The organism is Acidovorax cavernicola (genome assembly GCF_003581445.1).
This window is the reverse complement of sequence record NZ_QXMN01000015.1, coordinates 1-114,427: the sequence shown is the minus strand read 5'-3', so window position 1 is coordinate 114,427 and position 114,427 is coordinate 1. Positions and strand designations below refer to the sequence as shown.

Annotated in this window: 101 protein-coding genes, 1 tRNA gene, 1 pseudogene and 1 riboswitch (1 of these 104 cut by a window edge); of the genes and pseudogenes, 52 read left to right on the top strand and 51 right to left on the bottom strand. The window is 66.6% G+C overall.

Features of this window, described 5'->3' with window-relative positions; genetic code table 11:
- Window positions 1-975, top strand: the 3' portion of a protein-coding gene (locus D3H34_RS14345; RefSeq protein ID WP_119554182.1) for a porin. 186 nt of this gene lie to the left of the window's left edge; the window shows 975 of its 1,161 coding nt (coding positions 187-1,161); its start codon lies beyond the left edge, outside the window; its stop codon occupies window positions 973-975.
- A gap of 8 nt (window positions 976-983) precedes the next feature.
- On the opposite strand, the gene D3H34_RS14340 is transcribed toward D3H34_RS14345, so the two are convergent.
- Complete coding sequence (locus D3H34_RS14340; protein WP_119554181.1) at window positions 984-1,394, bottom strand: OsmC family protein; 411 nt, start codon at window positions 1,392-1,394, stop codon at window positions 984-986.
- A gap of 192 nt (window positions 1,395-1,586) precedes the next feature.
- Here D3H34_RS14340 and D3H34_RS14335 point away from each other — a divergent pair, with 192 nt between their 5' ends.
- Window positions 1,587-1,799: a hypothetical protein gene (locus D3H34_RS14335; RefSeq protein WP_147400428.1), complete on the top strand. Its 213-nt coding sequence runs from the start codon at window positions 1,587-1,589 to the stop codon at window positions 1,797-1,799.
- A 42-nt stretch (window positions 1,800-1,841) separates the two neighbouring features.
- Here the strand turns inward: D3H34_RS14335 and D3H34_RS14330 are convergent, their stop codons facing one another.
- The 11 genes from D3H34_RS14330 to D3H34_RS14280 all read right to left on the bottom strand — a co-directional run bounded on the left by D3H34_RS14330 (window position 1,842) and on the right by D3H34_RS14280 (window position 13,362).
- Entirely contained in the window at window positions 1,842-2,633 is a 792-nt protein-coding gene (locus D3H34_RS14330; protein ID WP_119554179.1) for a class II aldolase/adducin family protein, read from the bottom strand.
- A 25-nt stretch (window positions 2,634-2,658) separates the two neighbouring features.
- Entirely contained in the window at window positions 2,659-3,588 is a 930-nt protein-coding gene (locus tag D3H34_RS14325) for an NAD(P)-dependent oxidoreductase (RefSeq protein WP_119554178.1), read from the bottom strand.
- A 4-nt stretch (window positions 3,589-3,592) separates the two neighbouring features.
- Window positions 3,593-4,576, bottom strand: coding sequence for a Bug family tripartite tricarboxylate transporter substrate binding protein (locus D3H34_RS14320; RefSeq protein ID WP_119554177.1), 984 nt, complete (start codon window positions 4,574-4,576; stop codon window positions 3,593-3,595).
- A 67-nt stretch (window positions 4,577-4,643) separates the two neighbouring features.
- On the bottom strand, window positions 4,644-5,816 hold the full coding sequence (locus D3H34_RS14315; RefSeq protein WP_119554176.1) for an aromatic ring-hydroxylating dioxygenase subunit alpha: 1,173 nt from the start codon (window positions 5,814-5,816) through the stop codon (window positions 4,644-4,646).
- 42 nt (window positions 5,817-5,858) lie between these two features.
- Window positions 5,859-6,836, bottom strand: a complete 978-nt coding sequence (locus D3H34_RS14310) for a PDR/VanB family oxidoreductase (RefSeq protein WP_119554175.1) — start codon at window positions 6,834-6,836, stop codon at window positions 5,859-5,861.
- The gene (locus tag D3H34_RS14305) at window positions 6,833-7,459 is read right to left on the bottom strand and encodes a MarR family winged helix-turn-helix transcriptional regulator (RefSeq protein WP_167481201.1); all 627 of its coding nucleotides are present in this window, start codon (window positions 7,457-7,459) and stop codon (window positions 6,833-6,835) included. Before D3H34_RS14305 ends, D3H34_RS14310 begins: the two co-directional genes overlap by 4 nt.
- Before the next feature lie 481 nt (window positions 7,460-7,940).
- Window positions 7,941-9,395: an NAD-dependent succinate-semialdehyde dehydrogenase gene (locus tag D3H34_RS14300; RefSeq protein WP_119554173.1), complete on the bottom strand. Its 1,455-nt coding sequence runs from the start codon at window positions 9,393-9,395 to the stop codon at window positions 7,941-7,943.
- 94 nt (window positions 9,396-9,489) lie between these two features.
- The gene (hpaD, locus tag D3H34_RS14295) at window positions 9,490-10,413 is read right to left on the bottom strand and encodes a 3,4-dihydroxyphenylacetate 2,3-dioxygenase (RefSeq protein WP_119554172.1); all 924 of its coding nucleotides are present in this window, start codon (window positions 10,411-10,413) and stop codon (window positions 9,490-9,492) included.
- 2 nt (window positions 10,414-10,415) lie between these two features.
- Window positions 10,416-11,879 (bottom strand): 5-carboxymethyl-2-hydroxymuconate semialdehyde dehydrogenase, encoded by a 1,464-nt coding sequence (gene hpaE, locus D3H34_RS14290; protein ID WP_119554171.1) that lies wholly within the window; start codon window positions 11,877-11,879, stop codon window positions 10,416-10,418.
- A gap of 50 nt (window positions 11,880-11,929) precedes the next feature.
- The gene (locus D3H34_RS14285) at window positions 11,930-12,676 is read right to left on the bottom strand and encodes a fumarylacetoacetate hydrolase family protein (protein WP_119554170.1); all 747 of its coding nucleotides are present in this window, start codon (window positions 12,674-12,676) and stop codon (window positions 11,930-11,932) included.
- Entirely contained in the window at window positions 12,673-13,362 is a 690-nt protein-coding gene (locus tag D3H34_RS14280; RefSeq protein WP_119554169.1) for a fumarylacetoacetate hydrolase family protein, read from the bottom strand. The genes D3H34_RS14285 and D3H34_RS14280 overlap by 4 nt, the downstream gene beginning before the upstream one ends.
- An 87-nt stretch (window positions 13,363-13,449) precedes the next feature.
- On the opposite strand from D3H34_RS14280, the gene hpaR reads away from it, so the two are divergent.
- The 6 genes from hpaR (at window position 13,450) to D3H34_RS33940 (ending at window position 18,028) form a co-directional block, all read left to right on the top strand.
- A complete protein-coding gene (hpaR, locus tag D3H34_RS14275) occupies window positions 13,450-13,935 on the top strand; it encodes a homoprotocatechuate degradation operon regulator HpaR (protein WP_119554168.1) in 486 nt (161 codons plus the stop codon).
- A gap of 171 nt (window positions 13,936-14,106) precedes the next feature.
- Complete coding sequence (gene fusA / locus D3H34_RS14270) at window positions 14,107-16,167, top strand: elongation factor G (protein ID WP_119554167.1); 2,061 nt, start codon at window positions 14,107-14,109, stop codon at window positions 16,165-16,167.
- A gap of 129 nt (window positions 16,168-16,296) precedes the next feature.
- Window positions 16,297-16,920: a pentapeptide repeat-containing protein gene (locus D3H34_RS14265; RefSeq protein WP_119554166.1), complete on the top strand. Its 624-nt coding sequence runs from the start codon at window positions 16,297-16,299 to the stop codon at window positions 16,918-16,920.
- The gene (locus tag D3H34_RS14260) at window positions 16,890-17,123 is read left to right on the top strand and encodes a response regulator transcription factor (protein ID WP_434057689.1); all 234 of its coding nucleotides are present in this window, start codon (window positions 16,890-16,892) and stop codon (window positions 17,121-17,123) included. The genes D3H34_RS14265 and D3H34_RS14260 overlap by 31 nt, the downstream gene beginning before the upstream one ends.
- 12 nt (window positions 17,124-17,135) lie before the next feature.
- Window positions 17,136-17,516: a hypothetical protein gene (locus D3H34_RS14255; protein ID WP_119554164.1), complete on the top strand. Its 381-nt coding sequence runs from the start codon at window positions 17,136-17,138 to the stop codon at window positions 17,514-17,516.
- Window positions 17,517-17,713: 197 nt separating this feature from the next.
- Window positions 17,714-18,028: a hypothetical protein gene (locus tag D3H34_RS33940; protein WP_147400427.1), complete on the top strand. Its 315-nt coding sequence runs from the start codon at window positions 17,714-17,716 to the stop codon at window positions 18,026-18,028.
- 74 nt (window positions 18,029-18,102) lie between these two features.
- Here D3H34_RS33940 and D3H34_RS14250 read toward each other — a convergent pair whose 3' ends face one another.
- From D3H34_RS14250 to urtA, 8 genes are all read right to left on the bottom strand, one after another.
- A complete protein-coding gene (locus D3H34_RS14250; protein ID WP_434057688.1) occupies window positions 18,103-20,511 on the bottom strand; it encodes a DNA polymerase II in 2,409 nt (802 codons plus the stop codon).
- A gap of 250 nt (window positions 20,512-20,761) precedes the next feature.
- The gene (locus D3H34_RS14245) at window positions 20,762-21,106 is read right to left on the bottom strand and encodes a zinc ribbon domain-containing protein (protein ID WP_119554163.1); all 345 of its coding nucleotides are present in this window, start codon (window positions 21,104-21,106) and stop codon (window positions 20,762-20,764) included.
- A gap of 18 nt (window positions 21,107-21,124) precedes the next feature.
- Window positions 21,125-22,357, bottom strand: a complete 1,233-nt coding sequence (fmdA, locus tag D3H34_RS14240; protein ID WP_119554162.1) for a formamidase — start codon at window positions 22,355-22,357, stop codon at window positions 21,125-21,127.
- A 30-nt stretch (window positions 22,358-22,387) separates the two neighbouring features.
- A complete protein-coding gene (urtE, locus tag D3H34_RS14235; RefSeq protein WP_119554161.1) occupies window positions 22,388-23,089 on the bottom strand; it encodes an urea ABC transporter ATP-binding subunit UrtE in 702 nt (233 codons plus the stop codon).
- Between the two features lies 1 nt (window position 23,090).
- Complete coding sequence (urtD, locus tag D3H34_RS14230; RefSeq protein WP_119554160.1) at window positions 23,091-23,834, bottom strand: urea ABC transporter ATP-binding protein UrtD; 744 nt, start codon at window positions 23,832-23,834, stop codon at window positions 23,091-23,093.
- A gap of 20 nt (window positions 23,835-23,854) precedes the next feature.
- Window positions 23,855-25,057 carry an urea ABC transporter permease subunit UrtC gene (urtC, locus tag D3H34_RS14225; RefSeq protein ID WP_119554159.1) on the bottom strand — a complete coding sequence of 401 codons (1,203 nt, stop codon included), beginning with the start codon at window positions 25,055-25,057 and terminating at the stop codon, window positions 23,855-23,857.
- 28 nt (window positions 25,058-25,085) lie between these two features.
- Entirely contained in the window at window positions 25,086-26,000 is a 915-nt protein-coding gene (urtB, locus tag D3H34_RS14220; protein ID WP_119554158.1) for an urea ABC transporter permease subunit UrtB, read from the bottom strand.
- Window positions 26,001-26,078: 78 nt separating this feature from the next.
- Window positions 26,079-27,344, bottom strand: a complete 1,266-nt coding sequence (urtA, locus tag D3H34_RS14215) for an urea ABC transporter substrate-binding protein (protein WP_119554157.1) — start codon at window positions 27,342-27,344, stop codon at window positions 26,079-26,081.
- 252 nt (window positions 27,345-27,596) lie between these two features.
- Here urtA and D3H34_RS14210 point away from each other — a divergent pair, with 252 nt between their 5' ends.
- The 3 genes from D3H34_RS14210 (at window position 27,597) to D3H34_RS33935 (ending at window position 32,720) form a co-directional block, all read left to right on the top strand.
- Window positions 27,597-30,992, top strand: a complete 3,396-nt coding sequence (locus tag D3H34_RS14210) for a hybrid sensor histidine kinase/response regulator (RefSeq protein WP_119554156.1) — start codon at window positions 27,597-27,599, stop codon at window positions 30,990-30,992.
- Complete coding sequence (locus D3H34_RS14205) at window positions 30,964-31,863, top strand: response regulator transcription factor (RefSeq protein WP_119554155.1); 900 nt, start codon at window positions 30,964-30,966, stop codon at window positions 31,861-31,863. Before D3H34_RS14210 ends, D3H34_RS14205 begins: the two co-directional genes overlap by 29 nt.
- A gap of 647 nt (window positions 31,864-32,510) precedes the next feature.
- Window positions 32,511-32,720, top strand: coding sequence for a hypothetical protein (locus D3H34_RS33935; protein WP_147400426.1), 210 nt, complete (start codon window positions 32,511-32,513; stop codon window positions 32,718-32,720).
- A 271-nt stretch (window positions 32,721-32,991) separates the two neighbouring features.
- Here D3H34_RS33935 and D3H34_RS33930 read toward each other — a convergent pair whose 3' ends face one another.
- The 5 genes and pseudogenes from D3H34_RS33930 to D3H34_RS14185 all read right to left on the bottom strand — a co-directional run bounded on the left by D3H34_RS33930 (window position 32,992) and on the right by D3H34_RS14185 (window position 44,696).
- Entirely contained in the window at window positions 32,992-33,222 is a 231-nt protein-coding gene (locus D3H34_RS33930; protein WP_147400425.1) for a hypothetical protein, read from the bottom strand.
- A gap of 257 nt (window positions 33,223-33,479) precedes the next feature.
- Window positions 33,480-40,820 carry an autotransporter outer membrane beta-barrel domain-containing protein gene (locus tag D3H34_RS14200; RefSeq protein ID WP_119554154.1) on the bottom strand — a complete coding sequence of 2,447 codons (7,341 nt, stop codon included), beginning with the start codon at window positions 40,818-40,820 and terminating at the stop codon, window positions 33,480-33,482.
- Between the two features lie 358 nt (window positions 40,821-41,178).
- Window positions 41,179-42,948: a sensor histidine kinase gene (locus D3H34_RS14195; RefSeq protein ID WP_167481200.1), complete on the bottom strand. Its 1,770-nt coding sequence runs from the start codon at window positions 42,946-42,948 to the stop codon at window positions 41,179-41,181.
- A gap of 116 nt (window positions 42,949-43,064) precedes the next feature.
- The gene (locus D3H34_RS14190; RefSeq protein WP_147400424.1) at window positions 43,065-43,742 is read right to left on the bottom strand and encodes a response regulator transcription factor; all 678 of its coding nucleotides are present in this window, start codon (window positions 43,740-43,742) and stop codon (window positions 43,065-43,067) included.
- A 297-nt stretch (window positions 43,743-44,039) separates the two neighbouring features.
- Window positions 44,040-44,696: pseudogene (locus tag D3H34_RS14185) on the bottom strand (dihydrofolate reductase family protein).
- A 213-nt stretch (window positions 44,697-44,909) separates the two neighbouring features.
- Here D3H34_RS14185 and D3H34_RS14180 point away from each other — a divergent pair.
- Window positions 44,910-45,302, top strand: coding sequence for a DUF7668 domain-containing protein (locus D3H34_RS14180; protein WP_147400423.1), 393 nt, complete (start codon window positions 44,910-44,912; stop codon window positions 45,300-45,302).
- Window positions 45,303-45,556: 254 nt separating this feature from the next.
- Here D3H34_RS14180 and tuf read toward each other — a convergent pair whose 3' ends face one another.
- Entirely contained in the window at window positions 45,557-46,753 is a 1,197-nt protein-coding gene (tuf, locus tag D3H34_RS14175) for an elongation factor Tu (protein WP_119554150.1), read from the bottom strand.
- A 641-nt stretch (window positions 46,754-47,394) separates the two neighbouring features.
- Here tuf and D3H34_RS14170 point away from each other — a divergent pair.
- The 4 genes from D3H34_RS14170 to D3H34_RS14160 all read left to right on the top strand — a co-directional run bounded on the left by D3H34_RS14170 (window position 47,395) and on the right by D3H34_RS14160 (window position 49,243).
- A complete protein-coding gene (locus tag D3H34_RS14170) occupies window positions 47,395-47,850 on the top strand; it encodes a P-loop NTPase family protein (protein ID WP_167481199.1) in 456 nt (151 codons plus the stop codon).
- Between the two features lie 45 nt (window positions 47,851-47,895).
- A complete protein-coding gene (locus D3H34_RS34270) occupies window positions 47,896-48,054 on the top strand; it encodes a hypothetical protein (RefSeq protein ID WP_167481198.1) in 159 nt (52 codons plus the stop codon).
- Between the two features lie 447 nt (window positions 48,055-48,501).
- Window positions 48,502-48,738, top strand: coding sequence for a hypothetical protein (locus D3H34_RS14165; RefSeq protein ID WP_119554148.1), 237 nt, complete (start codon window positions 48,502-48,504; stop codon window positions 48,736-48,738).
- A gap of 118 nt (window positions 48,739-48,856) precedes the next feature.
- Window positions 48,857-49,243, top strand: coding sequence for a HEAT repeat domain-containing protein (locus D3H34_RS14160; protein WP_119554147.1), 387 nt, complete (start codon window positions 48,857-48,859; stop codon window positions 49,241-49,243).
- 95 nt (window positions 49,244-49,338) lie between these two features.
- Here the strand turns inward: D3H34_RS14160 and D3H34_RS14155 are convergent, their stop codons facing one another.
- Complete coding sequence (locus D3H34_RS14155) at window positions 49,339-50,742, bottom strand: lactonase family protein (RefSeq protein WP_167481197.1); 1,404 nt, start codon at window positions 50,740-50,742, stop codon at window positions 49,339-49,341.
- Window positions 50,743-51,274: 532 nt separating this feature from the next.
- Between D3H34_RS14155 and D3H34_RS14150 the strand changes: the two genes are divergently transcribed.
- On the top strand, window positions 51,275-52,168 hold the full coding sequence (locus D3H34_RS14150) for an arginase family protein (RefSeq protein ID WP_119554145.1): 894 nt from the start codon (window positions 51,275-51,277) through the stop codon (window positions 52,166-52,168).
- Between the two features lie 674 nt (window positions 52,169-52,842).
- On the opposite strand, the gene D3H34_RS14145 is transcribed toward D3H34_RS14150, so the two are convergent.
- Entirely contained in the window at window positions 52,843-55,122 is a 2,280-nt protein-coding gene (locus D3H34_RS14145; protein WP_119554144.1) for an acyl-CoA dehydrogenase family protein, read from the bottom strand.
- 109 nt (window positions 55,123-55,231) lie between these two features.
- The gene (locus tag D3H34_RS14140) at window positions 55,232-57,928 is read right to left on the bottom strand and encodes a winged helix-turn-helix domain-containing protein (protein WP_119554143.1); all 2,697 of its coding nucleotides are present in this window, start codon (window positions 57,926-57,928) and stop codon (window positions 55,232-55,234) included.
- Between the two features lie 143 nt (window positions 57,929-58,071).
- Here D3H34_RS14140 and D3H34_RS14135 point away from each other — a divergent pair, with 143 nt between their 5' ends.
- The 11 genes from D3H34_RS14135 to D3H34_RS14085 all read left to right on the top strand — a co-directional run bounded on the left by D3H34_RS14135 (window position 58,072) and on the right by D3H34_RS14085 (window position 69,852).
- Window positions 58,072-58,857 (top strand): enoyl-CoA hydratase/isomerase family protein, encoded by a 786-nt coding sequence (locus D3H34_RS14135; protein ID WP_119554142.1) that lies wholly within the window; start codon window positions 58,072-58,074, stop codon window positions 58,855-58,857.
- A 56-nt stretch (window positions 58,858-58,913) separates the two neighbouring features.
- Window positions 58,914-60,155, top strand: a complete 1,242-nt coding sequence (locus D3H34_RS14130; RefSeq protein ID WP_167481196.1) for a lipase family protein — start codon at window positions 58,914-58,916, stop codon at window positions 60,153-60,155.
- Between the two features lie 46 nt (window positions 60,156-60,201).
- Window positions 60,202-61,371, top strand: coding sequence for a thiolase family protein (locus D3H34_RS14125; protein ID WP_286185719.1), 1,170 nt, complete (start codon window positions 60,202-60,204; stop codon window positions 61,369-61,371).
- Window positions 61,368-62,570: a thiolase C-terminal domain-containing protein gene (locus D3H34_RS14120; protein WP_119554139.1), complete on the top strand. Its 1,203-nt coding sequence runs from the start codon at window positions 61,368-61,370 to the stop codon at window positions 62,568-62,570. Before D3H34_RS14125 ends, D3H34_RS14120 begins: the two co-directional genes overlap by 4 nt.
- Entirely contained in the window at window positions 62,567-63,091 is a 525-nt protein-coding gene (locus D3H34_RS14115) for a Zn-ribbon domain-containing OB-fold protein (RefSeq protein ID WP_119554138.1), read from the top strand. Before D3H34_RS14120 ends, D3H34_RS14115 begins: the two co-directional genes overlap by 4 nt.
- Window positions 63,092-63,093: 2 nt before the next feature.
- Window positions 63,094-63,561 (top strand): Zn-ribbon domain-containing OB-fold protein, encoded by a 468-nt coding sequence (locus D3H34_RS14110; RefSeq protein ID WP_119554137.1) that lies wholly within the window; start codon window positions 63,094-63,096, stop codon window positions 63,559-63,561.
- Between the two features lie 52 nt (window positions 63,562-63,613).
- Complete coding sequence (locus tag D3H34_RS14105; protein WP_119554136.1) at window positions 63,614-65,287, top strand: AMP-binding protein; 1,674 nt, start codon at window positions 63,614-63,616, stop codon at window positions 65,285-65,287.
- A gap of 146 nt (window positions 65,288-65,433) precedes the next feature.
- Entirely contained in the window at window positions 65,434-66,990 is a 1,557-nt protein-coding gene (locus D3H34_RS14100) for a class I adenylate-forming enzyme family protein (protein WP_119554135.1), read from the top strand.
- Between the two features lie 21 nt (window positions 66,991-67,011).
- On the top strand, window positions 67,012-68,208 hold the full coding sequence (locus tag D3H34_RS14095; RefSeq protein ID WP_119554134.1) for a thiolase C-terminal domain-containing protein: 1,197 nt from the start codon (window positions 67,012-67,014) through the stop codon (window positions 68,206-68,208).
- Window positions 68,209-68,231: 23 nt separating this feature from the next.
- Window positions 68,232-69,011, top strand: a complete 780-nt coding sequence (locus D3H34_RS14090) for an enoyl-CoA hydratase/isomerase family protein (protein WP_119554133.1) — start codon at window positions 68,232-68,234, stop codon at window positions 69,009-69,011.
- Between the two features lie 25 nt (window positions 69,012-69,036).
- Window positions 69,037-69,852, top strand: coding sequence for an SDR family oxidoreductase (locus D3H34_RS14085; RefSeq protein WP_119554132.1), 816 nt, complete (start codon window positions 69,037-69,039; stop codon window positions 69,850-69,852).
- 132 nt (window positions 69,853-69,984) lie between these two features.
- Here D3H34_RS14085 and D3H34_RS14080 read toward each other — a convergent pair.
- The 11 genes from D3H34_RS14080 to D3H34_RS14030 all read right to left on the bottom strand — a co-directional run bounded on the left by D3H34_RS14080 (window position 69,985) and on the right by D3H34_RS14030 (window position 79,382).
- Window positions 69,985-70,061, bottom strand: a tRNA-Pro gene (locus tag D3H34_RS14080).
- A gap of 20 nt (window positions 70,062-70,081) precedes the next feature.
- The gene (locus D3H34_RS14075) at window positions 70,082-70,546 is read right to left on the bottom strand and encodes a MerR family transcriptional regulator (RefSeq protein ID WP_119554131.1); all 465 of its coding nucleotides are present in this window, start codon (window positions 70,544-70,546) and stop codon (window positions 70,082-70,084) included.
- A gap of 64 nt (window positions 70,547-70,610) precedes the next feature.
- Window positions 70,611-70,985, bottom strand: a complete 375-nt coding sequence (locus D3H34_RS14070; RefSeq protein WP_119554193.1) for an integration host factor subunit alpha — start codon at window positions 70,983-70,985, stop codon at window positions 70,611-70,613.
- A gap of 2 nt (window positions 70,986-70,987) precedes the next feature.
- Window positions 70,988-73,429: a phenylalanine--tRNA ligase subunit beta gene (pheT, locus tag D3H34_RS14065; protein WP_119554130.1), complete on the bottom strand. Its 2,442-nt coding sequence runs from the start codon at window positions 73,427-73,429 to the stop codon at window positions 70,988-70,990.
- Window positions 73,430-73,474: 45 nt separating this feature from the next.
- Window positions 73,475-74,551, bottom strand: a complete 1,077-nt coding sequence (pheS, locus tag D3H34_RS14060; protein WP_119554129.1) for a phenylalanine--tRNA ligase subunit alpha — start codon at window positions 74,549-74,551, stop codon at window positions 73,475-73,477.
- 112 nt (window positions 74,552-74,663) lie between these two features.
- The gene (gene rplT / locus D3H34_RS14055; protein ID WP_012747009.1) at window positions 74,664-75,023 is read right to left on the bottom strand and encodes a 50S ribosomal protein L20; all 360 of its coding nucleotides are present in this window, start codon (window positions 75,021-75,023) and stop codon (window positions 74,664-74,666) included.
- A 24-nt stretch (window positions 75,024-75,047) separates the two neighbouring features.
- Complete coding sequence (gene rpmI / locus D3H34_RS14050) at window positions 75,048-75,251, bottom strand: 50S ribosomal protein L35 (RefSeq protein WP_007832497.1); 204 nt, start codon at window positions 75,249-75,251, stop codon at window positions 75,048-75,050.
- 157 nt (window positions 75,252-75,408) lie between these two features.
- Window positions 75,409-76,029: a translation initiation factor IF-3 gene (gene infC, locus D3H34_RS14045; RefSeq protein WP_119554128.1), complete on the bottom strand. Its 621-nt coding sequence runs from the start codon at window positions 76,027-76,029 to the stop codon at window positions 75,409-75,411.
- A 101-nt stretch (window positions 76,030-76,130) separates the two neighbouring features.
- Window positions 76,131-78,038, bottom strand: a complete 1,908-nt coding sequence (gene thrS, locus D3H34_RS14040; protein WP_119554127.1) for a threonine--tRNA ligase — start codon at window positions 78,036-78,038, stop codon at window positions 76,131-76,133.
- 217 nt (window positions 78,039-78,255) lie between these two features.
- Window positions 78,256-79,050, bottom strand: coding sequence for a thioesterase family protein (locus D3H34_RS14035; RefSeq protein ID WP_167481195.1), 795 nt, complete (start codon window positions 79,048-79,050; stop codon window positions 78,256-78,258).
- A 17-nt stretch (window positions 79,051-79,067) separates the two neighbouring features.
- Window positions 79,068-79,382: a putative quinol monooxygenase gene (locus D3H34_RS14030; RefSeq protein WP_119554125.1), complete on the bottom strand. Its 315-nt coding sequence runs from the start codon at window positions 79,380-79,382 to the stop codon at window positions 79,068-79,070.
- Window positions 79,383-79,500: 118 nt separating this feature from the next.
- On the opposite strand from D3H34_RS14030, the gene D3H34_RS14025 reads away from it, so the two are divergent.
- Complete coding sequence (locus D3H34_RS14025) at window positions 79,501-80,466, top strand: GlxA family transcriptional regulator (protein WP_119554124.1); 966 nt, start codon at window positions 79,501-79,503, stop codon at window positions 80,464-80,466.
- A gap of 99 nt (window positions 80,467-80,565) precedes the next feature.
- Here the strand turns inward: D3H34_RS14025 and aceA are convergent, their stop codons facing one another.
- Entirely contained in the window at window positions 80,566-81,897 is a 1,332-nt protein-coding gene (gene aceA / locus D3H34_RS14020) for an isocitrate lyase (protein ID WP_119554123.1), read from the bottom strand.
- Between the two features lie 205 nt (window positions 81,898-82,102).
- The gene (locus tag D3H34_RS14015; protein ID WP_119554192.1) at window positions 82,103-82,525 is read right to left on the bottom strand and encodes a gamma-glutamylcyclotransferase family protein; all 423 of its coding nucleotides are present in this window, start codon (window positions 82,523-82,525) and stop codon (window positions 82,103-82,105) included.
- Between the two features lie 35 nt (window positions 82,526-82,560).
- Here D3H34_RS14015 and D3H34_RS14010 point away from each other — a divergent pair, with 35 nt between their 5' ends.
- The gene (locus D3H34_RS14010; protein ID WP_119554122.1) at window positions 82,561-83,490 is read left to right on the top strand and encodes a DMT family transporter; all 930 of its coding nucleotides are present in this window, start codon (window positions 82,561-82,563) and stop codon (window positions 83,488-83,490) included.
- A gap of 155 nt (window positions 83,491-83,645) precedes the next feature.
- Window positions 83,646-84,089 (top strand): SWIB/MDM2 domain-containing protein, encoded by a 444-nt coding sequence (locus tag D3H34_RS14005; RefSeq protein WP_062473465.1) that lies wholly within the window; start codon window positions 83,646-83,648, stop codon window positions 84,087-84,089.
- A gap of 40 nt (window positions 84,090-84,129) precedes the next feature.
- Here D3H34_RS14005 and D3H34_RS14000 read toward each other — a convergent pair whose 3' ends face one another.
- Window positions 84,130-84,909, bottom strand: coding sequence for an AraC family transcriptional regulator (locus tag D3H34_RS14000; protein ID WP_119554121.1), 780 nt, complete (start codon window positions 84,907-84,909; stop codon window positions 84,130-84,132).
- 103 nt (window positions 84,910-85,012) lie between these two features.
- Here D3H34_RS14000 and D3H34_RS13995 point away from each other — a divergent pair, with 103 nt between their 5' ends.
- Window positions 85,013-85,306, top strand: coding sequence for a hypothetical protein (locus D3H34_RS13995; protein ID WP_119554120.1), 294 nt, complete (start codon window positions 85,013-85,015; stop codon window positions 85,304-85,306).
- Here D3H34_RS13995 and D3H34_RS13990 read toward each other — a convergent pair.
- The gene (locus D3H34_RS13990) at window positions 85,272-86,996 is read right to left on the bottom strand and encodes a thiamine pyrophosphate-binding protein (protein WP_119554119.1); all 1,725 of its coding nucleotides are present in this window, start codon (window positions 86,994-86,996) and stop codon (window positions 85,272-85,274) included. The two genes, D3H34_RS13995 and D3H34_RS13990, sit on opposite strands and share 35 nt — an antisense overlap.
- Window positions 86,997-87,091: 95 nt before the next feature.
- Here D3H34_RS13990 and D3H34_RS13985 point away from each other — a divergent pair, with 95 nt between their 5' ends.
- The 14 genes from D3H34_RS13985 (at window position 87,092) to arsC (ending at window position 102,208) form a co-directional block, all read left to right on the top strand.
- Entirely contained in the window at window positions 87,092-87,748 is a 657-nt protein-coding gene (locus tag D3H34_RS13985; protein ID WP_119554118.1) for a TetR/AcrR family transcriptional regulator, read from the top strand.
- 211 nt (window positions 87,749-87,959) lie between these two features.
- The gene (locus tag D3H34_RS13980) at window positions 87,960-88,943 is read left to right on the top strand and encodes a tripartite tricarboxylate transporter substrate binding protein (protein ID WP_119554117.1); all 984 of its coding nucleotides are present in this window, start codon (window positions 87,960-87,962) and stop codon (window positions 88,941-88,943) included.
- A gap of 34 nt (window positions 88,944-88,977) precedes the next feature.
- Window positions 88,978-89,751, top strand: coding sequence for an ABC transporter permease (locus D3H34_RS13975; protein WP_119554116.1), 774 nt, complete (start codon window positions 88,978-88,980; stop codon window positions 89,749-89,751).
- Between the two features lie 192 nt (window positions 89,752-89,943).
- Window positions 89,944-90,957, top strand: a complete 1,014-nt coding sequence (locus D3H34_RS13970) for an ABC transporter substrate-binding protein (RefSeq protein WP_119554115.1) — start codon at window positions 89,944-89,946, stop codon at window positions 90,955-90,957.
- A 43-nt stretch (window positions 90,958-91,000) separates the two neighbouring features.
- Window positions 91,001-91,780, top strand: coding sequence for an ABC transporter ATP-binding protein (locus tag D3H34_RS13965; protein WP_119554114.1), 780 nt, complete (start codon window positions 91,001-91,003; stop codon window positions 91,778-91,780).
- Window positions 91,781-91,793: 13 nt separating this feature from the next.
- Window positions 91,794-93,224, top strand: a complete 1,431-nt coding sequence (locus D3H34_RS13960; RefSeq protein ID WP_119554113.1) for an enolase C-terminal domain-like protein — start codon at window positions 91,794-91,796, stop codon at window positions 93,222-93,224.
- 32 nt (window positions 93,225-93,256) lie between these two features.
- The gene (locus tag D3H34_RS13955) at window positions 93,257-94,432 is read left to right on the top strand and encodes a Gfo/Idh/MocA family protein (RefSeq protein WP_119554112.1); all 1,176 of its coding nucleotides are present in this window, start codon (window positions 93,257-93,259) and stop codon (window positions 94,430-94,432) included.
- Between the two features lie 13 nt (window positions 94,433-94,445).
- Complete coding sequence (locus D3H34_RS13950; protein ID WP_119554111.1) at window positions 94,446-95,633, top strand: dihydrodipicolinate synthase family protein; 1,188 nt, start codon at window positions 94,446-94,448, stop codon at window positions 95,631-95,633.
- Between the two features lie 8 nt (window positions 95,634-95,641).
- Entirely contained in the window at window positions 95,642-96,520 is an 879-nt protein-coding gene (locus tag D3H34_RS13945) for a sugar phosphate isomerase/epimerase family protein (RefSeq protein WP_119554191.1), read from the top strand.
- A gap of 52 nt (window positions 96,521-96,572) precedes the next feature.
- Window positions 96,573-97,667: a DNA glycosylase AlkZ-like family protein gene (locus D3H34_RS13940; RefSeq protein ID WP_119554110.1), complete on the top strand. Its 1,095-nt coding sequence runs from the start codon at window positions 96,573-96,575 to the stop codon at window positions 97,665-97,667.
- Window positions 97,668-97,990: 323 nt separating this feature from the next.
- A complete protein-coding gene (locus D3H34_RS13935; RefSeq protein ID WP_119554109.1) occupies window positions 97,991-100,180 on the top strand; it encodes a TonB-dependent siderophore receptor in 2,190 nt (729 codons plus the stop codon).
- Window positions 100,181-100,278: 98 nt separating this feature from the next.
- Window positions 100,279-100,437, top strand: a riboswitch (FMN riboswitch).
- Window positions 100,438-100,546: 109 nt separating this feature from the next.
- Entirely contained in the window at window positions 100,547-101,059 is a 513-nt protein-coding gene (locus D3H34_RS13930; RefSeq protein ID WP_119554108.1) for a 6,7-dimethyl-8-ribityllumazine synthase, read from the top strand.
- Window positions 101,060-101,102: 43 nt separating this feature from the next.
- Complete coding sequence (locus tag D3H34_RS13925) at window positions 101,103-101,801, top strand: glutathione S-transferase family protein (RefSeq protein ID WP_119554107.1); 699 nt, start codon at window positions 101,103-101,105, stop codon at window positions 101,799-101,801.
- 26 nt (window positions 101,802-101,827) lie between these two features.
- Window positions 101,828-102,208: an arsenate reductase (glutaredoxin) gene (gene arsC, locus D3H34_RS13920; RefSeq protein ID WP_119554106.1), complete on the top strand. Its 381-nt coding sequence runs from the start codon at window positions 101,828-101,830 to the stop codon at window positions 102,206-102,208.
- Here arsC and queG read toward each other — a convergent pair.
- Window positions 102,205-103,257, bottom strand: coding sequence for a tRNA epoxyqueuosine(34) reductase QueG (gene queG / locus D3H34_RS13915; protein ID WP_119554190.1), 1,053 nt, complete (start codon window positions 103,255-103,257; stop codon window positions 102,205-102,207). The two genes, arsC and queG, sit on opposite strands and share 4 nt — an antisense overlap.
- Window positions 103,258-103,272: 15 nt before the next feature.
- On the opposite strand from queG, the gene tsaE reads away from it, so the two are divergent.
- Window positions 103,273-103,767 (top strand): tRNA (adenosine(37)-N6)-threonylcarbamoyltransferase complex ATPase subunit type 1 TsaE, encoded by a 495-nt coding sequence (gene tsaE / locus D3H34_RS13910; protein ID WP_119554105.1) that lies wholly within the window; start codon window positions 103,273-103,275, stop codon window positions 103,765-103,767.
- Window positions 103,764-105,278, top strand: a complete 1,515-nt coding sequence (locus D3H34_RS13905) for an N-acetylmuramoyl-L-alanine amidase (protein ID WP_119554104.1) — start codon at window positions 103,764-103,766, stop codon at window positions 105,276-105,278. Before tsaE ends, D3H34_RS13905 begins: the two co-directional genes overlap by 4 nt.
- A 1-nt stretch (window position 105,279) precedes the next feature.
- Here D3H34_RS13905 and D3H34_RS13900 read toward each other — a convergent pair whose 3' ends face one another.
- Both D3H34_RS13900 and D3H34_RS13895 read right to left on the bottom strand, forming a co-directional pair.
- Window positions 105,280-105,780: a DUF2938 domain-containing protein gene (locus D3H34_RS13900; RefSeq protein ID WP_119554103.1), complete on the bottom strand. Its 501-nt coding sequence runs from the start codon at window positions 105,778-105,780 to the stop codon at window positions 105,280-105,282.
- Window positions 105,773-106,642, bottom strand: coding sequence for a class I SAM-dependent methyltransferase (locus tag D3H34_RS13895; protein WP_119554102.1), 870 nt, complete (start codon window positions 106,640-106,642; stop codon window positions 105,773-105,775). Before D3H34_RS13895 ends, D3H34_RS13900 begins: the two co-directional genes overlap by 8 nt.
- A gap of 84 nt (window positions 106,643-106,726) precedes the next feature.
- Here D3H34_RS13895 and D3H34_RS13890 point away from each other — a divergent pair, with 84 nt between their 5' ends.
- Complete coding sequence (locus tag D3H34_RS13890; protein ID WP_119554101.1) at window positions 106,727-107,161, top strand: helix-turn-helix domain-containing protein; 435 nt, start codon at window positions 106,727-106,729, stop codon at window positions 107,159-107,161.
- 157 nt (window positions 107,162-107,318) lie between these two features.
- Window positions 107,319-107,609, top strand: a complete 291-nt coding sequence (locus tag D3H34_RS13885) for a YMGG-like glycine zipper-containing protein (protein WP_286185703.1) — start codon at window positions 107,319-107,321, stop codon at window positions 107,607-107,609.
- A 64-nt stretch (window positions 107,610-107,673) separates the two neighbouring features.
- Here D3H34_RS13885 and D3H34_RS13880 read toward each other — a convergent pair whose 3' ends face one another.
- Entirely contained in the window at window positions 107,674-108,342 is a 669-nt protein-coding gene (locus D3H34_RS13880) for a DedA family protein (protein WP_119554100.1), read from the bottom strand.
- 49 nt (window positions 108,343-108,391) lie between these two features.
- Between D3H34_RS13880 and D3H34_RS13875 the strand changes: the two genes are divergently transcribed.
- Window positions 108,392-108,901 carry a GNAT family N-acetyltransferase gene (locus tag D3H34_RS13875; protein WP_119554099.1) on the top strand — a complete coding sequence of 170 codons (510 nt, stop codon included), beginning with the start codon at window positions 108,392-108,394 and terminating at the stop codon, window positions 108,899-108,901.
- A complete protein-coding gene (locus D3H34_RS13870) occupies window positions 108,898-109,836 on the top strand; it encodes a LysR family transcriptional regulator (RefSeq protein WP_119554098.1) in 939 nt (312 codons plus the stop codon). Before D3H34_RS13875 ends, D3H34_RS13870 begins: the two co-directional genes overlap by 4 nt.
- A 4-nt stretch (window positions 109,837-109,840) precedes the next feature.
- On the opposite strand, the gene D3H34_RS13865 is transcribed toward D3H34_RS13870, so the two are convergent.
- The 3 genes from D3H34_RS13865 to D3H34_RS13855 form a co-directional block, all read right to left on the bottom strand.
- On the bottom strand, window positions 109,841-111,193 hold the full coding sequence (locus D3H34_RS13865; RefSeq protein WP_119554097.1) for an MFS transporter: 1,353 nt from the start codon (window positions 111,191-111,193) through the stop codon (window positions 109,841-109,843).
- Between the two features lie 46 nt (window positions 111,194-111,239).
- On the bottom strand, window positions 111,240-112,061 hold the full coding sequence (locus D3H34_RS13860) for a fumarylacetoacetate hydrolase family protein (RefSeq protein ID WP_119554096.1): 822 nt from the start codon (window positions 112,059-112,061) through the stop codon (window positions 111,240-111,242).
- A 305-nt stretch (window positions 112,062-112,366) separates the two neighbouring features.
- Complete coding sequence (locus tag D3H34_RS13855) at window positions 112,367-114,157, bottom strand: IlvD/Edd family dehydratase (protein ID WP_119554095.1); 1,791 nt, start codon at window positions 114,155-114,157, stop codon at window positions 112,367-112,369.
- Window positions 114,158-114,427 lie beyond the last annotated feature (270 nt).

Genomic DNA, 114,427 nt, shown 5'->3' with positions numbered 1-114,427 from the left:
AACAGCCGCAGCGCCAGCAGCCGGCTGGGCTTCAGCGGCCAGGAGGACCTGGGCGGCGGCATGGCGGCAGCGTTCTGGCTCGAAGCGCCCGTGACCAACGACGACGGCGCCACCAGCATCGCCACGTTCTCGCGCCGCTCGACCCTGAGCCTGCTGGGCCCCTTCGGCGAGCTGCGGGTGGGCCGCGACTACGTGCCGGTGTTCGTCAACGACGTGCTGGTAGACCCCTTCAGCTTCAACGGCGCCGGTGCCGCTCTCACCTTCATCGCCAACACCGGGTCGCGGCTGGACCGCGCCTCGCGCGCCAGCAACTCGATCGGCTACTTCCTGCCGCCGAACCTCGGTGGCTTCTACGGCCAGGCGATGTATGCGCTGCACGAAGGCACCAAGCAGACGCAGTGGACCACGCCGCCGGCGCCCAACAGCACACGCACCGGGCGCCACATCGGCGCGCGCATCGGCTACGCGCAAGGGCCGCTGGACATCGGCATCGCCATCGGACGCAGCACGACCGGCGACGACTACGCAGCCGGCACCACCGACGAGGTGCAGCTCGCGAGCCTGGGGCTGAGCTACGACTTCAACTTCGCCAAGTTCTATGCCGGTGTGAACCGCAGCAAGGCCAGCCGCGACTATGCGAAGACGCCGGTCTCGCCGCTGCCCGATGCCACGCTGAACAGCGCCGTGGTCGGCGTGACGGTGCCGGTGGGTGTCGGCGTGATCCGGGCGACCTACTCAAGGGCCGTCTATGACGATCACCTGCCCGACAACCGACCCGACCCGCAGGCGAGCAAGTTCGCGCTCGGCTACATGCATCACCTGTCCAAGCGCACCGCGCTGTATGCCACGGTGGCCAGGCTTCGCAACAAGAATGGCGCCGCCCTGACCATCGGCGGGCCGGCCTTCATGCGCAGCGCGTCGCTCGTGCCGACAACGTCGACGGGGTACGACATCGGCATCCGGCACGCGTTCTGATCTGCAGCTCAGGCAGCCGCCGCCCCGCGCTCGCTCGTGATCTCCGCGCCTTCGCGCATGGTCTTGGTGACCGGCGTGTTGACCACCACCTCGAGCAGGCGGCTCCATTGCGCATCGGTCAGCGGGCCGCTGGCGTGCAGCACGCGGTGGATGTGCGCCTTGCCGTCCGCGTCCTTGGAAAAGCTCAGCTCGGCCTTGAATTCGCCGAGTTCCCAACCCTTGCGCTGCGCGTACATCCGCAGCGTGATCGCGGTGCAGGCGCTGAGCGCCGCCAGGTAGTAGTCGTAGGGCGCCGGCCCCGCGCCCTGCCCGCCCAGCGACGCCGGCTCGTCGGCCGTGAGCTGAAACTTGCCGACCTGGATGCGGTGAGTGAAGTCGACGTCGGTGGAGACGATCGTTGCGGAAACTCCGTGGCCCATGAGGTGCTCCTTGTTGACAAGCGAGCATTCTGGCGCGGGCGGAACGCCCCGATGACATCTGCGCCAACGGGGTTGATCCAGGCGCCCATAATGTCCGCCGGGCGGCCATGCCAGGGGTCGCCAGCCACCCGGGGCCTGTGCTTGCACTCCCGGGCGCGCCGCCTTCCTGCCTGACATCCACGGGACGACACCATGAGCGCATTGCACATGTTTCTACCGGTATCCGAACCTGCACGCAGCGAAGCGCTGGCGCAGTTCATCAAGACCCATCACCTGCCCCGCCATCTCGTCAGAGGCACCTCGCGAAACATGCCGAGCGAGTGCGGGCCGCCCGCCCCGCTCCGCACGATGCAGGAGTTGCCACAGGCCTCGGTGCCGCAGCCTGAGGCCCTGTCGGCGAAGTGAACGCCGGCGCGGGTCATCGCTGACCCTTCGTCGGCTGGACGATCAGGGATTTCCGCGCAGCTCCTCGGCGCCGAGGTCGAGCTGCCGCAGCAGCGCATCGAAGAACATCTGTCCGCGGCGCGCCGTGCCCACATGCATGGGCTTGGATTGCTCGGGAATGCGCGCCAGCACCGTGTCGGGCACCTGTTGATTGGCGCCTTGCATGGCATCGGTGCGCGCCTGGATATCGCAGGCGCGCTGCAGGATCCAGTAGCTCATGAGCGCGTCCGGCACATGCGCGCCCACCGCCAGCAGGCCGTGGTTGCGCAGGATCAGGTAGCGCTTCTCCCCGAGGCTTTCGACGATGCGCTCCTGCTCGTCGAGGTCGGTGGTGATGCCTTCGAAGGCGTGGTAGGCCACCTTCCCTTGCAGCGAGGCCGCATAGAAGTTGTCGTGGCGCAGGCCCTCCGCCTTGCACGCGACCGCCATGCCGGTGTCGGTATGCGTGTGCACCACGCAGTGCGCATCGCTGCGGGCCGTGTGCACCGCACTGTGGATGATGAAGCCGGCCCGGTTCACCGGGTACGGCGACGGCGCGCGCTTCTCGCCGGCTGCGTCGATCTTGAGCAGGTTGTGCGCCGTGATCTCGCCGTACAGCAGGCCGTAGGGATTGATCAAATAGGTCGGCACGTCCCCGTCGTCTTCGAGACGCAGGGAGATGTGGTTGAAGATGACTTCCGACCAGCCGAAGCGGTCGAAGATGCGATAGCAGGCCGCAAGTTCAAGCCGGGCGCGCCACTCGTGGGGCGACATGCCCTCGGGCACCTGGGCGCTGAGTTGATCGATGAGTGTCATGAGGGTCGGGTGGGAAGAAAAGGAATCAGTAGCCAAGCGCGCGCTCGACCAGGTTCGGGTGCGGCTCGCCATGGCGCAGACGGCGCATGGCCTCCACGACGGTCCGGGCCACCGCTTCGGAGGACGGCTGCGACGCGACGTGCGGCATGACCTGCAGGCCACGCGTGCGCCACTGAGGTGCGTCGGACGGCAGAGGCTCCTGGCGATGCACATCGAGCACGGCGGCCGCCAGGCGCCCTGCTTCCAGCGCCTGCGCCAGGGCCGCGTCGTCGATGACCTCGCCACGGCCGACATTGATGAGCATGGACTTCGCGGGCAACTGCGCCAGCAACTCGGCATCGATGAGGTTCCCGGTCTGCGCGGTGGTGGGCAAGGTGCACACGAGCACATCGGTCTGCGCCAACGCCGCCGCGAGAGCCGAGCGACCCGGCAGCACCTCGACGCCCTCGACCGGGCGCCCGCTGCGGCTCCACCCTCGCACCTGGAAGCCGACCGAGCCCAACATGCGTGCGATGGTGGCGCCGGTGTGCCCCAACCCGAGCACGGTGGCGAAGGCACTGCCGTACGGCGCCGGCGCATGCCGCAGCCACTGTGCGTTGCGCTGCTGTTCGACATAGGACGCGAACTGGCGCACATGGCCGATCGCATGGCCGCACACGTACTGCCCGATCTGCGCCGCCTGGAGCGGATCGGTCACGCGCACCACGGGCAACTCCGGCGGCAGGTCGGGCGCCGCCAGCAGCTTCTCCACACCCGAGGACGCCGCACACAGCAGCCGCAGTTTGGGAAAGCGCGACAACACACCCGGCATCAGCCGGTACGCCACGACACACTCGATGCGTTCGGGATCGGCCTCTTCGAGATCGGTGGCGATCTCCAGGTCGGGATCGAGCGCGTTGATGCGCTGCACGATCGGCTCCGGCGGCTGCGGATGGCTCAGCAGAAGAACACCCATGGTGTCAGTCCAGGGTCGCGCCGCTGGCCGCGATGAGTTTCTGCCACACGGGACGCTCGCGGTCGAACAGCGCGGCAAACGCCGCCGGCGTGCTGCCCACCGGGATCAGGCCCAGCGTCGCGAAACGCTCGCGCACCGAGGGAAGCGTCAGCATCTGGCTGATCCCCTGCTGGAGGCGTGCGACGATGGCAGGCGGCGTTCCCTTGGGCGCATAGGCCACCCCATACAGGCCCAGCTTGAACGCGTCGACGCCCTGCTCCGCAAAGGTCGGCACGCCGGGAAGGCCCGGCGAGCGCGCGGCACCGGTGACGGCGATCACCACCGCGTCGCCCTTTTCCTGGAAGGTACGCGCACCGTTGGGGCTGGCCCAGGTCATGTCCAGGTCGCCGCGCGACATGTCGACCAGCGCCGCCAGCTCCCCCTTGTAGGGGACATGAACCAGCTTGATGCCGAAGGCGTTCTCGAGAATGACGCCGAAGACATGGGCCGACGAGCCGTTGCCCCAGGAGCCGAACGTCATGCCGTCGCCCTTGGTCTTGGCGTACGCAACAAGCTCCTTGAAGTTCTTGACGCCCAGTTTCTTGGGGACGACCAGTGCAATGCTGGAGTCGTAGACGACGCTGATCTTCTGCAGGTCGGCCGTCTCGAAAGGCAGGTTCTTGTAGAGATACGGGTTCATGAACTCAATCGAGCTGGTACCGAACAGGATCGTCTGCCCGTCTGGGCTCGCATTGCTGAGGACCGCGGTTCCCAGGGTGCTGTTGGCCCCTGGGCGGTTCTCGACGAAGAACGACTGCTTGAACTGCTGGGTCAGCTGGTCGGCGATCAACCGTCCCGCCACATCGACGATGCCGCCAGGGGACTGGGGAACGATGATCTTGACCGGGCCTTTCGGATAGGCGTTGGCGGGCTGCGCGAATGCACGCAGGGGGTGGGCCATGCCCATGGCCAGGCCGGCCAGGGCAAGGGAACGACGGTGGGGATTCATCGGGGGTTGTCTCCAGAAAAAGAATCGGGGCGGTACGGAAACCAGGGCAATCAAGGCGATCAGGGAATCAGGCGTGATCCAGGAAATTTCCGGATTCGGACGAGATCCATTCCTGGCCCTCGACAAAGGCAACACCCACCGGGTCTTGGCCGCTCTTGACGGCCTGCACCTGCTTGACGAGAAAGCGCCGCAGCATCGCGATGCCGCGATCGGTGGTGGCCAGGTTCTCTTCGTTATGGGCGGTGATATCGCCCTGGCTCACCTGGGCTTCGTAGTCGCCGGGGAACATCTGGTGCTCCTGCGGCGTGAGGTCTGTCCAGGCCTTGCCGTTCATGCGCGAACGGATCTGCCCCAGCGCCCCCACTTCGCGCACACGCCCCGCGCTATAGATGCGAAAGTGCGTGTCATCGATGGGCAGCACCCAGCCGATCAGGCTGCAAGGGCCGTACTCCTCGACGCGGGGGCTGGGCACCACGCGCAAGGTGGGCAACATGGCCTCCGTCACGCGGCGGTGCACGCTGCCGTCCGGCAGGCGACGCAGCTGCATGCTGCGGATGCCCAGGTCGTAGTAGTCAAAACTCACGTCCGGCATCAATCCCATCTGGGCCACGAACTGCGTGCCACTGAACGAGCCGTGCAGGATCGGCACGTGGTACGGATCGACCACGTTCTCGTAGTGCTGCAGCCAGTTGCACGGAATGATCGCGGGGCCACCGCCGCCGATGCTGCTGTCGTCCGCCTCGAGGAACTCACCCTCGCCGAGGTTCTCCAGCAGTTCCAGGCGCGGCAGCAACGGCTTGCGGTCCAGCGGGCCCAGGTAGGCAAAGATCAGGCCGTAGCGCTCCTCGACCGGATACCAGGGCTGGCGCACGCGCGCGCAGTGGTTGTTGTTCGGCTCGCAGGGCTGGTCGACGCACTGGCCGTCCACGGCGAACATCCAGCCGTGGTAGCAGCAGCGGATGCCCTCGTCTTCCGTGCGGCCGTAGTACAGCGACGCACCGCGGTGCGCGCAGCGTTCATGCAGCAGGCCCGGGCGGCCCTGCCGGTCGCGGAACAGGATCAGGTTTTCGCCCAGCACACGCACGCGGCGTGGCGTTTCGCCGGCGTCGCTGGCCAGCCCCACGGGATGCCAGTAGCGGCGCAGCAGTTCACCCATGGGGGTGCCGCGCCCCACTTCGGTGATGTCGGCCAGATGGCTGGGCTTGGGGAGGTCGTAGGCCGTGCGGATCGGGATGGTCATGACGTGGGGAGTAGTTGAAGGAAGAAGCAGAACGCGGGGATCTCAGAGATCCAGCACGATGCGGTCGCCGCTCGCACGCGAGCAGCAGACCATGAGGGTCTTGCCCTCCGCGCGCTCACGGGGACTGAGCACCACATCGCGGTGATCGGGCGTGCCGGCGACCACGCGGGTTTCGCAACTGCCGCACACACCGCTGCGGCAGGAATGGGGCACGTCCACGCCGGCATCCAGCAGGACATCGAGGATCGAGCACACCGGCGAGACGACAAATTCCCCACCTGTGCGCGCCAGCGCCACGACGAAGCTGCCGCTGGGCAGTTCGGCGCTGACAGCGGGTGCGGCGAAGTGCTCCACATGGCAGCACTCGGGCGGCAGGTGCGCGGTGGCGCCGGCGAAACCGCGGAGCATGGCTGCGGGACCGCAACAATAGAAGTGCGTGCCGGGCGCCGCTTGGTGCACCAGGCCTTCGATATCCAGCGGCGCGCCTGCCTCATCGTCCACATGCAGTTGCACGCGCTCGCCGTAGCGCTGCAGCAGCGCCGCAAAACCGGCACGGTCGCGGCTGCGCACGCAGTAGTGCAGCTCCCAGGCGCGCTGGGTGCGCTGCAACGCATCGGCCATCGCCAGCAAAGGCGTGATGCCGATGCCGCCGCCGATCAGGCATGCCGGCCCCGACCCGGTGTCGAGTGCGAAATGATTGCGCGGGGCACCCACGCGCACGCCCTGTGCAGGACGCAGGCTGTCATGCACCCAGCGCGATCCGCCGCGCGTGCCGGGATCGCGCTGCACGCCGATCCAGAGGCTGCGCGTCGCATCGCTGGGCAACACGGAGTACTGGCGAACGCCGACGCCGGGTACCTGCAGGTCGACATGGGCGCCCGGCGCAGCCACCGGCCAGTCGACACCGTCGGTGCGGACCAGCTCCAGCGACAGGATGTCTTTCGCCTCGACGCGCATGCTGCGCACCATCGCGTCGAACACGGCCTCGGCGCCCGTGGCCTGCGCTGCGCTCAGGCTCATGCGCGCCCCCGACCTTGGCCCGCCGCGCCGTCGATCAGGTCGCCCAACATGCTGTGCAGGCGACGCGCGTAGTCCAGATCCAAGGCCACTCCCGGCGACGTTGGCCCGGATGACGGCTCGTGCAGCGGCTGCTCCTGCCGCTCCATGCCCAGCATCTCGCGCGTGCCGACGATCAGTTTTTCGACGGACGCCAGCAGCTGCGCCCGCTCCCGCTCGCTCAGCACCGAAAGCCAGCGCTCGTTGCGCTGCTGCGCTTCGGCGTAGATCGCGCGATGCAGGACCTGCCCTTCGGAGGTCAGCCGCACCGAAATGGCCCGCTGGTCCTGGTTGTCGCCCAGCTTTTCCACCAGGCCTCGCTCCACGAGGCGGCCGATGATCTTGCTCGCGTGGCTCTTCTCGATGTCCGACTCCTGGCAGATTTCCTTGAGCGACAACGCACCGAAGGTGCCGACAAGCCCGACCACGCGGGCCTCCAGCATGCGCAGCCCGAACAGCTGCAGAAAACGCAGTTCGGCATGGCGGGCGGACATGCCCGCCAGCAGGTGGATGCGGAACGAAGGCAGGGCACGGAACGTGCCCGGCTGGGGCAGCTTGTCCTCGTGGGTGGGGATCAGTCCGTTCATTTTGGTTGTCATGTTAAGTAGGTGAATTCTATTCTTCATGGTTGTCACAGACAACCAATCTGGCAATCAAATTTCGATGTATCGGTAGGTGATTTCCCTCTGAATTCGATTTCATCGTCGATCCATCTTTCCAATAGTTTCCATGGAAACATCAACAAGAAGCAGGAGCCGCCCAGGCAAAGGCATGCCATGGCACGAAGCCCGTGGCCTTGGTGAAAGAGAGAGAGAAGGGGGAATTGCGCGCGGGGCTGCTGCCCCGCGGGAACCGGCGGCGCGGCGCGCAGGCGCCGCCGGAGGGATCAGAAGGTGTGAATGAATCCGGCGTGGCCGAGCAGCCCGCCCAGGCGCGGCCCCTCAAGGCGCAAAGCGCAGCCATGGCTCGGGCCATGGCGAGCATTTGCAACGCCGAGGGGGCGTGTCTGGGCGGGATGAGCGGGCATGGCGGGTTCGTTCACACCTTCTCAGGCCTGGATCGCCTGGATCAAGCGATGCAGAGGTACTTGGTGTCCAGGTACTCGTCTATGCCGACGGCGCCGCCTTCGCGGCCCATGCCCGACTGCTTCACGCCGCCGAAGGGCGCCACCGCGGTGCTGATCAGGCCGCTGTTGATGCCGACCATGCCGTACTCCAGCGCCGCCGACACGCGACGGATGCGCTGGTGATCGCGGCTATAGAAATAGGCCGCCAGGCCGAACTCCGTGTCGTTGGCCATGCGCACCGCTTCTTCGTCGCTGCCGAACCTGAACAGCGGCGCCACCGGGCCGAAGACCTCCTCGCGCGCGATGCGCATCGCCGGCGTCACGCCGGTGAGGATGGTGGGTTCGTAAAAGGTGCCACCCAAGGCATGGCGACGACCGCCCATGTGCACCGTCGCACCCAGCGCCACGGCGTCGGCCACCAGTTCTTCCACCTTGGCCAACGAAGGCTCGTCGATCAGCGGCCCCTGGGCCACGCCCTCCTCCACGCCATTGCCGACGCGCATGGCCTGCACGGCGACCCGCAGCTTGGCCGCGAAGGCGTCGTACACCTTCTCGTGCACCAGCAGGCGGTTCGCGCAGACGCAGGTCTGGCCGGTGTTGCGGTACTTGGAGACCATGGCACCCTCGACGGCCGCGTCCAGGTCGGCATCCTCGAACACGATGAAGGGCGCGTTGCCGCCCAGCTCCAGCGACATGCGCTTGAGCGTCGGCGCGCACTGCGCCGCGAGCACGCGGCCGATCTCGGTCGAGCCGGTGAAGGTCAGCTTGCGCACGTCCGGGCTGGCGGTCAGCGCGCCGCCGATGGCGCGTGCGTTGCCGGTGAGCACGCTGAACACGCCCGCCGGCACGCCCGCGCGCACCGCCAGCTCCACCATGGCCAGCGCGCTCAATGGCGTCTGCGATGCGGGCTTGACCACGATGGTGCAGCCGGACGCCAGCGCAGGCGCGACCTTGCGCGTGATCATCGCGGCGGGGAAGTTCCACGGCGTGATCGCCGCGCACACACCCACGGGCTCGCGCACGACCACGATCTGCTTGTCTGCCCAGGGCGAAGGCACGGTGCTGCCATAGATGCGCCGCGCTTCTTCCGCGAACCATTCGATGTAGGAGGCCGCATAGGCGATCTCGCCACGCGCTTCGGCCAGGGGCTTGCCCTGCTCCGCAGTCATGAGCTGCGCCAGGTCTTCCTGGTGCTGTTGCATGAGCGCGAACCAGCGGCGCAGCACGGCGGCGCGCGCCTCGGCGGTCTGCGCGCGCCAGGATTTCAGCGCGCGGGACGCACCCGCGATGGCGCGGCGCGTCTCCTCGGCGCCCATGTCGGGCACGGTGGCGATGAGCGCACCGGTGGCCGGGTTGCACACCTCGAGGGTGGCGCCACTGTCGGCGACCACCCATTGGCCATCGACGTAGGCATGCGAACGCAGCAGGGAAGGATCGGCAAGAACGAGTTGAGTCATGGTTTCTGAAAACTCCACGGAAGACTTCGAAGGGACGCGACAAGGCACCGCCCCGCGCAAAGCCCGGGGCGGCGAACAACGATGAAGACCGGCCTTACAACCGGGAGACGGCCTGGAAGCCTTCGGCGCTGGAGGCCTGCGCCTTGGGAATGGCGTGCCCGTCCTGCGGCGTGACGGGCAGCACGGCGTTGATCTGCCCGGTGCCCGAGGAGCCGAAGTACGGCGTGATGACCTCGGCCTTGCCGTCGTAGGCCGACCAGCCCAGGGCGCCCATCAGCATGGCGGTGTCGTGCATGAAGCCTTCACCATGGCCCTTGGTGGAGTACTCGGGCAGCATGGTGCAGAAGTCCGCCCATTCGCCGTTCTCCCACATGCGCACGACGTCGTGGTCCATGCGCTGCAGCAGCGGGCTCCAGGTGCGGTCGGCGTACTGCGGTGCCAGGCCGTTCTGCGCGAAGCGGTGCGACAGCGAACCGCTGGCCAGGAAGGCGACGTTGCCGTCGTAGTGGTCTTCCACCGCGCGGCGCATGGCCCAGCCGAGACGGGCGCTGTCGTTCAGGTAATGGCTGGTGCACAGCGCCGACACGCAGATGGCCTTGAAGTGCAGGTCGTCGTTCATGTAGCGCATCGGCACCAGCGTGCCGTACTCCGGCCCCAGCGTGGTTGCGTCGTGGGCCAGCGTTTCCACGGCCCATTCGTTGCAGGCCTGCGCCAGCAGCCGACCCAGGCGCGGGTTGCCCGGGATCTCATACGGCATGTTGCTGATGAAATGCGGCAGCTCGTTGCTGGTGTACACGCCCTTGAAGTGCGGTGCGCAATTCAGGTGATAGCTGGCGTTGACCAGCCAGTGGGTGTCGAACACAACGAAGGTGTCGACATCCAGTTCACGGCAGCGCCGGCCGATTTCCTTCAGGCCGTCGATCGCCGCCTGCCGGCTGCCCTTGCGCGGGCCGTCGAGTTCGCTGAGGTACAGCGAGGGCACATGCGTGATCTTGGCCGCGAGTGCGAGCTTGCCCATGGTCAGACGCCCCAGTGCGGAATGTGGTGCGAGCCCATCGACACCGCGACGTTCTTCGGCTCGCAGAACACTTCGTAGCTCCAGGTGCCGCCTTCGCGGCCGGTGCCCGAGGCCTTGGTGCCGCCGAAAGGCTGGCGCAGGTCGCGCACGTTCTGGCTGTTGACGAAGCACATGCCGGCCTCGACAGCGGCGGCCACGCGGTGGGCCTTGCCGATGTTCTCGGTCCAGACGTAGCTGGAGAGGCCGTAGGCGATGTCGTTGGCCAGCTCGATGGCGTGCGCCTCGTCCTTGAACGGGATCAGGCAGGCGACAGGGCCGAAGATCTCGTCCTGCGCGATCTTCATGCGGTTGTCGACGTCGGCGAACACGGTGGGCATCACGTAGTTGCCCTTCTTCACGCGGTCGGGCAGGTTCGCGGGCGCATCGAGGCCGCCGCACAGGATCGTGGCGCCCTCCTTCGGGCCCAGCTCGATGTAGCTGCGCACCTTGGCCAGGTGGGCCTGCGAGATCATCGGGCCGACGATGGTCTTCTCGTCGAGCGGATCGCCCACGGTGATGCGCTTGGCGCGCTCGGCGAACTTCGCGGCGAAGTCGGCGTAGATCGACTGCTGCACCAGGATGCGCGAACCAGCCGTGCAACGCTCGCCGTTGTTGCTGAAGATCATGAACACGGCGGCATCGAGCGCGCGGTCGAGGTCGGCGTCGTCGAAGATCACGAAGGGGCTCTTGCCGCCCAGCTCCATGCTGAACTTCTTCAGGCCCGCGCTCTTCACGATGCGGTTGCCCGTGGCGGTGGAGCCGGTGAACGAGATGGCACGCACATCAGGGTGCGCCACCAGCGGCTCGCCGGCTTCCTTGCCGTAGCCGTGCACGAGGTTCAGCACGCCGGCCGGAATGCCCGCTTCGAGCGCCAGCTCGCCCAGGCGCGCGGCGGTCATCGGCGACAGCTCGCTCATCTTCAGCACCGCGGTGTTGCCGAAGGCCAGGCACGGCGCGACCTTCCAGGTGGCGGTCATGAAGGGCACATTCCACGGGCTGATGAGCGCGCACACGCCCACCGGATGGAACAGCGTGTAGTTCAGGTGCGTGGGCGTGGGGTAGGTGTGGCCGTCGACGCGCGTGCACATCTCGGCGAAGTAGTAGAAGTTGTCGGCCGCGCGCGGCACGAGCTGCTTGCCCGTTTGCGCGATGACCTGGCCGCAGTCGTTGGTCTCGGTCTGCGCGATCTCGGGTACGTTCTTGGCGATCAGGTCGCCGAGCTTGCGGATCAGCTTGGCGCGTTCGGTCGCGGGCAGGCCGGCCCACTTGGGAAAAGCCTCCTTGGCCGCCGCGACCGCGGCGTTGACCTCGGCCTCGCCGCCCGAAGCGACCTCGGCCAGCACCTCCTGGGTGGCGGGGTTGACGGTCTCAAAGTAGTCTCGGCCGGCAACCTGCTTGCCGTTGATGAGGTGATCGATTTTCTTCATGGCTTGGCTTTCGGTTCAGGATAAAAACAGGCGCGCCCGCGAAGGCGCCATCAGGGGGTGTCCGTGATCGTGTTGACGAGACGGCCCACGCCTTCGATCTCGGTGACGACCTCGTCGCCCACCTTGCAATCGGCCACGCCGTGCGGCGTGCCCGTGAGGATCAGGTCGCCCGCATTCAGCGTCATGAAGCTGGACAGGTGGACGATCAGCGCCGGGATGTCGAACACCATGTCGCGGGTGTTGCCGTCCTGGGTCAGCGTGCCGTTGACCCAGCTGCGCAGGCGCAGGTTCATCGGGTCGGGCACGTCGGCCGCGTCGACCAGCCACGGTCCGACCGGCGTGCAGGCATCGCGGTTCTTGACGCGCAGGTTCGGGCGGTAGTAGTTCTCCAGGTAGTCGCGGATCGCGTAGTCGTTCGCGACGCAATAGCCGGCCACCATGTCGTAGGCGTTCTCGCGGGCCACGTTGCGGCAGCTTCGGCCGATCACCACGCCGAGTTCGCACTCGTAGTGCATGTAGGTGACGTCCGCCGGCCGGTGGCTGGTCCGGCGATGGCCGGTGAGCGCGCGCGGTCCCTTCAGGAACACCAGCGGTTCCTCGGGCGCCTTGCCGAAAGCCAGCTCCTTGGCGTGGTCGGCATAGTTCAGGCCCAGGGCGAACACGGTGCGGAATGCCATCGGAGGCAGCCAGTGCACGGCGTCCTCCTGCAGCAGCCGGCCGTCGGGGAGTGCCACTGCACCGCCCTGCTCGCGCACGTCCAGCACCTGGCCGCCCCAAAGAATCCGTCCGCGCTTCATGCCTGATCTCCCTGCACGCTCTCTGCCACCAATTGGAAGGACAGGCTGCCCAGCCCTTCCACCTCCACACGCACCACGTCGCCCGCGCGCGCCAGCGGCGAACGATCGGCGCCGCCCAGCAGCATCACGTCGCCGGCGTCCAGCGTCATGAAGGCAGTCACGTCGGCCAGCAACTGTGCGAGGGGACGCACCAGCGATGAGAAGTCGCGCCGGTCCACCTCGACCTCGTTCACGAAGGTCCGGACCTGCAGCTGCTCGATCGACAGGCTATCGGCCAGCGGCAGCACCTCGCTCATCGGCAGGAAGCCGTCGCGGCAACGCTGGCGAATCGCCGGGCGGTACACGCTCTCGTGCGGCAGCGAGAGGTCGCACGCGATCCGGCAGCCGGCCACAAAGGTCAGCGCATCGTCGACGCCCACCCGCGTGGCCGCGCGGCCCAGTACCAGCCCCAGTGTGGGGTTGACCTGCACCACGCCCGGATCGGCCGGCACCCGCACCTGCGCGCCCGGCGCGACATGCGTGTTGACCGGCTTGATGTACAGCACGGGCGCCTTCGGCGGCGCCTTGTACGGCGCCCCATGGAAGGCAGCCTCCATGCGCTGGTGCGTCGCACGGTCGTTCAGCAGCACGCCATACACCGTCGGGGGTTGCGGCTCGATGGCCGCCGTGGAACGTATTTCGCTCATGTCGATCATTTAGTTAACATGACAACTATAAAGCAGTACGGCGGGATGTCAACCCGGCACGCCCCTGCCCTTCGTAGAATTCGCGCCATGCCTGCCGCCACGAACACCGACCAGCACCTTCGCAACTTTTCCCGCTCGCTGCCCATGGCATTGCTGCGCGCGCGGGAATCGGTCATGGGGCGCTTCCGGCCGATGCTGCGGGCACACGGACTCACGGAGCAGAAGTGGCGACTCCTGCGGGCCATGGCGGCCTCCGACGGCAAGCTGCGCCCCATCGAGCTGTCGCAGATGACGTGCATCAGCATGCCCAGCCTGTCGCGGCTGCTGAAGTCGCTGCAGGCGCTGGACCTCATCAAGGACAGCCCGCACGCCCGCGACCAGCGCAGCACCGAATTCGCCCTCACGGCCAGCGGCCGCGCCCTGGTGCGCAAGGTCGCGCCCCACTCCGAAAAGATCTACGCGGAGATCGAGCGGCTGGTCGGCGCCGAGGAAACCGAGCACATCTACCAGCTGTGCGAGCGCATCAGCCAGCGGCTCGGCGCCGGCGACATGGACGAAGCCGGCGAAGACTGACACCCGGGCCGTCGATGTCGCGCCTTCGCGCGTGACCAGGTGCTGGAGGCCGACACCTCCATCGACTTGCATCGGCGCGGTCAATCCCGTACGCTGACCCGACGTCCGCGTGCCACCCGAGCCCTTGCAGGCCGCCGGGCCGGCCTTCCGGACGCGCAAAGGAGTCCAGTCATGCCAAGCCGATCGAACGGCGCTGCCGCCGACATGGAAGCTGTGCGAACCCTGGCGCTCGTCGGCGCCGCGGCCGCCGGAAAAACCTCCCTCGCCGAGGCCTTGCTGTACAAGGCGGGCGCCATCGGCGCATCCGGCAGCATCGAGCGCGGCAGCACCGTCAGCGACCACGACCCGCTGGAGCGCCGCCTGCAGCACTCGCTCAACGCCTCGGTGATGCACCTCACGCATGCCGCCACGCGCATCCACCTCATCGACACGCCCGGCGGGCCCGACTTCCTCGGCCAGAGCCTGCCGGCCCTGGAAGCGGTCGAAACGGTGGCGGTGGTCATCAACGCCGCCACCGGCATCGAGCCGATGGCGGTGCGCATGATGGACTACGCGGCCTCGCGCCACCTGGCCCGCATGATCGTCGTCAACAAGATCGACTCACAGGGCATCTCGCTGGCGGGCCTGCTGGCCGACATCCAGGCGACCTTCGGTCGCGAATGCCTGCCGCTGAACCTGCCCGACGGCGTCAACCGGCAGGTGATCGACTGCTTCTTCAACCGCTTCGGGCGCTCCGACTTCGGCCCCGTCGAAGCGGCGCACCGCGCGCTGGTCGAGCAGGTGGTCGAGGTCGATGCGGCCTTCGTCGACCGCTACCTCGAGGAAGGCGATGTGGACCCGTCCGAGCTGCACGCGCCGCTCGAGCAGGCGCTGCGCGAAGGCCATCTGATTCCGGTGTGCTTCGTCTCGTCGCGCAGCGGCGCCGGCGTGGCCGAGCTGCTGGACATCATCGTCAAGCTCCTGCCCGACCCGACCGAGGCCAACCCGCCGGACTTCCTCGTCGGCGAGGGCACCGAGGCCCAGCCCATGCAGGCCACACCCGACCCGTCGCTGCATGTGCTGGCGCACGTGTTCAAGGTCACGATCGACCCCTATGTCGGCAAGATGGGCATCTTCCGCGTGCACCAGGGCACGGTCACGCGCGACAGCCAGCTCTACATCGGCGATGGTCGCAAGCCCTTCAAGGTGGGACACCTGTTCATGCTCCAGGGCAAGGACCACATCGAGGTGTCGCACGCGGTCCCAGGCGACATCGTGGCGGTGGCCAAGGTCGACGACATCCATTTCGACGCCGTGCTGCACGACGCGGCCGAAGACAGTCACGTCCATCTCGCGCCGCTGGCGTTCCCGGTGCCCGTGTACGGCCTGGCCGTGGAGCCCAAGCGCCGTGGCGACGAGCAGCGCGCCTGGGAAATCCTCGGCAAGCTCGCGGCCGAAGATCCGTGCCTGCGCATCGAGCACGTGGCCGCAACCAACGAGACGGTGCTCTACGGCCTGGGCGAGCTCCACCTGCGCATCGTGCTCGACCGCCTGCGCGAGGTGTACCGCTTCGAGGTCCAGACGCGCGCGCCGCACATCGCCTACCGCGAGACGGTGACCGCACCGGCCGCGGGCCACCACCGCCACAAGAAGCAGAGCGGCGGCGCCGGCCAGTTCGGCGAAGTCTTCCTGCGCATAGAACCGCTGGCGCGCGGCACCGGCTTCCAGTTCGTCGACGAAGTCCGGGGCGGCACGATCCCGGGCCAGTTCATCCCCGCCGTCGAGAAAGGCGTGCGCGAGGTGCTGGCATGCGGCGCGATCGCCGGCTACCCGGTGGTCGACGTGCGCGTGGTGGTGCACGACGGCAAGCACCACAGCGTGGACAGCAAGGACATCGCCTTCGCGACCGCCGGCCGCAAGGCCTTCATGGCCGCGATCCAGGAGGCCCAGCCGGTCGTGCTCGAACCCATCGTGCAGATCGAGATCGCCGTGCCCGAGCATTCGGTCGGCGACGTCGTGAGCGACATGTCGTCGCGACGCGGCCTGATCACCGGCACCTCGGGCACGGGTGCAGGCACCGTGACCATCGGCGGCCAGGTGCCCGAGGCCGAGCTGGCCAACTACCAGTCGCGGCTCAATGCAATGACCAGCGGCCAGGGCCGCTACACCATCGCCTTGTCACACTACGACGCCGTACCGCCGACCGTGCAGCGCACGCTGATGGGCCAGTACAAGGTGCGTGACGAGGACTAGGAGCGGCCTGAAGGCCGGGGCTGCCACGGCGTGCCTTCAAGGCGCAGTAGCATGCGCCCCGGCGAAAGCCTGCCACCCCGTGGCCGCTGGCTGCGCGCCGCCCTCCCCCCCACTCGTGAAAGCACCTCCATGGCAGAACGCGCACACGGCGCAGTCGCACCGCCGACCCACAGCACCATTGCCGGCGCCAGCTGGTACGGCCAGGACATCGTGCAGCAGGTGCACACCGCCGTGCTGTTCCGGGACCTCGACATGAGCGAGGTCCACAACACCGGCTCGGTCTTCACCGACTGCACCTTCCGCCACGCCCGCTTCAGCACGTCGACCCATGTCGACGCCGCCTTCGTCAACTGCACCTTCGTGGCCTGCAAGTTCTTCGAGGCCAGCTTCAGCGACTGCAAGTTCACCGGCAGCATGTTCGACGGCTGCATGTTCGACCTCATGAAGGTGACCGGCGGCGATTGGTCGTTCGCGGGATTGCCGGGGGCCGATCTGCGCCGGGCGTCATTCGCCGGCACGCGATTGCGCGAGGCCGACCTGACCGGGGCCCGTTGCCAGGGCGGCTCGTTGCGCGACCTCGACCTGTCCGGTGCCTGGCTGCACAGTGCGGACCTCACGAAGTGCGATCTGCGCGGCAGCGACCTCAGCGCCCTTGAGCCCACCAACGTTCAGCTCCAAGGTGCGGTCATCACCGCCTTGCAAGCCCTGGTCATCGCCGAGGCATTGGGGCTGGACGTGCGCGCCGAGGACTAGCGACGCACGCGGGAATCAAGCCACGCGAGATCGAGATCCTGCAGTTGCTGGAACAATCGATGCCGAACAAGCGCATCGCCCTGACCCTGAACACCACGCTCGAAACCGTGAAGTGGAACCTGAAGAACATCTTCGCCAAGCTCGGCGTACCCAGCCGCTACGACGCGATGATGGTCGCACGCAAACGCGGACTGATCGACTGAAGCGCCGACCCTATGGACTACCTCGCGGAACTTCGAATTCAAGGCTTCCATCAGGCCGATGACACGCCGGACTCCGAAGGTCGCGTGGAATTCAACGCCGACCTCTTCCGAGGGACACCGGATGAGGTGACGGTTCAGGTGTACGCCGTCGATCAGCAGGCGATTGAACGCGAGGTCATGCCCGTACTGGAGGCCGTCCTGCCCCGGATCGACGAGATGGTCGATGCGCTCGGCGAGATCGATGCCGACCTGGCGCAGGTCATCTTGTTTCGAGGTCGACTCGGCCTGCATTTCTGGTCGAGTGGCGTCAACAACGAGTTCACGGCGGTCTACACGCGCGGCGACGGCCGCTGGGGCTGGCAGGGATTCGGCGATATCTTCGCGGACGACTGAGCGAGTGCGCTTGGCGAGTCGGAATCAAGTGCTTCATCAGGCCGGGCACGGCAAAGGCTGAAAAGCCATGGGTTTGTCAGAGCACCCGCTCGTTTGTCAGGCGCAAAGAAAAACGGCCTAGGCGATTAACGCCCAGGCCGTTGATTTCATTTCTTGTTTTTGGTGTGAAACCGATCTAAAGATGACCGGAAAGACGCATGGATCCTAATTTTGGTCAATTCGAAAAAATCGATGGTAACTGTGGCGGTCGCGATGATCGCCTTCGATTGCTAAGACGGGATCGAAAGAGCCACCAATACCGGCATTACTATACGGGTGAAATAAAACGCTTGGCACCGCACCCGCACCCGTCTGACGCTACGCCGTTCAACACCACCGTGGAAGTCAATCGACTATCGAATGAAGGTCTCGAAGTGCGCCCGAGTCTCTTGGATCGCCGCAACCACTTCAGTGGCAGCTGTGGCTTTTTGGAAAACCTTCTTCCGAGCGACAGCGGCAACATCTCACACTGAAGATTCTCGGAGAACTGCAGTGAGCCCAGGGCACGTCCCGGGCTCACGCCAGGTCAGGGCTTCGAGCAGGGCGGCTAGAAGAGATTGCGCTGCATCGTCGTCAGCGCTGCGAAGCTCTCACCCAACGGATACAGGATTGCGTCGGCAATCGGCTGGAGCTGCTTGCCAAGGTAGTGTTCGTAGTCGATGAGCGACTGCCGCGCCTCCAGTGGCTCCGGGCCGTTCTGGGTCATGACGTACTGGATCCAGCCGCCGTGTTGGTACTGCCTCGGACGGCTCAGCCTGAGGTTGTGGTCGTCGGCGAGCCGTGCGGCGCGCACTTGCGGCGGGACGTTGACCTGATAGGCATCGAGACGGTGGCGCAGGCGCTTGCGGTACACGAGCAGATCATCCTTCGCGCCGGCCAGCGTGTCCTGCGCGTAAGTGGCCACGAATTCCCGGTACGGCTCGCCGCGGAAGATGCGTGACAGCAGGCCTTCCTGGAACTGACGCGCCAGTGGCGTCCAGTCGCTGCGAGCCATCTCCAACCCTCGGTAGACCATTTCTTCCTTGCCGTCGGCGTTGACGCTCAGGCCGGCGTAGCGCTTCTTGCTGCCGACGTCCGAGCCGCGGATGGTTGGCATGAAGAACCGCGCATAGTGCGTGTCGAACTCGATTTCAAGGAAGCTCTCCAGCCCTTGCTCGTCGCGCAGCTTGTTCGACCACCAGGCATTGATGTCACGGACCAGCTCCGCAGCGACGGCGTGGGCCTCGGCGTTGGTGTGGGTACGCTTGAGCCAGATGAAGATGGAGTCCGTATCGCCGTAGATGGCTTCGTACCCCCGCTGCTCCACAAGGTCTCGCGTGACCTTCATCATCTCGTGTCCCCGCAGCGTGACGGCAGAAACGAGCTTGGGATTGAAGAAACGGCATTCGGACGCTCCCAACACCCCGGCGAAGGAGTTCATGAGCAGCTTCAAAGCCTGGGACAGCGGCTCGTTCCTGGCCCGCTTGGCCTCATCGCGGGCACGCGACAAGGTGGTCACAATGCCCGGCAGGCAGTGCACTTCGCGCGAGAACCGCGTCCCTTGCGGACCATGCACGACGGCCTCGGGGTCGATCGCGTCCGAGCCTTTGACCAAGCCTACGGGATCGACCAGAAAAGTCCGGATGATGGAGGGGTACAGGCTCTTGTAGTCCAGGACCACGACGGAGTCGTAGAACCCGGGCTTGGAGTCCATCACGTAGCCACCGGGATAGGCCTTGGCCGCGATGTCACCCACGTTCGGCGCCACATAGCCGAGCCGGTGCATGCGCGGCAGATAGTGGTGGTTGAATGCGGCGATGGAGCCGCCGAAGTGGTCAGCCTGCAGGCCGGTGGTCTGCGCGCGTTCCAGAACGAAGTCCAGCAGCCTGGTCTTCTCGAAGATGCGCAGTACCAGTTCGCAGTCGCGGATGTTGTAGGTAGCCAGGGCCGGCTTGTCCTCCTGGTAGCGCCGCTCGATTTCGGCCATCTTGTCGTACGCGTCGCCGATATCCTTGCCCTCGCCCAGCAACGCCTGGGAGACAGCCTCCAGACTGAACGACGGAAAGCTCCACATCGCGGCCCGAAGCGCCTCGATGCCATCGATGACCACCCGACCTGGCATCGGCGCGAACAGGTACCCCTGCTTCCCCGGGTGGGTCCGCCATGCGATAGCTTGCCTCTCACGGCCTAGCAGCAACGGCACCCCACAAGCATCTGCCGCTTTCTGCAACACACGCAGGTCGAACTGCACCACGCTCCATCCGACGATGACATCCGGGTCATGCTCAGCGAACCAGCCGTTCAGCCGCTCGAGCATCGTGGCGCGGTCCTGGCAATAGACGAGCGTGAAGTCAAGCTGCTCTACAGAGAGGGCAGGCTCCGCGCCGAGCATGAAGACTACGCGGCCTCCCCCGCCGTCCAACGCGATGGAGTACAGGTCCTCGGTAGCGCTCGTCTCGATGTCCAGCGAAACCACCTTTATCGCAGGGCGGTAGTCGGGGGCCGACTTGAGCCGGCCATCGAAGATGGTGAGGCCATCCTGGCGGCCGCCCTCAACCAATACGCCCGCCGTGATGAATCGCTCCATGAGGTAGCGGTCGTGCGGACGGATGTCGACTTCGTACAGCGGGATCTGCTGCGCCTGCAACACCCGTGCAAGCTTGCTGAGCTGGCGGAACCGCGTTGTGTAAATACCAAACACTGGCTCTCCGCCGAAGGTCTTGAGCGCAAGCTCGCGGACTTCCAGTCCAGGCAGGAACGCAAGCTGCGCCTCGACTGCAGCCCGATGGCGGACTTGGGCAAATGCGACCGTTGTCTGCGCCGTCAGCACAACCTTCCGCGGTCCAACGTCCGTTGCCAACCAGTACTCGATCTGAGTTCCGGTCGGAGCGTCGCGCCAGTGACGCGTGAGGACGAAGCCTCCTAGTTCGTTGGACGCCACGAAAGCCAAGAATTTGAGTGCGCCAAGGACGCGGATTGAAGCCACCTATTCTCGCTGATGGCCCTTCATCTCGGTGAGGGCGGCGAGGCTAATGTGCATCCGTCCATGATTCCAACGAGCCGTATCGGCCCGGCAGGTCGCATGCCACCGGCTCCAGACAGCCAAAAGCGGCCTCTTGCCAATAATCTTGATTGGTCGATGGACACTCAAGAAGCCGACGATAGCCCCTCAACACCCCGTCGGTGACTGAATCAACGATCGCCCTTCTTGGGGGTGAACATTGATTTCAATGGCTGATCATCCAAGGCCGCCGCGATGGGGCCGATTTCGCGCCGTTCGGCGCGGTCTGCGTGGCACTTCGCCGCGACGATCCCGAGCAGCAGCCGCAGCCCGAGGGATGCCGCAGCCGCGCGTAGTCGCGCGAGCTCGAAGGTTCGTGCCGCGCGCGTTCGTTGGTGGCCATCGCATGGCGCGTGTCGGCGGCCATCAGCGCCAGGCGCGGCGCCGCGGTGAACACGCGCGGCGAGGCCGCGCCGCAATCGGGGCATGCGGCCGGCTCGTCGCGCTGGCCCGAAGGCCGCAGCGATTCGAAGCCGCCGCACTGCCCGCAGGCGTAGTCGTAGGTCGGCATGGGCGGGGCCTTCTTTCTTCAGCGCAGGTCGTGCGACAGCGGCATGTCGATGCTGCCGTCGAACATCTTCACCGGGCCCGCGGCGTTCGGGTTGATGTCGAAGTCGAAGATGCCCGTGGGCAGCCACAGCGTGGCGCACGAATTGGGCACGTCGACCACGCCGCTGATGTGGCCCTGTACGGGCGCGGTGCCCAGGATCGAATACGCCTGCGCGCCCGAGTAGCCGAACTTCTTCAGGTACTCGATGGCGTTCAGGCAGGCCTGGCGGTAGGCCACGTTCACGTCCAGGTAATGCTGCTTGCCGCTCTCGTCGACCGAGATCCCCTCGAAGATCAGGTAGTCGTTGTACTGCGGCGTGATCGGGCTAGGCTTGAAGATCGGGTTCTTGATGCCGTACTTGGCCATGCCGCCCTTGATGAGCGAGACCTTCATGTGCACCCAGCCTGCCATCTCGATGGCGCCGCAGAAGGTGATCTCGCCGTCGCCCTGGCTGAAGTGCAGGTCGCCCACGCTCAGGCCCGCGCCGTCGACGTACACCGGGAAGAACACCTTCGAGCCGCGCGACAGGTCCTTGATGTCGCAGTTGCCGCCGTGTTCGCGCGGCGGCACGGTGCGCGCGCCCTCGGCGGCGGCCTTCGCCCTCGCCTCGCCGGTCATCTTGCCCATGTGGGCGGTGCCGGCGAACGGCGGATTGGCCAGGCCAGGCACGCGGTCCGGGTCGGTGGCGATGAGCTTGCCTTCGCGCTCGTTCCACAGGTCGAGCATGGGCTTGTCGGGCAGGCAGCCGATGAGGCCGGGGTGGATCAGGCCCGCGAAGTTCACGCCCGGGATGTGGCGCGAACTCGTGAACATGCCCTTGAAGTCCCAGATCGATTTCTGCGCTTCGGGGAAATGGTCGGTCAGGAAGCCGCCCCCGTTCTTCTTCGAGAAGAAGCCGTTGAAGCCCCAGAGGCTGTCCTGCTTGGCGCCGATGTCCAGCAGGTCGACCACCAGCAGGTCGCCAGGCTCCGCACCCTTCACGCCCACCGGGCCCGAGAGGTAGTGCACCGTGCTCAGGTCGATGTCGCGCACGTCGTCGGCGCTGTCGTTGTTCTTGATGAAGCCGCCGGTCCAGTCGAAGGTCTCGAGGATGAAGTCGTCGCCCGGGTTGACCCAGCAGGCCATCGGGATGTCCGGATGCCAGCGGTTGTGGATGTTCTCGTTCTCGGTGGGCGGCTTGGTCAGGTCGACCTTGATCAGCGTGTCCGTCATGCAGTGGCTCCTGGTTGGTGGTGGTGTTGGTTAAACGGAGAGATAGGCCTTGATGCGGTCGACGTCGGTCGTGTCGCGCGCGGTCTCGTGCACGAGCCGTCCGCCTTCGATCACGAAGAGCCGGTCGGCCACGTCCATCGCGAAGCTCAGCACCTGCTCGGACACGACGATGGTGATGCCGCGCAGCTTGCGGATCTCGTTGAGCGCGCGGGCGATGTCCTTGATGATCGAAGGCTGGATGCCCTCGGTGGGCTCGTCCAGCAGCAGCACTTTGGGGTCGGTGACGAGGGCGCGCGCAATGGCGAGCTGCTGTTGCTGGCCGCCAGAAAGGTTGCCGCCTTTGCGGTTCTTCATGTCCCACAGCACGGGGAACAGCGCGTAGATCTCGTCGGGAATGCGCCGCGTCTTCGCGTTCTCCAGGCCGGTCTGGATGTTCTCCTCGACCGTCAGCGTCGGGAAGATCATCCGCCCCTGCGGCACGTAGGCGATGCCCTTGGCCACGCGGCGAAAGCTCTCGTCGCGCGACACGTCCTGCCCAGCTACTTCGATGCGCCCGCTCTTGAGCGGTAGCACGCCCATGAGACTCTTGAACAACGTGGTCTTGCCCATGCCGTTGCGCCCCATGATGGCGACGGTCTCGTTGGCATGGCCCACGAACGAGAGGCCGTGCAGCGCCTCGCTCTGGCCGTACGCCACGTGCAGGTCTTCGACCTTCAGGTTGATGTTGCTCATGTCAGTGGCCCAGGTAGACGTCGATGACCTTCGGATCGGCCTGCACCTTCTCCATCGGTCCTTCGGCCAGGATCTTTCCCTGGTGCATCACGGTGACCTTGTGTGCGATCTGCTTCACGAAGGCCATGTCGTGCTCGATGACGATCACGGCACGGTTCTGGCAGATGCGCTTGAGCAGCTCGGCCGTGAGTTCGCGTTCGCGCGCGCTCATGCCGGCGATGGGCTCGTCGAGCATCAGCAGCTCGGGCTCCTGCATCAGCAGCATGCCGATCTCCAGCCACTGCTTCTGGCCGTGACTCAGCAGACCAGCCTCGGTGCCGAGCTTGTTGGCCAGGCCGATCTCGTCCGCCACCGCCTGCACCCTGCCCTTCACCTCGTCGTCGCACTGGAAGGCCAGCGCACCGAAAACCGAGCGGCCTTTCGGGAACGACACCTCCAGGTTCTGGAACACGCTGAGGTTCTCGTAGATGGACGGCGTCTGGAACTTGCGTCCGATGCCCAGCCGCACGCGCTTGTGCTCGGCCATCTTCGTGAGTTCGGTGTTCTTGAACTTGATGCTGCCGGCGCTGGCGCGCGTCTTGCCGCAGATCAGGTCGAGCAGCGTGGTCTTGCCCGCGCCGTTCGGGCCGATGATCACGCGCAGCTCGTTCCTGTCGATGTACAGCGTCAGGTCGTCGATGGCCTTGAAGCCGTCGAAGGAGACGGTGAGGTCTTCCACGGCGAGCGCGAAGTCGGTGTTGCTCATGAAGGCTCCGTGTGTTTCGATCAGGCGCGCTGGCGGCCGATGCCTTCGGGCAGCGTGGGCTCGGCCTGTGGTGCAGCAGCAGCGGTGGGTGAAGGGGCGGACACGGCGGCGGGCGGCGGCTTCGCCGCGGCGTCGCGCAGGGCCTGCCGGCGCGAAGCCCACCACGGCTTGATCGTGTCTTCCCACAGGCCCGCCAGCCCCATCGGGAAGGCCATGGTCACGCCGATGAAGAGCGCGGCCATCAGGAACAGCCACAGGTCGGGAAAGCTTTCGGAGAACAGCGTCTTGCCCGCGTTCACCAGCAATGCGCCGTACACCGCGCCCACCAGGCTCATGCGGCCACCGACCGCGCAGAAGATCACCATCTCGATCGAGGGCACGATGCCCACGAAGCTCGGCGACATGAAGCCCACCTGCAGCGCGAACATCGCGCCGCCGATGCCCGAGAGCCCCGCAGCCAGGCAGAAGGTGAAGACCTTGAAGTTCGACACGTCGTAGCCCGAGAAGCGCACGCGATCTTCCTTGTCGCGCATGGCCAGCAGCAGCGTGCCCAGCTTGCTGGTCTGTATCCAGCGGCACAGCAGGATGCTCAGCACCAGCAGGCCCACGCACACGTAGTACAGGATGTACTTGGCGCTGTCGGTGCGCGTGTCCCAGCCCAGCAGGGTCTTCAGGTCGGTCATGCCGTTCACGCCACCGGTGTAACCCTGCTGGCCGATGATGAGCACCGTGCAGATCAGCGCCACCGCCTGCGTGATGATCGCGAAGTACACCCCACCCACGCGGCGCTTGAACATCGCGAAGCTGATCAGCCAGGCCAGCGCCATCGGTGCGAGCACCACCAGAGCGAGGCTCAGCGGCAGGCTCTTGAACGGCAGCCACAGCGCAGGCAGCTCGGTGATCTGGTTCCAGTCCATGAAGTCCGGAATGCCGGGCGTGGTCTGGATCTTGGTGGAGACCGGGTCGGAGGCTTCGAGCTTGAGGAACATCGCCATCGCGTAGCCGCCGATGCCGAAGAACACGCCCTGCCCCAGGCTCAGCACGCCGCCGTAGCCCCACACCATGACGAGGCCCACGGCCACGAAGGCGTAGGTGAGGTACTTGCCCACGAGGTTGAGACGGAAGATGTCCAGCGACAGCGGCAGGACCACCGCGAGCAGCAGCACCAGCAGCAGCAGGCTGCCCAGCTGGTAGCGCTGGATCGAGGCCTTGATGAAATTCATCGGAACGTTCTCCAGGAGGGATTCGGATTCAGCGGCGGACCTTGACGGCGAAAAGGCCTTGGGGGCGCAGCATCAGGATGAAGACGATCAGCGACAGCGTCAGCACCTTGGCCATCGAGCCGGTCATGAAGAACTCCGAAATCGACTGCGTCTGCGCAATACCGAAGGCCGAGACCACGGTGCCCAGCAGGCTGGCCGCGCCGCCGAAGGTGACGACCAGGAAGGCGTCGACGATGTAGAGCGACCCCGAGGTCGGTCCGGTCGACCCGATGGTGGTGAAGGCCGCGCCGGCGACACCGGCGATGCCGCAGCCGATGGCAAAGGTCAGGCGATCGGTCTTCTTCGTGTCGATGCCGGTGGCGTTGGCCATGGTGCGATTGGCCACGGTGGCGCGCACCCGCAGGCCCCAGCGGCTCTTGTGCAACGCGATCAGCACGCCGCCCGTGACCAGCGCGGTGAGCGCCAGGACGAACAGGCCGTTGATGGGAATGTCCAGCCCCTCGTGCGGTGTCCACGAACCCATGAGCCAGTCGGGCAACGTGGGGCTCACTTCCTTCGGGCCGATGAAGGTACGGAAGATCTGCTGCAGGCCCAGGCTCACGCCCCAGGTGGCCAGCAGCGTGTCGAGAGGCCGCTTGTACAGGTGGCGGATCAGCGCCCACTCCACGATCCAGCCGGCGATGAAGGCGAACACGAAGGCCAGCCCGATCGCAACCGGAAAGTAGTACGGCATGAGCGAGGGCGCCATGCGCTCGGTGACCTGCGCGGCCAGGAAGATCGAGTAGGCGCCGATGGTCATGAATTCGCCATGCGCCATGTTGATCACGCCCATCTGCCCGAAGATGATCGCGAGCCCGAGGCCCATGAGCAGCAGCACCGCGAAGAGGCTCAGCCCCGCGAAGCCCTGCATCAGGCCGATGTTCATCATGTCCGACAGCGTCATGGCTAGGAGTCCGGAGTGTTGGGAGTTGCCCCCTCTCCCGCTTGCGGGAGAGGGTTGGGGTGAGGGCCTGCGGCCTGCTTACTGGTAGCCCTTCGGGAACGGATCCGGCTTGATCAATTCAGCCGACTCCGCCACCACCTTGAAGCTGCCGTCGGGCTGCCCTTGCCCGATGCGTGCCTTGCTCCACAGATGGTGGTTGGCATCCAGCTTCACGTAGCCCTCGGGTGCCGTCTTCAGCTCGATGCCGGGCGAGCTCGCGACCACCTTGTCGATGTCGAAGCTGCCGGCCTTCTCCACCGCCGCCTTCCACAGCCACGGGCCGAGGTAGCCCGCCTGCGTCACGTCGCCGATCACGGCGTCCTTGCCATACTTGGCCTTGAAGGCTTCCACGAACTTCTTGTTGTTCGCGTTGTCCAGCGTCTGGAAGTACTTCATCGACGAATAGAAGCCCGCGAAGTTCTCGCCGCCCACGCCGGTCATTTCGTCTTCCGTCACGGCCAGCGTCAGCAGGAACTGCTTGTCGCCCGTGATGCCCGCGGCCTTGAGCTGCTTGTAGAAGGCCACGTTCGATCCGCCCACCACCGCCGCGAAGATGCAGTCGGGCTTGGCCACCTTGATCTTGTTGATCAGCGAGTTGAAGTTGGTGTGGCCCAGCGGGTAGTACTCCTCGCCCTTGACCGAACCCTTCTGGAAGTTCTCGATGTGCTTGCGCGCGATCTTCATCGAGGTTCGCGGCCAGATGTAGTCGGAGCCCACCAGGAAGAAGGTCTTGGCCTTCTTCTCCTTCGCGCCCCAGTCGAGACCCCAGATGATCTGCTGCGTGGCCTCCTGGCCGGTATAGATCACGTTCTTGCTCTGCTCCAGGCCTTCGTAGAAGGTCGGGTAGTACAGCAGGCCGTTCTCCTTCTCGAACACCGGCAGCACGGCCTTGCGCGAGGCGCTGGTCCAGCAGCCGAACACGGCGGCGACCTTGTCGTTGACCAGCAGCTTCTTCGACTTCTCGGCGAAGGTGGGCCAGTCGGAGGCGCCGTCTTCCTTGATGACCTTGATCTTGCGGCCCAGGATGCCGCCCATGGCGTTGATCTGGTCGATGGCGAGCTGCTCGGCCTGGATGGAGCCGGTCTCCGAGATGGCCATGGTGCCGGTGGACGAATGCAGCTGGCCCACCGTGACTTCGGTGTCGGTCACCGCGAGCTTGGTGGTGTTGACCTTGGCCGTGGGGAACTGGCCCTGGCCGAAGCTCAGGCCGCTCAGGCCCATCACGGGCAGCGCGGCGGCGCCCTGCAGCAGACGGCGGCGGCGCAATGCCAGGGCATCGAGGGAGGGATCGGAATCACGCGACATCAGGAACTCCAGGCAGGTTGAAAAAAGGTGAGGCCGCGCACCATCGCAGTGCATCGGACGGTGCCGCGAGCACCATGGCTGGTACTTTAGAAATCACTTGCGTACACGCGAATACGTCATTCAACGTAGCGATACGCCCCCGCCCCACCCGCAGACTCGCGAGACCGACAAGGCAGAAGACAGCACGACGGCAGAGGGAGCGCTTCTTGCTGTACCCGCCGCATGCCCCTGCCGCCGCCGCGAGAACCCGCCATGACATCCGTCTCCGGACAGAAGATCTTTCGCATCCGCCGCGACTACAACGCCTGGGTCGCGAACGAAACGCTGGAGGACTACGCACTGCGCTACACACCGCGCAGCTTTCGCAAGTGGTCGGAGTTCCGCGTGGCCAACGCGGCCTTCGGCGCGACCTCGTTCCTGGCGCTGGAGGCCATCGGCGGGGCCATCGCGCTGAGCTACGGCTTCTCGAACGCGCTGTGGGCCATCCTGATCGTCGGACTCATCACCTTCCTCACGGGCCTGCCGATCTCGTACTACGCGGCGCGCCACGGCGTGGACATGGACCTGCTCACGCGCGGCGCCGGCTTCGGCTACCTGGGCTCCACGCTCACCTCGCTGATCTACGCGAGCTTCACCTTCATCTTCTTCGCGCTGGAAGCGGCCATCCTCGCGCTGGCGCTGCAGATGTACCTGGACTGGCCGCTGTGGCTGCTGTACCTGGTGTCGTCGATCGTGATCATTCCGCTGGTGGCGCGCGGCATCACGCTCATCTCGGGGCTGCAGCTGTGGACGCAGCCGATCTGGATCGTGCTGTTCGTCTGTCCCTTCATCGCGGTGATGGTGAAGAAACCCGAGCTGTATGCCGACTTCACCAGCCTCGTGGGCCGCACCTCGGACAGCAGCGGCTTCGATCCGCTGATGTTCGGCGCCGCCGCCACCGTCGCCTTCTCGCTCGTGGTGCAGATCGGCGAGCAGGTCGACTACCTGCGCTTTTTGCCCGAGAAGACCGCCGCCAACCGTGGTCGCTGGTGGACCGCCGTGCTGGTGGCAGGGCCGGGCTGGATCGTGCCCGGCATGCTCAAGATGATGGGCGGCGCGTTCCTGGCCTTCCTGGCGCTGCAGCACGAGATTCCGGCCAACCACGCCATCGAGCCCACGCAGATGTACCTCACGGGCTTCTCGTACGTGTTGCGCGACCCGGCCTGGGTGCTGGGCATCACGGTGCTGTTCGTCGTCGTGTCGCAGATGAAGATCAACCTGACCAACGCCTATGCGGGCTCGCTGGCCTGGTCGAACTTCTTCGCGCGGCTCACGCACAGCCACCCGGGGCGCGTGGTGTGGCTGGTGTTCAACGTGGTCATCGCGATCCTGCTGATGGCCCTGGGCGTGTTCGCTGCGCTGGAGCACGTGCTGGGCTTCTACAGCAACATCGCCATCGCGTGGGTCGGCGCGCTGGTGGCCGACCTGGTCATCAACAAGCCGCTGGGCTGGAGCCCGAAGACCATCGAATTCAAGCGTGCGCACCTGTACGACATCAACCCCGTGGGTCTGGTCGCGATGCTGGTGGCGGCGGCACTGGCGATGCTGGCCTACTCGGGCGCGCTCGGCCAGTGGACGCGAGCCTTCTCGCCCTTCATCGCGCTGGCCACGGCCATGGCCGTGTCGCCGCTGCTGGCGTGGAAGACACGTGGACGCTACTACCTCGCACGCAGCGACATCGACCGCTGGACGCCGGGCCAGAGCGTGAAGTGCTCGGTGTGCGACAACCACTTCGAATCGGAGGACATGGCGCACTGCCCGGCCTACAGCGCACCGATCTGCTCGCTGTGCTGCACGCTCGAATCACGCTGCCACGACCGCTGCAAGACCGACTCGCGCGCGGCCGATCAGATGAGCGGCTGGCTGCAGGCGCTGCTGCCGCCGGCGCTGTCGGCGCGGCTGAACTTCCGCGTCGCGCACTACCTGCTGGTCGCCACCTCGCTGATCGCGCTGCTGGCCACGGTGGTGGGCGTGGTCTATGCGCAGGAGGCCATCGCGGGCACCATCGATTCGGCGATGGCGACGGCCTTCCTCAAGGTGTTCGCCCTGCTCTCGGTGGTCGCCGCCGTGGCCGCGTGGTGGGTGGTGCTGGGCAGCGAGAGCCGGCAGATGGCGCAAGAAGAATCGAACCGCCACAACAACCTGCTCGCGCTGGAGATCGAGGCGCACCGGCGCACCGACGCCGCGCTGCAGACCGCCAAGGAAGCCGCCGAGGCCGCCAACCAGGCCAAGACCCGCTATGTGGCCGGCATGACGCACGAGCTGCGCACGCCGCTCAACAGCATCCTGGGCTACTCGCAGATCCTGCTCAAAGGCGGCGACGCGGCCCTGCCGCCGCGCGAGGCGGTGCAGACCATCCACCGCAGCGGCGAGCACATGCTGGGCCTCATCGACGGCCTGCTCGACCTTGCGCGCATCGAGGCCGGGCGGCTGCAGCTGGAGCCCTCGCCGCTGGCGCTGCCGGCCTTTCTCGACCAGGTGGTGCAGATGGTGCGGCCGCAGGCCGAGGCCAAGGGCCTGGCCTTCGTCTACACGCATGCGGGCCGGCTGCCGCCGTGGGTGCATGCCGACGTGAAATGGCTGCGCCAGATCCTCATCAACCTGCTGACCAACGCCGTGCGCTTCACCGACACCGGCACCGTCACGCTGCATGTAGATGCGCGGCGCGAGGTGCTGCGCTTCGACGTGGTCGACACCGGCATCGGCGTGGCGCAGCAAGACCGCCAGCGCATCTTTCTGCCCTTCGAGCGCGGTGCTGCGGGCCGCCGCCGCGGCGAGCCGGGCACGGGGCTGGGCCTGACGATCACCGGGCTGCTCACCTCGCTCATGGGTGGCGAGCTCAAGCTGGCGTCGACCTCGTCGGCGGGCAGCACCTTCAGCGTGCGCGTGTACCTGCGTGAAGTCGCCGACCCCGGCCCGCAGGCGGGCTCGCGCGAGCCAGTGGCAGGCTACCTGGGAGAGCGCCGCACACTGCTGGTGGTAGACGACCAGCCGGTGCAGCGCCAGATGCTGGCCGGCATGCTCGCGCCGCTGGGCTTCACGGTGCGCGAGGCGGCCAGCGGCACCGAGTGCCTGGACAGCCTGCGCGAAGAGCTGCCCTCGGCCATCCTGCTCGACCTGACGATGGACGACATGGACGGCTGGCAGACCGCGCGCTCGGTGCGCGCCTCGGGCTTCGCCGAGTTGCCGATCATCATCGTCTCGGCCAACATGTTCGAGAACCAGGCCGACCGGCTGCGCGCCGCGGGCTGCCAAGCCTTCGTGGGCAAGCCGGTGATCGAGTCGGAACTCATTGCCACGCTGGAGCGGCACCTGGGCCTCGAATGGCTGGCGACCGGCGACGCCCTGCCGCCGCCCGCCGACCCCGACACGACATCGCAGCGTCCGCCCCTGCTCGCACTCGACGAAGACGACCGCGCCGACCTGATGCGCCTGGTGCAGATGGGCCACGTGCGCGGCCTGCACACCGCGCTCGACCGTCTGGCCGCGGCCTCACCCGCCGCGGCGGCCACCTGCACCTGGCTGCGCGGCATGGTCGCGCGCTTCGAACTCGACAACCTCCGCAACGCACTGGCAGAAGATGCAGACACTCCCCTCGCCCGGTCATGAATCCGAACGCCCCGTCGTGCTGGTGGTGGACGACGCCCCCAGCAGCCTGGGCATGCTGTGCGACACGCTCGAGGCCAGCGGCTACACCGTGCTGGTGGCGGCCGACGGCGAGGCCGCGCTGCAGCGGCTCGAGCTGGTGGTGCCCGACGCGATCCTGCTCGACGGCCTGATGCCCGGCCTCTCGGGCTTCGAGACCTGCCGGCGCATCAAGGCCAACGCGGCGCTTGCGCACATTCCGGTGCTGTTCATGACGGGGCTGTCGGAAACCGCGCACGTGGTCGAGGGCTTCGAGTGCGGCGGCGTCGACTACGTGGTGAAGCCGATCCGTGCGCAGGAAGTGCTGGCGCGGCTGCACACCCACACGCGCAACGCCCGCATCACCCGCATGGCGCGCGACGCGGTCGACGTGGCGGGCATGGGCGTGGTGTTCGTCGACACGCGCGGTCGCATCGCATGGCGCTCGCCGCAGGCCGCGCTGTGGCTGCATGCGCTCGAAGACCCGGTGGCGCCGGGCCGCCTGCCCGCATCGGTGGAGCCCGCGCTCGCGCCGGGCGCATCGATCGCCATCGGCACCGCCACGGGCATGCGCCTGTCGGTGCGCAACCTGGGCGCGGCGGCGCTCGGCGAGACCATGCTGCTGTTCGCCATCCAGCGCGAAGGCCCGGCCACGCGCCTGGCCGAAGCGGCCCTCACGCCGCGCGAGACCGAGGTGCTCTCGTGGCTCGCCAAGGGCAAGACCAACCGCGACATCGGCGAGATCCTGGGTACCAGCCCGCGCACGGTGAACAAGCACCTGGAACACATCTTCGAGAAGCTGGGGGTGGAAACGCGCGCGGCGGCTGCGGCGCTGGCGAGCGGGCAACTCCATTGACTGGGCCCCATAGCAAGCACACGTGCATGCGACATGCTGTACGAATGGAAAGAATTCCCCGAAGCAAAGGATCTGGCGATGCCCGCATTTCGCGGCTGACCATGACAGAGCTGCGAGTGCGTTGGGAGCACATTTTCCTCGATGACAGGTCGAAGTTGCGAGCGCCAGCCTTTGCTCTGACGCTCGCATCATCGTTGATTTGGGTCATTGGAGACTTGGTGACGAGGACGGATCAGAGTCGCTCCTAGGGACGGTGAGCGCCAGCGAATCAAGCCACTCCAGTTCTCTCGGATCGTAAGGAAAGGAGAAATGCGTGCCATCGAATCGCACTCTCACCACCCATCCGCGCAAACTGACCACGGTGCCCAGGCGCCCCCGGAACTCGACCCTTGCTCCCTTTTTGGCCGGCACGGCAAAGCTTCCGCCTCCCGCGGACGCAAGGGAGTTTCTGCGGTGGCATGAGGTCGCACATGCCCAACAAGGAGCTGCTCTACCCAAACCCAACACGTCGATCTTTCAATATCCAGCCGCTGACCCCAAGGTCCGTATCCATTTGAGTTCCATACACCGGGTGAATGGGGAGACGCACACGGCAACGCTGGTGCTGGAGTCGTTCAAAAGCGCTCATCACCTCAAGACTCTTTGCCTTGGCTCTGCGGCAAAAGGCCATCTTCTCGCAAGCAAATGACAGCGAAGAGTCCTCGATGCAAGAACGCCTTCGATTGCACTACGTCGCCATGACACGACCGTCGCACCTCCTGTGTCTGGCGATGCGCAGCGATGCTGTCGACACCAAGAGCCGCGATGCGCTCAGCGCGCGCGGGTGGCATCTGATCGATCGTGTAGACAGCAGCTGAGCTGCGTTGCAGCTACGCGAACGCACAGCGACCAGTTTCCGGTGACGCTGTCATCAACGGATAGCGCCTCGAGCAGCAGCTCCCAATCTGAAGCAGCCGTCGGAGACTTCATTCGCAGCCGCCCACTGCGACGTCATCGCATCGAGAACTTCTGCATCGCGTTGGCGCATGGCGCTTTCGACAGTGCTGACGCTGTCCCTCATGGATAAGGCCAAACCTTATTTCATTGATCTCTACATTCTTGATGTTGACCCACAGCGCTGGGCATCCCTCACAGATCGCAGTGTCCTCGCAAAACGACGCCATCAAAAAACTGATCGGCGTGTTCTCGCTCTTCGATCCAATGTGAGCCAGGGCCGTAGACCGCGTTCTGAACCTCGCAGATGATTTGGGCATTTTTCTGGGCGCAAGGCGTTGCGGGAACCCACATCCCGCAATCGAAGTGCTCATCGTCTTCGTGGTGGACGACGTCTTCTCGCCATAGAAGGCGAAGTTGTTTCATGAGAAGAGAGAACTCCTTTTTGGCACCACACTGTTGGTGACGTGCGTGGCAACGCGTCAATGGCGATTGCTCCCAGCGTCTTTCTGAGGGCCCGATACCGCAGCACAATCAACCGAGCCGTGAGGTCGAAAATGGCGCGACCTGTCATTCCCGCATGGCCCTCAGTTCGCCCGACGGCGATCATTCAATCCCGCGATTGGGCACAGCGCCTTGCCTTGCGTAGAGCAAGGCTGCACTCATCCTGAACTGTTCCAGACCTACCAGCGCAGCTTCACGCCCGCGCTTGCATTGGGCCCGCCCTTGGTTTTGACATTGCCGCCCGAGCCCCACAAGTGGCCCAGTTCACCGTACACCCCCACCATCGGGCTGATCTGCCAAGTGGCGCCCACTGCGGCTTCGGTACTGCTGCCGCCCGTGGGTGTGACGATGTCCGCAAAGGCCGCGGGCCCGATGAAGCGGGTGCGGTCCGTGCCGCTGCCCCTGTGCCAGACATTCAGCCGCGCATAGGCTTGCAACGTGCCGGTGCTGACCGCGAACTCGCCCTTCACACGCAAGCCCGCGCGCACGGCCCAACTGCCGGGCGTGTCCTGCTGCACCCGCGAGCCCGTGATCGTGCTGTTGTCGAAACTCAGGCGCTGGTGCACCAGTTGCAACTGCGGCTCCACCGACCAGCCTGCGCCCAACGCAAAGGCCTTCCCCACTTCGATCGACGCCAGCAGGCTGTTGCCCTTGCTGCCGCCGCCGAACGATGGCTCCAGGGTGTCCACCGTGGTGCGGTGGCGGCCGCCCTGCAGCACGCCGTCCACGTACAGGCCGTTGTCTGTCCGGTAGGTGAGGTAGCCGCCCAGGTACTCGCTTCTCAGGTCGTTGCGCCCGCTCGCATAGCCCTGGATGCCGCGCGCGAAGCCATTGACCTTCATGTCGCCGTCGAGTTGGCCCACATACAGGCCCGCGCGCCAGTTCGGATCTGCCCACAGGTCGGTGCCGGCCTGGAAGCCGGTGAGACGACCCTTGCTGGAAGGGCTGACCGTGCCGCGCTGCTGGATCTCGCGATCCAGCGTCAGGACGCGGCCCCAGGCCTGGCGCCGGCCCTGCTCTGCATCGGCACCGCGCACGCTGCCCGCGCCGTCGTCGCCCATGCGCTGGTGCATGCTGCCCAGCATGGCCAGATTGGCCTGGCGCAGTTGCTCGGGCAGGGCCGCGTACAGCGGCACTTCGGGGCGGTAGGTGGGCACGGTCGGTACAGTCGAAGGAGGGACCGGGTCGGATGCCGGAAGACTGTTGCTGAGGTAGGCCCCGCTTGACGTGGTGTTCAACTGGTACTCGTAGGCACCAGCGGCCACCGGGGCCGCCAGCGCGAAGGCCTGGCCCTCGATGTGCGCCCCGCCTTCGGTGCCCACCACCTCGATGCCGTTGCCCGTGGTCCGTGCGCCCAGGCCGCCGAGGTTGGTGATCTGCACCCGGGTCGTGCCGCTGGCCACCGCACTGGCGCCACTGAGAAGCACCTTGTCGCTCGGGCTGCCATTGCCGCCCAGCACCGTGCCCAGGGCCAGCGTGCCGCCTTGTCCGATCCAAGGTCCGGTGACGGTCAGCACCGTGCCAGGCGTGCTGCCGTGCAGGTTCACGGTGCCGGCGTTGGTGATGCTTGCCACGCGCTGGCTGAAGCCCGCGAGGTCCAGCGTGGCGCCGGCCGCGACGGTATGCGCCGAGGCTGCGCTGAGCGTGTTGAGCGCCCCCGCGCGCAAAGTGCCCCGGGCCACCTCGGTGGCGCCTGTGTAGATGTTGGCGCCGCTGAGCGTCAGCGTGCCCGTGCCCTCCTTGGTCAGGAAGCCACCGCCGCTGATGGCGCCCGAGATCGTCTGGCTGAAACTGCCGGTGTCGATGACGGGGTCGTTGTTGCCGGTCATGCGGATCGCGTTGGCGAGGGTCAGGCCATCGGCGCTGAAGCCCAGCGTGGTGCCGTCGTCCATGGCAAGTTCACCCGTGCCCAACGCACTGCTGTGGCCCAGATTCAGGCGGCCTTGCTTGAGCGCCGTGCCACCGCTGTAGTCGCTGGCGCCCGCCAAGGTCAAGGCCCCAGCGCCGGTCTTGGTGAGCCCTCCGCTGCCGTGGATATTGCCTGCAAAGCTGCTGCTGCCACTCTGGTCGACCGTGAGTCGGCGCGCGCCCAGTGCCACGACGCTGCCTGCCACGCCACTGAGTGCGCCAATCTGGCGATCACCATCGGCAGCGCTGAGGTCGAACGTCGCGCCGCTGCCCGCCAAGCGCAGCCCCCCCGCATCGGCGAGTTTGCCCGCGCCGCTCAGCGCCAGCGTGCCCGCCTGCACCGTGGTGCCGCCGGTGTAGGTGTGGACGCCCGTGAAGGTGGTGCGGCCAGCGCCCAATTGCTGCACCGCGCCGCTGCCGCTGATCGCACCAGCAAAGGTGCTGGCGTTGCTGCGGTTGAAGGCGAGGATGCCGCTGTTCGCCACATCACCCGTCAGCGATCCACTGGTGCCGCCATTTCCCACCTGCAGCGTGCCGCGTTCGATCGTGGTGCCGCCCGTGTAGCTGTTGTCCCCGCTCAGCGTGAGCGTGCCGGGGCCGTACTTGACGAGCTTGCCGTTGGCGGCGGGACCGCCGACCGTGGCAAACCACGTGGCATAGCCACCGTTCGAGATCTGGCCGCCGAACTCGCCTGACCCGACACGCAAGGTGCCCGACCCAAGGCCGACCGTGCCCATGCCATGCAGCGAGCCGATGGTTTCGGTGAGGGCGTCCAGACCCAACGTGGGGTGCACCATCAGGCCCTCGAACAGCACAGGCGTTACTCCTCCGAATTCACCAGGCGCCGCGAGCACCCCGGGACTGTTGACTGTGACCCGCGCGGAGTCGGCGATCTGTTCGGAATATGACTCGGACACCGAGGCCGTGCCCTCGATCACGAAATCGCCTGGCACGGCGACGTGCCCGGGCTGGCGCGCCAAGATCAACCGCACGTTGGAGCGTGCCGTGGTCGCGCCTGTGTAGCTGTTGTCGCTGGCGCCAAAGAGATAGAACAAGCCGGGGGTTGAGGTTGAGAGATCACTGTCGAAGGTCAGGCCGCCCGCGCCGGAAATGGGGCCGGTGAACATGCCCGTCGCCGAAGTGGACCCGGCCGCGGCCGTGGCGGTGACCCGGGTCTCTGCGCCCAGCTCCACGGGCCCTGACAGCGTGGTGCTGCCGGTCACTCCGAAATTCCCGTTCACCCGCACGTGGTTGCCCACATCGGTGCGCGCAAGGATGCCGCCGTTGATGGTGAGCGTGCCCGTGCCCAGACCGTTGCCTGTGGCCTCCAGCGCGCCGCTGTTGAGCGTGGTGCCGCCGGTATAGGTGCTGGCACCCGTCAGCGCCAGCACGCCAGCGCCACCCAAGACCAGCTGGTTGCCTGTCGCCCCATCCACGATGGGCGCGCTGATGCGGGCGCTGACCCCGGCGTCCGTGTGCAGCGTGGCTGCAGTGCCCGAGGCCGGACTGATAGCCATGGAGCCACTGCCCCCCGGTGCCTGGAGGTGGTAGCCGTTGGCACTGAACTGCAGGGTGTCAAAGAGCAGTGGCCCCTGAACAGCGACGCTGCCGCCGGTGCCCCCGAACACGCCGACCGAACCGCCCCAGCCCACCGCGCTGTTGCCGTCCGGGCCGCCCTGCGCCGTGGCGTTGGCCCAGTTGGTGCCCAGGCCGCTCCAGGTGCCCGGGCCGCCGCTCACCGTGCCGTTGGCGCTGTGATTCGGGCCGTTCCAGAACTGGATGGTCTGGCCCACGCCCCGCACTGCAAGGTTCACCTGGCCGGTGGTGCCGGTGTCCAGGCTGTAGGCGGCGATGTTGAAGCCGGATTGCAAAGAGCTCACCTGCTGCTGCGCAAAGCTGCCCGACAGGCTGCCTGCGTAGTTGATGAGCCGATACCAGCCTGCTGCGGCCACGCCTGCCTGCAAGGCGCCGCCCAGCGCAAGGTTGCCACCGACGTTGAGCAAGTCGTTACTGGCACCGCCGGCCACCCCGGGTTGGCCCAGCTCGAACACGGTCGTCGCACTGGGGTTGAGCCTGAGGCTGCCACCGATGGTGAGCGTGCCCGGACTGTTGCCCGGCGACAGCGTGGCGCGTGCGCCCGAAGTATCGGCATTGCCCACCGTCACGTTGCCGCCGATGTGCCCGGTGCCCGGCGTGCTGCCCGCACCCGCGAGCGTGCCGCCGTTGTTGACCTGCACATCGCCCGCCACCGAACCGTTGATGCGCAGCGTGCCACTGTCGATCGTGGTGCCCCCCGTGTAGGTGTTCGCTCCCGTGAGCGTGGTCGAGCCGCTGCCTTGCCTGACCACGGCGCCCAGCCCGGTGATGGCGCCTGCGAAAGTCGTGTCGCCCGCATCGCCGAAGCTCAGTGTGTTGCCGCCCAGTGCGACTTCGGTGCCTGCGACGCCCAGCAAGGCACCGATGGTGCGGTTGCCGCTGGCATTGGCGATGTCGAAGCGTGTCCCGGCATGGGCCAGTCTCACGTCGGTGGTGGCCGCGAGCCGGCCAGCGCCGTCCAGTGACAGCGTGCCGCCATTGATCGTGGTGTCGCCCACGTAGGTGCTCGTGCCGCGCAGCGCCAGCAGCCCGGCCCCTTCTTTCACCAGGCCTGAGCTGTCGCCGGCCCGGGACGAGAACGCCGAACTCACGGCAACCGTGTGGCCGTCGGTGTCGATGTATGCCCCTCGGCTGCCCAAGGCGACATCGTCAAAGCCCGAGAGGAAGTCGCTCGAATTGGCCGACGCACGCAGGATGCCGCCGTCCAGATCCAACGTGGCGCTGCCCGCACCTCGAGCCAGGCGGTCCGCGACGAGCACGCCTCGGCCATGGGCTTCGTCGCCACGCAGATGCACGGTACCCGCACTGCCGGCGAGATGGCCGACCAGCACTTCCGAGCCCGCCTCGGCCGTGCCACCCGCATCGACGATGAGCGTGCCCGTGCCGGAAGATCCGACCCGCATGTCGGCTGCACTGATCAGCCGGGCCCCTGGCCCCTGTACCTGCACCTGTCCGATAGCCCCCGCGTGCACCCCTATCACGACACGGGCGGTGGCTGCGACCTTGCCGTCGGGCTCGACGTCCAGCCGGCCAGTACCCGCCTGCCCCACATACAGGTTCCCCATGTCGAGTTTGGCGTCGGCCACGCGGACCGCGCCGCTCCCCCCTGCGTCCCCACCGATCGACATCAGGCTGTTGTTGGCCGTCAGCGTGCCGCCGTCGAGCACGGTGAGCGTGCCCTTGCCCGCCGTGGCGACCGTAAAGTCACGGGCGCTGGTCCAGGATGAACCAGCGCCCGTGACCGTGGCCATCCCCTGGCTGCCGGTGCGAAGTCCCAGCCGCGTCCAGTCACTGGAAAGCGCAGCGCCGCTCTCCACCCGCAGCGTGCCTTGGCCCTTTTCGCCGACATGGAAGTCCCCGGTGCTGGTCCACCTGGTGTTCTGTCCCGTCAGCGTTGCGCTGCCGACGCCCGTGGCGTCTTGCCCGATGTAGCTGCTTGCGCTGCTGAGCGTGCCGCCCGCTTCCACGTTCAACGTTCCCTGGCCGGCCTGCCCCACCATCAGACTGCCGGTGTGGGTCCATGTGGAAGGCGTTCCCGCCGCCGCACCGCTTCCCACGCCCGTCACGGTCGCGGTGCCGACGCCGCCGCTCGAACGGCCCACGACGCCCGAGCCGCTCGTGACCCGGCCGCCCGCTTCGATGCGCAGATCTCCCACACTGCGGTCGCCGATCGTCAGGGACGACCCGCTGTCGGTGGCCCAGGTGGAGACTTGTCCATTGGCGGCGGCCCCACTGACGATGACCCGGCCTTCACTGCCGGCGTAGACGCCCGCCGTGCCGTTGCTGCTGCGCACACTGCCACCGCCTTCGATGCGCAGCGTGCCCTTGCCGGCGTTGCCGACATAGAAATCGTAGAGCCTCAGTTCCGAGGCGTTGCCGTCGGCATCGGTGCCATGCACGCGCACATTGCCAACGCTGTTGGCCTGCTCCGCGACGCTCACGTTGGCGACCCGGACGCGCCCCCGCTGTTCGACATTGAGCGTGCCCTTGCCCGCGTTGCCCACGTAGATGTTGGAGCCGCCATTGCTCCACTCCGAGCTCTGCCCCCGCACGGTGACCGTACCCACACCTTCGGCCTTGTGACCGATATAGCCCCATTCGGTGCGCAGCAACGCGCCGTCGATGACCTCGACCGTGCCCGTGCCCGAAACACCGATGTAGGGCATGCCCTGGATGTCCCAGGTGGAGCCCGGTCCGCGGACCGTGACCGTGCCGCTGCTGTTCGCAGCCTGGCCGACCTGCGCGCCGTCGCTGGAAACCGTCGCACCCGCGGAGATGTCGAGCGCGCCCGCGCCCGCATCACCCACGTAGAGCACGCCGGTGTTGGTCCAGGTGGATCCCCCGCCCGCCACGTTGACCGTGCCGCTGCTTCCGGCTCTGCCGCCGATGCGCCCGACCGCGTTGGAAACGCCCGCGCCCCCGGTGATGTCGAGTGTTCCCTCGCCTTCCCCGCCGACCCCGAGGTCGCCTCCATGCGTCCACGCCGAGCCGGCGCCTGTCGCCGTCACGGTGCCGACGCCCTGGGTCCCATTCCCGAGAAGGGCACTGCCGCCACTGAACACCTTCGCGCCGTTCTCGATCCGGAACTCGCCCTTGCCGGAGGAGCCAACGCGCATCCCACCGTTCGCGGTCAATGTCGAGCCCTTGTCCGTGACGATCACTGAGCCCGCGCTTCCCGTGAGCCTGCCGATATGGACATCAGAGGCGGACACGGCCGCCCCATCCTCAATCCGCAGTGCCCCCGTGCCCCTGTAGCCCACATGCACCGTACCGACGGAGTTCCAGGTGCTCCCTCCGCCGGTGACGGTCGCTGAGCCGGTGCCACCGCTTACCTCGCCCAAAGACGCACTTTCGCTGGACACATGGCCGCCACTGCGGATGCTGAGCGTGCCGCTACCCCGGTTCCCCACGGCAATGTTCCTTGTGACAGTCCAGGTGGAGCCATCGCCCGCGACGGTGAACGTGCCCTTGCCGCTGCTGTCCAGGCCGATCTCCCCATTCAGGCTGGACACGCTGGCACCACTGTTGATGTCCACTGTTCCCGTGCCTGCGCGCCCGACGACCAGGTCCACATCCGTGCCCCACTGCGCACCAGCGCCGCCGACCTCGACCACGCCGGTAGAACCCGCGTCGTAACCCACCTGTGCGTTATTGCTCGACACTTGCGCGCCTGCGCGAATGAACAGACGCCCCGTCTGCGCACTGCCCAGGCCGACAAACAGCGCGCTATTGCCCAGGTTCCATGGCGATGCTGGCTGGACCAGGACCGGGGTCGTGGGCGCCGTCCAATCTGGGCCGGTCCACACCGCGCCCTGTGCTTCGATGGGTTGCGCGCTGGCAGTCGCACCGGCCATCGCCATGAGTACCGCAGCCAGGGACATCGCGCACACGGACTCGGCGCGAGTGCCTGTCGCGTCGCGTTGCGAGCGGCTCTTGCCGCGCGCACGCGCGCATTCGCTCACCACCCGCCACAGGCCTGTGGCCTGGTCGAACACCACACGGTAGATCTTGTTCATTGTTGCCTTCGTCCGGCTTGTGTTGCGGATGCCGCCCCTGCCGGTCGGCCACGCGCGTTTGTTAATTCATCGCCCACGACCGGTCTGCCACCGAATCACTGGCTGCTATAGACGGCCGCGCGGAAAGTCCGGGCCGGTGACGGGCTGTCCCGACCGACCGCGGCGCGAAGACTCTCTTGCGGTCTTCTTGCTCCCTCTCTCTCGCACGAGTACGCGGCCACGAGGCTAAGAAAACTGTGTCTGCTTGTGAACTACGGAACTCCGTTGGTACTGCCACGCTGTGTGGTGTCACATCGCACGCCGCGACACCTACGGCGGGGTGACGCGATGTCGTGAGCGCCCCGCTGGCGACGCCGGATCAGATGGAAGGCGAGGGTTCGAGTGAGAGCTGCAGCGCCAGTGTGGTGCCCTGCGCACCGGCGTCAATCGTCAACGTGCCGCCCAGACGCTGGGCACGCGCGCGCATGCTGCCCAGCCCCATCCCGACAGGCGGCGCGCTGCCCGCACAAGGCGGGTGTACCTCGAAGCCCCGGCCGTTGTCGGCCACGCTCACCGACAGCTGCCCGTGCATGGCTTCAAGTCGCACGCTCACCTCGCTGGCGTGGCTGTGCCTGAGCACATTGGTCAGCGCCTCCTGCAGCAAGCGCAGCAGGTCGAGGCTGCGCCGTGCGTCGAGCCGGCTGTGCTCCAGGCCGATCAGTTGCCAGCGACAGGTGATGCCAGCCGCCTCCAGCAGCCGCGTGCTGCGATGTCGAAGCGGCGCCAGGCGCTCGGCGAGCCGATCCGTGTCGTCCATGGACGCCCCCTCGATCAGCAGACGCAGGTCGTTGTTGATGTCCCGCAGCGTCGACAAGGTGCGGCTGTCCACTTCGCCCTCCCGCCCGCGCAAGGCGTGGATGTGCCCACTCAGGGTCATGCCCAGGCCATCGTGCAGATCGCGCACCAGGCTCATGCGCTCATTCAGGCGCGTGCGCTCCAGCTCGGCCTCGTGCTGGCTGCGCAGCACCTCGGCCAGACGCGCCGTGGCCGCGTCCACACGTTCGCGCAGTTGCACATTGAACTGCTCGACCAGGCGCATGCCGCCGACGAGATGCAGAGCCAGCACCAGGGCCATGCCCAGCAGCATGAAGCTGGACACGGCGGGAAAGTAATAGGTGTTGGTCGAAATCACCCGCAGGTAGACCAGGCAGTCGTGCGTGGCCACCGCCATGGGCAGCAGCAGCCAGACGGCCAGCGCCACGGCACCGGTACGGCGCGAAGTCCATGCGTGCCAGAGCACCAGCGACGCACCGAGCAGAAACAGCGCGGCCGCACTGACGACCACCCCGTTGCGCACCTGCGCGAGCCAGGGCGTCGGCGTCATCGCCAGCGCAGCGACGCCCAGCACACTGACCGCCCATGACGCCCGCCCCAGACGCGGCAGGCGCAACTGGCAGAAATGCAGCGAGAAGATCACGAAGCATGTCGCGCTGGCCAGCAGAAAGGACAGGTTGGCGAACTGGAAGATTGCCGTGTCGGGATAGGGCCAGGTCTCGGTCGCGATGTAGTTGTAGCCATAGGGCACGCGCAACAGCGAGAACAGCGCAAACCAACCGTACAGGTGCTCCGAGCGGCGCAGCAACCAGACCATGCCGAACACCGCCACCGCGGCGAGCGTCACGCCCACGCCGCCTTGCAGCAGCGTGCGGCGGGAGAACTCGGCGCGCTCGAATTGGGGCAGCACCGATGCCGGGGCACCGACCACCACCTGCCCGAGCCCCCCGTGGTAGACCGACATGCCCGATACCCGCACCAGCAGTTCGTTGTGGCCCGCGTGCAGGATGGGGGGCGCGAGCGTCCAATGCCGTGCCCGGTTCCAGGAGCGCGACAAGGGCTCGACCAGATGCCTGTCCTGCGCAATCAGAATGCCGTTGACATACACCGCGCCGGCCATGGTCACGGAGTCCAGCATGAGCGTGACGGGCTGCACGGCCTGGGGTTCCTGCCATTGCAGCCGGTACCACACGACACCCTCGTGGTCGGGCCATCGCTTGAACCACAGGTCGGGAAGCTCCACGCTCGTCCAGCCCGTTTCCGGCGGCGCAGCGGCGTTCCAGTCGGCACGCACCGCCTCGATGCGCTCGAACACACGGTCCGCAGGCTGGGCCCACGTGGAGCCGACGCCGACGAACAGTAGAAGGAACAGCAGAGAGAAAAGCAGAGCACCGGGCCCGCGTACGGAACCGGTGCCCGGCACGGACATGCTCAGCCCAGCCATCCCTGCTGTGTTGCGCTGTGTACCGCGCCGCTGCGCGTGCGCACCTCCAGCTTGCGAAAGATGTTCTTCGCGTGAAACTCGATGGTGTTGATCGACACCTCGAGGTTTTCGGAAATCTCGCGGTTGCCCAGCCCCTGGGCCACCAGGCGCAGCACCTCCAGTTCCCGCTCGGTGAGCTTCTCCTTCTGTTCCTTTGCCCCTGCGGCAGCTACGCCGGCTCGTTGCGCGGGTGCAGCGGCGTCGCCCGCTGCGTTGATCTGAAGAAGAATGCGCCGTGCAATGACCGGGTCGATGGGCGCACCGCCGCGCTGCATGCTGCCAAGGGACAGCTCCAGCTCCATGTCCTCGCCGTTCTTCAGCAGATAGCCGACCGCACCGGCGCGGATCGCCTGCAGCACGATCGCGTCGTCGCCCAGGCTGGAGACGATCACGACATCGGCCTGCGGCGCATGCTGCCGGATCCATGGCACGAGGGAGATGCCGCTTCCATCGGGAAGGCCCACATCCAGCAGCACGAGGCCGAAGTCCTGACGCTCCAGCATTGCGCGCGCCTGCGCCAGCGTGCCCACCATCGTGCATGCGCCGCGCCCATAGACCCGCTCGGCGATGCATTCCAGGCGTTGCTGCAACTGAAGGTCGTCGTCGACGATGAGGATTCGGGTCATGGTGAAGGTGGGGGCCGGGGCCGTCGAGCAGCGCGCCGACGTAAAGAAATTGTCCACGATGCTAGAGAGCCCGTGTCATGCGGGCAACCACGGAATTCCGGGGGGAATCCGCCGACTTCGGATCCTTCTCAACGATGCGTGGAGAGGCTAGAGTCAGTCAGAAGCGGGCTTACCAGAGGGCAGCTACGCAGCGGTTGCGGTCGGTCGGTCGATCATGTTCTACGCACGCTTTCGGCCGAAGCGGACATTCAAGATGATGTGGCAGGACCTTGTCAACATTCGAGCAAGCGTCCCGCATCAGGGCACGTTGCGGCGCAGGAACATATGTGTGGCCCGCTCCCCCGCTACCTGCCGTTCGCAGCGGTAGCCCAGCGCGGGTAGATCCAGGCCTGCGAACAGCGCTTCCCCCTTGCCCCACAGCACGGGCCGCACGGCCAGATGCAGTTCGTCGATCAGACCCGCCTTCAAGTATTCGCGCACAGTCGCCACGCCGCCGCCCACGCGCACGTCTCGCTCGTCCGCCGCGGCCTTCGCCTGCGCCAGCGCCTCGTGGATGCCGCCGGTGACGAAGTGGAAGGTGGTGTCACCCTGCATCGTCAGTGGCGCACGGGCATGGTGGGTTAGCACGAAGACCGGGACGTGGTAGGGAGGCTCGTCGCCCCACCAGCCCTTCCAGAGCTCGTCGGGCCAGGGACCACGCACCGGACCGAACATGTTGCGCCCGAGGATTCAGGGCCCCATGTCGGCAAAGCCTTGCTCGGCGATCTCGTTGTCGATGCCAGTCTCACCGTTGGTCTCGCCCGTCTGAAGCGTCTGCTGCCAGACGCGCGTGGGAATGAACCAGTCCATGAGCTCGGGGCCGCGAACGCCCAGCGGGTGCTCCAGACTCTGGTCTGTGCCGGCCGCAAAGCCGTCGAGTGAGACACCGAAGCTGCGCACGAGCAATCGAGGGATGGGGTCGTCTCCTGCAAGAGCGGAGCCGCAGTTTAGGCCTTATGGGCTCAAGAACGATTTTCCGAAGTGGAATCAACGCAGTGGCAGTGCATCCGACCACGTGCCCCACCGGATCGGAGAGCCTGCGATGCCGTCTTGCGGGTCTTCAGCCACCGCTACGTCATGGGCAACAATCGGCGCGACCTCAGCTCCGCGTCCTTCAGCTCCTCAATCATGGCCCACCTGCCCGCTTCCGCCTCCGACGAGGACCTCATCAGCTTCGCCGACGCATGGGCAAAGCTGATGGAGGCCGAAGACTACGTGGCCGCCTTTGAATTTACTTCGCACGAGCCGTCCATGCACTGGACGCCCACGCTGATCGAGCAGGTCGTCAAGTCTTACGGCGAGTGCAGTCCCACCCAGAAGGTCACGCTGAACGGAAAACCGACCGACGTTTCCCAACGCAAGGAAGTCACCCGATGGGAGAAGACCCGCCATGGATGCATTGGCGAAATCTGGTACGACTTGAATATCGATGGATACGTCTGCGACCTCACCGCAACTTTCGACGTTGAAGAGGACCCGGACGGGTTGACGATACGACTGAACGACATCCACGTCATGTAGGTCCTGTCTCCGGCTGCGCCGAGACATCAGCCGCCCCGGCTCGGCCCAGACATTGGCGTCCTCAGACGCGCAACACCATTGAATGAGGATCGACGGATATGACAGTCAAGCGGATGGAAAAAACCCTGATCGTTATCGACGACCCGAAGACGATGACGGCGTTCTTTGTCGAGCAAGGCCTCGAACTCGAGGGCTAAAAAAAAGCCCCTGCTGCCTGACGAGCAGACAACAGGGGCAAAAGCGGCATCAGCCTTTCAGCCGAGCACCTCGGTCACGATACCCGCGCCGACGGTCTTGCCGCCTTCGCGCATCGCGAACCGCATGCCGTTCTCAATGGCCACAGGCTTGTTCAGCTCGAAGCTGATCTGCGCCTGCGCACCCGGCTCGACCACACCGGTCTCGGTGTCGACGCGAATCACACCCGTCACGTCGGTCGTGCCGAAGAAGAACTGCGGCTGGTAGCCGGAGCCGAACGGGGTATGACGCCCACCTTCGTCCTTGCTGAGGACGAAGATCTGTGCACGCCCCGTCCGGTACGGCTTCAGCGCACCGGGCTTCACCACGACCTGGCCTCGCACGACATCGTCGCGCTTGACCCCGCGCAGCAGAAGTCCCACGTTCATGCCGGCCCGTGCCTCGGCGACGTCCTTGTGGAAGGACTGCACGCCGGTGACGACCACCTGTTCGTCGCCGTCCGAACTGAGCCCGACGATCTCCAGGCTGTCGCCGACGCGAATCACACCGCGCTCGACGCGACCACTGACCACAGTGCCACGGCCCGTGATGGTGTGCACGCCTTCGACGGGCATCATGAACGGGGCGTCGAAGTCGCGCACCGGGTCAGGGATGCACGAGTCCAACGCGTTCACGAGCTCGACGATGCACTGCACGTCCGAGCCTTGGAGTTCACCGCGTTCAGCAGCAGCCAAGGCCTTCAGCGCACTGCCGAAGACGAAACGGGCATCGTGATACCCGTGCGCACCCAGCAGCGCGCCGATCTCCATTTCGATCAACTGCTCGATGTCCGCGCGGTCAGCCTCGGCAACGAGGTCCATCTTGTTCACGAACACCACCATGTGGCCGACATTCACCTGGCGCGCCAGCAGCACATGCTCGATGGTCTGCCGTGCGGCGCCTTCGGTGCCGTCCACCAGCAGGATCGCGCCGTCCATCTGCGAGGCGCCGGTGATCATGTTCTTGATGTAGTCAGCATGCCCGGGGCAGTCGATGTGTGCGTAGTGACGGCAGTCCGACTCGTACTCGACGTGCGAGGTATTGATCGTGATGCCGCGCTCGCGCTCTTCCTTCGCGTTGTCGATCTGTCCGTAGGACAGCGCATCGCCGCCAAAGCGAGCGGCTTGCACAAAGGTAAGAGCAGCCGTCAGCGTCGTCTTTCCATGGTCGACGTGACCAATGGTTCCGACATTCACATGAACCTTGTTGTTCATCATGTTTTCTCCAGTTTGAGGGTAGAAACCGATCCGGTTCGCTGGCCAGGCGAAACGGTCGGCGGGGTGTCGGCGCGCGCGCCAAACTCGGGGTGCCCGCCATGCGGGCGAAAAAAAAGCCTGCGGGGTGGACCACCCGACAGGCTTTTTCTTTGCCTGAAGGATGGACCTCCAGGCACACAAGGACCTAGAGGCTCTACACGAACCACTCCACGGAAGCGACGCACAGCACCGCGCTGGCGGCGCGTGCGGCGAAGGGAAGTTCTCGTTCGAAGGTCATGTCCAAATCTCCAACTGAGCAGGTAAGAAAGCAAAAAAACCCGGTGGCTTGAGGCCTACCGGGTCTTGTGAAACTCAGAAGGCCAGAGCCTCCAGGGTGAAAAAGGCTCTAGGAAAACAATTCGGCGCCATACGGGCGCAGGGAAACCGCCGCAGCTGTGCGGGTCGTCAATGCGTCTTGCGTGGTCAGGAACTGCTTCATGGTTTCTCGTGCGGCTGGCTGTTGGCCGCAATGCGATGATTGATCTTTGGGGAGCGGAGGCTATCACCACCATGGCGATCCGGCAACAGAGGTGTTGCAAGATCGCGGCAACGGTTGTTCGCCTACTGACCAACGCCTCGGTCAAACGAATGAAGGTCGCGCTGTGAAGTTGATTCTGGTGGAAGGAGTGCCGGGAGTGGGCAAGACAACGCTGGCGGAGCAACTCTGCACCTTCGCTGTCTCCTATGGGCACCAGGCTGTGTGGTCCCAGGAGGAAGAGCGAAGCCATCCGGTACACCCCATATCGCTGACGGCATCTCGAGCACAACCGGGATTTGCGGCAAGGTGCTTGCAGAACTGGAGGATGTTCGTTGAGCAGGCGCAATCTGCCCACGGCCTATGCATCCTCGAAGGAAGCGCTTTTCAAAGTACCGTGCGCTTTCTCATGGAGCAAGAGCGCGAGGATGTGCTCAGGTACATCGGAGCATTCGAGCGGATCGTGAGCGTGGTTTCGCCGGTGCTCATCTATTTGCGTCCCGAGGACGCTACCGATCACTCGCGCGGCATCGCCACCCACCGGGGGGAGATTTGGTCGGCAAAGGTATCCCGGTATCTGTAGAAGACGCCCTACGCTGCCGGGCGGGCGCTGCATGGCGTGGAGGGGATGCACCAGTTCTGGACCGACTACGCCAAGCTTTGTGACGAGCTCTTCGAGCTGATGTCCGTGCCGAAACTTTCCATCTCCGCGGAGCCGTCCGACCTCTACTCGACGTTTCGGCGCAGCGTCGATTTTCTTGAAAGCACCGGGCGTCTCGGGCCTTGATGGTCAGAGGGCAGAATCGGCCAGGACCGGCCGTTCAACAAGGCACCCGAATTTGTGCCGAAAGCTTTCGATGAACGCTCCATACAGCCAGAAATCACCAGAACCTTGGTCGCCGTCCGAGCGCGAGTGTGAGCTTGCTGAGGAGGCATTTGACGAATGGAAGCAGACTGGGGGCACAAGCCGTGGGTGCCCTCATTGTTCGGCGGAACTCCGCTTCTTTGACGGAGGCAGTGGCTACTCGATCAAGTGCAGCAGTTGCCAACTCAGCTACACAATCCGAGGCATTTAGCGGCTGTCGGCCATAACCGGTCAGTCGCGCAGTCGGGCAAAATTTGGCCGGAACAGACTTACGCGCAGATGCTCACTCTTCAAGTCCCTTACAAGCTTGATCGAATACACGCCCACGGCGGTGGGCTTTTGGTTACGGTTTACCCAGGCGGAACGTTCATGGGCTTCGAATTTGATGAGCTTGCCTTTATGGGGACCGGGGGGCATGCCGTCGAAATGCGCAATCCGGTTGACTTTCAGAACACTGGACTAAAGCCCGTCCCCGTCTCCGCGCGAGAGGCCGAGCTTGCTCGATTCGAAGAGGTGCTGTTTGGCTATCAGGTTGGCGCCTACACATCTCTTGAAGTCCTTGCTGTTGCTGGGCGAACGATCGATGCCATCGCGCTCTGCAAGTGACAGAGGCATTGCTACCTAGCATCTACATGCTCGACCGTGACAGTCCGCTTCGCGCGCACTTGCGCAGCTGGCCCAGGGGGCCACAGTCGGCCACAAGCGGAAGTTCAGTGAGTACACAATGGCGACACCTGAGCAGATAGCCAACATCATCGAGTCGTTGCACACCATCCCAGAGGAAAGTGCTTCGCGGGTTCCAGTTTTGCTGGAACTGCTGGTTGAAGAGGGGCACGACCGCCATGAAGACGTAGTATTTGAACTCGGCCTGATCGGCGACTCCAGAGCCGTTCCAGCGATCGCGAAGGCCGTGAACATCCCATTCGCCGTGCTCGTCCAGTGGGGCAACCTCCATGAGTTTCAGAGAAAGTGCGCGTACGCTCTTGCTCGAATCGGAACGAGCGAATCGAAGGCCGTCCTCGAAGATATGGCTCGTAGCTCCGACGCCAAAATTCGGAAATACGGCAAAGAAGGTCTGAGTCATTGGCCCATGCCCTTCAAGGCACGCTGACCGCTGCCGCGCGCCGTGTGCCGCAGTTCGGCTAAATGCAGACTTTCTCGGGCGGCGTAGAAATTGCCGGCGGGTCGACCAAGAATTCCGAAATGCTATCGAGACAAGCCCAGGGACGTTGGGCCGATCCCCCCAGTCGCCACCGTCGACACAGCCATGGGCGCCAAGGCCCCTGTGTCGGCATCGATGGTGTAGGCCGACACGTCCTTGGAGTTGTAGTTCGTGACGTATGCGAAGCGACCCGTGGGGTCCAGGGCAATGGCGGCAGGGGACGCGCGTGCGGCCACCGTCGGCATTGCCATGGGCGTCAACGCGCCGGTGCTGGCATTGATGTGGTAAGCCGACACGGAGTTGCCGGCCATGTTCACCACGTAGGCAAAACGGCCTGAGGTGTCCACTGCGATGGCGCTGGGGGCGCGCCCTGTGGCAACGGTCGGCATCGGCGTCAAGACGCCGGAGCTTGCATCGATGCCGTAGGCCGATACCGTGTCGTCGACCATGTTCACGACGTACGCAAACCGGCCCATGGGATCCAGGGCCATGGCGCGCGGGCCGTTTCCCGTGGGCGCCGTCGGCGCGGCCAGCGGGCTTAACGCGCCGGAGCTGGCATCGATGGCATAGGCCGACACGGTGTTGTCGCCCAGATTCGTCACGTAGGCAAACTGGCCTGTGGCGTCCACGGCGATGGCGTGGGGTGTCGACCCTGCGGTCACCACCGGCACGGCCATCGGACTCAATGCGCCGGTGCCGGCATCGATGGTGTAGGTCGACACGCTGCGGGCGCCCGTGTTCGTCACGTAGGCAAAGCGGCCCGTCGGGTCCACGGCCATGGACATGGGCATCGCGCCCGTGGCTATGGTGGCGAACGGCGTCAGGACGCCGGTGCCGGCACCGATGGCATAGGCGGACACGGTGTTGTCGCCTGAATTCACCACGTAGGCAAAGCGGCCCGCGGGGTCCGCGGTGATGGCGACGGGAGTCTGCCCTGTCCCCGGCATCGGCGCGGCCATCGATCCCAACGCGCCAGTGCTGACGTCGACGGTGTAGGGAAACAAGTTGTCGGACACTGAATTCGTCGCATAGGCGAAGCGCGCCGCGGGCGCAGCACAGACCACGGCCACGTCGGCAATGGCCACATCCGCGACCGTGCCGGTGCCTTGCCTGACGGTACAGACCCGGGTCAGGATCCGGGACTGGCTTTTGACCGTGACCGCGTAACGCGAACCGCTGGCGACTTCAGCGGCGAAGCTGAAGCTGCCGTCGGCTGCAATGCTCAGGTCGTCACCGGCGTTGTTCTGCAGCACCAGGCCCGTGCCAAGCAGGCCCTTGACCGTGCCGCTGATCTTGTAGGTTGGCGTGGGGGCTGCGGGTGCGGGTGCGGGTGCTTCCGGTGATGCGGGAGGCGCCGGGGCCGGGACCGGGGCCGCTGCCCAGAAGGCAGGGAGCGAACTGCTGCCATTTCCGCCCCCACCGCAGGCGGCCACGCCGAGGACCATCATGGCGCTCAGCGCGATCTGGCGCAGTCGGGCGGACTCAAGACTACAAGTAGGCGGCTCGCGATTCGCGCGGAGCCCATGCCAAAGAACGCTTGCGAGTGGTGCGGGCAAGAAGTGCCGATGCTGATTGAAGAAGCGACGGGATGGGACAGGCGCCGACATGGGTGAGATTTATTTGGATGTCACGGTTGCAGGCAACGTTTCCAAGTGTGTCAATCCCACGCCCCTCGCGCTATCCCAGAAAACTGGTAGATATGACTTGAAGGAGGTCCGCTTCATATCGCGCCGTACCGTTCAGTACCGGCCGGCAGCGCCTTCATCGACACAGCGCGCGAGCAGAACCGACGTGATCTGTAGCAGGCGGGCTACGTGGACGGTTGCCTTATACCGGTGAGTGATAGGAAAGCGCGATGTGGCGGTGTGGCCAACCGAGCGGGCACGATACGAACAGGGGTGGTGTGCTCGCGCACTATCTAAGATGGAATCACAAGTTCCAGACAGCGACCTACTTCGATGGTCTCTAACGGAGGCACTCATGCAGACTCTTCCCTATGCAATTCTCGAAGCCCCCTCCACGTTGGGCCTGGCGACGGATGGCGTGGAGCGCTTGCCTGACCAGCTCCTTGGTCTGGGTCTTGCGAAGCGCGTCCATGCACGCCGTGCCGGACGGCTGGCGGTGCCTGCGAAGCACCCCACGCCCGATCCCGGAACCGGCACCCTGAATGCCGGGGCCATTGCGGCGTGGTCGCCCAGGCTTGCCGATGCGGTGGAAGCGGTGCTTGACGCGGGCGAATTTCCGATCGTTCTGGGCGGTGATTGCACGATCGTGCTGGGCTCGATGCTCGCCCTTCGACGACGCGGCCGCTACGGCCTGCTCTTCATCGATGGCAACGCCGATTTCTTCCAGCCCGAGGCGGAGCCCAATGGCGAAGGCGCCTCGATGGACCTGGCTTTCGTCACCGGCTACGGCCCGTCGCACCTGACCGACCTGGAAGGTCGCGGTCCTCTGGTCCATCCTGAGGATGTCGTCGCGTTCGCGTATCGCGATCACGAGGATCAAGAGGCGTACGGAAGCCAGCCGCTTCCCAAAGCGCTCAAGGCGATCGACCTTCCTGCCGTGCATGCGATGGGCATCGAGGCCGCAGCGCGTGAAGCGGTCGACCATCTGACGCGAGAGGAGTTGGACGGCTTCTTCATCCATCTCGATGCCGATTGCCTCGACGACGCAATCATGCCTGCCGTCGATTTCCGCGTGCCGGGCGGGTTGTCCTGGGGCGAATTGGAGGCCGTGCTTCGGGCTGCCCTTGCGAGTGGCAAGGCCGTGGGCCTCGAGGTCACCATCTACAACCCAAGCCTTGACAAGGACGGCAGCGCCGGGCGCGGCCTAGCCAACGTACTGGCCACAGCACTAGGAGCAGCAGCGTCCTGAACACAGCGAACGATATCTGCGTCCCGACAAAATGGGGCGCAATCTGCACGCCAACCTTTTGGGGCGATTTGTCAACTGCTTGCTTTCGCATGGCAAGGATGATGCGTGCCGCAAGTGATGCGTCGCGAGACGGTGCACGCCCCCATCGCCCGGAATCGTCGTGGCTGCCGCCTGAGACCGCCGATCTTCCGAAGATCAAACCTGCCTCGTCGCGTTGAACGGCCGCTTTCGAGAAATTTGTACAGCCGTTAAGGGCGCACAGCCGCCAGCCGCTCTTCTCCAAACCGGTCGGTCACCTTGCGCATGGTGAGTGACCGCTTGTCGAAGTCCTGGACGACCGCAATGCGCCCATTGCGGTCGTCGAGCCTTCCCCAAAGCGGACACTCGAATCGAAGGTCCGGGATGGGCCCGAACCGGGCGTCGACGCAAGGCGACTACGCAGTGATTGCTGCCGGTGATTGCCGGCAGGTGAACTGGCGCTGCTTGGCACCAGTAGCCTATGGGCTCGGCGACAGGCGATGCCCCCGAATGGCGGCTGTACGAGGTATCGCTCCTGTAGAAATTTCACGAGAAGGTTCGCGCCACACCAGCGCCCGCTTCTTTGCTGCTCGAACTCGAGGCTCCACGGTGGAGCCTTGGTCTCCAGGCCGCCTATGTGCGATAACGGACGTGCGTCAGGACCGCGGCAACCCCAGCCCATGCTGGGCGATCATGTTGCGCTGAATTTCCGCTGTGCCGCCTCCGATCACGACCAGGATCGAGTAGCGCAGCAGTTGTTCGAACCGGCCTGCGGCCACCGCACCCTTCGCCCCCTCGCACAGCGTTACCGCGGTGCCCAGAATGTCGAGCGAGGCCTGACCCAGTTGCTCCAGCAACTCGCCGGTGAAGGCCTTGCTCATGGCCGCTTCATGGATGGGAACGCCGCCTTTTTCCGCCATGTCGACGCTGTGCATGAACAGCTGCCGACCGGCCTCCACCTGGGCCGCGAGCGCGCCGATGCGGTCGCGCACGGCGCCGTCCGTTCCGACGGGCTCCGGGTTGCCATCGGCGTCGCGCACGCATCGGACCAAGTGCTCGAACTCGGCGCGCGCATTGGCGATGAAGCTGCCCATCATCATCCGTTCGGTGGCCAGCGCGGAGGTCAGGATCTTCCAGCCCTGGTTGAGTTCGCCGACCAGCGCATCGGCCGGAATCCGCACGTTGTCGAAGAACTCCTGGCAGAAAGTGTGGCCATACATCGCCATCGACGGGCGGACGGTGAGACCCGGGGTCTTCATGGGCACGATGAACAGGCTGATGCCGGCGTGTGGGCGGGCCGCGGTCCGGTTGGTGCGTGCCGCCAGCCACATGTAGTCGGCCTTCTCGGCGGCGGTGGTCCAGATCTTCTGCCCGTTGATCACCCATTCGTCGCCGTCGCGCTCGGCCGTGGTCTGCATCGAGGCGAGGTCGGAGCCGGAGCCGGGTTCGCTGTAGCCGAGACAGAAGGTGATGTCGCCACGTGCAAGGCCGGGCAGAAACTCGGCTTTCTGAGCGGGCGTGCCGAATGCCATGAGCGCGTGGGCCTGGATGTCGCCGCGGCCGCCCATCGGTGCGCCGGCCTGCTGGATCTCTTCCATGAAGGCGAGTTGCTCGCGCGGCGAGCGGCCTTCGCCGCCGTGGGCCTTGGGCCAGCTCAGGTTGTTCCAGCCCTTGCGGCCCAGCAGCGCGGTGAACCGGGTGTCGAAGCCCCATTCCTCGTACGGACGGTCGTCGCCGCGTGCCTGGTTCTCCGGGTGCCAGTTGTCCTTGAGCCAGTCGCGCACCTCCGTGCGGAAGGCATTGCCCGCGGCGCCCAGGTCCTGCTCGGGGAGTGCCTGGCCCCGGTCGATCAAAGCCTCGGCCAATTGCTCTCGCGCCCGACGGACACCGCCCAGGCGCCCCAGGTCGGCGTGGATGCGACGGAAATGCCGGGGCGCCTCGTGCTCCTCCGAGTAGCCGATGGCGCCGAAGGTGTGGTGCACCTCCAGCGCCACCTGGCGCAGCGCCGGGCCGGAGAAGGCGCGGGCGCTCGCACCGAGCATGCGCCAGGTGTCCGTGCCGAGGTCGTGGCCGCGCGCTGCGTTGTTCAGCAGCAGCCTCGCGGCCTCCAGGCTCATCAGCCCGTTCGCGAGCTTGTGCTGGAGCGCCTGGAAGCGGCCGATGGGTTGCCCGAACTGGCGACGCTCCTTCGCATGGTCGACTGCCATGTCGAAGCCACGCCGCGCGGCACCCAGCGCGCGCGCCAGCAAGGCCAGCCCTGCGATCTGGTGCAGGTCTTCGGCCAGTCGCTGAGTCAGCGTGACGGAAGGCGCGGCCACATGGTTGAAAGTCAGCAATGCCAGGGGCGGGACTGCCAGGCCCGGTGTCTCTTCGATCGTGAGGCCGGGGGTGTCTCGCGGCACGATCGCCAGCGATGGCCCCTCATCGACCAGCACCAGCAGATGGGTGGCCGCCGCCGCGCCCTCGACGAAGGCCACGCGGCCCTGCAGCCGGCCGTCGATCCGGTGAAGCGCTCCCGCGCGTGGATCGCCGTCGAAGCTGCCCAGCGAGAAGGCGACGGTGGCATCGCCGCGGTGGAGGGCATCCAGCAACACCGCCGTGTCCTCCGAATGGTTTCGCAGGGGCGACAGCGCGATGTTCGCGAGCGCGGCGCCGATCAGCGGCGCGGGGCATCCCGCACGGCCCAACGCTTCCAGCGCCACAGCAATCTCGCGCAAGCCACCTTCGAGCGGGTCGCGGCCCAGGCTCGCCACGCCCTGTTCCGCCAGCGCGCGCCAGATCGAAGCGACCGCCTGCGCGTCGGCAGCCAGCGCCACGGCGCGCTCGGCGGGCCACAGCCGTTCGAGCAGGCGGCGCAGGCTGTCGCGCAGCATCTCGCGCTCCTCGTCGCCAGGCAGCATCTCCGGAACGGGTGCCGTGGTTTCTTCTCGCGTCATGCACTCTCCTGTGTGGAGTCCGATTTGCAGACCCTGCCTGGAGATTCTGGTGTGCCGCGGAACCGCAATCACCCCTCTTTTCGAGGGCAACCCGCGCAGGGCCGGTATTTCAGTCAATCAGACCGTGCTTGCGCGCCGCCATCACCGCGTCATAGCGACTCGCCACGCCGAGCTTGGCGAAGATGTTCTTCAGGTTCCACTTCACGGTTTCGAGCGTGATGTTCAGGGTCAGGGCGATGCGCTTGTTCGACATGGACTGTCCGAGCAACTGCAGGATCTCGATCTCGCGCGGCTTGATGCCCGGGTCCTGCGTGGCAAGCGCCCCGACTTCTTTGCCCGGAAGGCCGCCACCTGGCTGCGCGGCATCGGCGCGTCGAAGAACATCAGCCAGGTAGTCTCTGACGCCGCCGGCCTCGAGCGTCGGCAGCAGTTTTCGCAGCAGAGTCGGCAGTGCCCCGCCTTCGTCCAGCACCGTGCGCACAAGGCCCAGTCGCTGCGCGGCCTCGATGCCGACGATCAGGCTGTGCCTGGACTCCGCGCTGCGCCCTATCTGGTCGAAGCCGCATCCTGACAGCAGGTCGGCCAGCACCACGCTCTTCTGGCGTGCGAACGCGATGCCGTGCTGGCGCAGCCGCTGGACAGCTGCAAGCGCCACCTCCGCGTTGCCATTGACCAGTGCAAGGCGCGCCGATGCCAGCGCGGCGATGGCGTCGATTTCCGCCAGGAAGCCCGCGGCGCCGCGATGGCGCGCGGCCAGCGCATCGAGTTCGGCCTGCAGGTCTTGCGCAGCCTGCCTGTGGCCCAGCAGCAGCTGGATGCGGGCCTGTTCGGCCAGCACATGCGCCAACGGCCGGTCGAGGGCCTGCTCGCGGCACTGGGCTTCGTCTTCCTCCAGGCCATGCAGCGTCTCTGCCGGCGACAGCCGCACCGCGGCCAGCCGGTTGCGCGCAATCAACGCGCGGATCATCGGCTCCGGCGACGAGAAGCGCAACAGGTCCAGGCGGTGTGCCAGCACTTCGCGGGCTTCGGCGAGCCGGTCGGCTTCGTAGTACGCATCGGCCGCGAAGGCTGCGCAGTTGACGGCGGACACCGAGCGGCGGCCGTGTGCGTCTTCTGCGCGCACGACCAGCGGCCCGGCGATGCGGACGGCTTCTGTGTTGGTGCCTTCCAGCAAGTGGCTGAGCAGCAAGGTCGATTCGGCCACCAGCGCCATGTCGTCCAGCAGCTCGGCTCGTGAGAGGCGTGCCAGGTTGCGGTGCAAGCTGCGTGCGTCGGCGTAGCGGCCCGCCGCGCAGTACGCGAAACTGAGGATGGCCAGGTGGGCCTGGCGCAGGAAGCGGGCCTGCAAGGCGTCGAAATCCGAAGGCGCAACCAGAGCGAGCGCGGCATCGGTGTCGTCGCGTTGCAGCGCGATGCTGGCGCGCAGGTAGCGCGCATGCAGGGCGAACTCGGGCGCCAGCCCCGCCTGTCCTTGCTCGAGCCGGTCGAGCCACGCCTGCGCATCTCGCCAGCGGCAGATGGCCACCAGTGCCCAGCAGCCCAGCACGAGCAGCCGTGGATGGGCCATCAGCGCTTCGGCCGGGAGCTGGTTCATCCAGCGCTGCAGCGTGCTGATGAAGCTCATGCTGCGTATCGGCAGCTCGGCGCGCTCCACGAGGCGGGCCGCGGCCTCGAGATCGTCCGCGTGGTAGGCGTGCCGCAGGGCCTCGATCAGCGACCCGTGCGTCTCGAACCAATGGCTCGCGCGCGCATGGGCTTCGCGCACGCCCTGCGGATCGCGCTGCGTCAGGCGGTCCAGCAGGAAGCTGGCGAACAGGGGATGCAGGCGGTACCACGGCGAAGGGCTGTCGATCTCCACGGGCAGTAGCAGGAGGTTGTCGCGTTCCAGCTGGTCGAGCAGCACGCGCGCCTGCGGGTTGCCGGTGACGTGCCGCACCAGGTCGGCATTGAAGCGCCGGCAGACCGAGATCTTCTCGATGAAATCGACGAGCTCGGGGGCCAGGTCGCGCACCACGTCTTCCGACAGGTAGCGCTGCAGGTCGCTGCGGTGGTGCAGCAGTTGCGACAGCAGCGCCCGGTTGCCCGGCGCGCGCTTGAGCCGGATGCAGATCATCTGCACGCACAGCGGCCAGCCGTCGGTGATGTCGTGGATCAGGCGCGCATCGTCGGGCGAGACCTCGCCGAGCTGCTTGACCAGGAAGTCCTGTGTCTCCTGGAAATCGAAGGGCAACTCCGCCAGCGCGATCTCGCTCAGCTCGCCGGTCAGGCGCATGCGGCTCACCGCGAGCGGCGGATGGGTCCGCGAGGCGAGCACCAGATGCAGCTCGTCGGGGCAATGGTCCAGCAGGCCCTGCACCAGCGCGTGCGTCAGCGCATCGTCGACATGGTGGTAGTCGTCGATGAAGAGAAACAGCTCCTTGCCCGACTGGCAGGCCGCATCGACGATGGTGGCGACAGTCTGGGCCACCGGCAGTTCGGCGCGGGCCTGCGCGGGCAGCGCGGTCCCGTCCTCCACGGCCAGCCCGGCCTGCTGCAGCGCACCGACGAGGTAGGCACGGAACTGCGGAAAGTGCTGTTCTTCCGGAGACAGCGACAGCCAGGAGACATGCGCGCCGGCTTTCAGCAGTTCCTGGCGCCACTGCGCCAGCAGGGTCGTCTTGCCGAACCCCGCACTGCCGCACACCAGCGTCAGCCGGCTGTCGCGCGCTTCTTTCAAGCGCGACAGCAGGCGGCTGCGCGCGGTCGATTGCGGGCTGATGCGCGGCGGGGCGAACTTGGTGGGAATCAGAAGGTGATCGAGCGGCAAACGGGTGTCTCCTTCCGGCCCGGATTCTAGGGAGCGACGCCGCCTGCCCCCTGCTGGACAACCCGCCCCCTCGCTACGAGGGGTGCGCCGGCCAGGGCGTCGCAGCACCATGGTGACGCGTCCATGCAAGGAGACAGACAGCCATGACTTACCAGACCATCATCCACGAAAAGCGCGAGTCCGTCGCATGGATCACGCTCGATCGCCCGGCGGAACTCAACGCGGTCAACCTGCAGATGCTGCAGGAGCTGTCGACGGCCCTGGCGGAGATCGCGGCCGACGCTTCGCAGAAGGTGCTGGTGCTGACCGGTGCGGGCCGGGCCTTCTGCGCCGGTGCCGATCTCAAGGCCCTGCGCGGCGCGATGGACGCCGCCCCCGGCGAACCGAATTTCTCCGACCTGACGCTGTCGACGCTTTCGCTGCTGCGCCACATGCCCAAGCCCGTCCTCGGTGCGCTGAACGGCTTGACGATTGCCGGCGGGCTGGAACTGGCGATGTGCTGCGACCTTCTGGTGGGCGCGGCGAGCGCGAAGATTGGTGACGGCCATGCGAACTTCGGCGTGTTCCCCGGTGGCGGCGGTGCGGCGGTGCTGCCCCGGCGGATCGGCCTGGAGCGCGCGAAGCAGTTGCTCTTCACCGGCGACCTGATGAGCGCCGCGCAGATGCAGGCCTGGGGCCTGCTCAACGAGGTGGTGGCCGATGCAGAGCTGCAATCGGCGGTGACCGCCATGGCCACGCGAATGGCGGCCAAGAGCCCCCTGGTGCTGCGCCGCATGAAGGCGGTCGCCGATCGCGCCATGGACCAGACGCTGGAGTTGGCGCTGCGCGACGAGCAGCTCGAATGCCTGCAGCACACCCGTTCCCACGATTTCCGCGAAGGCCTTGCCGCCTATGGCGAGAAGCGCGCACCCGCGTTCCGAGGCATCTGAAACCTCGCCGCACGTCGGTCCATGGCACTGAAGAACAACACAACAGGAGACAACGAATGAATCGCTTGATGAATCTGCCGCTGGCCTGCCGCATCCGGTCCTTGGGGCGGATGCTGGGCCGGTGGATGGCCGCGCTGATGCTCTGCCTGGGCGTCTCGGCCGCCGCCGTGGCCGGTCCGCTGCAGGACCCGGCCACCGACGCCTTCTACGCGCCGCCGTCGCCGCTGCCCGAGGGGCCACACGGCACGCTCATCCGTTCGCGGCCCTATGTGCCGCTGGGGCTGCCCGCCTGGGGCTGGCAGATCATGTACAAGTCGACCGACGTCAACGGCAACCCCATCGCCGTCACGGGCAACGTGATGGTGCCGTGGCTGCCCTGGTTCCAGTCCTCGCCGCGACCGATCATCGGGTGGGCCTCGGGCACGCAGGGCGTCGCGGACCGCTGCGCCCCTTCGCACCAGCTCGCCATCGGCACCGAGTACGAGGCCATCGCCGGTCCCATCGGCTGGACGCTGGCACGCGGCTGGGCCATCGCGATGACCGACTACCAGGGCCTGGGCACACCGGGCGATCACCCCTACGGCGTGGCCGCGCCCACGGGCCGGGCGATGCTCGATGCCGTGATCGCGGCGCAGCAACTGGGCGGAGCGAACCTGTCGGTCCAGGCGCCGGTCGGTCTCGTCGGCTACTCGCAGGGCGGGCACGCCTCGGCCGTAGCAGCCGAACTGCAGCCGAGCTACGCGCCGGCGTTGAAGGTCAAGGGTGTGGCCTCGGGCGCCGGGCCGTCGAGCGTCGACGGCCTGTACGCAGCCCACAACGGCGGCCTCTTCGGTGGCGCGATTCCGTACCTGATGGTGGGGCTGAATGCGGCGTACCCCGAACTCAACCTTGACGGAATCTTGACCGCCTACGGCAAGTCCGTGATGGCCGAAGCGCGCAACAACAAGTGCCTGCTCGCCATGGCCGCCAGCTATCCGGGCTTGAGCGACGCGGTGATGGTCGACGGGCCCGGCATCCTGGATCGTCCCGACTGGAAGGCGCGCTTCCAGCAGCAGCGCACCGGCACCGCCACGCCGGCCGCGCCCGCGCTGATCTACGCCGGCCTGCTCGACGAGATCGTGCCCTACGAGAACACGAAGAAGACCTTCACCGCCTGGTGCGCCGGTGGCGCGAAGGTGAGTTTCCGAACCATCGGCATCACCGAGCACGCGACCGGGATGCTGCTGGGCTACCCCATCGCCCTGGACTGGATGGCGGACCGGTTCGCCGGAAATCCCGCGCCGTCCAACTGCCCGTGATCTGCACGACGCAGGGCCACGCCCGTTCAACCAAGAGAGGATGACCATGTCCAACCGAGTTGCCATCGTGTCGATGGCACAAGTCAACTACAGCGAGAAGCGGGCGTACTCGCCCGAAGAGCTGGCCTACCGGGCGATCCAGCCCGTGCTGCAGGAGACCGGCCTGCGCTTCCTGCCGGCCTACGAGAAGGGCGGCATCGACGCCAGCCTGATCTGCCACGAGCACTCGCGCATCTGCCGGCCCTTTTCCGCCGCGCTGGTGATCGACGTCGCCGGCGGCAATCTGCGCTCTGACGAGAAGGTGGACCAGGACGGCGCCGTCGGCGTGCTGGAAGCGGTCTGGCAGATCGCCTCAGGCGAATTCGAGACCGTGCTGGTCGTGGCCATCGGCCAGGACTCGACCGCCGCCGGCGCCGGCAACGCGGTCGAGAACAAGTCCTTCGATCCCTTCTTCTGCCGCCCGCTCGGCCTGGACAACGTGCAGGCCGCCGCGCTGCAGGCCCAGCGCTATGGACACAAATACGGCATCGCGCCCGAGCAGTTCGCCGCCGTGGCGGCGAAGAACCTGCGCAATGCCAGGGACAACCCGCTGGCCTTGCGCTCGGGTGACTTCAGCGTGGCCGACGTGATGGGTTCCAGGCTGCTGGCCGATCCGATCACCGCGCTGCAGACGCGTCCCCTGGGCGATGGCGCCACCGTGATGCTGCTGGCCAACGAAACGCGTGCCCGCCAGCTCACGGACAAACCGGTGTGGATCCAGGGGCTGGCCAACTGCTGCGACGGCTATTTCCTCGGTGACCGCGACCTGGCCGAAGCCGAGGTGATGACGATGGCAGCGCACAAGGCGTATCGGATGGCGGGCATCAGCGACCCGCGCAAGGAGGTGGATGTGTTCGAAGTGACGGATGAGTTCGCGTACCAGGAGCTGATGGCCTATGAGGGCCTGGGCTTGTGCGAGCCGGGCCAGGGCGCCCGGCTGCTTGAATCGGGGGCGAGCGCACGCGGCGGGCGCCATCCGGTGAACCCGTCCGGCGGCGCGCTGGCGGGGTGTTGCCACACCACCATCGGCATCCAGCGCATCGCCGAGATCGTTGCGCAGTTGCGCGGCGAGGCCGGTGCCCGGCAGGTCGACGGCGCGCGCACCGGCCTGGCGCAGCTCGCCGCAGGCCCGGCCGGCCAGTTCCAGCAAGTCATGATCCTGGGAGCCACGCCATGAAGCGCCGTGTTGCCATCGTCGGCTTCGGCCAGACCGAAATGAGCGCGCACAGCCCGCTGACCAAGGCGGAGCTGGCCAACCAGGGTGTACGCCGCGCGCTGGACGACGCACGCATCACCCTCAAGCAGGTCGACGAGATCGTGCTGGGCGACATCGACTGGGTCTCGGGCACCGCGGAATCCGAAATGGAGCTGGCGGATTTCGTGGGCCACTGGCGCAAGCCCCTGGTCAAGATCGAGACCGGCGGCACCGTCGGGGGCTCTGCCGCGCTGTCGGCCATCCACCATGTGGCCGCGGGCGCCTGCGACGTGGCACTGGTCTCGACCACCGCCAAGTTCGTCGGCCCGCCGCCGGACGTGATGCCGCGCGGGCCGTTCCTGCAGGCTGCGATTTCGTCCGGGGTGCACGCGCTCACCGAGAAGTGGTGCGCCATCGGTGCCGTCGGCACCCTGTCGCTGATGGCCGCCGCGTACGCGAAGCTGTCGGGCTGCACCGAGGAGGCCGTGGCCCTCACCCGCGTCAAGGCGGCGCGCAACGCGATGCTCAACCCCTACGCCCACCTGCGCGAGCCTCTGACCGTCGAGGACGTGATGAAGTCGCCCATGCTCACCGCGCCGATGCGGCACCTGCACATGTGCCCCATCACCGAGGGCTCGGCGTCCATCATCTTCGCCAGCGAGGACGTGGTGGACCAGATCACCGACAAGCCCGTCTGGGTCCAGGACATGGTCAGCCTGCATTCGGCGCAGCACTGGTCGGCGCTGCAGGACTTCATCGCGCCGAAAGAGCACTGCACCCTGCCCAGCCTGCAGAAGGCCTGCGAGATCCTCTACAAGCGCAACGGCATCACGAACCCCGCCAAGCAGCTCGACGTGGTCGAGATGTACGAGCCCTGCACCTGGGCCGAGCTGGTGTGGATGGAGGCCATGGGCCTGGCCGAGCCGAACCAGGCCTGGAAGATGGCCGCCAGCGGCGCCACCGCCATCGACGGCGTGCTGCCCATCAACCCGTCGGGTGGCGTCACTTCCACCAACGGCGGCGTGACCTCCACCACGCAGCGCTACGGCGAGCTGGCGCTGCAACTGCGCGGCGACGCCGGCGCGCACCAGGTGCCGCGCGAGCCCCGGCGGGGCATCGCCACCGGTTTCGGCGGCACCGGCTGGACGCCGCTGCTGCTTCTTTCCAAGGACAAGCCATGAGCACTGAATCGAATCACCCCGTTCCCGTGCCGCCCACGCGGCTGCGCACGTCGTTCTTCATGGACTACCCCGTCGGCCTGTTCAACGGCCGCTTCGCCCGCGAGATGCGCGACAACGGCCGGCTGCTGGGCATCGTCTGCCGCCATTGCGGCTTCAGCCTGCTGCCACCGCAAGCCGTGTGCACCGTGTGCCACGGCGAGAACTTCGAGGACCCGAACTGGGTCGAGATGGGGCCCGAGGCGACCGTCGCGGGCTTCATGACCTTCAACATGCCCTACATCGACAGCAACGACCTGTCGGTGAAAAAAGGCAGCTCGACGGTCGGCCAGCTGATGGTCGATTCGCCCGGCAAGACCACGGGCTTCCTGTGGCACTTCATCGGCGAGGTCGAGGCCGGCAAGCTGCGCAACGGCATGCGCGTGCGCGCGGTGTTCCGGCCGAAGGAAGAGCGCCAGGGCCTGATGACCGACATCCTCTACTGGTGCCCCGTGGACAGCGACCACCCCACGCAAGGAGACTGAACATGTACCCCGCCGAACTCGAAAACGCCCCGCCGATGGTTCTGCACCAGCCGGTGCTGTACGCGGACATCAACTACGACGTGGGCCGCACCAATGGCCGCTTCTTCGCCGCGCTGCGCGACCACAGAAAGATCACCGGCACCCGCTGCACGGCCTGCGAGCGCACCTACCTGCCGCCGCGCATGAGCTGTCACGAGTGCTTCGCGGAACTGACCGAGTGGGTCGACCTGGCCGATACCGGCACGCTCACGGCGTTCACCGTGGTGCGCGAGACCGGCATGCTCCAGCAGATGCCGGTGCCCTATGTGGTCGGCCTCATCCAGCTCGACGGCGCCGACACCGCGCTGGTGCACTACATCGGCGAGGTCGATCTCGACGCGGTGAAGGCCGGCATGCGCGTGCGCGCCGTGCTGGCGCCCGAGCGGACCGGCCACATCGGCGACATCCGGTACTTCACGCCGGTCGCCTGAAAAAAGAGGGGCAAGAAGCCACCTGGAAATTCACAATAAACGGAGACACGACATGCCGCACATCCACGCCCCCCTCGACCCCATCGCCTCCCTGCAGCGCAACGTGCGGGAGCGCGGCGACCAGCGCTACCTGACCCAGCCCCTGGGCGACGGGCAGGCGCGCCACTTCACCTGGGCGCAAGCCTCCGACGAGGCGCGGCGCATGGCCGCGCACCTCACGTCCTTCGGCTGGGAGCCGGGTTCGCGGGTCGCGATCCTGTCGAAGAACTGCGCCTGGTGGTTCCTGGCCGACTTCGCGATCATGCTGGCCGGGCATGTCTCGGTGCCGATCTACCCCTCGCTCACCGGGGCGTCGGTGCGCCACATCCTCGAGCATTCGGGCGCCCGGGCGCTGTTCCTGGGCAAGCTCGACTCCGACGACTGGGGCGCGATGCGCGTCGGCATCCCCGAAGGACTGCCGGTGGTGCGCTTTCCGCTGTGCGCGAGCGGCGAACTGCCCCAGCAGCCCGTGGCCGACTGGGACGCACTGATCGCCCGCACCGCGCCGCTGACCGGCGAGCGCGCGCGCGGCGGCGACGAACTCGCCACCATCGTCTACACCTCCGGCACCACCGGCGTACCCAAGGGCGTGATGCACAGCTTCGGCACGCTCGGCGCGTCGCTGGGCATCCTGATGGACGACTACGGCTTCGGCCCGCAGGACCGCATGCTGTCCTACCTGCCGCTGGCGCACAGCGCCGACCGCATGTTCTCCGAGATGATCTCGCTGGTGAGCGGCTGCAGCGTGACCTTCAACGAAAGCGTCGAGACCTTCGTCGCCGACCTGCAGGCCACGCAGCCCACCTTCTTCATCTCGGTGCCACGGCTGTGGGGCAAGTTCCGCCAGGCGGTGGCGGCGCGCATTCCGCCGCCCCAGCTCGCCGCGATGCTGGCCGATCCCGAGAAGGGGCCGGCCGTGCGCCGCCAGGTGCTGACCCAGCTGGGCCTGGCCGAGACCCGTTATGCGCTCTCGGGCGCGGCGCCGCTGTCGCAGGAACTGCACCAGTGGTACCTGGACCTCGGCCTGGAACTGCTCGAGATCTACGGCATGACGGAGAACATGGGCACGCATGCCAGCCGCCCCGGCAAGGGGCGCGTGGGCTACGTGGGCCAGCCGCGCCCGGGCGCCGAAGTGCGGCGCACCGACGAGGGCGAAATCCTGGTCCGCTTCCCCGGCAACATGCGCGGCTACTTCAACGACCCGCAGCGCACCGCCGAAGTCATGACCGACGACGGCTACCTGCGTACCGGCGATGTCGGCGACATCGATGCCGACGGCTACCTGAAGCTCACCGGCCGCGCCAAGGAGACCTTCAAGACCAGCAAGGGCAAGTACGTGGCGCCCGCGCCCATCGAGAACGTGCTGTGCGGCCATCCGCAGGTCGAGGCCTGCTGCGTGACGGGCGTCGGATTTCCGCAGCCCTTCGCCGTCGTGCTGCTGGCGGCGGATGCCGTGCGCAGTCCCGAGCTCGTGCAATCGCTCGACGCGCTGCGGCAGAGCATCAACGCCACGCTCGACCCGCACGAGCGGCTCGACTTCCTGGTCGTCTCCGCACAACCCTGGACGGTCGAGAACGGGCTCATGACGCCCACGCTCAAGCTGCGCCGTAGCGTGCTCGAAGCCCGCTACGCCCCGCATTTCGAGCGCTGGGCAGGACAGGGCGAGCCCGTCGTCTGGGCTGAGTGAGCGGGCTGCGCGCAGACCTGCGCGCACCCTCGTGTCCCCTCTGTTCGGGGGGCGAAAGAAAGCGCGCGCGCCGGCAGACTTCCATTCACTGAGCCGTTCACCGAGCCACTCACCGAGACAAGCCAGAAGCCCACAGGAGACACGCCATGGCCATCATTGATTTCTTCGACCGCGGATGGGGGATCGATCCGCAAGCGCCCGCCTACGTGATGGACGACGAGTCCTACAGCTTCGACGACATCGGAACGCTCTCGTGTCGCATCGCGAATGCCTTGCTGGCGGCGGGCATGGGGCGCGAGAAGGTGGGGGCCGTCTGGGCCGCCAACCACCCGGTGCCGTGGACCTGCACGCTGGGCCTGTGGCGCGCCGGCATGGCGTGGATGCCCGTCAATCCGCGCGGCGCGGCCGAGGAGAACCAGCAGCTGCTCGAAGGCTTCGACTGCGAGGTGCTGTTCTTCCAGCAGGCCTTCGCACCGGCCGTCGACGCGTTGCGCGAGAAGCTGCCGAAGATCAAGCTGTTCGTCTGCATCGAAGGTCCCGTGCCGGGCGCAGTCGGGCTCACCGAATGGATCGAAGGCCAGCCGGCGAACAAGCCGCAGGTGGCCTACCAGCCCGACGACACCGTCGCCGTGATGCCCACCGGCGGCACCACGGGCCTGCCCAAGGGCGTGATGAACACGCACCGCAGCTTCCAGGCCTTCTGCGCCCAGTTCATGATCGCCTGCAGCTACCGGGCCGACGAGAAGTGCGTGAACCTTGCCGCCGCTCCGATGACCCACACGGCGGGCGTGCTGTCGCTACCCTGCACGGCGCGCGGCGGCACGGTGGTGGTGCTCACCAAGCCCGACCCCGCCGCCTTGCTCGATGCCATCGAGAAGCATCGCGTGACCGAGTTCTTCCTGCCGCCCACGGTCATCTACCGCCTGCTGGACATGCCGGGCATCGAGACGCGCGATTTCTCCTCGCTGAAATACTTCCTGTGCGGCGCCGCGCCGATGTCGGCCGAGAAGCTGCGCCGCGCCATCGCGGTGTTCGGCCCCGTGATGATGGAGGCCTACGGCCAGACCGAGGCGCCCGGCGCCATCGCGATCAAGCGGCCGGAAGAGAACTTCGTCGACGGGCGGCTCGCCGGCGACGCGCGCCTGCTGTCCTGCGGCCGCGCGAGCCCGCTGACCCGCGTGGCGATCATGAACGAGCACAACGTGCCGCTCGGCGCCGGCGAGACCGGCGAGATCTGCGTGCATGGCGACCTCGTCATGAAGGGTTACTACAAGGCGCCCGAGAAGACCGCCGAGACCATCGTCGACGGCTGGCTGCACACCGGCGACGTGGGGCACATCGACAGCGACGGCTACCTGCGCATCACCGACCGCAAGAAGGACATGGTGATCAGCGGCGGCTTCAACGTCTACCCGAGCGAGGTCGAGCAGGTGATCTGGACCCACCCCGCGGTGCAGGACTGCGCTGTCATCGGCGTGCCCGATGCCGAGTGGGGCGAAACCGTGAAGGCGGTGGTCGAGCTGACGCCCGGCGCGCAGGTCTCGGGCGAGGAACTGATCGCGCTGTGCAAGCAGAAGCTGGGCGGCGTGAAGGCGCCCAAGTCGGTGGACTTCATCGCCTCGCTGCCGCGCAGTGCGAACGGCAAGGTCCTGAAGAAGGACCTGCGCGCGCGCTACTGGACGGCGCAGGGCCGCAACATCTGAACAGGCGACAGGACAGATCCCATGACCCAGCAAACCCTGATCGCCGGCGTCGGCATGGTGCCCTTCGTGCGCCCCGGCCGCAGCGAGGCCTACGACGTGATGGCGGAAAAGGCAGTGCGCGCCGCGCTGGCCGATGCCGGCCTCGACTACGCACTGGTGGAGCAGGCCTTCGCCAGCTTCGTCTACGGCGACTCGTGCTCGGGCGAGCGCGCGCTCTACCGCGTCGGCATCACCGGCATCCCGATCACCAACGTCAACAACAACTGCGCCTCGGGATCGTCGGCACTGTTCCTGGCGCGGCAGGCGGTGCTGTCGGGCGTCTCGGAATGCGCGCTGGCGGTCGGCTTCGAGGAGATGCGGCCCGGCGCGCTGGACCGCATCTTCCCCACGCACGCGGACCCACTGGAACACCACCGCGCCAGCGTCATCGCCGCGATGGGCCTGAGCGAGGAAGAGCAGGCGCTTCCTCCCGCACTGCTGATGTTCGGCTCCCAGCTCGAATGGGCGGCGCGCGAACTCGAACTGAGCGACGAGGTGTTTGCGCGTGTCGCCGTCAAGGCGCGCACGCACGCCAGACACAACCCCTTCGCGATCTTCCGCGACCCGCTGACGGTCGACGAGGTGCTGGCCGCGCCCACCGTCTGGGGCCGTCTGCGCAAGCTGTACGCCTGTGCGCCGAGCTGCGGCGCTGCCGCTGTGATCGTGTGCAGCCCCGAATTCGCGCGGCGCCATGGCCTGCGCACCGACGTGGCGATCCTGGCGCACGAGATGGGCAGCGACATCGCCTCCGACCTCACGCCGCCCAACGTGCCCGATGCATTGAGCCGGGCCGCCACGCAGCGTGTGGCACAGCGTGCCTATGCGCGTGCCGGCGTCGATCCGATGGACATCGACGTGGCGGAGCTGCACGACTGCTTCGTCAGCAACGAACTGCTGAGCTATGCGGCACTCGGCTTCTGTGCCGAGGAGGAACTGACCGGCTTCGTGCGTGAAGGGCGCAACACCTATGGCGGCCAGGTGGTCGTGTGCCCCTCGGGCGGGCTGCTCTCCAAGGGCCATCCGCTGGGCGCGACGGGGCTCGCGCAGATCACCGAGCTCACCACGCAACTGCGCGGCCAGGCCGGCGTGCGGCAGGTCGAAGGTGCGCGCCTGGCGTTGCAGCACAACGGCGGGCTGGGCACGGCGGTGTCGGTGGCGATCCTGCAGCGACGCGATTGAACCGAATAAGGAAAGACAAAAGAATGACCGCACCCGTACTGATCGAACGCGACGGCCACGTGGCCGCCATCGTCCTGAACCGGCCCGAGCAATCCAATGCCATGGACCCCGAGGCATCGAAGGCGCTGATCGACTGCATCGACGAAGTGGCAGCCGACACCGCAGTGCGAGCCGTGCTGCTGCGCGCGAACGGCAAGCACTTCTGCGCCGGCGGCAGCATCGCCTTCTTCGACCAGGCTGGCGCCGAGCTGCCCCGGATGCTCGAACAATTCATCGGCCCGCTCCATGCGGCCATCCACAAGCTGGCCACGCTGCCGGTGCCGGTGGTCAGCGCCGTCAACGGTCCGGTGGGCGGCGGTGGCATCGGCCTCGCGCTGTGTGCGGACATCGTGCTCGCGGCCGGCTCGATGAAGCTGCGCGGCGGCTACTCGGCCATCGGCCTCACGCCGGATGCGGGCGCCTCGTGGCTGCTGGCGCGCCGCGCTGGCGCCGCGCGTGCCAAGCAGATCTTCTTCACGAATGCACCGCTGTCGGCGCAGCAGTGCCTGGCCTTCGCCATCGTGGACGAGGTCGTCGCGGACGAGGAACTGGCCGCGCGCGCGGCGAGCCTGGCGCGGACCCTGGCGCAAGGCGCGACCGGGGCCCTGGCGCACATCAAGCGGCTGGTCGACGGTGCGCATGAGCGATCGCTGGGCGCGCAACTCGACATGGAGCACCGGCTCATGGTCGATGCAGCTGCGGCCACTCATGCGGCCGAAGGCATCGCCGCCTTCCGCGAAAAGCGCGCGCCCCGCTTCGTGTGAGACCCGCAAGAAGAAAGAACCGTTCATGCAATTGAATCTCGACTTCAACGGCCGCCACGTCTTCGTGTTCGGCGGCACCACCGGCATCAACTTCGGCATCGCGCAGGCGTTCGCGCGGCAAGGCGCCGCCGTGACGGTGGCGAGCCGCAAGCAGGAGAACGTCGACAACGCATGCACGCAGCTCGCGGGCATCGGCGGCGGCAAGGTGCACGGCGTGTGCGCCGACGTGCGCGACTTCGATGCCGTGGGCCGCGCGTTCGCCGGGGCGGTCGAACGCTTCGGACCGATCGACGTGCTCATCTCGGGCGCGGCAGGGAATTTCCTGTGCGAGGCCAAGGACATGTCGTCGAACGGTTTCCGTACGGTGGTCGACATCGACCTGGTCGGCACCTTCCACGTGCTGCGCCAGGCGCATGCGCACTTGAGAAAACCCGGCGCCGCCGTGATCAACATCACCGCGCCGCAATCCTTCATCCCCATGCGCTACCAGGCGCACGCCTGCGCAGCCAAGGCCGGTGTGGACCAGCTGACGCGGGTGCTGGCGCTGGAGTGGGGGAGCGAAGGCATTCGCATCAACTCGATATCGCCCGGCCCCATCGAAGGCACGGAGGGCTTCAGGAAGCTGATGGCGCCGACACCGGAAGACCACGCCACGGCGCTGGGACATGTGCCGCTGCAGCGCTTCGGCTCGCTGGACGATATTGCCAACCTGGCGCTCTTCCTGGGGTCGCCGTACGCGGGGTACATCTCAGGCGCACTGGTCCCATGCGACGGAGGCGGTGCCTTGGAGAGCGTCAAGCCCGCACTCGAGGCGGCGGGCCATGCAGGACTGAGGCCTTGAACCCCCATCTGTACCCCCGATTTGTGCTGGCTGTCACTGGATTTCAGTGTACGGTTTTGGACATCCAGCGCCCAGCTCTCCAATGAAAAAGGGCGTCCGGTAGATGAAACCGGACGCCCTTGGACGTTTTGTTGGTCGGTGTGAAAGGATTCGAACCTTCGACCCCTTGCACCCCATGCAAGTGCGCTACCAGGCTGCGCCACACACCGAAGCTCTCGATTATAGCGGGCTAAATTCCATGTCCGACGGTCAACAGCTCACGAATTTCAAAGAGTTCGCGGCGAAGGTGCAACAACTGCGACAGATCGACGGTTTGCACGCCTGCAGTGGACTCGGGTTCGTCCTGCACGGCGGCGTCGAACTCCTCTTGTCCGATCTCGATGGCCTCCAGGCCTTCGAGCGGCACCTCGCCTGCCTTGCGGCGGTCACGCTCGCCCTGCGTGAGTTCCTGCAGCTTGTTGCGCGCACCGCTGATGGTGAAACCCTGGTCGTAGAGCAGGTCGCGGATGCGACGGATCATCAGCACCTCGTGGTGCTGGTAGTAGCGACGGTTGCCGCGCCGCTTCATCGGGCGCAGCTGCGTGAACTCCTGCTCCCAGTAGCGCAGCACGTGCGGCTTCACGCCGCAGAGCTCGCCGACCTCACCGATGGTGAAGTAGCGTTTGACGGGAATCGGCGGGAGCGTTTTCTCCATTGAAATCAAGACTGTGCGCGGGAAACCTCATAGATTACTCTACGCGGCCGCACAGCACCAAGCACTATTCCGCGCCCAGGCTCCACTCGACTTCGGAAGTGCCGTCCTGCGACCCGACGCTGCCCTGGATCTGCTCCTTGAGCTTGGCACTCGCATGAAAGGTGGCCACGCGGCGCTCGCCGATCGGAATGGCTTCGCCGGTGCGCGGGTTGCGCCCGGGGCGCGGCGCCTTCACGCGGATCTGGAAGTTGCCAAAGCCCGAGATCTTCACGTCCGTGCCCTCGATGAGGCTGTCGGACACGAGTTCGAAGAACGCCTCGACCATGTCCTTGGACTCACGCTTGTTCAGGCCGATCTGCTCGAACAGCAGGTCGGCCAGATGCGCCTTGGTGAGCGCCGGCGTTTCGAGGGCTTCGAGCGTGAATTCGGCGGCGTTCATCTTCATCCTCTCAAGCGGCCGCCCAACGCGGCGCCCAGTTGTTCGACGATTGCACGGACCGCAGGCTCGACCTGTTCGTCCGTCAGCGTGGCGGTGTCGCTCTGGAAGGTCAGGCGCACGGCCATGCTCTTCTCGCCCTGTGCCAGCGCGCCCGACGCGACCACGGCGCCTTCGCGCACAGGTTGCGGGCGGTAGATATCGAACAGCGTCGCGTCGCGCAGCAGACCCGATGCGGATGCGCCCGCGCGGATGGCCTGCATCAGCGCATCGTGCGACACCGCTTCGGCCACGACCACCGCGATGTCGCGCTCGACGGCCTGGTGCTTGGGCACCGGCTGTGCCACGGGCACGGGCCGTGCAGTGACAGCGTCGAGGTCGAGTTCGAACAGCACAGGCGCCTGCGTGAAATCCCACTTCTGGCGCCAGCGCGGATGCAGTTCACCGATGAAGCCAATGGCTTGGCCGTCCAGCAGCACGCGGGCCGAACGGCCGGGGTGCAGCGCCGGATGCTCGGCCACTTCGAAGGTCGGCACGCGAGGTGCGAGCAGCGCCTCGACATCGCCCTTCACGTCGTAGAAGTCGACGCGCTGCGGCTTGCCATCCCAGCGCGACGCCTCGGCATCGCCCCAGGCGAGGCCCGCCACGCGCATGGGCTGGTTCACGCCCCGCACGGTGCTGTCGGTGGTGACAACGCTGTCGTCGCGCAGGAACACGCGGCCCAGCTCGAACACACGCACGCGCGGCGCCTTGCGGTCGAGGTTGAACTTGAGCACCTGCAGCAGCGAACCGAGCAGCGACGAGCGCATCACGCTCATCTGGCTGGCGATGGGGTTCAGCAGCTTGACCGGGTTGGCGTTGCCCGCCAGGTCTTGCTCCCAGTGCGCCTCGACGAAGCTGAAGTTGATGGTTTCCTGATAGCCCAGCGCCGCGACGCTGCGACGCACGGCGAAGCGGCTGCGTTGCGCCTCGGGCCGAACACGGGCTGTGATGGGCGCGAGCGGCGCGGTCGTCGGCAGGTTGTTGAAGCCAATCAGGCGCGCCACTTCTTCGATCAGGTCTTCTTCGATCAGCAGGTCGAAGCGGTGCGGCGGCGGCGTGACGGTCAACGTGCCTTCGCCTTCCACGAGGGCAAAACCGAGCCGCTTGAGCGCATCGGCGCATTGCGCCTGGGTCAGCGGCATGCCGATGACGCGCGCGGCGCGGGCCACGCGCAGCGTGACGGGCGCGGCCTCGGGCAGGCGCAGCGTCTGGTCGTCCATCTTGCCGGCCTCGCCGCCGCAGATCTCGACGATCAGCTGCGTGATGCGCTCGATGATCTGCACCGTGCGGCTCGGATCGACACCACGCTCGTAGCGATGACCGGCGTCGGTAGAGAAGTTGAAGCGACGCGAACGGCCTTGCACGGCCTCGGGCCACCAGAACGCGGCCTCGACGTAGATGTTGCGCGTGTCGTCCGACACCGAGGTGGCGTCGCCGCCCATGATGCCGGCGAGCGATTCGACTTCGCGGTCGTCGGCAATCACGCCGACCTTCTCGTCGACGGTGATCGTCGTGCCGTTGAGCAGCTTGAGCTGTTCGCCCGCCTTGCCCCATCGCACCGTGAGGCCGCCGTGGATCTTGTCGAGGTCGAAGATGTGGCTGGGCTGGCCGTACTCGAACATCACGTAGTTCGAGATGTCGACCAGCGGCGTTACGCTGCGCTGGCCGCAGCGTGCAAGGCGCTCGATCATCCAGGCCGGCGTGGCGACCTTGGTGTTCACGCCGCGCACGATGCGCCCGGAGAAACGGCCGCACAGGTCGGGCGCCTCGACCTTGACCGGCAGCACGTCGGAGAACGACGTGGCCACGGACGCAATGGCCGGCGTCTTCAGCGGTGCGCCGGTGAGCGCGGCGAGTTCGCGCGCGACACCGTACACGCTGAGGCCGTGCGCCAAGTTGGGCGTGAGCTTGAGGGTGAGCAGCGCGTCGTCGAGCTTGAGCACATCGCGCACGTCGGCGCCGATGGGCGCGTCGGCGTCGAGTTCGAGCAGGCCGCCGTGGTCTTCACTGAGCTTGAGTTCGCGCGCCGAGCACAGCATGCCCTGGCTCTCGATACCACGCAGCTTGCCGAGCTTGATGAGGAAGGGCTTGCCGTCTTCACCCGGCGGCAGTTCGGCGCCGACGAGCGCGCATGGCACCTTGATGCCGACGCGCGCATTGGGCGCGCCGCACACGATGTTGAGCAAGGCGCCCTGCCCCGCATCGACCTGGCACACGCGCAGGCGATCGGCGTTCGGGTGCTGCACGGCTTCCTTGATTTCGCCGACCACGATGCGCGTGAAAGGCGGCGCCACCGGTCGGCGCTCTTCAACCTCGAAGCCGCCCATGGTGAGCGTTTCGGCCAGTGCGGCGCTGTCGAGGGGCGGGTTGCAGAACTCGCGCAGCCAGGATTCCGGGAATTGCATCTCTTCGATCTCGATCTGGTTTTTCTATCTGTGGAAAGGACGTGCTTACTGGAACTGCGAAAGAAAGCGCAGGTCGCCGTCGAAGAAGAGGCGCAGGTCGTTCACACCGTAACGCAGCATGGTGAGCCGGTCGGGGCCCATGCCGAAAGCGAAGCCGATGTAGCGCTCGGGGTCGAGCCCCATGTTGCGCACCACGTTCGGGTGCACCTGGCCAGAACCCGCCACTTCGAGCCAACGGCCGGCCAGCGGGCCGCTCGCGAACTGGATGTCGATCTCGGCGCTGGGCTCGGTGAACGGGAAGAAGCTCGGGCGGAAGCGCAGCACGAGGTCGTCGCGCTCGAAGAAGGTGCGGCAGAAATCGGTGAAGACGACCTTCAGGTCCTTGAAGCTGACGTTCTCGCCGAGCCACAGGCCTTCGCACTGGTGGAACATGGGCGAGTGGGTGGCGTCGCTGTCGACACGGTAGGTACGGCCCGGTGCGATCACGCGAATCTCGGGCGCCTTCACCGTGCCGGTGGTGTCGGCCGCGGCGGCGGTGAACTCGGCGGCGTACTTCTTGATGTGCTGGTGTGCGTAGCGCACCTGCATCGGGCTGGTGTGCGGACGCAGGTTGTAGGGAATGCCGTCGTCGCCCTTGAGGTCGACGTAGAAGGTGTCCTGCATCGAACGCGCAGGATGGTTCGGCGGGTTGTTGAGCGAGGTGAAGCTGTGCCAGTCGCTCTCGATCTCGGGGCCGTCGGCCACATCGAAACCCATGCTCGAGAAGATCTCTTCGATGCGCTCCAGCGTGCGGCTCACGGGGTGCAGTCCGCCGCCGGCGCGGCGACGGCCAGGCAGGCTCACGTCGAGTGCTTCAGCGCGCAGTTGCAGCGAGAGTTCTTCGTCGGCGAGTTGCTGGCGGCGATCGGTCAGCGCGGCCTCGATGGCCTGCTTGCCGACGTTGATCGCGGCGCCGCGGGACTTCTTCTCTTCGACACTCAGCGCGGCCATGCCCTTCATCAGCTCGGTGATGCGGCCCGACTTGCCGAGGAACTGCGCCTTGGCGTTCTCGAGTTCGGCGGGCGTCTTCGCTTCGGCGAAAGCGGCGCGTGCGGTGTCGACCAGGGAGTCCAACTCGTTCATAGCAACAAAAATCTTCGAGGGGAAATAAAAAAGAGCTGGAGCCTTTTCAAGCGCCAGCCCTTGAGCCGTGGGCGCAAGAAGCCGTCCGGAGACGGCGACCTGCTGTGCAAAATCAAGCAGCCAGCTTGGCCTTGACTTGCTCCACGATGCCGGCAAAAGCGGCCTTGTCGTGCACGGCGATGTCCGCAAGCATCTTGCGGTCGATCTCGATACCCGCCTTGCGGATGCCATTGGCGAACTGGCTGTAGGTCAGGCCCAGTTCACGCGAGGCGGCGTTGATACGCGCAATCCACAGCTGACGGAACACGCGCTTCTTGGTACGGCGGTCACGGTAGGCGTATTGGCCGGCCTTCATCACCGCCTGTTTGGCGATGCGGAAGACATTGCCGCGGCGACCGCGGAAACCCTTGGCGAGTGCGAGAACTTTCTTGTGGCGGGCGCGAGCCGTTACACCACGTTTGACGCGAGGCATGTGTGTACTCCTTGTTCGTCTGAGTTAAATGCCACGACCGGGCAGCATGGCGGCGACCGAAACCATGTTGGTCTCGTGCACTGCGACTGCACCACGCAGGTGACGCTTGTTCTTGGTGGTCTTCTTCGTCAAGATGTGACGCTTGAAGGCTTGACCGCGCTTGACGGTGCCACCGGGACGAACGCGGAAACGTTTTTTCGCGCTGCTCTTGGTCTTCATTTTGGGCATGTGAATGCTCCTTTAGTTTGTGCTCGTGAGGCGCCGCGGATACTCCACGGACTTGTTGGCCCCGAGACACTTCTTTATCTCGCCCCCGCCTGCACTTCTTTCGAAATGCGGGCCGGGGCGAAATCGCTTCAAAACCCGTCTACCTACTGCAAACGCCTCAGGCGGTTGCCGTGGGCGCCGCTGCCGGCGCGGCATCTGCTGCCGGCTTCGGAGCCCCGCCAGCCTTCTTGCGGCCCGGCGCGATCATCATGATCATCTGGCGGCCTTCCAGCTTCGGGAACTGCTCGACCATGATCAGGTCACCCAGTTCGTCGCGAATGCGCTGCAGCAACGCCAGACCCAGCTCCTGGTGCGTGATCTCGCGGCCACGGAAGCGCAGCGTGATCTTGCATTTGTCGCCATCCTCAAGAAAGCGCTTGATGTTGCGCATCTTGATGTTGTAGTCGCCATCGTCGGTACCGGGCCGGAACTTGATTTCCTTGACCTCGATGACCTTCTGCTTCGACTTCGCCTCGGCCGCCTTCTTCTGCTCGTGGTACTTGAACTTGCCGTACTCGATCAGGCGGCAGACTGGCGGGTTGGCCGCGGCCACGACTTCCACCAGGTCCACGTCCTGCTCACCGGCAAGGCGCAAGGCCTCGGCAAGACTCACAACACCCAAGGGCTCGTTCTCAGGGCCGATCAGGCGGACTTCCGGGGCCATGATTTCCCGGTTCAGGCGGTGTTGGCGTTCCTCGCGGTGGCGGCGGTCGCGGAATGCAGTAGCGATGGTCAGAATCCTTCAAAATTTGCTACAAAATCTGTAGCGATCGCCGCTCAGTCCTCGCGGACAAGCGGCACGATTTGGCAGGAAACATATGGGGGTGTTCCGAAGACAAATCAACGCTTGTCGGCAACGTCCTGAACGAGCCGTTGCGTGAACGATTCGAGGGACATTGCACCGAGGTCTTGATTGCCCCGGGCGCGCACTGCGACGGCACCTGCTTCCTTTTCCTTGTCACCCACGACGAGGATGTAAGGGAGCTTTTGCAACGAATGCTTCCGTATTTTATACGTAATCTTTTCGTTGTGCAGGTCGAGCTGGACTCTAAGCCCTTGATTTTGCAGCGTTTTCGCAACTTGCGCAGCGTAATCGGCCTGTCCTTCGCTGATATTGAGCACCGCCACCTGCACCGGAGCGAGCCACGCGGGCATGGCGCCGGAGTGGTGTTCGATGAGCATGCCGATGAAGCGCTCAAGGCTGCCGACGATGGCGCGGTGCAGCATCACCGGGTGGGCGCGGCCGCTCGATTCCGTAACGTACTCGCCGCCCAGACGCTCGGCCGTGTTGAAGTCGACCTGCATCGTGCCGCACTGCCAATGACGGCCGATGGCGTCTCGCAACGTGTACTCGATCTTCGGGCCGTAGAAGGCGCCATCGCCGGGCGAGATGACGAAATCGACGCCCGAGCGGCGCAGCGACTCCATCACCGCATGCTCGGCCTTGTCCCACAGCTCGTCGGAGCCCACGCGGTTCTCGGGCCGCGTCGCAACCTTGTAGAGGATGTCCGTGAAGCCGAAGTCGGCATAGACCTTCTGCAGCTGCGCCGTATAGGCGATGCACTCGTCGAGGATCTGGTCTTCCGTGCAGAAGATGTGGCCATCGTCCTGCGTGAAGCCGCGCACGCGCATGATGCCGTGCAGCGCGCCGCTCGGTTCGTTGCGGTGGCATTGGCCGAACTCGCCGTAACGCAGCGGCAGATCGCGGTAGCTGCGCAGGTCGCTTTTGAAGATCAGCACATGGCCCGGGCAGTTCATCGGCTTGAGCGCGTACTCGCGCTTCTCCGACTCCGTCGTGAACATGTTGTCGCGGTAGTTCTGCCAGTGGCCCGTCTTCTCCCACAGGCTCTTGTCGAGGATCTGCGGACCCTTCACTTCCCAATAGCCCGTGTCGCGGTAGATGCCGCGCATGTATTGCTCGACCTGCTGCCAGACCGCCCAGCCCTTGGGGTGCCAGAACACCACGCCCGGCGCCACTTCGTCGATGTGGAACAGGTCGAGTTCCTTGCCGAGCTTGCGGTGGTCGCGCTTCTCGGCTTCCTCGATGCGCTGGATGTACTGGTCGAGCTGCTTCTTGTCCGCCCAGGCCGTGCCGTAGATGCGCTGCAGCTGTTCGTTCTTGGCATCGCCGCGCCAGTAGGCGCCGGCCAGCTTCGTGAGCTTGAAGACCTTCAGGAAGCGCGTGTTCGGCACGTGCGGGCCGCGGCACATGTCGACGTATTCCTGGTGGTAGTACAGGCCCATGGCCTGCTCGTCGGGCATGTCCTCGACGAGACGCAGCTTGTAGTCCTCGCCGCGCGACTTGAAGACCTCGATGACCTCGGCGCGCGGCGTCATCTTCTTGATCACGTCGTAGTCCTGCGCGATCAGCTCGCGCATGCGCGCCTCGATGGCGGCCATGTCCTCGGGCGTGAAGGGGCGCTCGAACGAGATGTCGTAGTAGAAGCCTTCGTCGATCACGGGCCCGATCACCATCTTGGCCGTCGGGTACAGCTGCTTCACTGCGTGGCCGACCAGGTGGGCCGTCGAGTGACGGATGATCTCCAGGCCCTCGTCGTCCTTGGGCGTGATGATCTGGAGCTTCGCGTCGCGGTCGATGATGTCGCTGGCATCGACGAGCCTGCCGTCGATCTTGCCGGCCACCGTCATCTTGGCGAGGCCGGGGCCGATGGACTGGGCCACCTGGGCCACCGAAACCGGGCCGGGAAACTCGCGGCGGGAGTTGTCGGGGAGCGTGATCTGGATCATGTGAAAACCTCGGGGAGAAAAACAAAAAAGCGCGGTGGATGCCGCGCTTTGCTTGGTTGGTGAGCTGGAAAAACCAGCGAGCGCGGGGCTACCGGCCCTTTCCTTCAAAGAAGAAAAAGCCGCTGAATCCTTGCGGGGTAGTTCGCGGTGTCATAACCAAGGTGCCTTTCTCGCTCTTGTTGAGTGCAGAGGGCGCCGATTCTAGCCGCTCCATGCTTCAGCCGCGCGCCTCGAAGAGAAGACTTGAGGCGCACTGGCCGATCGCGCCGTCGCGGTCGTGCAACTGCCCCACGGCGTAGCCAATGCCCAGGTCACCGGGCAGCGTGACCGCGTCGAGCAGCATCCAGTCGCCTCGCGGCGCGCGCCGCAGGTTGATCGTGAGGTCCGCGTTGACGAAACCCAGCTTCGACGGATGCGCCCACTGCGAGATGCCCGCCACCAGGTCCGCCGCCGAAGCCACCTGCGCCAGCGGCGACGCGAGCTCGGCATCCACCAGCGGGCGCCCCAGGCGCAACCACGCGGCCGCAGGCCCGGGTTCGAGAATCTGCCCGCGCGCCATGCGCACATCGACGCCCGCAAAGAAGGGACTCATCCGCGACGCCGCCGCCGGAACGGGCGTACCCGCTTCCGGTGGCGGAAAGCGCGGAGCCTCCATCGTTTGCGCGGCCGGAAGCGCAGGCATCGGCCCCCGACGCAGCAGCAACGCGGTGCACCGCAGGACGGGCTTGCCGTCCTGGACCATCTCGATCGCCACCGTGCGGGCCTTGGCGCCATCACGCACCATCGTGAAATCGAGGGTGATCGCCGATCGCTGAGCGGGCCGCCAGAAGTCGAAGCTCAGGCGCGCGACCTCGCGATCACGGCTCGCCGCATGGGCTTCCAGCGCCCGCACGAGCAGCGCGGCCGTCGCGCTGCCCTGCAGGGCATCGGCAGACCACGGACCGACTGCGGCCACAGTGGGCATGAAACGCTCGCCGTCGCTGACGAACACCGGCTCGCTGGAAACTGTCACGGACTGCTCCTTCGCCATCACGCCGCGGCTGCCGCCACGTTCTTCAGCCCCAGCACCTCGATCGGTTCGATCGAAGGTGGCGCCGCGAACAGCTCGGGCGCCTGGGCCATCAGGGCCTGCGCGATGGGACCGCTCAGGTGCGCCTGGCGCCCCGCTTCGTCTTCGAACGCGTCGAACACGCCAAAGGTCGTGGGCGACAGCCGCAGCGCAAACCAGATCGGCGTGGTCTTTTCCTCGCGCGCCATCGCCAGACCTGCTTCGAGGAATTGCTGGACGGCGGCTTCCTTGCCGGGCTTGGCCTCGAGACGTGCAAACAGTGCGAACTTGACCATGGGGAATCTCCTGGAGTGAAAGACGACGCGCGGGATTGCGCAGCGCTGGCATGGACTCTAGGCACACCGCGCCCTGTGAGCCATTGGCGCTTTTGACATCTTTGGTATCTTTATTGCCATGAAACTCGATGTCCTGGCCCTTGATGGCGTGTTCGACTCCGGCCTGTCCACGGTGCTGGATGTCTTCAGCACCGCCAATGAACTCACCGCCATGCTGCAGCTCGATGTCGCGCCTTTCGAGGTCGCGGTCGTCGGGGCCCGCAAGCGCGTACGAACGGCACAAGGTTTCACCGTTCCCGTGACCCGAACGCTCTCCGCAGGCGGCGCCGCCGACTGGATGGTGGTACCCGCCATCGGCTGCAAGATGCCCGAGACGCTGGAGCCCGCGCTGCGCCGTCCCGACGTGCGCGATGCCTGCGCTGCCCTGAACGCGCGCGCAGGCGAAGGCGGCTGCATCGCGGCCGCCTGCATCGGCACCTTCGTCCTCGCCGAAGCCGGCGTGCTCGCGGGCCACAAGGCGACCACGACGTGGTGGCTGGCCACCCTCTTCCGCCAGCGCTACCCGCAAGTGCTGCTCGAAGACTCACGCATGCTCGTCAATTCAGGCCACCTGGTCACGGCCGGCGCGGCCTTGAGCCATGTGGACATGGCGCTGTGGCTCGTGCGGCAGGTGAGCCCCGAGCTGGCCACGCTGGTCGCGCGCTACCTCATCGTGGATTCGAGGCCGTCGCAATCGGCCTATGTGATCTCCGACCACCTCTCGCACACCGACCCGCTGGTCGAACGCTTCGAGCGCTGGGCCCGGGGCCGCCTTGCCGACGGCTTCTCGCTCGACGAGGCCGCGAAAGCAGCCGGCACCAGCAAGCGGACGCTGGCCCGTCGCATGCAGCAGGTGCTCGGCAAGAGTCCGCTGTCGTACGTACAGGACCTGCGCATCGAACGCGCCGTGCACCTGCTGCGCACCAGCGATCGAAGCCTGGAGCAGATCGCGGGCATGGTCGGCTACGCGGACGGCGTGACGCTGCGCACGCTGCTGCGCCAGCGCCTGGGGCGCGGCGTGCGCGAGGTGCGGCTCGAAGCCTGACCCCCATCAGAAAAACAAGCACCCAAGAAAAAGCCCGGCGCGAGGCCGGGCTTGTGGCGACGGCGCCATGGCCGTCGCGCTCTCACGATCCGTGGCGGATCAGTGGAATTGCTCTTCTTCGGTCGAACCGGTCAGCGCCTTGACGCTGGACGAGCCGCCCTGGATCACGGTGGTCACGTCGTCGAAGTAGCCGGCGCCGACTTCCTGCTGGTGCGACACGAAGGTGTAGCCCTTGTCGCGTGCGGCGAACTCGGGTTCCTGGACCATGTTCACGTAGTGCTTCATGCCTTCGCCACGGGCGTAGGCGTGGGCGAACTGGAAGGTGTTGAACCAGTTGACGTGGATGCCGGCCAGCGTGATGAACTGGTACTTGTAGCCCAGCTCCGACAGATCTTCCTGGAACGAGGCGATCTGCTTGTCGTCCAGGTTCTTCTTCCAGTTGAACGAAGGCGAGCAGTTGTACGACAGCAGCTTGCCGGGGCAAGCGGCGTGCACGGCTTGCGCGAATTCACGAGCGAAGCCGATGTCCGGCACGCCGGTTTCGCACCACACCAGGTCAGCGTACGGGGCGTAGGCGACGCCACGGCTGATGGCCTGCTCCAGGCCGTTCTTGACGCGGTAGAAGCCTTCTTGCGTGCGCTCGCCGGTCAGGAAGGGCTTGTCGTTGGCGTCGTGGTCGGACGTGATCAGGTTCGCGGCTTCCGCATCGGTGCGGGCCAGGACGATGGTCGAGACGCCCATGACGTCAGCGGCGAAGCGTGCCGAGATCAGCTTCTCGCAGGCTTCCTGCGTCGGCACGAGCACCTTGCCGCCCATGTGGCCGCACTTCTTCACAGCGGCCAGCTGGTCTTCGAAGTGCACGCCGGCAGCGCCCGACGCGATCATGTTCTTCATCAGTTCGAAGGCGTTCAGCACGCCGCCGAAACCGGCTTCAGCGTCCGCGACGATCGGCAGGAAGTAGTCGATGAACTCCTTGTCGCCCGGGTTGATGCCGCGGCCCCACTGGATTTCGTCGGCGCGCTTGAAGGTGTTGTTGATGCGACGGACCATCGTCGGCACCGAATCGTAGGCGTACAGCGACTGGTCGGGGTACATCGTTTCGGAGGTGTTGCCGTCGGCGGCGACTTGCCAGCCCGACAGGTACACGGCTTCCAGGCCGGCCTTGGCCTGCTGCATGGCCTGGCCAGCGGAGATCGCGCCGAAGGCGTTCACGTAGCCCTTCTTGGCACCACCGTTGATCTTGGCCCAGAGCTTCTCGGCGCCGCGCTTGGCCAGCGTGTGCTCGATGGGGAGCGAACCGCGCAGACGAACCACGTCAGCTGCGCTGTAGCCGCGCTTCACGCCCTTCCAGCGCGGGTTGGTGGCCCAGTCCTTTTCGAGGGCAGCAATTTGCTGTTCGCGGCTCAGTTGTTCATTCAGGGTCTGGGGCATGGTCACTCCGTGAGGTTGATTGAAGGTTGGCGTTGCGGCCGTGGGGTTACTGTAATCGGATTGCGGACTCTTATGTCTTATAGAAGACATATTTTTGAATCAACAAAATCAACAACTTATGGAGATATTTCTCAATGAGAAATTATTTTTCTCATATCGAGAAAAAATATTGCGGCGCAGCAGTTCAAAATTTCGCGATACGGAATCATTCTTTCGGTTGTGAAAATCGATGTACTTTCGCTGCGATTTCCGCCGCATGCGCGATCCAGTCGCCGCTGTCGATCACGCGGCACCCCGCAATGCGCGTCGGGTGGATCTCGTAGACCAGGCAGTCGATCCAGTGCGTCCCCACCGCCACGCGCACGCTGCGCCGGATGTACTCGCCCGAATCGTCGTCGGCCACTTCTTCGAGCAGGTCGAGTTCGCGTTCGACCTCCGGCGCGATGCTGTAGACCTCGCCCGTCACGCGCCCTGCACCGCCGAGCACCACGCCCGGGTACGCGCCCAGGTCGTACAGCGTGCCCCCAATGACAGCCTCGCCGACGAAGACCGGCGCCGGCCGGTAGCGCGCGATGTCGTTGCGCCCGCCGCGCCGCAGCGTGCCGTAGACAAGAACGTGGGGCATCATCGATTCCATCCGATCAACAACCAGCGTCCAGTCTATTGAACCCCGCTGCCCCCGCCTCCGGCCGCCTCGTGGCCTACGGTTGCCTTGCCTTGAGCATGTCGCTCGTCGGCGGCTATGTCGCCTTGTCCAAGCCGCTGGTGGCGGCCTTCCCGGTGCTGCTGCTGGCCTGGCTGCGCTTCGGCATCGCAGCGCTCGCGATGCCGCACTGGCTCAAGCGCACACGGGACGAACCACCCATGAGCGCACGCACGCGCGGGCTCGTCTTCCTCGAGTCCTTCCTCGGCAACTTCCTGTTCTCGATCTGCATGCTGTTCGGCGTGAGCCTGACGAGTGCGGTGTCGGCGGGCGTGATCATGGCGTCGATCCCCGCCGTGGTCGCGGTGGCGAGCTGGCTCTTCCTGCGTGAGCGCATCACGGTGCGCATCGGCCTGGCCATCGGCTGCGCCGCACTCGGCATCGGCCTGCTCGCCTTCTCGCCGACGCATGCGCCGCCCACCACCGGCGGTGCGGTCGGCGCACCGTCGATGCCGTGGCTGGGCAACCTGCTCGTGTTCTGCGCGGTGCTCTGCGAGGCCGCCTACGCGGTGATCGGCAAGTCGCTCACCGGCAAGCTGGGTCCCAAGCGCATCGCCTCGCTCATCAACCTCTGGGGATTCGTGCTGTCGATGCCTTTCGGCATCTGGTTCGCGCTGCAGTTCGACTTCACCGCAGTGCGCTTCGGCACCTGGGCACTGCTCGTGGCCTACGCGCTGGCCGCCAGCATCTGGACCGTGTGGCTGTGGATGACCGGACTTCGCCACGTACCAGCGGCACAAGCGGGTGTCTTCACCGTGCTGCTGCCTGTCAGCGCAGCGCTTGTGGGCGTGCTCGTGCTCGGAGAAAACCTCACTTCGCCGCAGCTGCTTGCGTTCGCCATCGCCCTCGTGGGCGTGGTGCTGGCGACGTGGCCGGGGCGACGAACGTGAACTACACCCCTTCTCCCCTCTGAAAAAACAACAGCTCCCAATGAAAAAAGCGCTTTTTCCCTTGGAAACGCGTTTTTTCTCATTTAGCATCCGCATTGCCACTGGAGACGCAAGTTTTTCATTGGTGAACGTTCAACCAAAAAAGGAAATCAACCATGGCAACTGCAAAGAAGGCTCCGGCCAAGAAAGCTCCGGCAAAGAAGGCCGCTCCCGCGAAGAAGGCTGCGGCTCCTGCAAAGAAGGCCGCTCCGGCCAAGAAGGCAGCAGCACCCGCCAAGAAGGCAGCTCCCGCAAAGAAGGCTGCACCGGCGAAGAAGGCTCCTGCAAAGAAGGCCGCTCCCGCCAAGAAGCGCACCCCCAACGCTGCGTTCATGAAGGCCCTGACCCCCAGCCCGGCTCTGGCCGCTGTGGTCGGTTCGACGCCTCTGCCGCGCACCGCTGTGGTGAGCAAGCTGTGGGACTACATCAAGAAGAACAACCTGCAAGACAAGGCCAACAAGCGCAACATCAACGCCGACGCCAAGCTGAAGGAAATCTTCGGCAAGGCCCAGGTTTCGATGTTCGAACTGGCTGCACTGATCGGCAAGCACGTCAAGTAAGCATTCAGGGGCCTCGTGCCTCTGAGTCAAAAAGCCCGCTTCATGCGGGCTTTTTTTTCGCCTGCGGCAGGGCTGCGCCCTCCTCGAAGAACCGCGCTGGCGTGCAACCGAAGCGCTTGTGAAAGGCCTCGATGAAGGCGCTCACGGAGCTGTAGCCGACCGTCAGCGCTACGGCCGTCACCGACTCCCCGAGGCTCAGCAACTCGACGGCCTTGAGCAGGCGTGCCTGCTGGCGCCATTGCGCAAAGCTCCAGCCGGTCTCGGCGGCGAAGCGCCGTGTGAGCGTGCGGCGGGCCATGCCGATGCGATCAGCCCACTCGTCGATGCCGTCGGCGAGCGCAGGATCGTCCGCCAGCGCGCTCGCCATGGCCACCAGCCGCTTGTCCTGTGGCATGGGCAGGTGCAGCGACTCGTGTCCGCCGGCCACCAGCTCGTCGATCAGCACCGCCACCAGTCGCAGACGGCGGGACTCCAGCAGCGCCTCGGAGATCTCCAGTGAAGTCAGCCGCGCCACCAGCTCCCGCACGAGGGGCGTGGTGGCGAAAACATGCGGCCCCTCCGGCAGTTGCGCCGCAGCCGCAGCATCGATGTGCAGGCTCCACCCCGACGTGGCCCCGAAGCTCTGGGCGGCATGGGCGCAGCGCGGCGCGATCCAGCCGATCCATCCCGGCGGCTGGACCCACCGCCCTGCGGGCGTCTCGATGACCTGCAGGCCTTCGCGCAGCGCGAACAGCTGGCCGGTCTCGTGCGCGTGATAGCCGGTGACGCGCGGTGCGTCGTGCACGTAGCGCCAGAGCATCGCGGGCGACTCAGCCGCCATGGCTGGCCCGCGGGCGGTATCGATTGGCCCCGTGGCGCAAGCCGTGCGCGGCCCAGCGTCCTAGCATCGAACGCATCTCCACCAGGACCTCCAAGGAACCGCCATGCAAGCGCAAGACATCATTCCCGACGGACAGGACTTCACCGTCATCCGTGGCATCACCGTGCGCAAGGGCTCGGTGGGGGCCTTCCTCGCCAATGTGCGGGTGCTCGAAGACACCCACGCTCCGGCCGAAGAACGCCGCATCGCCCGCGACGATCTGCTGTCGCTCGTCCCCACGCTCGACACGCTGGGCCTGTTCGACGTGTTCGAGCTGCGCTCGCCCGCACTGCGTGACGAGGTGGCCCGCCATCGCGCGACGCTCAGCCCCGCGCCTGCTGCTTCGCCGCGCGCGTGATCGACGACAGCGTGCCGCGCGTGGTGATCACTTCGGGGTCCAGCGGGATCTCGATCAGCGTGCCCGTGTCCGCCGCCAGCGCGCGCAGCAGCGCAGCTTCGAACTGCGCCGTCTCGGTGACGCGCTCGGCCGCGTAGCCATAGGCGCGCGCCAGCCCGCAGAAGTCCGGGTTGCGCAGCGCGGTGCCGCTGGTGCGCTCGGGGTACTCGCGCTCCTGGTGCATGCGGATCGTGCCGAACATGCCATTGTTGAGCAGCACGACGATGCTCTTGCCGCCATGCTGCGAGGCCGTCGCCAGCTCCTGTCCGTTCATCAGGAAGTCGCCGTCGCCCGCGATGGTGAAAGCCACACGGCCGGTGGCAATGCTGGCCGCGATGCCGGCCGGCACGCCATAGCCCATCGCGCCGCTGGTCGGCGCCAGTTGCGTCTTGGCGCCCTTGACAAGCCCGTGGTAGCGGAAGTAGCGGTGCACCCAGCTCGCGAAGTTGCCGGCACCGTTGGTGATGGCCGCATCCGCCGGCAGGTGCTTCTGCAGCAGCGCCACCACGGCCGCCATGTCGACCGCACCGCGCGGCGTCTCGGCCGGCATGCCGGCGAGCGCCTGCGGCTCGAGCCAGGCTTCGTAGTCCGCATGCAGTTGCTGCGTCCAGTCTTCCCACGGCAGCAAAGGCGGCGCACTCAGCACTTCGAGGCTGCGTGCCGCGGCGCTCATGCCGGCATTGATCGCCAGGTCGGCCTGGTAGACGCGGTTCAGTTCCTCGGCGCTCGCATGGATGTGCACCAGCGTCTGCCTGGCCTTCGGCGCTTCGAGCAGCGCGTAGCCGCCGGTGGTCATCTCGCCCAGGCGCGGGCCGATGGCCAGGACCAGGTCGGCGTCCTTCACGTGCTGGGCGAGCTTCGGGTTGATGGCGATGCCCACATCGCCCGCGTACTGCGGGTGATGGTTGTCGAAGGTGTCCTGGAAACGGAAGGCGTTCGCGACCGGCAGGCGCCAGTTCTCGGCGAAGCGCTGCAGCGCCTGGGCCGCCTGCGGGGTCCAGCCGCCGCCGCCGGCGATCACCAGCGGGCGCTGCGACTTCAGCAGCAGCTCGCGCAGCGTGCGCAGCGCACCCGGGTCACTCCATGGCTGCACCGCTTCCACGCGCGCCAGCGGACGTGCGGCCGTCTCGGTACGCAGCATGTCTTCGGGCAGCACCAGCACGACCGGGCCCGGCCGGCCGTTCATCGCCGTGGAGAAGGCGCGCGCGATGTACTCGGGAATGCGGTTCGCGTCGTCGATGCGCTCCACGCGCTTGGCAAAACCCTTGGTGCTCGGACCGAAGAAGCTGGCGTAGTCCACTTCCTGGAAGGCCTCGCGGTCGCGGAAGTCGCTGCCGACGTCGCCGACGAACAGCACCATCGGCGTCGAATCCTGGAAGGCGTTGTGCACGCCGATCGATGCATTGGTCGCACCGGGACCGCGCGTCACGAAGCACACACCCGGCCGCCCGGTGAGCTTGCCGTGCGCCTCGGCCATGAAGGCCGCCCCACCCTCCTGCCGGTTCACCACGAAGCGTGCGCGATCACGGTAGGCATGGAAGCCGTCGAGTACCGCCAGAAAACTCTCGCCCGGCACGCCGAAGGCAACCTCCATGCCTTGTTCGACCAGGCATTCGACGATCAGGTGGCCAGCGGGTTGTGATGTACTCATGGGAAGTTCGAACCTCAGTTGCAAATGTCTCCGGCAATTATGTGTGCCTGCCTTCCACGCCTTGTCTTAATTCCCCAATTGGTTAAATTCGCGTCATGAAGGCCCTCAAGGACTCTTTGCCCGAAACGCTCGAGCCGCGCTCGCGCGACGCCGATCGCTCGCAACAGGCGATCCTCGCGTCGGCGCGCGACGAGTTCGCCGCGCGCGGGCTGGCGGGTGCGCGCATGGACAGCATCGCCGAGCGTGCAGGCCTGAACAAGCGCCTGATCTACTACTACTTCGGCAGCAAGGACGACCTGTTCCTCGCCGTGCTCGAGCGCGTGTACGCAGACATCCGCGCCGCCGAGCAGCGCCTGCACCTGGACGAGATCGAGCCCGTCGAGGCGATCCGCCAGCTGGTGTCTTTCACCTGGCACTACTACCTGGAGCACCCCGAGTTCATCACGCTGCTCAACAGCGAGAACCTGCACGGCGCGTCGCACCTGAAGCGATCCGATCGCATCCAGGAAATGAACTCCCCGCTGGTGCAATTGCTCGACACCGTGCTCGAACGTGGCCGCCGCGAGAACCTGTTCCGCTCGGGCGTGGACCCCGTGCAGCTGTACATCTCGATCGCCTCGCTCTGCTACTTCTACCTCTCGAACAACCACACGCTCTCGGCCATCTTCGGCCGCGACCTGCGTGCGCCCAAGGCGATGGCCCAGCGGCTCTCGCACATGACCGACCTGGTCCTGGGCTACGTCCTGCACTGAAGAAGGCGTGAGCAACGCCACCAGCGCCGCGCCGCCCACGCGCGGCGTGCGCCTTCGCGCCTCCTGAGCCTCCGGGCGCCCTCTTCGCACATCCGGGTATCTACCAAGCAGCGTCGGTTGACGCTGCGGCGGCGCCGTTTCTACAATTCACAATTCACTCATTGGTGAATTAATGAATCAAGAACTGCGGCACGACCGCACGGAGACAACCTTGAAGCTCTTTGCACGCGCCACCGTCGTGGCCTCGCTCACCTGCCTCACGGCGCTGCTGCCGGGCGTGGCCTCCGCGCAGAACGGCTACCCCACCAAGCCGATCCGCGTGATCGTTCCCTTCGCTGCCGGCAGCACCACGGACATCATTGCCCGCGCCATCGCCGACAAGATGAGCCTCAGCATGGGCCAGACGCTGGTCATCGACAACCGCGGCGGCGCCAGCGGCACCATCGGCCAGCAGGCGGTGGCCACGGCCGCGCCGGACGGCTACACGGTGATGATCCATTCGTCGTCGCACACGGTGAGCCCCTCCACCTTCGCCAAGCTGCCCTTCGACACGCTGCACGACTTCGCGGGCGTGACGCCGATCTCGTCGCTGCCCAACGCGCTGGTGATCTCGCCCACGAAGAACATCAAGACCCTGCCGCAGCTGCTGGCCGCCGCGCGTGCCAAGCCCGGCAGCATGAACTTCGCCTCGGCTGGCCAGGGCAGCGCCACGCACCTGAACGCCGAGAAGTTCAAGATGGCCGCGAAGATCGACGCGACCAACATCCCCTTCAAGGGATCGGGCGAAGCCGTCACCGAAGTTCTGTCGGGCCGCGTCGACTACTACTTCTCGCCGATCGCGCCCGTCATCGGCCAGATCAAGGACGGCCAGTTGCTCGCACTGGCCGTGGGCTCACCCAAGCGCGCCGCCGCTCTGCCCGACGTGCCCACGACCACCGAGGCCGGCGTGCCCGGCTCCGAGTTCAACTTCTGGATCGGCATGATGGCGCCAGCAAAAACGCCGCGCGACGTCGTCAATCGCCTGCACGACGAAGTGGTGAAGGCCCTCGCCACGCCCGAGGTGAAGGAGCGCTTCCTCAAGCTCGGCGCCGACGCCTGGACGCTCAAGCCCGAGCAGTTCGACGCCTACATCAAGGACGAGATCGCGAGCAACGCGCAGCTCGTGAAGGCCGCCGGCCTGTCGGTCCAGCCGTAGTCGACACAGAAGAAGAAGGCTCCCGGTCGTCGCCATGCTCCGCAAGCTCCTGCTTTCTCCGGCCCTGCGCCCGTTCCTCCTGATCCTGTTGCTGCTGGTGCTGTGGGACCTGGCGATCCGCCTCTTCAAGATCCCGGCGTATCTCATTCCTCCGCCGTGGGAGGTCGTGAAGCAGCTCGTGGCCGAATGGCCGCGCCTGCTGGCCGAGAGCTGGAAGACCACGCTCGCCACGCTGGGCGGTTTCGGGCTGACGATCGTCATCGGGATCCCGATCGCGATGGTCATCGCCTACTCGCGCCTTGTCGAGTCGTACGTGTACCCGCTGCTGGTGTTCTCGCAGAGCATTCCCAAGGTGGCGATCGCGCCGCTGTTCGTGGTGTGGTTCGGCTTCGGCATCTTCCCGAAGGTGATCAGCGCCTTCCTGCTGGGCTTCTTCCCGGTGGTGGTGTCGACGGTGATGGGCTTCAAGTCGGTCGAGCCCGACATGCTCGACCTGGCCCGTTCGATGGGCGCCACACGCCTGCAGACCTTCTTCAAGATCAGCCTGCCGCAGGCCCTGCCTGCGATCTTCAGCGGCCTGAAGGTGTCGGTCACGCTGGCCGTGGTGGGTGCGGTGGTCGGCGAGTTCGTCGGCTCCAACTCCGGCATCGGCTACGTGCTGCAGGTGGCGAACGGCAACTTCGACCTGCCGCTGATGTTCGCCGCGCTGGTGGTGCTGTCGAGCATCGGCGTGATCCTCTTCGTCGCCGTCGACCTGATCGAGCGCGTGATGATCCCGTGGCATGCCTCCCAACGCCATGCAGCTTGAGATGACCCCCAGTCTTCGCGCACTTCGTGTCGCTTCGCCAACCCCCTTTCAGGGGGCGATACCGGCGGCCCGGCAAAGCCGGTTCCGCGGTATCCCTGGTACTGCATTCGCGCCTCACATTGCCGAGCCCGTACCAGCTCGATAGGACATCGAGCTCCTCTGCCACACCAGAAAACTCCCGGAGACAACGCCATGAAGAAACTATTTCCCTCCCTGCTTGCCGCAGCGGCCATCGCCAGCCTCGCCACCTTTGCCGTCGCCCCTGCGCACGCGCAAGGCGACAAGCCGAAGGACAAGGTCACGCTGATGCTCAACTGGTACCTGTACAGCGAGCACGCGCCCTTCTTCCTCGGCAAGGAAAAGGGCTTCTATGCCGAGGAAGGCATCGACCTCGACATCCAGGAAGGGCGCGGCTCCGCCGTCACCGCGCAGGCGGTGGCCGCCAAGTCGGCGACCTTCGGCTACATCGACGTCACCACCATGATCAAGGCCGCCGCCAAGGGCGCGCCGCTGAAGTCGACGGGCGTGCTGTTCCAGGTGAGCCCGATGTCGGTCATGGGCTTCACCGAGAAGAACATCAAGGCGCCCAAGGACATCGTCGGCAAGACCGTGGCCGTGACGCCGGGCGATTCGATGTCGCAGATGTGGCCGCTGTTCCTCAAGGTCAACAACATCAAGCCCGAGCAGGTGAAGATCGTCTCGGGCGACGCGCAGACCAAGCTCAATGCCGTGACCAACGGCCAGGCCGACCTGCTGCTGGGCTACGTGATGGACCAGGCGATCAAGCTGCAGGACGCCACCGGCAAGCCCGTGACGCCGATCCGCTTTGCCGACTCGGGCGTGAACCAGATCAGCTCCGGGATCATCACCAACAAGAACCTGCTGACCGAAAACCCCGACCTCGTGAAGCGCTTCATGCGCGCGTCCACCAAGGCCGCCGAAGCCGCGGAGAAGAGCCCCGAGGCTGCGGTCGACGCGATGCTCAAGGCCAATCCGAAAGCCGGCGTGCGCGACACGCTGATCGTCGGCATGAAGCAGAGCGTGGCGCTCTATCACACGAAGGACACGGCCAACCAGCGGCCGTTCCGCGTGGCGATGAAGAACGTGAACGACTCGCTCGACCTGCTGGTGCAGTACGGCGGCATGGATGCGTCGACGCGCGGCAAGCCGGAGGACTACGTCACTCTCGATTTCCTGCCGAACTGATCCCCGCCCCTTCGCGCGCGCTCGCTCATCTCTCACGCACTCCATGTCCCAAGCCAATCTGATCGAAGCGCGCGGCGTCTCGAAGACCTACCAAAGCAAGGACGGCCCGGTCGAGTCGCTCCAGCCGCTCGACTTCGCCATCCGCGAAGGCGAGTTCGTCTCGGTCGTCGGCCCGTCGGGCTGCGGCAAGAGCACGCTGCTCAAGATGGTGGCGGGCCTGCTGCCGATCAGCGGCGGCAGCCTCACGTTGGCCGGCAAGCCCATTCAGGGGCCGCAGAAGGACGTGGGCATCGTGTTCCAGAGCGCGGTGCTGCTGCCCTGGCGCAGCGTGGAAGACAACATCCTGCTGCAGGCCGAGATGCGGCACCTGCCCAAGGCCACCTCGCAGGCCCGGGCGCGCGAGCTGATGGACATGGCCGGCCTCAAGGGCTTCGAGGGCAAGTACCCGTGGCAGTTGTCGGGCGGCATGCAGCAACGTGCATCGATCTGCCGCGCGCTGCTGCACGACCCGTCGGTGCTGCTGATGGACGAGCCCTTCGGCGCGCTCGACGCGATGACGCGCGAGAAGATGAACCTCGAGCTGCAGCGCATCTGGATGACCTCGAAGAAGACCGTGATGCTCATCACGCACAGCATCCCCGAGGCGATCTTTCTGTCGGACCGCGTGATCGTGATGAGCGAGCGCCCCGGCTCGATCGCCGCCGTGTACGACATCGACCTGCCGCGCCCGCGCACGCTGGACGTGATGGCCTCGGCCGAGTTCGGCCATTACACGAAGCAGGTGCGCGCGCATTTCTTCTCGCAGGGCATCCTGGACCACTGAACGCCCCGCCACCATGGACGCGCCCCGTTTCCACATCGAAGAGATCCGCTTCGCCGAACGCGACGTGGCCCTGCGCCTGCCGTTCCGCTTCGGTGCGGCCACCGTCACGGCCTGCCCGCAGGTGTATGTGCGTGCGCGCATCCGCTTCGCGAACGGCCGCACCGCCGAGGGCTGCGCGGCGGAGATGATGGTGCCCAAGTGGTTCGACAAGAACCCCGCACTGAACAACGAACAGAACTTCGAACAGCTGCGCTTTGCGCTGCGCGATGCACGCGACGCTTACCTCGGCGAAGACGACGCACAGACCGCCTGGACGCACTTCGCCTCGAACTACGCCGCGCTGCAGGCCCGCGCCAAGGCCAAGGGCTTGCAGGCGCTGGTGGCCAGCTACGGCCCCGCGCTGATCGACCGTGCCGTGATGGACGCGCTGTGCCTGCACGCAGGCAAGAGCTTCGCCGCCGCCATGAGCGCCAACCTGTGCGGCATCGACATCGCCGGCAGCGGCCTCGCCGACGATCTCGCGGGTTTCGACATGCCAGCCTTCCTGGCAAGCCAGTCGCCACGCACGCGCATCGCCGCACGCCACACGGTGGGCCTGGCCGATGCCATCGACGACGCCGACGCGTTGCCCGATGCCCCCGCCGACGGCCTGCCCACCACGCTGGCCGCCGCCGTGCGGCGCTACGGCCTCACGCATTTCAAGCTCAAGCTCTGCGGCAACACCGCGCAGGACATCGACCGCCTGCAGCGCATCGCCCGCGTGATCGACGGCCACGCCCAACTCGTGACGCTCGATGGCAACGAGCAGTACGCCGATGCCGATGACTTCGCCGTCTTTCTCGACCGCATGCTGTCCACGCCCGTGCTGTGGAAGCTCGCGCAGAAGACGGTCTTCGTCGAACAGCCGATCCGCCGCGACGCGGCCTTGCAGCGCGACGTGTCGGCGCTGGGCAAGCGCATTGCGCTGCTCGTCGATGAATCCGACGGCACGCTCGATGCCTTCGTGCAGGCGCGTGCGCTCGGCTACACCGGCGTGTCGAGCAAGAGCTGCAAGGGCTTCTACAAGTCGGTGGTCAACGCCGCGCGTTGCGCGCACTGGAATGCGGCGCAAGACAAGCCGCGCCATTTCCTCTCCGGCGAAGACCTGACCATGCAGGCCGGCGTCGGCGTGCAGCAGGACCTGGCGCTTGTCGGCTGGCTCGGCCTCTCACATGTCGAGCGCAACGGTCATCACTACGTCAACGGCCTGGCGGCCGTGCCCGAGGCCGAGCAACGTGCGCTGTCACAGCTGCACCCCGGCCTCTACGAAACCAGCGATGGCGCCACGCGCCTCGCCCTGCGCGACGGACAGCTCGATCTGTCCTCGCTCGCCACCGCGCCCGGCTTTGCCACCGGCAGACCCGGCGCCGGCATCTCGTGGGACGCCATGCGTTCCGTCTACTGAAGCTCCCCTCTCGCATCCCAAGGAAGAAAACGATGGCCACCCAACTTCTCGGAATCATCATGCACGGCGTCACCGGCCGCATGGGCATGAACCAGCACCTGATCCGCTCCATCTGCGCCATCCGCGCCCAAGGCGGCGTCACGCTGTCGAACGGCGACAAGGTCATGCCCGACCCGATCCTCATCGGCCGCAACGCCGAGAAGATGGAAGCACTCGCCAAGGCCCACAACATCGCGCGCTGGGGCACCGACCTCGACAAGGCGCTGGAGAACAAGGACGACACCGTCTTCTTCGACGCCGGCACCACGCAGATGCGCCCCACGTTGCTGGCCAAGGCCATCCGCGCCGGCAAACACGTGTACTGCGAAAAGCCCATCGCCACCAACCTCAACGAAGCCGTCGAGATCGCCCGCCTGGCCGATGAAGCCGGCAAGGCCACGGGTCTGAAGCACGGCGCCGTGCAAGACAAGCTCTTCCTGCCCGGCCTGCGCAAGCTCGACATGCTGCGCCGCGCGGGCTTCTTCGGCCGCATGCTCAGCGTGCGCCTGGAGTTCGGCTACTGGGTGTTCGAGGGCGACCTGCAGCCGATCCAGCGCCCGAGCTGGAACTACCGCAAGGAAGACGGCGGCGGCATGATCCTGGACATGATGTGCCACTGGCGCTACGTGCTGGACAACCTGTTCGGCGAAGTGAAGTCGGTGTCGTGCATCGGTGCCACGCACATCCCCACGCGCTGGGACGAAGCCGGCAAGCCCTACACCGCCACCGCCGACGACGCGGCGTATGCCACCTGCGAACTCACCGGCCACAACGGCGAGCCGGTGATCGCGCAGCTCAACATGAGCTGGGCCACGCGCGTGCGCCGCGACGACCTCGTGACCTTCCACGTCGACGGCACCGACGGCTCGGCCGTGGCCGGCCTGTCGAGCTGCCGCGCCCAGTCGCGCGTGGCCACGCCGCGCCCGGTGTGGAACCCCGACGAGAAGCAGACCATGAACTTCTTCGACCAGTGGCAGGAGATTCCTGATTCGCAGGTCTACGACAACGGCTTCAAGATTCAGTGGGAACACTTCATCCGCCATGTGGTGGAAGACGCGCCCTACAAGTGGACGCTGCCCGAAGGCGCCAAGGGCGTGCAGCTGGTCGAGGCCGCGCTCGAATCGTGGCAAGGCCGCCGCTGGGTCGACGTGCCCGCGCTGAAGGTCTGACGAGGTTCGCGACATGGCTCTTTCGCTGAACCTTCCCACCGCCGCCGGCACGCTGGCTTCCTACGCGCTGCGCGGCACGGCGCCGGTGAAGCCCGACGCGGGCGTCAAGTTCAACCGCATCGCCTACTCGGCCGCACACGTGGTGGCCGATCCGCTCGCGGCCATCGACCCATGGCTGCAATGCGCGGTCGACTGGGACACCACCATCGCCTACCGCCGCCACCTGTTCTCGCTGGGCCTGGGCGTGGCCGAGGCCATGGACACCGCACAGCGCGGCATGGGCCTGGACTGGCCCACGTCACTCGAGCTGATCCGTCGCTCACTCGATGCAGCGAAGGACGTGCCGGGCGCGCTGGTGGCCTCGGGCTGCGGCACCGACCACCTGAACATCGACGACGTGAAGAGCGTCGACGACGTGATCCGTGGCTACGAGGAACAGATGGCGGCCATTGAAGCGCTCGGCGGCAAGCTGATCGTGATGGCCAGCCGCGCACTCGCCCGCGCGGCGAAGAGTCCCGCCGACTACGAACGCGTGTACGACCGCATCCTCAGCCAGGCGAAGCAGCCCGTAGTGCTGCACTGGCTGGGCGACATGTTCGACCCCGCACTTGCGGGCTACTGGGGCACGAAGGATGTCGATGCGGCCATGGACACCGCCGTGGGCATCATCGCGGCGCATCCAGACAAGGTCGACGGCATCAAGATCTCGCTGCTCGACAAGGACAAGGAAATCGCAATGCGCCGCCGCCTTCCGAAGGGTGTGCGCATGTACACGGGCGACGATTTCAACTACGCCGAGCTGATCGCGGGCGACGGCTTCGGCAGCGAGATCACGCACGGCCAGAGCGATGCGCTGCTGGGCATCTTCGACGCGATCGCCCCGGCGGCAAGCGCAGCGCTCGGCGCCCTGGCTCAGGGCAACACCGAGAAGTTCCACGCGATCCTCGGCCCCACGGTGCCGCTGTCGCGCCACATCTTCGCGGCGCCCACGCGCTTCTACAAGACGGGCGTGGTGTTCATGGCCTGGCTCAACGGCCACCAGAAGCACTTCACGATGGTGGGCGGGCAGCAGAGCACGCGCTCGCTGCAGCACTTCGCCGAACTGTTCCGCCTGGCCGACGCGGCCAACCTGCTGGAGCAGCCCGAACTTGCAGTTCAGCGCATGAAGACGCTGCTGGCCCTGCACGGCGTGGAAGGTTGAAGCAGTCCATGCGCGATTTCTCGCAAGACCACAACTGGCTGTCGATCAACACGGCAACCATCCGCAAGCAATCGGGCGCCGAGGTGCCGCTCGATCGCATCATCGACCAGTGCGCCGAGCGCGGCATCCGCGCCATCAGCCCCTGGCGCGACCAGGTCGCGGCCGTCGGGCTCGACAAGGTGGCGAAGCAGTTGAAGGCGCACGGCATCGGCCTCTCGGGCTACTGCCGCGGCGGCTTCTTCCCCGCGCCCGATGCGGCCGGCCTGAAGGCCGCGCTCGACGACAACCGCCGCGCCATCGACGAAGCCAAGACACTCGACGCACCCTGCCTCGTGCTGGTGGTCGGCGCCCTGCCCGGCGCGCTCGACGGCAAGGCCGCCTACAAGGACATCGCCCGCGCGCGCAACGAGGTGCGCGACGGCATCGCCGCATCGCTGGAGTACGCCCGCGAGGTCGGCATGCCGCTGGCCATCGAGCCCCTGCACCCGATGCAGGCGGCGGACCGTGCCTGCATCAACACGCTCGAACATGCGCTCGACCTGTGCGATGAACTCGACGCCGGCAGGAGCGGCATGCTCGGCGTGGCGCTCGACATCTACCACGTGTGGTGGGACCCGAAGCTGCAGCAGCAGATCGCACGCGCCGGTCGCGAGCGGCTGCTGGCGTACCACGTGTGCGACTGGCTCACGCCCACGCGCGACCTGCTCTCCGATCGCGGGATGATGGGCGATGGAGTCGTCGAATTGAAGAAGATCCGCGGATGGGTCGAAGACGCGGGCTTTGCCGGATTCAGCGAGGTCGAGATCTTTTCGAACCTGGACTGGTGGCAACGGCCTGGGGCCGAGACGCTCGACGCTTGCATCGAACGGCACAAGAGCGCCGTCTGAACAGCCACGCGCAACGAAGCGAAAAACCGCGACCTGTGCTGCAATCGGCCGCATGGCCGACCCCACCCTCGACGACCTGCGCCGCTACGCCGTCGCGCGCACGCTTTTCACGCCCACGACGCTGCCCGCCGCCATCCGCAAGCTCGGCTTCGTGCAGGCCGATCCGATCCGGGCGCCTGCACGCGCGCAGGACCTCACGCTGCGCCACCGCGTGAAGGACTACCGCGCGGGCGATCTCGAAAGCCGCTACGCGCGGCTCGCGATCGAGGAGGATTGCCTCGTCAACTACGGCTTCCTCCCGCGCGAGCACCTGGCGCTGATGCATCCGCGCGAGGCGAAGCAAGTCTGGGACGCCGATACGCGCCGCAAGGCCGCCGACGTGCTGGCCTATGTGCGCGAGCACGGCCCGGTGCATCCGCGCCAGGTCGAACAGCACTTCGCGCATGGCCGCATCCAGAACTACTGGGGCGGGTCGAGCAATGCCACCACCCATCTGCTCGACGGCATGCACTACCGCGGCATGCTGCGCGTGGTGCGGCGTGACAGCGGCACGCGGGTCTATGAGGCCGTGAGCCATCCGCCCTGCGACGACAGCCCCGCCGGGCGCGCGCAGCGTGCGGCGGCGCTCGTCGAACTGGTGGTGCGCAAGTACGCCCCGCTGCCGGCCACGAGCCTGACCTACCTCGTGCGCCTGCTCGGCTACGGCGCGCCGCACCTGGCCGCGCAGACGCAGGCTGCGCTGCGGCTGGCACGCGAGGAGCTGGCCAGTTGCCGCATCGACGGCACCACCTGGTACTGGCCCGCCGACGAGAAGCCGGCCTCCAGACGCCATGCGCCTGACGACGCGGCGCGCCTGCTCGCGCCCTTCGACCCCGTGGTGTGGGACCGCCGCCGCTTCGAGCTGCTGTGGGGCTGGACGTACAAGTTCGAGGCCTACACGCCCGCGCCGAAGCGGCAGTTCGGCTACTACGCGCTGCCGATGCTGTGGCACGACCGTGTGATCGGCTGGGCCAACGTGAGTGCGCCCGAGGGGCGGCTGCAGCCGGCCTTCGGCTATGCGGATTCGAGGAAGCCACACGGCGCGGCCTTTCGCGCGGGCCTCGATGACGAGTTGCACCGCATGACCCTGTTCCTCGCAGGTCGCTGACGCGGCCCGTCGCGCGCAGCTTTACAATCGCCCGCCTCAGCCAGCCGGCCGCGCCCGCCGCGGACCCGCCAGCCGTCTTCGAAGGAACGAAGACGCAGCAGCCCGGGCAACGACGCCACCCGTCGCCGCCCCCGGCCACTGCCCCCACGACGCCGTAGATCCACAACACCAGCCGGATGCGCTTTCCCTCGGAAGTCGCCCTGGCACGCGCTCGTTCGTTTCCGAATTTTTTGCTCGCACCCGAGAAGCCATGGCGCGCCCGACCGCGCCGCAGCCACTCCCCGCCCTAGACACAAGACGCAGGACAACAGGAGAAGCTGCACATGACATTCAAGAATCGTCGCCCCGGAACGCCGCTCGCACGGCAGGGCTATGCCACGCTGGCGGCCACCGCCGTGGCACTCGCCGCCAGCGCACACGCGCACGCCCAAGAGGCAAGAACCGGGGCCGCCACCGACACGCGGCAGGCCCTGCCCACCGTCACCGTCTCGGGCGATGCCGGCGAGACCGCCACCGGCCCCGTGACGGGCTTCGTCGCCAAACGCGGCAGCACCGCCACCAAGACCGACACGCCGCTGATCGAGACGCCGCAGGCCATTTCGGTCGTCACGCGCGACCAGATCGAGGCGCAGGGCGCACTCACGCTGCGCGAGACCACCAACTACACGGCCGGCGTGGTGTCGAGCTACTTCGACAGCCGCGTGGATTCATTCAAGACCCGCGGCGGCGACGCCACGCAGTACCTCGACGGTCTGCAGCGCACCTACGGCACCTACAACGCCAGCCGGCCCGACCCGTTCATGCTGGAGCGCGTGGAGCTCCTGCGCGGCCCCTCGTCGGTGCTGTACGGCCAGGGCGGCATCGGCGGCGTGCTCAACCTCGTGTCGAAGCGCCCGCAGGCCGAGACGCAGCGCGAAGTGCAACTGCAACTGGGCAGCAACTCGCGCAAGCAGATCGCCGCCGACTTCACCGGCTCGCTCGATCCCGAGAGCAAGTGGATGTACCGCCTCGTGGCCGTCAACCGCAACAGCGGCACGCAGGTCGACCATGTGCCGGACGACCGCATTGCGATCGCGCCCTCGTTGACCTGGCGCCCGAACGCCGACACATCGCTCACGCTGCAGGCCTCCTACCAGAAGGACAAGAGCGGTTCGCTGATCGGCTTCTTCCCTTGGCAGGGCACGCTGCTGCCGTCGCTCTACGGCCGGATTCCGACCTCGACCTTCACCGGTGAGCCCGGCTTCGACCGCTTCGACACGCGCAGCACCTCGCTGGGCTACCTGTTCAGCCACCGCATCAACGACACCTGGACCGTGCGCCAGAACCTGCGCTCGACGGAAAGCAAGGTCTGGTACAACACCTCGTACACCAGCTTCGCCGCCAACCGCCTCACGGGCCGCCCGGCACGCCCCGTGTTCAACGCCGACCAGCGCACCATCGAGCGCGACCTGAGCAGCGACATCAACGGCGGCAAGATGCTGCTGCTCGACAACCAGGCCGAGGCGCACTTCAAAACCGGCGAAGTCGAGCACACACTGCTGCTGGGCGCCGACTTCCAGCGCAATACCACCTCGAAGCTCTCGGGCCGCGGCCGTGCGGGCGCGCTCGACGTGTACGCGCCGGTGTACGGCAACTACACGGCGCCCACCAGCTTCACGCGCGCGCCCGAGGTGGTGCAGAAACAGGCGGGCCTGTACGTGCAGGACCAGGTCAAGTACGGTCGCTGGATCGGCCTACTGGGCCTGCGCCACGACAAGGCCACCACCGACACCGAAGGCCGCCCCGCCGCGGCCGCCGACGACAAGGCCACCACCAAACGCGCCGGCCTGGTCTACCTGGCCGACGGCGGCTGGGCGCCCTACCTGAGCTATGCCGAATCGTTCCTGCCGCTGGGCGGCGTCGACACGTCGAACAACCCGTTCAAGCCGCAGCGCGGCAAGCAGTGGGAAGCCGGCGTGAAGTGGGAGCCCGCGGGCCAGCGCACCTCGTTCCTGGCGGCGCTGTACGACCTGCGCGACACCAACCGCAAGACCACCGACCCGACCAACCCGCTCAACAGCGTGCAACTCGGCGAAGTGCACGTGAAGGGCCTGGAGCTCGAGTACAAGGGCAGCATCGCGCGCGACTGGGACTGGACCGCCTCGTACGCCTACACCGACGCACGCGTGTCCAAGAGCAACGGGGCCGACCTGGGCAAGCGCATCTCGGGTGTGCCCAAGCACACGGCCTCGGCCTGGGTGACCAAGCGTTTCTCGATCGGCGGCCTGCACGGCTTCTCGGCCGGCGGCGGCGTGCGTTACCTGGGCAAGTCGTACGACGGCATGGACAACAACCCCGTGCCCGCCGTCACGCTGTTCGACGCGATGTTCGCGTGGGACAACGGTCCGCTGCGCCTGGCGCTCAACGTGGCCAACCTGACCGACAAGGTGCAGATCACCACCTGCCTGGCGCGCGGCGACTGCTTCTACGGCCAGCGCCGTACCCTGACCGCGAGCGCCACGTACCGCTTCTGACATTTGCCCCCGCACGGGCGAAGGTCTGGCGCGCGGGCGACAACCCCGCGCCGCTTGGGGCTTCTAGAATCGCGCCGTCGTCCGGTTCGCCGGACGGCAAGCGTTCTCAGGGCGGGGTGAAATTCCCCACCGGCGGTGATGGCAGCGAAAGCAGCACAAGCCCGCGAGCGCCTTGGACCTGCCACAGGTCCGAGGGTCAGCAGATTTCGGTGCGATTCCGAAGCCGACGGTCACAGTCCGGATGAAAGAGAGCGCGAAATGCGGGCACGCCCGCGCGCCTTGCTTTGCTCCTTGCAAACCGGCGCGCGAGCGAGTCTGTGGTTTCGTGCGCCCTGATTCAGGAAACCTGCTTTCAAGAGGCACACCATGAGTCAGATCAACGACCTTCCCCTTTCTGCCGTCACCGCGTCGGGCTCGCCGCGCGGCCAGCGCATCGCATTCGTCGAGGCGCAATGGCATTCCGACATCGTCCACCAGGCCCGCGACGCCTTCCTTGCCGAGATGGACCGGCTCGGCGTGGCGCGCGAGCTCATCGACATCTTCGACGTGCCGGGCGCCTTCGAGATCCCGCTGCACGCCAAGCGCTTGGCCAACTCGGGCAAGTACGCGGCCATCATCGGTTGCGCGCTGGTGGTCGACGGCGGCATCTACCGCCACGAATTCGTCGCGAACACCGTGGTGAGCACGCTGATGTCGCTGCAGCTGGAGACCGACGTGCCGATCTTCTCGGCCGTACTCACGCCGCATCATTTCCACGAGCATGTGGAGCACCGCAAGTACTTCCACCGCCATTTCGCGGTCAAGGGCACGGAAGTGGCCGAGGCCTGCTTCAAGACGCTCGAGGCGCTGGACAAGGTCGACGCCCTGCTCGCGGCCTGACCCCGGCGTGACAGGGGCCACGCCCCTGCAGTAACCTGCGCGGATGGCCTCTCCATCCGCCCCGGCGGCCACAGCAGCCGCCGACCGCTACACCCTCTACGGCGCGCCCGGCTCGGGCGCCACACCCGTCCATGCCGCGCTGACGCTGATCGGCGCGCAGGTCGACACGGTCGACGTCGCCCCCTGGGAGGGCGAGTCCGAACGCGAACGACTCACCGACGTCAACCCGATGCGCCAGGTGCCCGCGCTCGTGCTGCCGTCGGGCGAGGTGATGACCGAGAGCGCAGCCATCCTGATCTGGCTGGGCGACCGCTACCCCGAAGCCGGACTCTGCCCCGCGCCCGACGATCCGCGCCGCGCGCAGTACCTGCGCTGGATGGTCTACCTGCCGGCCTCGATCTATTCGATGTTCTGGGTGCGCGATGAGCCGACGCGCCTGGCGGCCGACGCCGCTGCGCAGGCCGTGGTGCTCGAACGCACGGCCGAGCGGATCGCGCATTGCTGGCACCTCATGGACACGCAGATCGACGAGCCCGCGCCTTATCTGCTGGGCGACAAGCTCAGCATGCTCGACCTGTACGTGACCGTGGTGTCGCGCTGGACACCGACCCGCCGGCGCTTCTACCGCGTGGCGCCGCGCATGGCGCGCGTCGTGCGGCGCGTGGATGCAGACCCGCGGCTGGCGGAATTCTGGGCCGCGCGCTTTCCCTTCTCGATGGACGAGGACGCCGGAAAAAGCTGACGCCCTTTCTTCCCATAATCGACGCCATGACCGCACGCACACCGACCACCGCCTACCCGATGACGATCTACCACAAGCCCAACTGCAGCACGTCGCGCAACGTGCTGGGCCTGATCCGCGAAAGCGGCGTGGAGCCCGAGATCGTCCTGTACCTGGAAACGCCGCCCTCGAAGAAGAAGCTGCGCGAGCTGACGAAGGCCATGGGCATGACGGCGCGCGACCTGCTGCGCACGAAGGAAGCGCCCTACGAAGAACTGAAGCTGGCGGATGAGAAACTGACCGACGACCAGCTGTTCGACGCCATCGTCGAGCACCCGATCCTGCTGCAGCGTCCCATCGTGGTGTCGCCCAAGGGCACGTTGATGTGCCGCCCCTGGGAGCGCGTGCGCGAGATTCTCCCGACCTAAACCGGCTGGTCTGCGGGCTGCTGCGCCAGCCCCCATGCCACGTGCTCGCGCACCAGCTCGCTCTCGTGCGCGGCGCGCGTGGCCAGCGCCTCCTTCGCGCCGTCCTCGCCTGATCTCACGGCATTGCCCAGCGCCACCGCAATGTTGCGCAGCCAGCGCTCGTGCCCGATGCGTCGGATCGGGCTGCCTTCGGTGCGGCGCAAGAAGTCTTCTTCGCTCCATGCGAACAGCTCGGCCAACGTGCGCCCGGTGAGGCCTTCGCGCGCGTCGAAGTCGGGCAGCGTGCTTTTCTTCGCGAACTTGTTCCAGGGACAGATCAGCTGGCAGTCGTCGCAGCCGTAGATGCGGTTGGCCATCAGCGGGCGCAGTTCCACCGGAATGGCGCCGGCATGCTCGATGGTCAGGTACGAGATGCAGCGCCGGGCATCGAGCCGCTTCGGCGCGACGATGGCGCGGGTCGGGCACACGTCGATGCAGGCACTGCAACTGCCGCAATGCGCCGTCACGGGCTCGCTCGGCGGCAGGGCCATGTCGACATAGATCTCGCCGAGGAAGAACATCGAGCCCGCCTCGCGGTCGAGCACCAGCGTGTGCTTGCCGCGCCAGCCCTGGCCGCTGCGCGAGGCCAGCTCGGCCTCGAGCACGGGTGCCGAATCGGTGAAGGCGCGGTGGCCGAAGGGGCCGACCTCTTCGGCGATCTTCTCGGCCAGTTTCGCGAGGCGATTGCGCAGGACCTTGTGATAGTCGCGGCCCCGCGCATAGACCGACACGACGGCTTCGCCGGGCCGCGTGAGGCGGTCGAACTCGACGGTCTGCCAGTCGCCCGGCGTGTCGCGCGGCAGGTAGTCCATGCGCGCGGTGATCACGCTCACCGTGCCCGGCACCAACTCCGCAGGCCGCGCGCGGCGCGTGCCGTGTGTTGCCATGTATTGCATTTCGCCGTGGAACCCATGGGCCAGCCATTGCATCAGACCGTCTTCGGCGCTCGACAGATCGACGCCCGCGATTCCGATTTGGGAGAATCCGAGTTCCCGGGCCAAGGCCTGAATACGAGCAACGAGTGGATGGCTGACGATCACTTGCCGATTGTAGAAACGCGCACCCTGCGCTGGCAGGGCGAAGACGACACCGACACACTGGCGCGCGCACTCGCCGCGTCGCCCGCGCTGCGCGACGCCTTCATCGCGCTGCATGGCGATCTGGGCGCCGGCAAGACCACCTTCGTGCGCCACCTGCTGCGCGCCCTCGGCATCGCCGGGCGCATCAAGAGCCCCACCTACGCGGTGGTCGAGCCGCACGAGGCGCCCGACGGGCTGGCCATCTACCACTTCGACTTCTACCGTTTCGCCGATCCGCGCGAATGGGACGACGCGGGCTTCCGTGACATTTTCGCGGGCCCGGGCCTCAAGCTGGCCGAGTGGCCGGAAAACGCCGCGGGGCGCACTCCACCTGCTGATCTAGCTATTAAAATAGAAGCAATGACTGACGACACCCGCAGCGTGACCCTTCTTGCGAACACCCCCCGCGGCAGCGACCTGCTGGCGTGCCTCGCCGCATGAAGGCGACCGGCCTGAAACGGCGTGTGCTGCTGCAAGGCGGCAGCATCGCGCTGATGCTGGGCGTGCACCAGATCGCGCGCGGCGCCAGCATCCTCGCGGTGCGCGTGTGGCCTGCCGCCGACTACACCCGCGTGACCATCGAGTCCGACGCCCGCCTCAACTCGCAGCAGCTCGTGGTCGGCAGCCCGCCCCGGCTGGCCGTGGACATCGAAGGCATCGACCTGAACACCGAGTTGCGCGACCTCGTCGGCAAGATCAAGCCGGGCGATCCGTACATCAACGGCCTGCGCATCGGGCAGAACGCCCCGAAGGTGGTGCGCATCGTGTTCGACCTGAAGCAGACCGTGCGCCCGCAGGTGTTCTCGCTGGCGCCCGTGGCCGCCTACAAGCACCGGCTGGTGCTCGACCTGTACCCTGAGCAGGCCATCGACCCGATGGAAGCGCTGATCGCCGAGCGGCTGCGCGATGCGCCCAAGAACGGCAGCAGCAGCGCCAGCAATGGCACGGCCATCGCCACCGCCCCGACCGCGCCCGTCGCGCCATCGCCGGCCCCCGCGCCCGTGCGCCCCGCCATGCCGCCCGGTGACCCGCTGGGCGACCTGATGGCGCAGCAATCCATGCGCCCGGGCCCGTCGGCGCCCGCGCCGGCCCTGCCCCCGGGCGGCATGCCGATTCCGTTGCCGCCGGCACCGCCGCCTGCAGTGGCCACGGCACCGGCCCCGGTGGTGCGCCCCACCACACCGACACCAGCCGCGCCACCGCCGCGCGCCACGGCCAGCCGCACCGACCGCATCATCATCGTCGCGCTCGACCCCGGCCATGGCGGAGAAGACCCCGGCGCCATCGGCCCGAACGGCACGCGCGAGAAAGACATCGTGCTGCAGGTGGCGCACCGCCTGCGCGAGCGCATCAATGCGTCCAGCGTCAACGGCAGCCCGATGCGCGCCTTTCTCACGCGCGACGCCGACTTCTTCGTGCCGCTGGGCGTGCGCGTGCAGAAGGCCCGGCGCGTGCAGGCCGACCTGTTCGTGAGCATCCACGCCGACGCCTTCACCACGCCCGCCGCGCGCGGCGCCAGCGTGTTCGCGCTGAGCCAGAGCGGCGCATCGAGCAGCGCCGCGCGCTGGCTCGCCAACAAGGAAAACGACGCCGACAAGGTCGGTGGCGTGAACGTGGGCAACCACGAAGCGCAGGTGCAGCGCGCCCTGCTCGACATGAGCACCACCGCGCAGATCAACGACAGCCTGAAGCTCGGCGGCGCCATGCTCGGCGAGATCAAGGGCATCGGTGCACGGCTGCACAAGGCGCAGGTCGAGCAGGCCGGCTTCGCGGTGCTGAAGGCCCCTGACATCCCCAGCGTGCTGGTCGAGACGGCCTTCATCAGCAACCCCGAGGAAGAAGCCAACCTGCGCCGCGCCGACTACCAGGAAAACCTGGCCGACGCGCTGATGCGTGGCATCCAGCGCTACTTCGCACAGAACCCGCCGCTGGCGCGCAGCCGGCAGCTCTGATCTAGACGCCCGCCATGCGGGCAACCACCGCGGCCAGATAGAGGCCGACACCGAAGATGCCGTGCGTGACCAGGCTCTGGAACCGCGCCATCCCAGGGCGCGGCGTGCGGCTTGCCGCAAAGCCCGCACCCATCGCCGGCTGCATCACGCAGAACGGTGCCACCACGCTGCCGATGCCGACGATCAACGCCGGGCCCAGCGTCGGCTGACGGGCCCACGCCAAGCCCCAGCCCGCGACCAGCACCGCCGCGAACGCAATACCGATCAGGTAGTGCGCAGTCCAGCCGATGACGCGTTCGCCGGGCACGCGCGGCGATTTCGCAATGGGGTCATGGAAGAAGCGCCCCCACCTCAGGTGCCCCAGCCAGCGGCCGACGAATGCGTAATCCAGCGAGGGAATGCCGAACAGGCGCAGGCGCAGCACGGCCCAGAGGTCCATCACCACCGTCGCACCGACGCCGATCCACACGGTGCGAATCACGTACTCGACAGGCTCAGACATGACCGCGCTCCCGCACCGATGCACGCGCGCCGATCATCCAGCAGGCCGCGACGAAGCGCACCTCGTCGCCCTGCACATAGGGCGCGAAGGCCGTGCGCAAGGCTTCGACGACCTTCTCGCGCGTCGCGGCATTCGCCTCCTGCAGGACGAGGCCGACCGGCCCGAGCCGCGTGAAGTAGTCGACCAGCGCTGTCGCGGAGAACGCGCATTCGACATCGAAGGGCTGGATGTCGACCTCGCCCCACCCGCTCGCACCAAGGATGTCCGCGACCCGCGCGCGGTCTGCAAACGCGAATTGGCCCGGCGCGTTCGGGCGGCGCGGCGGCAGGCCAGGCAGCAGCGGCGCGGCGGCGCGCTCGGCCACCGTCATGAACGGGTTGTCGGCCCCGCCGCGCCAGGCGATGCAACGCAGGGCCGCGCCGTCCGCCGCGGCGCCCCGCAGATTGGCAAAGGCCCGCACCGGGTCGTCGAAGAACATCACGCCCAGGCGCGAGATGACCATGTCGAACGCCGCCGGCTCGAAAGCATGGCCCTGCACGTCGGCGCAGACGAAGCGGACCGACGGCAACGCCTCGCGTGCGGCGCGGGCGCGTGCCGCCTCGATCATCGGCGCCGAAATGTCGATGCCGAGGCATTCGCCCGTCGCGCCGAGTTGCCGCGCCACGGCGAGCGTCGTGCGGCCCGTGCCACAGCCGACGTCGAGCACGCGGCGTGCGCCCACGGCGCGCACCGCGTCGGTCAACCGCGCTTCGAGCGGCTGGAACATCGCATCGAGCACGGCCTGCGTCTGGACCCAGGCGCTGCCGGCGCGGCCGTTCCACAAGGCGGCCTGCTCGGCGTTGGCGGGAGATGTGTCGTCCATGATCGTTTTCCTTCAGGTGCCTTCAAGCGGCGGAAGCTAGACTGTGCCAATTCAAGTCGACTTGAAGTCAAGAGGGGCCGGCACATGGACATTTCGGAAGTGGCACAGCGCTCCGGCGTTCCCGCATCGACGCTGCGCTTCTACGAAGAAAAGGGGCTGATCGCCTCGACCGGCCGGCACGGCCTGCGCCGGGTGTTCGCGCCCGAGGTGCTGGAGCGGCTGGCGCTCATCGCGCTGGGGCGTGCCGCCGGTTTCTCACTCGACGAGATCGGCCACATGTTCTCGCCCGAAGGCAAGCCGCGCATCGACCGGCAGGTGCTCGCCGACAAGGCGCAGGACCTCGACCGCACGATCCGCCAGCTCACCGCGATGCGCGACGGATTGCGGCACGCGGCGGTCTGCCCCGCGCCGAGCCACATGGAATGCCCGACCTTCCGCCGCATCCTGCGCGCCGCGGCCTCGGGGGCGATGGAACCCACACCGAAGAAGAAAAAGCCGCCCGGGCCGCGCCCTGCCTGAGCGCACGCATTTGCTTGCAAGCCTTGCCTACGGCCACGCGCGCACCGTCCCACGTGGTGCGGCCCACCACCGCGCACAGGCACGTGCGGCAGGCTCCTACAACGGGGAATGCATACTTTTGGCCATGATGAGGCATCACTCTCGAAAGGTGGACCTCATGTTCAACACACGTCTCTGGATCGCCGCAGCGGCAACCACGTCGGTCATGGCGCTGGCTGGCTGTGCGAGCGGTCCCAACCAGAACCTCGGCACCGGTATCGGCGCACTCGGCGGCGCGGCGGTGGGCCATGCGATCGGCGGCAACACCGGCGCCACGCTCGGCGGCGCAGCCATCGGTGGCGTGATCGGTAATCAGGTGGGCCGCAGCGTCGACGAACGCAACTACTACAACCAGCAGCGCTATCCGCGCGGCAGCGGCTACTACCCGGACAACGGGCCGCGCTACTGATCTTCACCCTCAACGAAAAACGCGCCAGCCGGCGCGTTTTTTCATGGGATCAATCGGCAGCGACTCAGGCCTGCGTGGCTTGCGCCGCCCGCGCCTTCTCTGCCTTGGAGGCGCGCCACGCGCCGAAGATCGCCAGCAGGCCGGGCACGAAGATCAGCGCCCAGATGATCTTGTCCAGGTGCTGCTTCACGAACGGCAGATTGCCGAAGAAGTAGCCCGCCGTGACGATGCCCAGCACCCAGATCAGCGCGCCGCCCACGTTGTAGGCCGTGAACTTCGCGCGGTTCATCTCGGCCACGCCGGCCACGAAGGGCGCGAAAGTGCGGATGAAAGGCATGAAGCGCGCGAGCACGATGGTGATGCCGCCATAGCGCTCATAGAAGCTGTGCGCCTGGTCGAAGGCCTTGCGATTGAAGAAGCGCGAGTTCTCCCACTGGAACACCTTGGGCCCGAAGTAGCGCCCGATCGAGTAGTTGCACTGGTCGCCCAGGATGGCTGCGGCGATCAGGAGGCCGCAGGCCAGCGGATAGCTCATGAGCCCCGCACCGCACAGCGCGCCGACGATGAACAGCAGCGAGTCGCCCGGCAGGAACGGCATCACCACCGCGCCGGTCTCGACGAACACGATCAGGAACAGCAGCGCATAGACCCAGGGGCCATAGGCGACAACGAAGGCCTCGAGGTGTTTGTCGACGTGAAGAATGAAGTCGACGAGAAAGCTGATGATTTCCATGGGCGCGGATTATCCTTGTTGGCATGTTGGCCCCTTTCCGAATCACCCCATGATCCAGATACGCGAAGCCCTCGATGCGGATTGGCCCGCCATCTGGGCCGTTCTCGAACCGACGTTCCGCCGCGGCGACACCTACACCTACGCGCCCGACGTGACGGAAGAAGAGGCGCGCCACTCGTGGATGACAGTGCCCACCCTGACCGTCGTGGCCTGCAACGACGAAGGCACCGTGCTCGGCACCTATGTCATCCGCCCCAACCAGCCGGGCCAGGGCGCGCATGTGAGCAACTGCGGGTATGTGGTGTCCGAGGCGGCGCGCGGCCTGGGCGTGGCCTCGGCGCTGTGCGAACACTCGCAGCAGCAGGCCCTGCGCATGGGCTTCCTGGCGATGCAGTTCAACTTCGTGGTGTCCACCAACGAGCGCGCGGTGCGGCTGTGGCAGCACATGGGCTTCGCCATCGTCGGCACGCTGCCGGGCGCGTTCCGGCATCCGCAGCACGGCTTCGTGGATGCCTTCGTCATGTTCAAGCAGTTGCAGCCTCTGCCCGGCGCGGCATGAAGAAGATCGAGCCCCGGCTCCTGCAGGCCTTCGTGGCCGTGGCCCGCGAGGGTTCGGTGTCGCGCGGCGCGCAGCGCCTGTTTCTCACGCAGCCGGCGGTGAGCCTCCAGCTCAAGGAGCTGGGCGCGCTGGTCGAGCTGGAGCTGTTCCAGCGCACGCCCACCGGCCTGCTGCTCACGCGCGACGGCGCGGCGCTGCTCAACCATGCCGAGCATGCGCTCGAAGGCCTCAACGATTTCGCGGTGGCCGCCGAGCGGCTCAAGGGCGGCGTGCGCGGGTCGCTGCGCATCGGCACCATCCTCGACCCCGACTTCACGCGGCTCAGCCCCTTCCTCACCGAACTGGTGGGGCTGGCGCCCGAGCTCGAAACCGAACTGCACCAGGGCACGAGTGGCGACGTGCTTGCGCGCCTGCTCAACAAGGAGCTGGACATCGGTTTCTACCTCGGCGACCCCGAGGCCACCGACCTGCCGCAGGCCAGTGCGGCCGCGCGCCGCCAGGAAGGCGGCCTGTTCCATTCGCAGGTGCTGACGCGTTTCAACTACCAGGTGATCGGCCCGAGCGGCTGGGCGCCGCAGGTGCTGGGCCGCGACTGGCCCGAGCTGGCCTACCTGCCGTGGGTGCTGGCGCCGCCGACCTCGTCGCATTCGCGGCTGTTGGCGCCCGTGCTGCAGACCCACAAGCTGGTGCTGAAAAAGGCCGCACAGGCCGACCAGGAGATGTCGATGCTGGCGCTGGTGCGCGCCGGCGTGGGCATTTCGCTGGCGCGCGATGCGCTGGCGCTGCAGGCCAGCCAGCGCGACGGCCTGGTCATCGCAGACCGCGTGAGCATCGGCTGCGACCTGCGCTTTGTCTGCCTGGCCGGCGCGCTCAAGCGGCCGGAAGTGGACTGCGCGTGGCAGGCGCTGTCGCGCGTCTGGCGACAGGCCTTCTGATCGGTCAGGCGCGCGCCCGGCGGTCGAGCACGGCCTCGGTCGCCGTAGCCGCCCCGCTCTTCTTCGCCACGCGCCAGCCCTTGGGCATGAGCGCCAGCATCAGCGCGGCCAGCAGCGCCGCGCTGCCCAGCGCGTACAGCCCCGCGGCCGAGCCGCCGTGGTTCTGCTCCACATAGGTCCGCAGGTTGGGCGCCACGAAGCCGCCGAGGTTGCCGATGGAGTTCACCAGCGCGATGCCCGTGGCGATGCCCAGGCCCGACAGCCGCTCCGACAGGAAGGCATAGAAGATCGGCGTGCCCGACAGGTAGGTCGATGCGCCGATGGACAGCGCCGCGATGGCGAAGATCGGCGAGCCATGCGCCGACAGGCACACGCACACGCCAAAGATCGTGTACAGCGTGGCCACGGTGACGCGGCGCCGGTCGTGGTTGCGGTCGGACCAGCGCGTGACGAAGTACACGACGAACAGCGCCAGCAGCCACGGGATGCTGGTGACGAAGCCGACCAGCAGGCCGATCTTCTGGCCCAGGATCTGCGCGACCTGGGTCGGGAGATAGAAGATGAGGCCGTAGGCCGCGATCTGCACGATGAAGAAGTTCAGCGCGAAGAACATGACCCGCGGATTGCGCAGCGTCTGCCACACGGTCTGCGGGCTGTCGGCCGACTTCTCCGCCGCTTCCTGGTCGAGCACGGCCTGCAGCGCGTTCTGCTGCGCCGTCGTGAGCCAGGGCGCGTTGTGCGGCCGGTCGACGATGACGAAGAAGGCCACGATGCCCACCACCACCGCCATCAGGCCCTCGATCAGGAACATCCACTCCCAGCCCTTGAGGCCGCCGATGCCGTTCATGTCGAGCAGCGCGCCGGAGATCGGCCCGCCGATGACGAGCGCACCCGCGAAGCCGAACAACAGGATGCCGTTGGCCTGCGCGCGGACCTTGGCGGGGAACCAGTAGGTCAGCGTGAGCAGCACGCCGGGGTAGAAGCCCGCCTCCGCGATGCCGAGCAGGAAGCGCAGCACGTAGAAGGAGGTCTCGGTGGTGGCGAACATCATGGCCGAGGCCACGAGTCCCCAGGTGACCATGATCCGGCACAGCCAGATGCGCGGGCCGACGCGCGACAGGATCACGTTGCTCGGCACCTCGAAGATGGCGTAGCTCACGAAGAAGATGCCGGCGCCGAGCGCGAAGGCGCTGTTGCTCAGGCCGGTGTCGATCTGCAGCGCCTGCTTGGCGAAGCCGACGTTCACGCGGTCGAGGATCGACATGATGTACATGACGATCAGCATCGGCAGCAGGCGCCAGCGCGCCTTCTGGATGGCGGCGCTGACCAGTTCGCCGTAGGGACTCGTGCTTGTCATTGTTGTTGTCTCCTGAGTAGGTATGTCTGCTTGAAAGGCGCCGAGGCTAGCCGCGTGCGACCGCGCCGTGGACCGGGTTCGTCACCGAACCCAGTCCGTCGATCTCGACCGAGACCACGTCGCCGCGTTTGAGGAAGCGCGGCGGCTTGAGGCCCAGCCCGACACCGGCAGGCGTGCCGGTGAGGATCAGGTCGCCGGGTTCGAGCGTGATGGCGCGCGAGAGGTACGCGACGAGGAACGCGACCGAGAAGATCATCTCGCTGGTATTGGACGACTGCACGGCCTCGCCGTTGACGAGGCAGCGGATGCCCAGCGATTGCACGTCGGCCACTTCGTCGCGCGTGACGACGGTGGGCGCGAGCGGGCAGAAGCCGTCGAGCGACTTGCCGCGCACCCATTGCGCCTCGCCCAGTTGCACGTCGCGCGCGCTCACGTCGTTGGCGGCGACGTAGCCGAACACATGCGAGAGCGCGTCGGCCTCGCGCACGCCCTGCGCGCGCTGGCCGATGACGACGCCGAGTTCAGCTTCCCAGTCGACCTTCTCGGTGAAGCCTTCGGGCCAGGCGATCGCGTCACCGTCCGCGGCCAGCGTGTTGCTGAACTTGGCGAAGACGACGGGCTTCTCGGGGATCGCCAGGCCGGTCTCGATGCAATGGTCGCGGTAGTTGGCGCCGATGCAGATGATGTTTCTCGGTGCGAACGGCAGCGTGGGCTTGACGTCGGCGAGCGGGATCGGCTGGCCAGCGTCGTGCCAGGCCTTGCCCTCGACGATGTCCTGCATGCGGCTGGCATCGACGGGCTGCAGTGCGCCGTCCTTGATGTAGCCCACGCGGGGGCCCTGGGGCGTTTGAACGCTCATCCACTTCATGTCTGACTCCTTCTTTTGATTTGAAAAATTCGTGTGCGGTGTTTGTTCAGGGCGCGTGCACAGGACACCGGGTACTCCCCTCCGCGAATGTCCCCCGCTTCGCTCCTCCTTTATTTCGCTGCGGGGAGCACCCGATGCCCTGCGCACGAGGGCACGCTGCTGGTGCTTGGCGATCAACGACCGCTGCGCACAACGATCACGCTGATGGGGTGCCTTGCGCAGCGAAATAAAGGAGGAGGCCGCAGGCCGGGGGACATTCGCGGAGCAAGGTGCCCCGTCGGCGTGATCGCGCCCCGAACAAGCCCTCAGTGATTCCGACGCGGAATCCCCGCCGTCTGCGCCACGCGCTGGTACTTGGTCGCCGGCTTCAGCACCATGCCTTCGGACAGCGTGTCCACCATCGCGCGCTGGATCTCCTGCCACGGTGTCTGGCTGGCGGGAATGGGGTAGCCGCCCTTGGCCTCGAGTTCACGGGCGCGCGCCTGCAGCACATCGTCGGCGACCAGCATGTTGACGGTGCGCGCCTTCAGGTCCACGCGCACCTTGTCGCCGGTCTGCAGCAACGCGAGGCCCGTGCCTGCGGCGGCCTCGGGCGATGCGTTGAGGATCGACGGCGAGCCCGAGGTGCCCGACTGTCGGCCGTCGCCGATGCAGGGCAAGGCCGACACGCCGCTCTTGAGCAGATGCGACGGCGCGCGCATGTTCACCACTTCCGACGAGCCCGGATGCCCGATGGGGCCGACGCCGCGCATGAACAGGATGCAGCTCTCGTCGATGTCCAGGGACGGGTCTTCGATGCGGGCCTCGAAATCCTCCGGGCCGTCGAACACGATGGCGCGTCCCACGAAGGCGTCGAGGTCGCCGGCCTTGCTCAGGTAGCGGGCGCGAAACTCGTCGGAGATCACGCTGGTCTTCATGATCGCGCTGTCGAACAGGTTGCCCGACATCACGAGGAAGCCGGCGTTCTCGCGCAGCGGCTGCTCGAAGGGGCGGATCACGTCGGCGTCCTTCACCGGTGCGTCGGCGCAGTTGGCGGCGAGCGTGTGGCCGTTGACGGTGCGCGCGTCGGTGCGGATCAGGCCATGCCGATGCAGCTCGGCCACCACGGCGGGCACGCCGCCCGCGCGGTAGAACTCTTCGCCGAGGTACTTGCCGGCGGGCTGCATGTTCAGCAACAGCGGCACGTCGAGGCCGACCTTTTCCCAGTCGTGGATGTCCAGCTCGACGCCCGCGTGCTTGGCGATGGCGATCAGGTGGATCGGCGCGTTGGTCGAGCCGCCGATGGCCGAGTTGACGACGATCGCGTTCTCGAAGGCCGAGCGCGTGAGGATGTCCGAGGGCTTCAGGTCTTCGCGCACCATGTCGACGATGCGCCGGCCCGTTTCGTAGGCCATCTGGCCGCGCTCGCGGTACGGCGCGGGAATGGCCGCGCAGCCGGGCAGGCTCATGCCCAGCGCCTCGGCCAGCGCGTTCATCGTCGAGGCCGTGCCCATCACGTTGCAGTGTCCGGCCGAGGGCACGGTGGAGCCTACGAGGTCGATGTAGCCGGGGAAGTCGATGCTGCCCTTGGCGAACAACTCGCGCGCCTTGAACAGCGTAGTGCCGGTGCCGGTGCGCTGGCCTTCGTGCCAGCCGTTGAGCATCGGGCCGCCCGACAGCACGATGGCGGGAATGTTGGCGGTGGCCGCGGCCATCAGCGCGGCGGGCGCGGTCTTGTCGCAGCCGGTGGTCAGCACCACGCCGTCGATCGGGTAGCCGGTGAGGATTTCGACGAGCCCCAGGTAGGCCAGGTTGCGGTCGAGCGCGGCTGTGGGGCGGCGGCCGTTCTCCTGGATCGGGTGCATCGGGAATTCCATCGCGATGCCGCCCATCTCGCGGATGCCTTCGCGCACCCGCAGCGACAGCTCGCGGTGGTGGCGGTTGCAGGGCGTGAGGTCGGAGCCGCTTTGCGCGATGCCGATGATCGGCTTGCCCGATTGCAGTTCTTCGCGGGTGAGGCCGTAGTTCAGGAACCAGGCCAGGTGCAACACGGAGAGTTCGCTGTGCGCGGGGTTGTTGAACCAGGCGGCGGAGCGCAGGGGGCGGGGTGTCGTCATGGCGTCGGCTTTCAGGGTGGTCGGCGAACGCGCGCGGCGGCCCCCTGCGCGGCATGGCTGGTGTGCCATGGCGATGTCGTGGGTGTCTCCGGTGCGTTCTTGTGGTGCGAATACGTTGGCGAAGGGAAGCTTAGGTATTCGCCTTCGCCAAAGCCAATGAGATCGGTTGAGGATCGGTATAAGCGCGCCAAATACACCTCGATACCCTGCCAAGCACCCCCGTTCGCGACCCGCTTTTAGAATGTTTCCGGTGAGTGCCCTACCCTCCTC

Bases quoted from the DNA above. Each gene is read 5' to 3' on its own strand.
- arsC (WP_119554106.1), top strand. From the start codon at position 101,828: ATGACCGCACGCACACCGACCACCGCCTACCCGATGACGATCTACCAC.
- aceA (WP_119554123.1), bottom strand. From the start codon at position 81,897: ATGCCCCAGACCCTGAATGAACAACTGAGCCGCGAACAGCAAATTGCT.
- D3H34_RS14315 (WP_119554176.1), bottom strand. From the start codon at position 5,816: ATGACCATCCCGATCCGCACGGCCTACGACCTCCCCAAGCCCAGCCAT.
- pheS (WP_119554129.1), bottom strand. From the start codon at position 74,551: ATGAACGAGTTGGACTCCCTGGTCGACACCGCACGCGCCGCTTTCGCC.
- D3H34_RS13895 (WP_119554102.1), bottom strand. From the start codon at position 106,642: ATGGACGACACATCTCCCGCCAACGCCGAGCAGGCCGCCTTGTGGAAC.
- D3H34_RS14155 (WP_167481197.1), bottom strand. From the start codon at position 50,742: ATGATGGTCCTCGGCGTGGCCGCCTGCGGTGGGGGCGGAAATGGCAGC.
- D3H34_RS34270 (WP_167481198.1), top strand. From the start codon at position 47,896: ATGCACCAGTTCTGGACCGACTACGCCAAGCTTTGTGACGAGCTCTTC.
- D3H34_RS13930 (WP_119554108.1), top strand. From the start codon at position 100,547: ATGAGTCAGATCAACGACCTTCCCCTTTCTGCCGTCACCGCGTCGGGC.
- D3H34_RS14210 (WP_119554156.1), top strand. From the start codon at position 27,597: ATGACATCCGTCTCCGGACAGAAGATCTTTCGCATCCGCCGCGACTAC.
- D3H34_RS14165 (WP_119554148.1), top strand. From the start codon at position 48,502: ATGGGCTTCGAATTTGATGAGCTTGCCTTTATGGGGACCGGGGGGCAT.
- D3H34_RS13970 (WP_119554115.1), top strand. From the start codon at position 89,944: ATGAAGAAACTATTTCCCTCCCTGCTTGCCGCAGCGGCCATCGCCAGC.
- D3H34_RS33930 (WP_147400425.1), bottom strand. From the start codon at position 33,222: ATGAAACAACTTCGCCTTCTATGGCGAGAAGACGTCGTCCACCACGAA.
- D3H34_RS14090 (WP_119554133.1), top strand. From the start codon at position 68,232: ATGACCGCACCCGTACTGATCGAACGCGACGGCCACGTGGCCGCCATC.
- D3H34_RS14100 (WP_119554135.1), top strand. From the start codon at position 65,434: ATGGCCATCATTGATTTCTTCGACCGCGGATGGGGGATCGATCCGCAA.
- D3H34_RS13880 (WP_119554100.1), bottom strand. From the start codon at position 108,342: ATGGAAATCATCAGCTTTCTCGTCGACTTCATTCTTCACGTCGACAAA.
- D3H34_RS14015 (WP_119554192.1), bottom strand. From the start codon at position 82,525: ATGATGCCCCACGTTCTTGTCTACGGCACGCTGCGGCGCGGCGGGCGC.
- D3H34_RS14145 (WP_119554144.1), bottom strand. From the start codon at position 55,122: ATGACGCGAGAAGAAACCACGGCACCCGTTCCGGAGATGCTGCCTGGC.
- D3H34_RS13995 (WP_119554120.1), top strand. From the start codon at position 85,013: ATGCAAGCGCAAGACATCATTCCCGACGGACAGGACTTCACCGTCATC.
- D3H34_RS14255 (WP_119554164.1), top strand. From the start codon at position 17,136: ATGGACTACCTCGCGGAACTTCGAATTCAAGGCTTCCATCAGGCCGAT.
- D3H34_RS14025 (WP_119554124.1), top strand. From the start codon at position 79,501: ATGAAACTCGATGTCCTGGCCCTTGATGGCGTGTTCGACTCCGGCCTG.
- D3H34_RS13940 (WP_119554110.1), top strand. From the start codon at position 96,573: ATGGCCGACCCCACCCTCGACGACCTGCGCCGCTACGCCGTCGCGCGC.
- D3H34_RS14200 (WP_119554154.1), bottom strand. From the start codon at position 40,820: ATGAACAAGATCTACCGTGTGGTGTTCGACCAGGCCACAGGCCTGTGG.
- D3H34_RS13960 (WP_119554113.1), top strand. From the start codon at position 91,794: ATGGACGCGCCCCGTTTCCACATCGAAGAGATCCGCTTCGCCGAACGC.
- D3H34_RS14105 (WP_119554136.1), top strand. From the start codon at position 63,614: ATGCCGCACATCCACGCCCCCCTCGACCCCATCGCCTCCCTGCAGCGC.
- D3H34_RS13860 (WP_119554096.1), bottom strand. From the start codon at position 112,061: ATGAAGTGGATGAGCGTTCAAACGCCCCAGGGCCCCCGCGTGGGCTAC.
- D3H34_RS14330 (WP_119554179.1), bottom strand. From the start codon at position 2,633: ATGACACTCATCGATCAACTCAGCGCCCAGGTGCCCGAGGGCATGTCG.
- urtA (WP_119554157.1), bottom strand. From the start codon at position 27,344: ATGTCGCGTGATTCCGATCCCTCCCTCGATGCCCTGGCATTGCGCCGC.
- D3H34_RS13975 (WP_119554116.1), top strand. From the start codon at position 88,978: ATGCTCCGCAAGCTCCTGCTTTCTCCGGCCCTGCGCCCGTTCCTCCTG.
- D3H34_RS14160 (WP_119554147.1), top strand. From the start codon at position 48,857: ATGGCGACACCTGAGCAGATAGCCAACATCATCGAGTCGTTGCACACC.
- urtE (WP_119554161.1), bottom strand. From the start codon at position 23,089: ATGAGCAACATCAACCTGAAGGTCGAAGACCTGCACGTGGCGTACGGC.
- D3H34_RS14285 (WP_119554170.1), bottom strand. From the start codon at position 12,676: ATGAAGCGCGGACGGATTCTTTGGGGCGGCCAGGTGCTGGACGTGCGC.
- D3H34_RS13905 (WP_119554104.1), top strand. From the start codon at position 103,764: ATGAAGGCGACCGGCCTGAAACGGCGTGTGCTGCTGCAAGGCGGCAGC.
- thrS (WP_119554127.1), bottom strand. From the start codon at position 78,038: ATGATCCAGATCACGCTCCCCGACAACTCCCGCCGCGAGTTTCCCGGC.
- rpmI (WP_007832497.1), bottom strand. From the start codon at position 75,251: ATGCCCAAAATGAAGACCAAGAGCAGCGCGAAAAAACGTTTCCGCGTT.
- urtD (WP_119554160.1), bottom strand. From the start codon at position 23,834: ATGAGCAACACCGACTTCGCGCTCGCCGTGGAAGACCTCACCGTCTCC.
- D3H34_RS14310 (WP_119554175.1), bottom strand. From the start codon at position 6,836: ATGAGCCTGAGCGCAGCGCAGGCCACGGGCGCCGAGGCCGTGTTCGAC.
- D3H34_RS14085 (WP_119554132.1), top strand. From the start codon at position 69,037: ATGCAATTGAATCTCGACTTCAACGGCCGCCACGTCTTCGTGTTCGGC.
- D3H34_RS13890 (WP_119554101.1), top strand. From the start codon at position 106,727: ATGGACATTTCGGAAGTGGCACAGCGCTCCGGCGTTCCCGCATCGACG.
- D3H34_RS13985 (WP_119554118.1), top strand. From the start codon at position 87,092: ATGAAGGCCCTCAAGGACTCTTTGCCCGAAACGCTCGAGCCGCGCTCG.
- D3H34_RS14305 (WP_167481201.1), bottom strand. From the start codon at position 7,459: ATGAACGGACTGATCCCCACCCACGAGGACAAGCTGCCCCAGCCGGGC.
- D3H34_RS14340 (WP_119554181.1), bottom strand. From the start codon at position 1,394: ATGGGCCACGGAGTTTCCGCAACGATCGTCTCCACCGACGTCGACTTC.
- D3H34_RS14070 (WP_119554193.1), bottom strand. From the start codon at position 70,985: ATGAACGCCGCCGAATTCACGCTCGAAGCCCTCGAAACGCCGGCGCTC.
- urtC (WP_119554159.1), bottom strand. From the start codon at position 25,057: ATGAATTTCATCAAGGCCTCGATCCAGCGCTACCAGCTGGGCAGCCTG.
- pheT (WP_119554130.1), bottom strand. From the start codon at position 73,429: ATGCAATTCCCGGAATCCTGGCTGCGCGAGTTCTGCAACCCGCCCCTC.
- D3H34_RS13935 (WP_119554109.1), top strand. From the start codon at position 97,991: ATGACATTCAAGAATCGTCGCCCCGGAACGCCGCTCGCACGGCAGGGC.
- D3H34_RS14190 (WP_147400424.1), bottom strand. From the start codon at position 43,742: ATGACCCGAATCCTCATCGTCGACGACGACCTTCAGTTGCAGCAACGC.
- D3H34_RS13945 (WP_119554191.1), top strand. From the start codon at position 95,642: ATGCGCGATTTCTCGCAAGACCACAACTGGCTGTCGATCAACACGGCA.
- hpaE (WP_119554171.1), bottom strand. From the start codon at position 11,879: ATGAAGAAAATCGATCACCTCATCAACGGCAAGCAGGTTGCCGGCCGA.
- D3H34_RS14075 (WP_119554131.1), bottom strand. From the start codon at position 70,546: ATGGAGAAAACGCTCCCGCCGATTCCCGTCAAACGCTACTTCACCATC.
- D3H34_RS14000 (WP_119554121.1), bottom strand. From the start codon at position 84,909: ATGGCGGCTGAGTCGCCCGCGATGCTCTGGCGCTACGTGCACGACGCA.
- D3H34_RS14300 (WP_119554173.1), bottom strand. From the start codon at position 9,395: ATGACTCAACTCGTTCTTGCCGATCCTTCCCTGCTGCGTTCGCATGCC.
- D3H34_RS14325 (WP_119554178.1), bottom strand. From the start codon at position 3,588: ATGGGTGTTCTTCTGCTGAGCCATCCGCAGCCGCCGGAGCCGATCGTG.
- D3H34_RS13865 (WP_119554097.1), bottom strand. From the start codon at position 111,193: ATGACAAGCACGAGTCCCTACGGCGAACTGGTCAGCGCCGCCATCCAG.
- D3H34_RS14320 (WP_119554177.1), bottom strand. From the start codon at position 4,576: ATGAATCCCCACCGTCGTTCCCTTGCCCTGGCCGGCCTGGCCATGGGC.
- fmdA (WP_119554162.1), bottom strand. From the start codon at position 22,357: ATGACGGACACGCTGATCAAGGTCGACCTGACCAAGCCGCCCACCGAG.
- D3H34_RS14150 (WP_119554145.1), top strand. From the start codon at position 51,275: ATGCAGACTCTTCCCTATGCAATTCTCGAAGCCCCCTCCACGTTGGGC.
- urtB (WP_119554158.1), bottom strand. From the start codon at position 26,000: ATGACGCTGTCGGACATGATGAACATCGGCCTGATGCAGGGCTTCGCG.
- D3H34_RS13900 (WP_119554103.1), bottom strand. From the start codon at position 105,780: ATGTCTGAGCCTGTCGAGTACGTGATTCGCACCGTGTGGATCGGCGTC.
- D3H34_RS13925 (WP_119554107.1), top strand. From the start codon at position 101,103: ATGGCCTCTCCATCCGCCCCGGCGGCCACAGCAGCCGCCGACCGCTAC.
- D3H34_RS14335 (WP_147400428.1), top strand. From the start codon at position 1,587: ATGAGCGCATTGCACATGTTTCTACCGGTATCCGAACCTGCACGCAGC.
- D3H34_RS14245 (WP_119554163.1), bottom strand. From the start codon at position 21,106: ATGCCGACCTACGACTACGCCTGCGGGCAGTGCGGCGGCTTCGAATCG.
- D3H34_RS14125 (WP_286185719.1), top strand. From the start codon at position 60,202: ATGTCCAACCGAGTTGCCATCGTGTCGATGGCACAAGTCAACTACAGC.
- D3H34_RS14005 (WP_062473465.1), top strand. From the start codon at position 83,646: ATGGCAACTGCAAAGAAGGCTCCGGCCAAGAAAGCTCCGGCAAAGAAG.
- D3H34_RS13885 (WP_286185703.1), top strand. From the start codon at position 107,319: ATGTTCAACACACGTCTCTGGATCGCCGCAGCGGCAACCACGTCGGTC.
- tsaE (WP_119554105.1), top strand. From the start codon at position 103,273: ATGGCTGACGATCACTTGCCGATTGTAGAAACGCGCACCCTGCGCTGG.
- fusA (WP_119554167.1), top strand. From the start codon at position 14,107: ATGCCAAGCCGATCGAACGGCGCTGCCGCCGACATGGAAGCTGTGCGA.
- D3H34_RS14115 (WP_119554138.1), top strand. From the start codon at position 62,567: ATGAGCACTGAATCGAATCACCCCGTTCCCGTGCCGCCCACGCGGCTG.
- D3H34_RS13875 (WP_119554099.1), top strand. From the start codon at position 108,392: ATGATCCAGATACGCGAAGCCCTCGATGCGGATTGGCCCGCCATCTGG.
- D3H34_RS14180 (WP_147400423.1), top strand. From the start codon at position 44,910: ATGGCCCACCTGCCCGCTTCCGCCTCCGACGAGGACCTCATCAGCTTC.
- rplT (WP_012747009.1), bottom strand. From the start codon at position 75,023: ATGCCTCGCGTCAAACGTGGTGTAACGGCTCGCGCCCGCCACAAGAAA.
- D3H34_RS14265 (WP_119554166.1), top strand. From the start codon at position 16,297: ATGGCAGAACGCGCACACGGCGCAGTCGCACCGCCGACCCACAGCACC.
- D3H34_RS14130 (WP_167481196.1), top strand. From the start codon at position 58,914: ATGAATCGCTTGATGAATCTGCCGCTGGCCTGCCGCATCCGGTCCTTG.
- D3H34_RS13955 (WP_119554112.1), top strand. From the start codon at position 93,257: ATGGCCACCCAACTTCTCGGAATCATCATGCACGGCGTCACCGGCCGC.
- D3H34_RS14030 (WP_119554125.1), bottom strand. From the start codon at position 79,382: ATGGTCAAGTTCGCACTGTTTGCACGTCTCGAGGCCAAGCCCGGCAAG.
- D3H34_RS13855 (WP_119554095.1), bottom strand. From the start codon at position 114,157: ATGACGACACCCCGCCCCCTGCGCTCCGCCGCCTGGTTCAACAACCCC.
- hpaD (WP_119554172.1), bottom strand. From the start codon at position 10,413: ATGGGCAAGCTCGCACTCGCGGCCAAGATCACGCATGTGCCCTCGCTG.
- D3H34_RS14280 (WP_119554169.1), bottom strand. From the start codon at position 13,362: ATGAGCGAAATACGTTCCACGGCGGCCATCGAGCCGCAACCCCCGACG.
- D3H34_RS14205 (WP_119554155.1), top strand. From the start codon at position 30,964: ATGCAGACACTCCCCTCGCCCGGTCATGAATCCGAACGCCCCGTCGTG.
- D3H34_RS14110 (WP_119554137.1), top strand. From the start codon at position 63,094: ATGTACCCCGCCGAACTCGAAAACGCCCCGCCGATGGTTCTGCACCAG.
- D3H34_RS13870 (WP_119554098.1), top strand. From the start codon at position 108,898: ATGAAGAAGATCGAGCCCCGGCTCCTGCAGGCCTTCGTGGCCGTGGCC.
- D3H34_RS13950 (WP_119554111.1), top strand. From the start codon at position 94,446: ATGGCTCTTTCGCTGAACCTTCCCACCGCCGCCGGCACGCTGGCTTCC.
- hpaR (WP_119554168.1), top strand. From the start codon at position 13,450: ATGCCTGCCGCCACGAACACCGACCAGCACCTTCGCAACTTTTCCCGC.
- D3H34_RS13965 (WP_119554114.1), top strand. From the start codon at position 91,001: ATGTCCCAAGCCAATCTGATCGAAGCGCGCGGCGTCTCGAAGACCTAC.
- D3H34_RS14120 (WP_119554139.1), top strand. From the start codon at position 61,368: ATGAAGCGCCGTGTTGCCATCGTCGGCTTCGGCCAGACCGAAATGAGC.
- D3H34_RS33940 (WP_147400427.1), top strand. From the start codon at position 17,714: ATGGATCCTAATTTTGGTCAATTCGAAAAAATCGATGGTAACTGTGGC.
- D3H34_RS14135 (WP_119554142.1), top strand. From the start codon at position 58,072: ATGACTTACCAGACCATCATCCACGAAAAGCGCGAGTCCGTCGCATGG.
- tuf (WP_119554150.1), bottom strand. From the start codon at position 46,753: ATGATGAACAACAAGGTTCATGTGAATGTCGGAACCATTGGTCACGTC.
- D3H34_RS13990 (WP_119554119.1), bottom strand. From the start codon at position 86,996: ATGAGTACATCACAACCCGCTGGCCACCTGATCGTCGAATGCCTGGTC.
- D3H34_RS14095 (WP_119554134.1), top strand. From the start codon at position 67,012: ATGACCCAGCAAACCCTGATCGCCGGCGTCGGCATGGTGCCCTTCGTG.